At 56.1% G+C, this 115,343-nt stretch carries 107 protein-coding genes and 1 pseudogene (2 of these 108 only partly in view); 40 read left to right on the forward strand and 68 right to left on the reverse strand.

Annotated elements, in window-relative coordinates; genetic code table 11:
• Together VRY85_RS02530 and VRY85_RS02535 are read left to right on the forward strand one after the other, a co-directional pair.
• Positions 1–1,200, forward strand: partial view of a glucosamine 6-phosphate synthetase gene (locus VRY85_RS02530; protein ID WP_414597027.1) — the 3' portion only. Its footprint begins 615 nt before the window's first position; the window shows 1,200 of its 1,815 coding nt (coding positions 616–1,815); the start codon falls outside the window, past its left edge; it ends in the stop codon at positions 1,198–1,200.
• A complete protein-coding gene (locus tag VRY85_RS02535; protein ID WP_414597028.1) occupies positions 1,200–2,423 on the forward strand; it encodes a glycosyltransferase family 4 protein in 1,224 nt (407 codons plus the stop codon). Before VRY85_RS02530 ends, VRY85_RS02535 begins: the two co-directional genes overlap by 1 nt.
• An 18-nt stretch (positions 2,424–2,441) precedes the next feature.
• Here VRY85_RS02535 and VRY85_RS02540 read toward each other — a convergent pair whose 3' ends face one another.
• From VRY85_RS02540 to VRY85_RS02570, 7 genes are all read right to left on the reverse strand, one after another.
• Complete coding sequence (locus tag VRY85_RS02540; RefSeq protein WP_414597029.1) at positions 2,442–4,124, reverse strand: polysaccharide biosynthesis protein; 1,683 nt, start codon at positions 4,122–4,124, stop codon at positions 2,442–2,444.
• Positions 4,125–4,279: 155 nt separating this feature from the next.
• Entirely contained in the window at positions 4,280–5,452 is a 1,173-nt protein-coding gene (locus VRY85_RS02545) for a DegT/DnrJ/EryC1/StrS family aminotransferase (protein WP_414597030.1), read from the reverse strand.
• 88 nt (positions 5,453–5,540) lie between these two features.
• Positions 5,541–6,161 carry an acetyltransferase gene (locus VRY85_RS02550; RefSeq protein WP_414597031.1) on the reverse strand — a complete coding sequence of 207 codons (621 nt, stop codon included), beginning with the start codon at positions 6,159–6,161 and terminating at the stop codon, positions 5,541–5,543.
• A complete protein-coding gene (locus VRY85_RS02555) occupies positions 6,158–6,754 on the reverse strand; it encodes a sugar transferase (RefSeq protein ID WP_414597032.1) in 597 nt (198 codons plus the stop codon). Before VRY85_RS02555 ends, VRY85_RS02550 begins: the two co-directional genes overlap by 4 nt.
• A gap of 71 nt (positions 6,755–6,825) precedes the next feature.
• A complete protein-coding gene (locus VRY85_RS02560; RefSeq protein WP_414597033.1) occupies positions 6,826–7,914 on the reverse strand; it encodes a DegT/DnrJ/EryC1/StrS family aminotransferase in 1,089 nt (362 codons plus the stop codon).
• Positions 7,907–8,497, reverse strand: a complete 591-nt coding sequence (gene wbpD / locus VRY85_RS02565) for a UDP-2-acetamido-3-amino-2,3-dideoxy-D-glucuronate N-acetyltransferase (protein WP_414597034.1) — start codon at positions 8,495–8,497, stop codon at positions 7,907–7,909. The genes VRY85_RS02560 and wbpD overlap by 8 nt, the downstream gene beginning before the upstream one ends.
• On the reverse strand, positions 8,494–9,438 hold the full coding sequence (locus VRY85_RS02570) for a Gfo/Idh/MocA family protein (RefSeq protein ID WP_414597035.1): 945 nt from the start codon (positions 9,436–9,438) through the stop codon (positions 8,494–8,496). Before VRY85_RS02570 ends, wbpD begins: the two co-directional genes overlap by 4 nt.
• 222 nt (positions 9,439–9,660) lie before the next feature.
• Between VRY85_RS02570 and VRY85_RS02575 the strand changes: the two genes are divergently transcribed.
• The 11 genes from VRY85_RS02575 (at position 9,661) to VRY85_RS02625 (ending at position 20,447) form a co-directional block, all read left to right on the forward strand.
• On the forward strand, positions 9,661–9,981 hold the full coding sequence (locus VRY85_RS02575; RefSeq protein WP_414597036.1) for a MarR family EPS-associated transcriptional regulator: 321 nt from the start codon (positions 9,661–9,663) through the stop codon (positions 9,979–9,981).
• Entirely contained in the window at positions 9,978–11,183 is a 1,206-nt protein-coding gene (locus VRY85_RS02580; RefSeq protein ID WP_414597037.1) for a nucleotide sugar dehydrogenase, read from the forward strand. The genes VRY85_RS02575 and VRY85_RS02580 overlap by 4 nt, the downstream gene beginning before the upstream one ends.
• Before the next feature lie 59 nt (positions 11,184–11,242).
• Complete coding sequence (locus VRY85_RS02585; RefSeq protein WP_414597038.1) at positions 11,243–12,568, forward strand: flippase; 1,326 nt, start codon at positions 11,243–11,245, stop codon at positions 12,566–12,568.
• Positions 12,569–12,631: 63 nt separating this feature from the next.
• Positions 12,632–13,498: an NAD-dependent epimerase/dehydratase family protein gene (locus VRY85_RS02590; RefSeq protein ID WP_414597039.1), complete on the forward strand. Its 867-nt coding sequence runs from the start codon at positions 12,632–12,634 to the stop codon at positions 13,496–13,498.
• A 4-nt stretch (positions 13,499–13,502) separates the two neighbouring features.
• Complete coding sequence (locus VRY85_RS02595) at positions 13,503–14,465, forward strand: glycosyltransferase family 2 protein (RefSeq protein ID WP_414597040.1); 963 nt, start codon at positions 13,503–13,505, stop codon at positions 14,463–14,465.
• Positions 14,462–15,709, forward strand: a complete 1,248-nt coding sequence (locus VRY85_RS02600; RefSeq protein WP_414597041.1) for a glycosyltransferase family 4 protein — start codon at positions 14,462–14,464, stop codon at positions 15,707–15,709. The genes VRY85_RS02595 and VRY85_RS02600 overlap by 4 nt, the downstream gene beginning before the upstream one ends.
• Entirely contained in the window at positions 15,706–16,821 is a 1,116-nt protein-coding gene (gmd, locus tag VRY85_RS02605) for a GDP-mannose 4,6-dehydratase (protein WP_414597042.1), read from the forward strand. The genes VRY85_RS02600 and gmd overlap by 4 nt, the downstream gene beginning before the upstream one ends.
• Before the next feature lie 3 nt (positions 16,822–16,824).
• Positions 16,825–17,787, forward strand: a complete 963-nt coding sequence (gene fcl, locus VRY85_RS02610; protein WP_414597043.1) for a GDP-L-fucose synthase — start codon at positions 16,825–16,827, stop codon at positions 17,785–17,787.
• A 21-nt stretch (positions 17,788–17,808) separates the two neighbouring features.
• A complete protein-coding gene (locus tag VRY85_RS02615) occupies positions 17,809–18,267 on the forward strand; it encodes a GDP-mannose mannosyl hydrolase (protein WP_414597044.1) in 459 nt (152 codons plus the stop codon).
• Entirely contained in the window at positions 18,264–19,706 is a 1,443-nt protein-coding gene (locus VRY85_RS02620) for a mannose-1-phosphate guanylyltransferase/mannose-6-phosphate isomerase (protein WP_414597045.1), read from the forward strand. Before VRY85_RS02615 ends, VRY85_RS02620 begins: the two co-directional genes overlap by 4 nt.
• A complete protein-coding gene (locus tag VRY85_RS02625; RefSeq protein WP_414597046.1) occupies positions 19,707–20,447 on the forward strand; it encodes a glycosyltransferase in 741 nt (246 codons plus the stop codon). It begins immediately after the preceding gene.
• Positions 20,448–20,460: 13 nt separating this feature from the next.
• Here the strand turns inward: VRY85_RS02625 and VRY85_RS02630 are convergent, their stop codons facing one another.
• The 3 genes from VRY85_RS02630 to VRY85_RS02640 are packed head-to-tail and all read right to left on the reverse strand — an operon-like array spanning position 20,461 to position 23,075.
• Entirely contained in the window at positions 20,461–21,252 is a 792-nt protein-coding gene (locus VRY85_RS02630; protein ID WP_414597047.1) for a glycosyltransferase, read from the reverse strand.
• Between the two features lie 7 nt (positions 21,253–21,259).
• Positions 21,260–22,291 (reverse strand): EpsG family protein, encoded by a 1,032-nt coding sequence (locus VRY85_RS02635; protein WP_414597048.1) that lies wholly within the window; start codon positions 22,289–22,291, stop codon positions 21,260–21,262.
• A 46-nt stretch (positions 22,292–22,337) separates the two neighbouring features.
• On the reverse strand, positions 22,338–23,075 hold the full coding sequence (locus tag VRY85_RS02640) for a glycosyltransferase family 2 protein (RefSeq protein ID WP_414597049.1): 738 nt from the start codon (positions 23,073–23,075) through the stop codon (positions 22,338–22,340).
• 589 nt (positions 23,076–23,664) lie between these two features.
• Between VRY85_RS02640 and VRY85_RS02645 the strand changes: the two genes are divergently transcribed.
• The gene (locus VRY85_RS02645; RefSeq protein ID WP_414597050.1) at positions 23,665–24,741 is read left to right on the forward strand and encodes a sugar transferase; all 1,077 of its coding nucleotides are present in this window, start codon (positions 23,665–23,667) and stop codon (positions 24,739–24,741) included.
• 45 nt (positions 24,742–24,786) lie between these two features.
• Here VRY85_RS02645 and VRY85_RS02650 read toward each other — a convergent pair whose 3' ends face one another.
• The 3 genes from VRY85_RS02650 to VRY85_RS02660 are packed head-to-tail and all read right to left on the reverse strand — an operon-like array spanning position 24,787 to position 27,724.
• Positions 24,787–26,373, reverse strand: coding sequence for a DUF6056 family protein (locus VRY85_RS02650; protein ID WP_414597051.1), 1,587 nt, complete (start codon positions 26,371–26,373; stop codon positions 24,787–24,789).
• Between the two features lie 2 nt (positions 26,374–26,375).
• On the reverse strand, positions 26,376–27,347 hold the full coding sequence (locus VRY85_RS02655) for a glycosyltransferase family 2 protein (RefSeq protein ID WP_414597052.1): 972 nt from the start codon (positions 27,345–27,347) through the stop codon (positions 26,376–26,378).
• Positions 27,344–27,724 (reverse strand): GtrA family protein, encoded by a 381-nt coding sequence (locus VRY85_RS02660; protein WP_414597053.1) that lies wholly within the window; start codon positions 27,722–27,724, stop codon positions 27,344–27,346. The genes VRY85_RS02655 and VRY85_RS02660 overlap by 4 nt, the downstream gene beginning before the upstream one ends.
• 181 nt (positions 27,725–27,905) lie before the next feature.
• Between VRY85_RS02660 and VRY85_RS02665 the strand changes: the two genes are divergently transcribed.
• The 3 genes from VRY85_RS02665 to VRY85_RS02675 all read left to right on the forward strand — a co-directional run bounded on the left by VRY85_RS02665 (position 27,906) and on the right by VRY85_RS02675 (position 33,039).
• Complete coding sequence (locus tag VRY85_RS02665; RefSeq protein ID WP_414597054.1) at positions 27,906–29,153, forward strand: O-antigen ligase family protein; 1,248 nt, start codon at positions 27,906–27,908, stop codon at positions 29,151–29,153.
• 496 nt (positions 29,154–29,649) lie between these two features.
• Positions 29,650–30,810, forward strand: a complete 1,161-nt coding sequence (locus tag VRY85_RS02670; RefSeq protein WP_414597055.1) for an AAA family ATPase — start codon at positions 29,650–29,652, stop codon at positions 30,808–30,810.
• 3 nt (positions 30,811–30,813) lie between these two features.
• The gene (locus VRY85_RS02675; protein ID WP_414597056.1) at positions 30,814–33,039 is read left to right on the forward strand and encodes a S8 family peptidase; all 2,226 of its coding nucleotides are present in this window, start codon (positions 30,814–30,816) and stop codon (positions 33,037–33,039) included.
• 158 nt (positions 33,040–33,197) lie between these two features.
• On the opposite strand, the gene VRY85_RS02680 is transcribed toward VRY85_RS02675, so the two are convergent.
• The 10 genes from VRY85_RS02680 to VRY85_RS02725 all read right to left on the reverse strand — a co-directional run bounded on the left by VRY85_RS02680 (position 33,198) and on the right by VRY85_RS02725 (position 45,453).
• Positions 33,198–34,865, reverse strand: coding sequence for a methyl-accepting chemotaxis protein (locus VRY85_RS02680; RefSeq protein ID WP_414597057.1), 1,668 nt, complete (start codon positions 34,863–34,865; stop codon positions 33,198–33,200).
• 278 nt (positions 34,866–35,143) lie between these two features.
• Positions 35,144–36,121, reverse strand: a complete 978-nt coding sequence (locus VRY85_RS02685) for a Bug family tripartite tricarboxylate transporter substrate binding protein (RefSeq protein WP_414597058.1) — start codon at positions 36,119–36,121, stop codon at positions 35,144–35,146.
• A 153-nt stretch (positions 36,122–36,274) separates the two neighbouring features.
• Positions 36,275–37,906 carry a GMC family oxidoreductase gene (locus VRY85_RS02690; RefSeq protein ID WP_414597059.1) on the reverse strand — a complete coding sequence of 544 codons (1,632 nt, stop codon included), beginning with the start codon at positions 37,904–37,906 and terminating at the stop codon, positions 36,275–36,277.
• 21 nt (positions 37,907–37,927) lie between these two features.
• On the reverse strand, positions 37,928–38,743 hold the full coding sequence (locus VRY85_RS02695; RefSeq protein ID WP_414597060.1) for a shikimate dehydrogenase family protein: 816 nt from the start codon (positions 38,741–38,743) through the stop codon (positions 37,928–37,930).
• A gap of 243 nt (positions 38,744–38,986) precedes the next feature.
• Positions 38,987–39,760, reverse strand: a complete 774-nt coding sequence (locus VRY85_RS02700) for an SDR family oxidoreductase (protein WP_414597061.1) — start codon at positions 39,758–39,760, stop codon at positions 38,987–38,989.
• A 19-nt stretch (positions 39,761–39,779) separates the two neighbouring features.
• A complete protein-coding gene (locus VRY85_RS02705) occupies positions 39,780–40,835 on the reverse strand; it encodes an alcohol dehydrogenase (protein WP_414597062.1) in 1,056 nt (351 codons plus the stop codon).
• Positions 40,836–40,846: 11 nt separating this feature from the next.
• Positions 40,847–41,551, reverse strand: a complete 705-nt coding sequence (locus VRY85_RS02710; RefSeq protein WP_414597063.1) for an ABC transporter ATP-binding protein — start codon at positions 41,549–41,551, stop codon at positions 40,847–40,849.
• Entirely contained in the window at positions 41,535–43,319 is a 1,785-nt protein-coding gene (locus VRY85_RS02715; RefSeq protein WP_414597064.1) for a branched-chain amino acid ABC transporter ATP-binding protein/permease, read from the reverse strand. The genes VRY85_RS02710 and VRY85_RS02715 overlap by 17 nt, the downstream gene beginning before the upstream one ends.
• 15 nt (positions 43,320–43,334) lie before the next feature.
• Complete coding sequence (locus VRY85_RS02720; protein ID WP_414597065.1) at positions 43,335–44,207, reverse strand: branched-chain amino acid ABC transporter permease; 873 nt, start codon at positions 44,205–44,207, stop codon at positions 43,335–43,337.
• A 67-nt stretch (positions 44,208–44,274) separates the two neighbouring features.
• A complete protein-coding gene (locus VRY85_RS02725; protein WP_414597245.1) occupies positions 44,275–45,453 on the reverse strand; it encodes an ABC transporter substrate-binding protein in 1,179 nt (392 codons plus the stop codon).
• A 259-nt stretch (positions 45,454–45,712) separates the two neighbouring features.
• Here VRY85_RS02725 and VRY85_RS02730 point away from each other — a divergent pair, with 259 nt between their 5' ends.
• Positions 45,713–46,741: a LacI family DNA-binding transcriptional regulator gene (locus tag VRY85_RS02730; protein WP_414597066.1), complete on the forward strand. Its 1,029-nt coding sequence runs from the start codon at positions 45,713–45,715 to the stop codon at positions 46,739–46,741.
• Positions 46,742–46,836: 95 nt separating this feature from the next.
• Positions 46,837–47,808, forward strand: coding sequence for a mechanosensitive ion channel family protein (locus VRY85_RS02735; RefSeq protein ID WP_414597067.1), 972 nt, complete (start codon positions 46,837–46,839; stop codon positions 47,806–47,808).
• Here the strand turns inward: VRY85_RS02735 and VRY85_RS02740 are convergent.
• The 4 genes from VRY85_RS02740 to VRY85_RS02755 all read right to left on the reverse strand — a co-directional run bounded on the left by VRY85_RS02740 (position 47,805) and on the right by VRY85_RS02755 (position 52,991).
• Positions 47,805–48,782, reverse strand: coding sequence for a Bug family tripartite tricarboxylate transporter substrate binding protein (locus VRY85_RS02740; protein WP_414597068.1), 978 nt, complete (start codon positions 48,780–48,782; stop codon positions 47,805–47,807). The two genes, VRY85_RS02735 and VRY85_RS02740, sit on opposite strands and share 4 nt — an antisense overlap.
• Before the next feature lie 116 nt (positions 48,783–48,898).
• Entirely contained in the window at positions 48,899–50,587 is a 1,689-nt protein-coding gene (locus VRY85_RS02745; protein ID WP_414597069.1) for a long-chain-fatty-acid--CoA ligase, read from the reverse strand.
• Between the two features lie 75 nt (positions 50,588–50,662).
• On the reverse strand, positions 50,663–51,856 hold the full coding sequence (locus VRY85_RS02750; protein ID WP_414597070.1) for a lipid-transfer protein: 1,194 nt from the start codon (positions 51,854–51,856) through the stop codon (positions 50,663–50,665).
• A gap of 73 nt (positions 51,857–51,929) precedes the next feature.
• Positions 51,930–52,991 carry an AraC family transcriptional regulator gene (locus VRY85_RS02755; RefSeq protein WP_414597071.1) on the reverse strand — a complete coding sequence of 354 codons (1,062 nt, stop codon included), beginning with the start codon at positions 52,989–52,991 and terminating at the stop codon, positions 51,930–51,932.
• Between the two features lie 240 nt (positions 52,992–53,231).
• Between VRY85_RS02755 and pabB the strand changes: the two genes are divergently transcribed.
• On the forward strand, positions 53,232–54,716 hold the full coding sequence (gene pabB, locus VRY85_RS02760; RefSeq protein ID WP_414597072.1) for an aminodeoxychorismate synthase component I: 1,485 nt from the start codon (positions 53,232–53,234) through the stop codon (positions 54,714–54,716).
• A gap of 8 nt (positions 54,717–54,724) precedes the next feature.
• Here the strand turns inward: pabB and VRY85_RS02765 are convergent, their stop codons facing one another.
• From VRY85_RS02765 to VRY85_RS02790, 6 genes are all read right to left on the reverse strand, one after another.
• Positions 54,725–55,117, reverse strand: coding sequence for a type II toxin-antitoxin system HicB family antitoxin (locus VRY85_RS02765; protein WP_414597073.1), 393 nt, complete (start codon positions 55,115–55,117; stop codon positions 54,725–54,727).
• 9 nt (positions 55,118–55,126) lie between these two features.
• Positions 55,127–55,309, reverse strand: a complete 183-nt coding sequence (locus VRY85_RS02770; RefSeq protein ID WP_414597074.1) for a type II toxin-antitoxin system HicA family toxin — start codon at positions 55,307–55,309, stop codon at positions 55,127–55,129.
• 99 nt (positions 55,310–55,408) lie between these two features.
• Positions 55,409–55,939, reverse strand: coding sequence for a cyclic pyranopterin monophosphate synthase MoaC (moaC, locus tag VRY85_RS02775; protein ID WP_414597075.1), 531 nt, complete (start codon positions 55,937–55,939; stop codon positions 55,409–55,411).
• A 12-nt stretch (positions 55,940–55,951) separates the two neighbouring features.
• Positions 55,952–57,181, reverse strand: a complete 1,230-nt coding sequence (gene glp / locus VRY85_RS02780; RefSeq protein WP_414597076.1) for a gephyrin-like molybdotransferase Glp — start codon at positions 57,179–57,181, stop codon at positions 55,952–55,954.
• Between the two features lie 59 nt (positions 57,182–57,240).
• Positions 57,241–58,347 (reverse strand): molybdenum cofactor guanylyltransferase MobA, encoded by a 1,107-nt coding sequence (gene mobA, locus VRY85_RS02785; protein ID WP_414597077.1) that lies wholly within the window; start codon positions 58,345–58,347, stop codon positions 57,241–57,243.
• 4 nt (positions 58,348–58,351) lie between these two features.
• Positions 58,352–58,663 carry a MoaD/ThiS family protein gene (locus tag VRY85_RS02790; RefSeq protein WP_414597078.1) on the reverse strand — a complete coding sequence of 104 codons (312 nt, stop codon included), beginning with the start codon at positions 58,661–58,663 and terminating at the stop codon, positions 58,352–58,354.
• A 122-nt stretch (positions 58,664–58,785) separates the two neighbouring features.
• On the opposite strand from VRY85_RS02790, the gene moaA reads away from it, so the two are divergent.
• The 4 genes from moaA to VRY85_RS02810 all read left to right on the forward strand — a co-directional run bounded on the left by moaA (position 58,786) and on the right by VRY85_RS02810 (position 62,546).
• Positions 58,786–59,829, forward strand: a complete 1,044-nt coding sequence (moaA, locus tag VRY85_RS02795) for a GTP 3',8-cyclase MoaA (RefSeq protein ID WP_414597079.1) — start codon at positions 58,786–58,788, stop codon at positions 59,827–59,829.
• 9 nt (positions 59,830–59,838) lie between these two features.
• Positions 59,839–60,366, forward strand: a complete 528-nt coding sequence (gene mobB, locus VRY85_RS02800) for a molybdopterin-guanine dinucleotide biosynthesis protein B (protein ID WP_414597080.1) — start codon at positions 59,839–59,841, stop codon at positions 60,364–60,366.
• A 58-nt stretch (positions 60,367–60,424) separates the two neighbouring features.
• Entirely contained in the window at positions 60,425–61,825 is a 1,401-nt protein-coding gene (locus VRY85_RS02805) for a 3-deoxy-D-arabino-heptulosonate 7-phosphate synthase (protein WP_414597081.1), read from the forward strand.
• A 109-nt stretch (positions 61,826–61,934) separates the two neighbouring features.
• Entirely contained in the window at positions 61,935–62,546 is a 612-nt protein-coding gene (locus tag VRY85_RS02810; RefSeq protein WP_414597082.1) for a superoxide dismutase, read from the forward strand.
• A gap of 71 nt (positions 62,547–62,617) precedes the next feature.
• Here the strand turns inward: VRY85_RS02810 and VRY85_RS02815 are convergent, their stop codons facing one another.
• From VRY85_RS02815 to VRY85_RS02910, 20 genes are all read right to left on the reverse strand, one after another.
• Entirely contained in the window at positions 62,618–63,085 is a 468-nt protein-coding gene (locus VRY85_RS02815) for a RidA family protein (protein WP_414597083.1), read from the reverse strand.
• Positions 63,086–63,142: 57 nt separating this feature from the next.
• Entirely contained in the window at positions 63,143–64,447 is a 1,305-nt protein-coding gene (locus VRY85_RS02820; RefSeq protein ID WP_414597084.1) for a type II toxin-antitoxin system HipA family toxin, read from the reverse strand.
• The gene (locus tag VRY85_RS02825; RefSeq protein ID WP_414597085.1) at positions 64,444–64,755 is read right to left on the reverse strand and encodes a helix-turn-helix domain-containing protein; all 312 of its coding nucleotides are present in this window, start codon (positions 64,753–64,755) and stop codon (positions 64,444–64,446) included. Before VRY85_RS02825 ends, VRY85_RS02820 begins: the two co-directional genes overlap by 4 nt.
• A gap of 197 nt (positions 64,756–64,952) precedes the next feature.
• Positions 64,953–65,708, reverse strand: a complete 756-nt coding sequence (gene phnP / locus VRY85_RS02830) for a phosphonate metabolism protein PhnP (RefSeq protein WP_414597086.1) — start codon at positions 65,706–65,708, stop codon at positions 64,953–64,955.
• On the reverse strand, positions 65,680–66,300 hold the full coding sequence (gene phnN / locus VRY85_RS02835) for a phosphonate metabolism protein/1,5-bisphosphokinase (PRPP-forming) PhnN (RefSeq protein WP_414597087.1): 621 nt from the start codon (positions 66,298–66,300) through the stop codon (positions 65,680–65,682). The genes phnP and phnN overlap by 29 nt, the downstream gene beginning before the upstream one ends.
• Positions 66,300–67,445 carry an alpha-D-ribose 1-methylphosphonate 5-triphosphate diphosphatase gene (locus VRY85_RS02840; RefSeq protein WP_414597088.1) on the reverse strand — a complete coding sequence of 382 codons (1,146 nt, stop codon included), beginning with the start codon at positions 67,443–67,445 and terminating at the stop codon, positions 66,300–66,302. Before VRY85_RS02840 ends, phnN begins: the two co-directional genes overlap by 1 nt.
• Positions 67,435–68,139, reverse strand: a complete 705-nt coding sequence (gene phnL, locus VRY85_RS02845; protein ID WP_414597089.1) for a phosphonate C-P lyase system protein PhnL — start codon at positions 68,137–68,139, stop codon at positions 67,435–67,437. Before phnL ends, VRY85_RS02840 begins: the two co-directional genes overlap by 11 nt.
• A 9-nt stretch (positions 68,140–68,148) precedes the next feature.
• The gene (phnK, locus tag VRY85_RS02850; protein ID WP_414597090.1) at positions 68,149–68,919 is read right to left on the reverse strand and encodes a phosphonate C-P lyase system protein PhnK; all 771 of its coding nucleotides are present in this window, start codon (positions 68,917–68,919) and stop codon (positions 68,149–68,151) included.
• Positions 68,916–69,788, reverse strand: coding sequence for an alpha-D-ribose 1-methylphosphonate 5-phosphate C-P-lyase PhnJ (locus VRY85_RS02855; protein WP_414597091.1), 873 nt, complete (start codon positions 69,786–69,788; stop codon positions 68,916–68,918). Before VRY85_RS02855 ends, phnK begins: the two co-directional genes overlap by 4 nt.
• On the reverse strand, positions 69,785–70,942 hold the full coding sequence (locus VRY85_RS02860; protein ID WP_414597092.1) for a carbon-phosphorus lyase complex subunit PhnI: 1,158 nt from the start codon (positions 70,940–70,942) through the stop codon (positions 69,785–69,787). Before VRY85_RS02860 ends, VRY85_RS02855 begins: the two co-directional genes overlap by 4 nt.
• Complete coding sequence (gene phnH / locus VRY85_RS02865) at positions 70,943–71,542, reverse strand: phosphonate C-P lyase system protein PhnH (protein ID WP_414597093.1); 600 nt, start codon at positions 71,540–71,542, stop codon at positions 70,943–70,945.
• Positions 71,539–72,012: a phosphonate C-P lyase system protein PhnG gene (gene phnG, locus VRY85_RS02870; RefSeq protein ID WP_414597094.1), complete on the reverse strand. Its 474-nt coding sequence runs from the start codon at positions 72,010–72,012 to the stop codon at positions 71,539–71,541. The genes phnH and phnG overlap by 4 nt, the downstream gene beginning before the upstream one ends.
• Positions 72,002–72,712, reverse strand: a complete 711-nt coding sequence (gene phnF / locus VRY85_RS02875; protein ID WP_414597095.1) for a phosphonate metabolism transcriptional regulator PhnF — start codon at positions 72,710–72,712, stop codon at positions 72,002–72,004. The genes phnG and phnF overlap by 11 nt, the downstream gene beginning before the upstream one ends.
• 57 nt (positions 72,713–72,769) lie before the next feature.
• Positions 72,770–73,561 (reverse strand): phosphonate ABC transporter, permease protein PhnE, encoded by a 792-nt coding sequence (phnE, locus tag VRY85_RS02880; protein ID WP_414597096.1) that lies wholly within the window; start codon positions 73,559–73,561, stop codon positions 72,770–72,772.
• A 96-nt stretch (positions 73,562–73,657) separates the two neighbouring features.
• Complete coding sequence (gene phnD / locus VRY85_RS02885; RefSeq protein WP_414597097.1) at positions 73,658–74,662, reverse strand: phosphonate ABC transporter substrate-binding protein; 1,005 nt, start codon at positions 74,660–74,662, stop codon at positions 73,658–73,660.
• 78 nt (positions 74,663–74,740) lie between these two features.
• Complete coding sequence (gene phnC / locus VRY85_RS02890) at positions 74,741–75,577, reverse strand: phosphonate ABC transporter ATP-binding protein (RefSeq protein WP_414597098.1); 837 nt, start codon at positions 75,575–75,577, stop codon at positions 74,741–74,743.
• A gap of 194 nt (positions 75,578–75,771) precedes the next feature.
• Positions 75,772–76,767, reverse strand: a complete 996-nt coding sequence (locus VRY85_RS02895) for a Bug family tripartite tricarboxylate transporter substrate binding protein (RefSeq protein WP_414597099.1) — start codon at positions 76,765–76,767, stop codon at positions 75,772–75,774.
• 97 nt (positions 76,768–76,864) lie between these two features.
• Positions 76,865–77,791: a LysR family transcriptional regulator gene (locus VRY85_RS02900; protein WP_414597100.1), complete on the reverse strand. Its 927-nt coding sequence runs from the start codon at positions 77,789–77,791 to the stop codon at positions 76,865–76,867.
• Between the two features lie 41 nt (positions 77,792–77,832).
• Complete coding sequence (locus VRY85_RS02905; RefSeq protein ID WP_414597101.1) at positions 77,833–78,957, reverse strand: CaiB/BaiF CoA transferase family protein; 1,125 nt, start codon at positions 78,955–78,957, stop codon at positions 77,833–77,835.
• Positions 78,957–79,751: an enoyl-CoA hydratase gene (locus VRY85_RS02910; RefSeq protein WP_414597102.1), complete on the reverse strand. Its 795-nt coding sequence runs from the start codon at positions 79,749–79,751 to the stop codon at positions 78,957–78,959. Before VRY85_RS02910 ends, VRY85_RS02905 begins: the two co-directional genes overlap by 1 nt.
• A 265-nt stretch (positions 79,752–80,016) precedes the next feature.
• Between VRY85_RS02910 and VRY85_RS02915 the strand changes: the two genes are divergently transcribed.
• From VRY85_RS02915 to VRY85_RS02935, 5 genes are read left to right on the forward strand one after another with little or no spacing between them, the layout of a single operon-like run.
• Complete coding sequence (locus VRY85_RS02915; protein ID WP_414597103.1) at positions 80,017–81,006, forward strand: Bug family tripartite tricarboxylate transporter substrate binding protein; 990 nt, start codon at positions 80,017–80,019, stop codon at positions 81,004–81,006.
• A gap of 15 nt (positions 81,007–81,021) precedes the next feature.
• Entirely contained in the window at positions 81,022–81,885 is an 864-nt protein-coding gene (locus VRY85_RS02920) for an IclR family transcriptional regulator (RefSeq protein ID WP_414597104.1), read from the forward strand.
• 23 nt (positions 81,886–81,908) lie between these two features.
• The gene (locus VRY85_RS02925) at positions 81,909–83,093 is read left to right on the forward strand and encodes an acyl-CoA dehydrogenase family protein (RefSeq protein ID WP_414597105.1); all 1,185 of its coding nucleotides are present in this window, start codon (positions 81,909–81,911) and stop codon (positions 83,091–83,093) included.
• A gap of 13 nt (positions 83,094–83,106) precedes the next feature.
• Entirely contained in the window at positions 83,107–84,234 is a 1,128-nt protein-coding gene (locus VRY85_RS02930) for an acyl-CoA dehydrogenase family protein (protein ID WP_414597106.1), read from the forward strand.
• 52 nt (positions 84,235–84,286) lie between these two features.
• Positions 84,287–85,468 carry an acetyl-CoA C-acyltransferase gene (locus VRY85_RS02935; protein ID WP_414597246.1) on the forward strand — a complete coding sequence of 394 codons (1,182 nt, stop codon included), beginning with the start codon at positions 84,287–84,289 and terminating at the stop codon, positions 85,466–85,468.
• 144 nt (positions 85,469–85,612) lie between these two features.
• On the opposite strand, the gene VRY85_RS02940 is transcribed toward VRY85_RS02935, so the two are convergent.
• A complete protein-coding gene (locus VRY85_RS02940; protein WP_414597107.1) occupies positions 85,613–87,031 on the reverse strand; it encodes an aspartate ammonia-lyase in 1,419 nt (472 codons plus the stop codon).
• 196 nt (positions 87,032–87,227) lie between these two features.
• On the opposite strand from VRY85_RS02940, the gene VRY85_RS02945 reads away from it, so the two are divergent.
• Positions 87,228–87,632, forward strand: a complete 405-nt coding sequence (locus VRY85_RS02945) for a PaaI family thioesterase (RefSeq protein ID WP_414597108.1) — start codon at positions 87,228–87,230, stop codon at positions 87,630–87,632.
• Between the two features lie 66 nt (positions 87,633–87,698).
• Here VRY85_RS02945 and VRY85_RS02950 read toward each other — a convergent pair whose 3' ends face one another.
• Positions 87,699–88,676: an NADPH:quinone oxidoreductase family protein gene (locus VRY85_RS02950; protein ID WP_414597109.1), complete on the reverse strand. Its 978-nt coding sequence runs from the start codon at positions 88,674–88,676 to the stop codon at positions 87,699–87,701.
• Positions 88,677–89,000: 324 nt separating this feature from the next.
• Between VRY85_RS02950 and VRY85_RS02955 the strand changes: the two genes are divergently transcribed.
• Both VRY85_RS02955 and VRY85_RS02960 read left to right on the forward strand, forming a co-directional pair.
• On the forward strand, positions 89,001–90,059 hold the full coding sequence (locus tag VRY85_RS02955; RefSeq protein ID WP_414597110.1) for a DUF4105 domain-containing protein: 1,059 nt from the start codon (positions 89,001–89,003) through the stop codon (positions 90,057–90,059).
• Entirely contained in the window at positions 90,052–92,049 is a 1,998-nt protein-coding gene (locus tag VRY85_RS02960; protein ID WP_414597111.1) for an esterase/lipase family protein, read from the forward strand. Before VRY85_RS02955 ends, VRY85_RS02960 begins: the two co-directional genes overlap by 8 nt.
• 6 nt (positions 92,050–92,055) lie before the next feature.
• On the opposite strand, the gene glmS is transcribed toward VRY85_RS02960, so the two are convergent.
• The 7 genes from glmS to VRY85_RS02995 all read right to left on the reverse strand — a co-directional run bounded on the left by glmS (position 92,056) and on the right by VRY85_RS02995 (position 101,837).
• Entirely contained in the window at positions 92,056–93,885 is a 1,830-nt protein-coding gene (glmS, locus tag VRY85_RS02965) for a glutamine--fructose-6-phosphate transaminase (isomerizing) (RefSeq protein ID WP_414597112.1), read from the reverse strand.
• Positions 93,886–94,015: 130 nt separating this feature from the next.
• On the reverse strand, positions 94,016–95,911 hold the full coding sequence (locus VRY85_RS02970; RefSeq protein WP_414597113.1) for a methyl-accepting chemotaxis protein: 1,896 nt from the start codon (positions 95,909–95,911) through the stop codon (positions 94,016–94,018).
• Between the two features lie 158 nt (positions 95,912–96,069).
• On the reverse strand, positions 96,070–97,131 hold the full coding sequence (locus VRY85_RS02975) for a glycosyltransferase family 4 protein (RefSeq protein WP_414597114.1): 1,062 nt from the start codon (positions 97,129–97,131) through the stop codon (positions 96,070–96,072).
• A gap of 11 nt (positions 97,132–97,142) precedes the next feature.
• Positions 97,143–98,546 (reverse strand): MFS transporter, encoded by a 1,404-nt coding sequence (locus tag VRY85_RS02980; RefSeq protein WP_414597115.1) that lies wholly within the window; start codon positions 98,544–98,546, stop codon positions 97,143–97,145.
• A 107-nt stretch (positions 98,547–98,653) separates the two neighbouring features.
• A complete protein-coding gene (gene glmU / locus VRY85_RS02985) occupies positions 98,654–100,027 on the reverse strand; it encodes a bifunctional UDP-N-acetylglucosamine diphosphorylase/glucosamine-1-phosphate N-acetyltransferase GlmU (RefSeq protein WP_414597116.1) in 1,374 nt (457 codons plus the stop codon).
• A gap of 41 nt (positions 100,028–100,068) precedes the next feature.
• Positions 100,069–100,953, reverse strand: coding sequence for a PhaM family polyhydroxyalkanoate granule multifunctional regulatory protein (locus VRY85_RS02990; protein ID WP_414597117.1), 885 nt, complete (start codon positions 100,951–100,953; stop codon positions 100,069–100,071).
• Between the two features lie 44 nt (positions 100,954–100,997).
• On the reverse strand, positions 100,998–101,837 hold the full coding sequence (locus VRY85_RS02995) for a DUF4743 domain-containing protein (protein ID WP_414597118.1): 840 nt from the start codon (positions 101,835–101,837) through the stop codon (positions 100,998–101,000).
• 363 nt (positions 101,838–102,200) lie between these two features.
• Here VRY85_RS02995 and coxB point away from each other — a divergent pair, with 363 nt between their 5' ends.
• The 4 genes from coxB (at position 102,201) to VRY85_RS03015 (ending at position 106,334) form a co-directional block, all read left to right on the forward strand.
• A complete protein-coding gene (gene coxB / locus VRY85_RS03000) occupies positions 102,201–103,361 on the forward strand; it encodes a cytochrome c oxidase subunit II (RefSeq protein ID WP_414597119.1) in 1,161 nt (386 codons plus the stop codon).
• Positions 103,362–103,450: 89 nt separating this feature from the next.
• Entirely contained in the window at positions 103,451–105,055 is a 1,605-nt protein-coding gene (gene ctaD / locus VRY85_RS03005) for a cytochrome c oxidase subunit I (RefSeq protein ID WP_414597120.1), read from the forward strand.
• A gap of 121 nt (positions 105,056–105,176) precedes the next feature.
• Complete coding sequence (locus VRY85_RS03010) at positions 105,177–105,422, forward strand: DUF2970 domain-containing protein (protein ID WP_414597121.1); 246 nt, start codon at positions 105,177–105,179, stop codon at positions 105,420–105,422.
• Between the two features lie 36 nt (positions 105,423–105,458).
• Positions 105,459–106,334: a cytochrome c oxidase subunit 3 gene (locus tag VRY85_RS03015; RefSeq protein WP_414597122.1), complete on the forward strand. Its 876-nt coding sequence runs from the start codon at positions 105,459–105,461 to the stop codon at positions 106,332–106,334.
• A gap of 4 nt (positions 106,335–106,338) precedes the next feature.
• On the opposite strand, the gene VRY85_RS03020 is transcribed toward VRY85_RS03015, so the two are convergent.
• Positions 106,339–106,551: a twin transmembrane helix small protein gene (locus VRY85_RS03020; RefSeq protein ID WP_414597123.1), complete on the reverse strand. Its 213-nt coding sequence runs from the start codon at positions 106,549–106,551 to the stop codon at positions 106,339–106,341.
• Positions 106,552–106,702: 151 nt separating this feature from the next.
• On the opposite strand from VRY85_RS03020, the gene VRY85_RS03025 reads away from it, so the two are divergent.
• The 4 genes and pseudogenes from VRY85_RS03025 to cyoE all read left to right on the forward strand — a co-directional run bounded on the left by VRY85_RS03025 (position 106,703) and on the right by cyoE (position 110,263).
• Complete coding sequence (locus tag VRY85_RS03025; protein WP_414597124.1) at positions 106,703–107,695, forward strand: SURF1 family protein; 993 nt, start codon at positions 106,703–106,705, stop codon at positions 107,693–107,695.
• Entirely contained in the window at positions 107,692–108,354 is a 663-nt protein-coding gene (locus tag VRY85_RS03030; RefSeq protein WP_414597125.1) for an SCO family protein, read from the forward strand. The genes VRY85_RS03025 and VRY85_RS03030 overlap by 4 nt, the downstream gene beginning before the upstream one ends.
• A 15-nt stretch (positions 108,355–108,369) precedes the next feature.
• Positions 108,370–109,347: pseudogene (locus VRY85_RS03035) on the forward strand (COX15/CtaA family protein); the annotation flags it as partial.
• A 25-nt stretch (positions 109,348–109,372) separates the two neighbouring features.
• Positions 109,373–110,263, forward strand: coding sequence for a heme o synthase (cyoE, locus tag VRY85_RS03040; RefSeq protein WP_414597126.1), 891 nt, complete (start codon positions 109,373–109,375; stop codon positions 110,261–110,263).
• A gap of 275 nt (positions 110,264–110,538) precedes the next feature.
• On the opposite strand, the gene rpoH is transcribed toward cyoE, so the two are convergent.
• The 5 genes from rpoH to VRY85_RS03065 all read right to left on the reverse strand — a co-directional run.
• Complete coding sequence (gene rpoH / locus VRY85_RS03045; RefSeq protein ID WP_414597127.1) at positions 110,539–111,423, reverse strand: RNA polymerase sigma factor RpoH; 885 nt, start codon at positions 111,421–111,423, stop codon at positions 110,539–110,541.
• A 183-nt stretch (positions 111,424–111,606) separates the two neighbouring features.
• Positions 111,607–112,458 (reverse strand): S-formylglutathione hydrolase, encoded by an 852-nt coding sequence (gene fghA / locus VRY85_RS03050; protein WP_414597128.1) that lies wholly within the window; start codon positions 112,456–112,458, stop codon positions 111,607–111,609.
• 358 nt (positions 112,459–112,816) lie between these two features.
• On the reverse strand, positions 112,817–113,923 hold the full coding sequence (locus VRY85_RS03055; RefSeq protein WP_414597129.1) for an S-(hydroxymethyl)glutathione dehydrogenase/class III alcohol dehydrogenase: 1,107 nt from the start codon (positions 113,921–113,923) through the stop codon (positions 112,817–112,819).
• Between the two features lie 93 nt (positions 113,924–114,016).
• Positions 114,017–115,246 carry a cardiolipin synthase ClsB gene (gene clsB / locus VRY85_RS03060; RefSeq protein WP_414597130.1) on the reverse strand — a complete coding sequence of 410 codons (1,230 nt, stop codon included), beginning with the start codon at positions 115,244–115,246 and terminating at the stop codon, positions 114,017–114,019.
• Between the two features lie 44 nt (positions 115,247–115,290).
• Positions 115,291–115,343 carry the 3' end of an endonuclease/exonuclease/phosphatase family protein gene (locus tag VRY85_RS03065; protein ID WP_414597131.1) on the reverse strand. Its footprint extends 781 nt past the window's final position, so only the last 53 of its 834 coding nucleotides appear in the window; its start codon lies off the right edge, out of view — the gene reads right to left on this strand; it ends in the stop codon at positions 115,291–115,293.

A 115,343-nucleotide genomic window follows, 5' to 3' on the forward strand; every position in this document is an offset into this window, starting at 1 on the left:
GACAAACTTGCTTCAGAATTTCACTTAGAAGAAAAACATTTATTTAACGAAGCCCCCGCACTTATCCCTCTAACTAGCGAAATAAATGTATTACAGTACAAAAAGCATCAACTGAAACGCTGTTCACGCTGTATTTTACCTGAGACAATGCCATACATACGTTTCGATGCTGAAGGCGTGTGTAATTATTGCCATAGCTATAAAAAGCGTAATCAACCGAAAAACAAAGAAGCCCTATTTGAGCTGGTCGAACCCTATCGACGGGCGAGAGGTTACGACTGCGTAGTACCTTTTTCAGGAGGTCGTGATAGTTGTTACACACTACACATGGTCGTGAAAGAACTGAAGCTCAAGCCTGTGACCTACACCTATGATTGGGGAATGGTGACAGATGTCGGTAGGCGCAATATCGCGTTGATGTGCGGGGCGCTCGGTGTAGAGAACATAGTAGTGGCAGACGATATTGAGAAAAAACGCAGAAATATCGCTATGAATTTTTCGGCATGGCTGAAGAATCCGCATGTCGGTATGTTAAATATCCTTACCGCTGGGGATAAGCACTTCTTTCGTTATATCAATAAAATCAAGGAAGATACCGGTGTGCAACTTAATCTTTGGGGAGTCAATCCATTAGAGGTTACTCACTTCAAGACTGGATTTTTGGGTATCGAACCCGATTTCGAACGCCAAAAAGTGTATGCCAGTGGAAAGATGGGGCAGCTACGCTATCAAGGCAAACGTTTAAAACAAATGCTGAAAAGCCCCGGCTATTTTAATAGTTCACTTTGGGACACTTGGAGCGGTGAATACTACCGTAGTGCTGCAAAGAAAACAGATTATTTCCACATCTTCGATTTCATTCAATGGAATGAAGAAGAAATCAATGGTTTGTTGTTGAATGAATATAATTGGGAATTAGCCAGTGACACCCCTACAACTTGGCGTATCGGAGATGGCACAGCTGGAATTTATAATTATATTTATTACACTTTAGCTGGATTTACAGAACACGACACTTTCCGTAGCAACCAAGTTCGTGAAGGAGAGCTCACTAGAGAAGACGCCCTTAAACTGATCGAGCTAGAAAACGCTCCTTGCCATGATAACTTACGTTGGTACCTTCAATCTATAGGCTTTGATTTCGTCGAAACCATTAGAAGGATTAACTCGATCCCTCGCTTGCATGAGAACCTGTATTAATGGATGCGGCTAAAACATTTTGGTATATCAGCAAATATTTTGCTCCGAAAACATCAACTTCGCCAGGTGGAAGGGGTTGGTTTTTAGTTAAAGAATCAGCTGATATGGGATATGTTCCGGTAGTGATAACATCGGACTCCAATAACCTTGCAGATATACCCGAGCTCAAAAAAAATATAACTATCGAAAAGGTAGAAGGCGTACAAATGATTTGGCTAAAAACCCTTAAGTATGGGGTGGCCAAATCATATTTGAGAATTCTAAGTTGGTTTCATTTCGAGTGGAACTTGTTGCGCATGGATGTGCGCCAGCTTCCTCAACCGGATACCATTGTCGTATCGAGTTTATCTCTCCTGACTATACTTAATGGAATTCGGCTAAAGAGAAAATTTGGCTGTCGGTTGGTGTTTGAAGTGCGAGATATCTGGCCCTTGACGATTACAGAGGAAGGCGGCGTTTCACGTAGAAACCCGTTCGTCTGGTTCCTTAGCTATGTTGAACGCTTAGGGTACAAGAATAGCGATGCAATTATTGGAACGATGCCGAATTTGAAGCAACATATTCGAGAGGTTTCACGTAGTCAAGTGCCTGTACATTGCATTCCGATGGGTGTAGCCCCCGAGCAGGTGGACACAAGTCAGCCCCTGGAAGAAGAGTATATAGAGCGTTACTTATCCAGCTCGTCGTTAAAGGTCGTACATGCCGGTACCATCGGCATTACCAATGCGTTAGAAGTTTTTTTTGAAGCTGCTGAGCTGCTAAAGCATAATCCTGCTATTCAATTTATACTGGTCGGAGACGGGGCTTTAAAGCAGCATTACATTGAGAAATACAAGCATCTTCCCAACCTGGTTTTTGCCCCAAAGGTTAATAAACATCAGGTGCAAACGGCGCTGGGTTACTGCGATATCGTATATTTCTCCGTCTTTAACTCAAAGGTCTGGCAGTACGGTCAATCATTAAACAAAGTAATCGATTACATGCTATCGGGCAAACCAATAGTAGCTTCCTATTCAGGTTACCCTTCAATGATCAATGAGGCGCAATGTGGAACGTTTGTTCCCGCGGGCGAACCTCAAGCGCTCGCCGACGAGCTTATGAGGTTAAGTAAACTATCTGCCGAAGAACGTAATGCAATAGGCCAAAACGGGCGCGCATGGCTACTAAAAAATCGCTCCTATACTCAACTCACGAAAGAGTTTTTGAACATCTTGTTTTCATAAGAAGCTCTAGAGCCAAGACTACGTCAAGTTCCTTGGTGCATATTCAGGAACCCACCGCTTAAGCTCCTTCCGTACCGTATTGTCATCCTGAATAGGTTGTGTAAGCCACGCCGTCAGCTCAGTAAAGAAATCATGAGGTACTGAGCGTGAACGAGCAATACGTAGTTTTTCATGAGGAGTCGGAAGCGTTTCTTCTGCATCGGAAAGCAACTCTTCAAATAACTTCTCACCGGGTCGCAAACCCGTAAATTCAATACGAATTTCGTCTTCGGTAAAACCAGAAAGGCGGATCATATTGCGTGCGAGATCCACAATCCGCACTGGCTGACCCATGTCCAAGACAAAAATTTCGCCACCTTTCCCCATGGCGGCAGCCTGCAACACCAGCTGCGCCGCTTCGGGTATGGACATAAAATAACGGGTAATGTCTGGGTGCGTCACTGTCACAGGCCCGCCCCGGGCGATCTGCGATTGAAATTTCGGAATCACGCTGCCCGTACTGCCCAACACATTGCCAAACCGCACAATATGAAAGCGCGTATGGGTCGACTCGTGTTGCATGACTTCGCACACCATCTCGGCGACACGCTTGGTTGCCCCCATAACATTAGTTGGGTTCACCGCCTTATCGGTAGAGATAAGAACAAAACGTTCTGCACCTAACCGGCACGCAGCCTGCGCAACGGTTAGGGTTCCGGCGATATTATTGCGTACCGCCTGCCAGGCATTATCGACTTCCATTAAGGGAACATGCTTGTAAGCTGCCGCATGGAACACGACCTGCGGCGCATAGTCAGCGAAAATCTGCGCGATACGCTCAGAATCTTTCACGTCGCCTGCAAGGCGCACAAGAGGAATCTCCGGGCGATGCTCTCGGAACCATTGCTCTATCATGTACAGAGCAAACTCACTGGATTCAAGCAAAATAATGCACTTTGGCTCGAAGCGCGCCAACTGTCGGCAAAGCTCACTGCCAATCGAGCCACCTGCTCCAGTCACTAAGACTTTCTTGCCTTTCAACAACGCCTGAACATTGTCGCTGTCAATATGTACTGACTTGCGGCCCAGCAAATCCTCAATCTTGACTGGCCGCATGACATTTATCGCCACCCGGCCACTCATGAGCTCGGCCAAACCAGGGATCGTAAAAAGTGATGCACCGGCTTCGGTCGCCAAACGAGTCACCGCCTGCAACGCTTCTGCGGATGCTGAAGGCATCGCCAGAATGACGTGGCGTGCACTATGGCGTGCCAATACTGCCGGAAGATCGGAAGTGGCGCCTTCGACCCGGCACCCGCTTAATTCCAGGCCGCGCTTATGGCGGTCATCATCCACTAAAGCAACCACACGCCACTCATCGCTACGGGCGAGTTCCCTTAGCAACATCGCCCCTGCTGTACCTGCCCCCACCACGACCACTGGCTTGCGCTGGGTATCAGAAGTCGGGGAGAACTGCGCGTCCTTCCACAGCCTCCATGTTATGCGGCCACCGGCCATCACCATGAACAGCAGGATAGGGTAAAGCACCACAACAGACCGAGGTATCAGCAACCAGTTTTTTGCGAAAAACGCCAAAACTAATACCGCGCCGACCGATACCAGCACAGCACGAATCAACCGACGCAAATCAGGTAGACTGGCAAAGCTCCACATCCCCCGATAGAGCCCCGCCCATCTACAGGCTACCAACTGCACCACCATGAGGATGATGGCTCCGTAGAACAGTTCTTCACGGTAAGAGCTTGGCCATTGCATATTGAAGCGCAGCAAAAAAGCGCCTAACCAAGCGACCACAACCGCACTTAGGTCGAAGCCAAAAACCATGAACGAACGCAGGTTCCACATACGATAACCGCTCATACTGCCTGCGCCATCACTGCCCGCAACACTGTACAGGTGTGGTCAATATGAGACTCTTCCAAGCTAGGGTGTACAAGAAACATCAGGCTGGTTTCGCCCAACATACGTGCAATGGGCAACCGTTCTTGGGGGCGCCACCCCGTGTTGTCAAACGCCTTTTCGAGATAGATTTCTGAACAGGAGCCCGAATATACCGGCACACCCTGGTTCATGATCTCTTGCAATATACGGTCGCGTGTCCACCCCTGTGCTAATTCATCAGGCTCAACAAAAACGTAGCATTTATACGCCCCGTGGGTGATGTCGCCAGGAACCTTTGGCACCCGCAGCCCAGGTAAGGATCGAGCGCAATCCCAGATTTTTGCCGCATTGTGTTGGCGTCGAGATTGCCAGTCTTTCATACGGCGTAACTGAATGCGCCCAATCGCTGCTTGTATTTCCGTCATGCGCCAGTTCGTGCCAAACGACTCATGCAGCCAGCGATAACCCGGTGGGTGGTCTCGCTCATATACCGCATCCCACGATTTGCCGTGGTCTTTATACGCCCACATACGCTTCCATAGGTCGGTATCATTAGTGGTGACCATGCCCCCTTCACCGCCGGTCGTCATGATTTTGTCTTGGCAAAAAGACCATGCCCCCACATGGCCAATAGAGCCTACCGATTGCCCCTTGTATTGAGCGCCGTGGGCTTGAGCGCAATCCTCTATGACAAACAGGCCATACTCCTGGGCCAACGCCATGATTGGATCCATGTCGCATGGCCAGCCGGCCAGATGCACGCAGATTATGGCCTTGGTACGCGGCGATAACACTTGCCTGATCGTATCCGCTGTAATGTTTTGGGAATCTTTATCCACATCAGCGAATACAGGTACTGCCCCCGCGTTAACGATGGATGAGGCCGACGCCAGAAAAGTGCGTGGCGTAACCACCACTTCATCCCCTGCGCCAACCCCTAAGCCTTTTAGCGCTAAATCGAGCGCAACCGTGCCATTCGCTAATGCAATAGCGTGTTGGGTGCCGGCCCAAGCGGCAAATTCTCGCTCGAACTCGCGGCATTCTTGGCCGGTCCAATAATTAACTCGATTGGACAAAAGGACATCACGAGCAGCATCGGCTTCTTCAACGGTAAATGAAGGCCAGGGGGGGAAAGAGGTATTCAACACGACCTAACTCTGCGCATGAAATGGAAATGTGACTTATTGTAGAGCGTTATCTGCCAAGCGATATGTAGAACCAGGCTGCAGGCATGAATCACGCCCGTGGTTTTGCAGAGACGCCCAGAACCGTCTGGCCTGCAGCGACATCCTTCACTACGACAGACCCGGCCCCCACGATGACGTCTGCTCCCAGATGGATGCCCTGCCGAACCACAGCACCGATCCCTACCCAGGTTCTATCACCAACCTCTACGCTTCCCGCCAAACGGGCGCCCGGGCTGATATGAACACCCTGCCCTAACATACAGTCGTGGTCCACGCTGCAAGCCGTATTCAAAATTGCGCCAGGGCCGATAACCGCATCGGCGTTCACTATCGCGCCGGCCATGACCACCGACCCAACCCCCAGGTGCGCCGAGGGTGAAATGATTGCTGCCGGATGAACAATGCTTGCCATCACCGCCCCGCGCTGCTGCAATGCATTCAGTTTTTCTAGACGGACATCATTCGAGCCAATGGCCACTACCACGCCGTCGAACAATGATGCATCAGCGAACAATGCATGGGTATCACCTGTAAGGGCCACACGCCCAACTGTTTGTTCGGATGGCCAGGCGTCATCAAAGAATAAGACCTCTTCCCACCCAGCGGCTATGGCAGACTCAGCAACGACTCTGCCATGACCACTCGCCCCCAGGATAGCCAGACGCCTCATTGCCGTGTCCCCTTAAACTTGGAGACAGTGACCTCTCCGGTAGCGCTGACACCTTCACGCTTCAAAACGCGCATTACAGTCATACCCAGTATCTTCATATCGAGCCAAAACGACTGATGCTCCACATACCAAACATCTAAGGCGAATTTTTCTTCCCAACTGATCGCATTACGCCCATTGACCTGCGCCCAACCCGTGACCCCTGGCCTGACCTCGTGGCGACGAGCCTGTTCGGCAGTGTAAAGGGGCAGATACTCCATGAGCAGAGGCCTGGGCCCGACCAAACTCATATCCCCCTTCAGCACGTTCCATAACTCTGGCAGCTCATCCAGGCTCGTGGAGCGCAGAAATTGACCAAACCGAGTGAGACGCTCGGCATCGGGAAGCAGCGCACCATCGGGCCCACGCGCATCGGTCATCGTACGCAGTTTCACCATTTTGAAAGGCTTACCATGGAGGCCAGGCCTGACTTGATGAAAAAAGACGGGCCTGCCTAACTTAGTGCGCACCAAGAGCATAAGAAACAGCAGGGGAACCGCCAACAGCATCAAACCTAGCGATGCGACCGCCAAATCAAATAGACGTTTCAACATACTTTGATGATGCGAAAATTAAGCGCATCTACCCTCTTACAGAGCGTGCGAAACCATACGGTGCCCATTATTTATTGGGCCGCACTAATAGCAGACACAATTTTTTCGATACTTTCCGCCGTAAGATAAGGGTGCATGGGCAGGCTTATCACTCTGGTGGCGACATCATCTCCGACTGGGACGGATACACCATCATCTGCCACCGCTGGCTGCTTGTTTAATGGTATGGGGTAATGCACCGCAGTAGGAATTCCTGCCGCCTTCAGGTTTTCTTGTACCTTAGAACGATCGTCTACCTGAATGGTGTACTGAGCATAAACACTCACATTATGTGCTTCGATATAGGGTGTGGTCGTGACGCCTGCCTGCTTAAACAGCTGTTCATAGCTGTTCGCCACCTTTTGTCTTAGCTCAATTTCTTCAGGAAAAATCTCCAACTTTGGCAGCAGAATAGCTGCCTGCAAGGTATCTAGACGGCTATTTACGCCAACTCTGATGTGGTGGTAACGCCTATCTTGCCCATGGCGGGCAATCTGGCGCAACACCACAGCCAACTCATCGTCATTAGTGAAGATGGCCCCTCCGTCACCGTAGCAGCCCAATGGCTTGCTGGGGAAGAAGCTCGTACAGGATACTGTGCTCAAGTTCCCTGATTTGCGCCCCTTATAGGTAGCGCCCAAACTTTGCGCGGCGTCTTCAATAACGGGGATCCCGTGTTTTTCGGCTATGGCATTGATGGCATCAAAATCCGCGCACTGCCCATACAGCGATACCGGTACGATCGCCTTGGTTCGAGGCGTAATCGCCGCTTCCAGTTTTGCTGGGTCCAGGTTGTAGGTGCGCGGGTCAATGTCCACGTATACCGGCTTAGCTCCCAGAACAGCAACGGTTTCTGCCGTGGCGATGTACGTAAACCCTGGCGTAATCACTTCATCACCTGGCCCTATTCCGAATGCCATTTGAGCTATCTGAAGGGCATCCGTGCCGTTGGCACAGGTAATGCAGTGTTTCGCGCCCACGAAAGCCGCCAGCTTTTCCTCGAGCTCGGCGACTTCTGGGCCCAGGATGTACTGGCCATGAGCAAGCACCCGTTGGATACCTGCATCGATTTTGTCTTTTATACGCGCCTGCTGCGCTTTTAAATCAATGAACTCAATCATGCCGGGTTTCGACCTTTGTTAATTTCTTTCCGTCTAGCTGGTATGTTGCGCCGGTATGCTGACACACCGCACTTCCTTGCCCTTCCAGGGGTAAGTCGAGCTGTTCACCAAACTCGCTCATCCACCCGATCTGCCTGGCCGGCACGCCGACCATCAGGGCATAGGCTGGCACGTCCTTATTGATGACTGCCCCTGCGCCTACAAAAGCAAATTCGCCAATGGTTACCCCACAGACAATGGTGCAGTTGGCGCCAAGCGTAGCCCCCTTCTTGACTAGCGTGTCGCGATACTCGCTTTTGCGCTCTACTAAGGAACGCGGGTTGTACACATTGGTGAACACCATGCTCGGCCCGCAAAACACCCCATCTTCCAACGTTACGTTGTCGTAAACCGACACGTTATTTTGGATCTTGCAGTTGTCTCCGATCACGACTTTGTTACCGACAAAGACGTTTTGCCCCATGGACACGCCGCGACCAATGACTGCGCCTGCGCATATATGCACAAAATGCCAAATGCGTGAGCCTTCGCCGATTTGAGCGCCTTCGTCTACGATGGCACTTGGGTGCTGGTAATAGTTCATTTGTTCAAGAACGGATGGTAGTCGCCGGTAAGCGGAGCGATATCTGCAGTACGTATCGCTGCCACTGTCGTGATGGCAGTGCGATTATCTTCCAACCCAAAACCTCGGCCGGCAAGAATTTCTTCGTAGCTGCGCGTATGCAGGTCGGTAAACCCACCTGAAAATTCGATTTCCTCGCCGTCTACCGTAATGGAGCGGAAGGTACGCTGCCCTGCCTCGCGCTGCGCTTGTGGCACATCTTCTACATCAATGGACAAGAACCAGCGGACACGAGCGTTTTCGTATTCCAGGTAACCTGCTGCTTTCGTATCAGAGGCATGATGCACGACGTTGCCTTGCAGTTCACCAAAAATGAAGTGCAGCATATCGAAAAAGTGCACCCCGATGTTGGTGGCAATCCCCCCGGATTTATTGACGTTCCCCTTCCAGGACTGCAAATACCAGTTGCCGCGTGATGTGATGTAAGTCAGATCCACATCGTGTTTCGTGCTGCTCTTCTGACTCTGCACTTTCTCCCGCAACGCCACGATAGACGGGTGAACCCGCAACTGCAGAATGGTGTTGACCTTGCGGCCCGTGTCTTTCTCGATGTCCAGCAGGCCATCGATATTCCATGGGTTCAACACCAACGGCTTCTCACAGATTGCGTCGGCCCCCGCTCTTAGGGCAAAACGCATGTGAGAGTCATGCAGGTAGTTAGGGGAACAGATCGATACGTAATCTATTTTTTTATCGCTGTTGCCACGGCTCAACTTGTCGATATGGCGGTCGAACCGCTCGAACTCAGTGAAAAAACTGGCCTCTGGAAAATGGCTGTCAATGATTCCCACAGAGTCGTTCGGGTCGAGCGCCGCAACAAGTTGATTGCCGGTGGCCTTGATGGCCTGCATGTGCCGGGGTGCGATATATCCGGCCGCGCCTATAAGAGCGAAATTTTTCATGGCTTCAGTTATATAAGATTGATACTTGATGTATTTGGTTGGGCAAACCTCCACAGATCAGCAGAGCTGATGCTCTCCTCCACGGATGGTATCGACTGCTATGAATTCGGTTATAGTCACGCATTCAAATATTGAACGCCCGACTCGCCCTCCCGGCCCAACACCATCTGGCCCAACAGTGGAAGTATATCCCTATGTGTCACAACACTAGAGCTACCAACAATGACCACCGAGCTTGAACTGGATATCCTGCGCCATGCTCCTGAAGCCCATAGCCAAATTTGCCTGGCCAAGCGACTGGGGTTCAGCGTTGGAAAAACGCACTATATGCTCAACGCACTGATCGACAAAGGGCTGGTCAAGGCTGTGCGCTTTCGGAAAAGCGATAACAAAACCGCTTACCGCTACGTTCTAACCGCTGAAGGCATCAAACTGCGCATTCACCTTACTGAGCAATTTATCCTGCGTAAAAAACAGGAATATGAAGTCTTGAAAAAAGAACTACAGACATTGAGCAAAGCGCAAGGACAACACGATAAATGAGAATCACCGTAGTGGGCACCGGCTATGTCGGCCTCTCAAACGCAGTACTACTCAGCCAACACAACGATGTGATCGCGTTGGATATTGTAAAAGAGCGTGTCGACCTGTTGAACAAGCGCATTTCGCCCATAGAAGATGCAGAAATTTCAGACTATCTGAAGAATAAGCCGCTCAGTTTGGCCGCTACGCTAAACAAACAACAAGCGTTGGCAAATGCAGATTACATCATCATCTGCACGCCTACTGACTACGACGCGACCACTCACACCTTCGACACTAGCAGCGTAGAGGGTGTAATCTCTGACGTAATGGCCATCAACCCAAACGCAGTGATGGTGATTAAATCTACCGTACCAGTAGGCTATACCGAGGAAATTAGGAAGAGATTTGGCACTGCCAATATTATTTTCTCGCCAGAATTTTTGCGAGAAGGTAAAGCTCTGTATGACAACCTATACCCGTCACGCATTATCGTTGGCGAGCAGAGTGAACGGGCCACAACCTTCGCCAACCTTCTGCAACAAGGGGCAATCAGGCAAGATATACCGGTGCTTTTTACGGACAGTACCGAGGCTGAAGCAATCAAACTGTTTTCCAACACTTATCTCGCCATGCGCGTGGCCTACTTCAACGAGCTGGACACCTACGCTGCCGTGCATGGCCTGAATACTCGGCAAATTATAGCCGGCGTAAGCCTGGACCCCCGTATTGGCGAGCACTACAACAACCCCAGCTTCGGTTACGGCGGATACTGCTTACCTAAAGACACTAAGCAGTTACTAGCGAACTACGCCAACGTCCCTAACAGCTTGATGCAAGCCATTGTCGATTCAAACCGCACTCGCAAAGATTTCATAGCAGAAGATATTATCAACGAGCTTCGCAGATTAACCGCAGCAGCATCAACAAACGCTGTTACGCCCGTGGTCGGTGTTTACCGTTTGGTTATGAAAGAGGGTTCTGACAACTTCCGCTCCTCCGCCATACAAGGCGTTATGAAGCGCCTCAAAGACCAAGGGATTCAAGTCGTGGTTTATGAGCCGGCTCTAAACGAACCCCACTTTCATCATTCTCCTGTTATTAAAGACCTGCGAGAGTTCAAACAAATCTGCGGCCTGATTATTACCAATCGTCTGTCAGAAGATCTGTACGATGTGATAGAGAAAGTCTACACCAGAGATATATTTAAATCTGATCTGTAACACATTTTTTAAACATTCCTACAGAATCAAAACCAACACATCAGAAAATTAATATATTCGTGGCCAATAAAATCAACAACCTGTTTAAACACAAAGGTTTTGTTCGTTATTTCAACAATACCGCCTGGTTGTTTGGTGAAAAAATAATCAGGATGTTTGTTGGCCTGTTTGTTGGAATCTGGGTGGCACGGTATCTAGGCCCAGAAAAATTTGGTGTATTCAGCTACGCACAAAGTTTTGTCGGCCTATTTGCCACTATTGCCACGTTGGGTTTGGATGGTATTGTTGTACGAGAAATTGTTAAGGATGAGTCAAAAACCAATGAACTCATCGGAACCACATTTGTGCTTAAAGGAATGGGGGCTTTAGCAGTACTTATCTTACTTGCCATCGCCATCTTATTCACAAGTCATGATAGCCATACCAACAAAATAGTATTCATTATCGCAAGCGCTACCGTATTTCAATCATTCAACGTAATTGATATTTACTTTCAAGCAAAAGTCTTATCAAAATACGTAGTCTATGCGAACACTATATCACTTTTCATAAGCAGTATTGTAAAAATAACACTTATACTAAGCTCTGCACCACTGATTGCTTTCGCCTGGGCAATTTTATTTGATAACTTAATTTTAGCTTTAGGATATATCTATTTCCTAAAAACAAGCTCATTGCTGCAAATAAAAAATCTAAGATTCAATGCCTTAACAGCAAAAATATTGCTAAATGACTCTTGGCCATTAATTATAAGTAGTGTCGTAATATCTATATATATGAAAATTGATCAGGTAATGATCAAAGAAATGATTGGCAACGAAGCAGTAGGCCAATATTCCGCAGCTGTTCGAATAAGCGAAGCCTGGTATTTTATCCCAATTGTGATAACCACCTCTCTTTTCCCCGCTATTGTTAACGCAAAATCAACAAACGACGAAATCTACTACGCAAGACTACAGAAACTTTATAATCTAATGGTTCTAATGGCTCTAAGCATCGCCTTACCCATGACTTTCCTTTCTGACTGGACAATAGAAATCCTTTTTGGAAAAGCATATAACGAAGCTGCCAGTGTGCTCATGATACATATATGGGCTGGTATTTTTGTTTTCCTAGGTGTTGCCAGTGGAAAATGGTTTACAGCAGAAAACGAACAATTCTTAGCATTCAGAAGAACCTTATACGGCTTAATTACCAACATCACCTTGAATTACATCTTGATTCCCATCTATGGAATTCAAGGTGCGGCTATTGCGACCATAGTCAGTCAGCTGTTTGCATCATTCTTATCTGATTTAATGAGCAAAAAAACAAAAAGAATGTTTTTAATGAAAACCAGGGCAATTTTCTTTCTGGACTTTCTATACAAACCCACTAGCAAATGACCCGAAAGCAAAAAAGCATTTGAGCAATAGTGCTTACACGTTGAAACACACAATGGAAACAAGATGAGAAAAACCATATTAGTCACAGGAGGAGCCGGTTTCATAGGAAGTCACCTTTGCGAAAGACTGGCCAGCAACCCTCATAATGAAGTTTATAGTTTGGACAATTACTTTACCGGTACAAAATCCAACCATGTAGCAAATGTGACTTATATAGAGGGCGATACAAAGAACATCAATGAGATCATCGATTTTATCCCTGACGCAGTTTATCATCTTGGTGAATATAGCCGGGTGGAACAAAGTTTCGACGATATAGAGAAGGTTTGGGAATACAACAAATCCGGGACTTTCGCCGTTCTTGAATTCGTAAGAAGAAGTGGCTGCAAAATTATTTATGCGGGAAGCAGTACAAAATTTGGTGACGGAGGCATGGGAAAAAATGCGTCACCTTATGCATGGACAAAAGCAAGCAATACTGAACTCGTTATTAATTATGCAAATTGGTTTAGCATCCCCTATGCCATTACATATTTTTATAATGTTTATGGAACCAGAGAAATACAATCAGGAACATATGCTACGCTTATAGCATTATTCAAAGAAAAAATGAGAAACAAGGAACCCCTGACTGTAGTTAGCCCTGGAACTCAGAAACGGAATTTCACTCACGTAGATGATATTATAGATGGCCTTGTTCTTGTAGGAGAAAAAGGTTATGGCGACGAGTATGGCATTGGTAGCGACGATGCATTCAGTATTATGGAAGTCGCCTCAATGTTTGGCGGCGAAATACAGATGCTTCCTGAACGTAGAGGAAACCGAATGAGTGCAAAAGTTTTTAGCGATAAAACCAAAGCTTTAGGTTGGCATCCAAAAACAGCATTAAAAGATTATATAGAAGAGTGCAGAAGAAAAAACTGGAACTGAATAAATGGAACAACATACTGACGTTTTTTCTCCGCCCTATCCTCTTGATACAGCAGTGCTGTTTCTTGTATTTAATCGCCCAGAACCAACAAAACAGGTTTTTGAAGCGATCCGGCTAGCGAAGCCGCCGCGTTTATACATTGCGGCTGATGGTCCCAGGGAAAGCAGAAAAGGTGAAGCGGATAAGGTTCAACACGTTCGTGAACTCATCCTATCAATGATAGATTGGGACTGTGAAGTAAAAACCCTCTTCAGAGACAGCAACCTAGGTTGTAAGATGGCTGTAAGTAGCGCCATCACCTGGTTTTTTGAGAATGAAGAGCAAGGGATAATCCTTGAAGATGACTGCCTTCCCAGCCAGAGTTTCTTTTGGTTTTGTGAAGAATTGCTAAACAAATACGTAGATAATGAAGCTATTTTCTTGATCTCAGGCGATGCTCGTGGACCTGAATCCTTTGGAATGAAAGAGGATTATGGATTCTGTAAGTACCCCTTAATTTGGGGATGGGCATCTTGGTCACGAGTGTGGAAAAACTACGATGTTGAAATGCAAGATTGGCCAAAGCAAAAGAATGTTTTGCCACCTTTGATTTCCAACAACAAACCCACAATAAAATTCTGGAAAAAAACATTCGATAAAGTTTACAGAAAAAATATTGATACTTGGGATTATCAATTCACATACCTTCTCCAGAAGAAAAAAGGAAAATGCATTGTCCCGAAAGTCAACTTGATCACTAACATTGGTTTTGGCGCCGACGCAACCCATACTTTTAGTCAAAACTCAATAGCCGCGAATCGCACAAGACATGAAATAAACCTTCCTCTAAATCATACACAAAACGCCAAATCGGAAATTGAAATTAACAATTTTTTTGACAATAACGTATTTTTAACCAGAAGCCTTATAGTTCGCGTAACCAATAGAATATCTCGCATGGTAATTGGCAAAACCATTTTTAAATGAAAGTTCTAATCGTAAACACAACGGACATACAGGGTGGAGCAGCACGAGCGGCATATCGGTTACATAGATCTTTATTAGCGGCAGGTGTTGATAGCCAAATGCTTGTTCAGTCGAAATCCTCACATGATTTTACTGTATTGGGGCCTAAAAATAAGGTTAAAAACGCCTTGTGCAAATTACGCCCGACCTTAGATAACTTACCAGTACATCGTTATAAGGGTCGTACTCAAACTCTGTTTAGTCCTAGTTGGCTACCGTTTACATCTATAGTAAAGAAAATCAATTCCCTCAACCCTGATGTAGTCCATTTACATTGGATAACAGGCGGATTCGTACGCATTGAAGATTTAGCCAAAATCAAGGCTCCAGTTGTATGGAGCCTGCATGATATGTGGGCATTTACGGGGGGATGTCATTATGATGAAGAATGTGGGAAGTTTATAGCCAGTTGTGGCGAATGTCCTGTTCTAGGTTCCAGCAAGCATAAAGACTTAAGTAACAAGGTCCTAAAACGCAAGGAATCAAGTTTTAAGAAACAGCGAAACATGACGATTGTCGGATTAAGTAAATGGCTAGAGAACAAAGCCAAATCCAGTTTTTTATTCCATCAGACATCAGTAGTGAACCTACCCAATCCAATAGATTCATCCTCCTTCGCTCCATTTGATAAGCACAATGCACGTATATTATTTAATTTACCTCTAGACAAGAAACTAATTCTGTTTGGTGCGATGGGAGCGACGAGTGATCCACGCAAGGGGTTTATAAAATTATCGGACGCATTACAGCATCTCAAATCGGATAATACCGAACTGGTTGTTTTTGGCTCGAACCGACCGAAAGTATCACAAGGCTTCAAACAGAAAGTACATTATTTAGGTCACTTATACGACGATGTAAGTTTGCGAATTTTGTACAGCACAGCTGACGTCATGGTGGTGCCTAGCCTACAAGAGAACTTGTCTAATGCAATCATGGAGTCTTTGGCCTGTGGAACTCCTGTTGTGGCCTTTGATATTGGAGGAAACCCAGATTTAATTGAACACAGAACCAACGGTTATTTAGCCGAACCATTTAACAATCAAGACTTGGCAAGAGGTATAGATTGGGTTTTACAACATCAAAACCCTGGCGTTTTAAGCAATAATGCTAGAGAAAAAGTAATACACTCTTTTGAAAGCAACCTTGTTGCGAGGCAATACATAGACTTATACAAAAAGGTTATAGACCAGGAAAACCCATGAAGAAAGCTCTTATCACCGGCATAACTGGCCAAGACGGCTCTTACCTAGCCGAGTTCTTGTTAGGAAAAGGCTATGAGGTACATGGCATAAAGCGCCGGGCTTCGTCGTTCAACACTCAGCGGGTCGACCATATTTACCAAGACCCGCATGTTGATAATCAGAGCTTCATCCTGCACTACGGCGACTTAACTGACTCTTCCAACCTCACCCGCATTCTGCAAGAAGTGCAGCCTGATGAGGTGTACAACCTCGGTGCGCAGTCGCACGTAGCGGTGAGCTTCGAATCCCCGGAGTACACAGCAGATGTCGATGCTATTGGCACCCTTCGCCTGCTTGAAGCCATTCGCCTACTGGGTTTGGAGAAACAAACGCGCTTCTACCAAGCCAGCACCAGCGAGCTTTACGGCTTGGTGCAAGAAACTCCGCAAAAGGAAACCACGCCTTTTTACCCGCGTTCTCCCTACGCAGTCGCCAAGCTTTACGCCTATTGGATTACCGTGAATTACCGGGAGTCGTACGACATGTTTGCATGTAACGGCACGCTCTTTAACCATGAAAGCCCGCGCCGTGGTGAAACTTTTGTCACCCGCAAGATCACCCGTGGTTTGGCTAATATCGCCCAGGGCCTGGAAACTTGCCTGTACATGGGGAATATTGATGCACTGCGCGACTGGGGCCATGCCAAAGACTACGTCCGTATGATGTGGCTGATGCTGCAACAAGAGAAACCACAAGATTACGTCATTGCTACAGGCGTGCAGAACAGTGTGCGCACCTTTATCGAATGGTCTGCCGCAGAGCTGGGTATCATACTGCGCTTTGAGGGGTCAGGCGTTGATGAAGTCGGTATCGTTGAATCGGTTACCGGCGATAAGGCACCTGCGGTTAAGGCAGGGGATGTGCTGGTACGCATCGACCCACGCTACTTCCGCCCTGCTGAAGTCGAGACTTTGCTTGGCGACCCGGCCAAAGCTAAACGCGAACTGGGTTGGGAGCCGGAAATCAGTGTGCAGCAGATGTGTGCTGAAATGGTGCAAGAAGACCTTAAGGTTGCCAAGCGCCACGCCTTGCTTAAGCAACATGGCTATGAAATACCGGTCACCATCGAGTAACCCATGAAGAAACGTGTATTTATTGCCGGCCATAATGGCATGGTTGGTTCCGCCCTGGCGCGGCGCTTACAGCAGCAGAGCGATATAGAGTTGATGACTCGCAACCGCAGCCAGCTGGATTTGACGAACCAAGCGGCGGTACAGGCTTTCTTTAATGATGAACGAATAGATCAGGTCTACCTGGCTGCGGCCAAGGTGGGAGGCATACACGCCAACAACACCTACCCCGCCGAATTCCTGTATGAAAACCTGATGATTCAGGCCAACATCATTCATGCAGCCCACTTAGCAGACATTCAGCAGCTGCTCTTCCTGGGTTCCTCGTGTATCTACCCCAAGCTAGCCCCGCAGCCCATGCGGGAAGATGCGCTGTTAACAGGTACGCTCGAACCCACTAACGAGCCTTATGCCATTGCCAAGATCGCCGGCATCAAACTGTGTGAAAGCTATAACCGCCAGTATGGGCGTGATTACCGTAGCGTGATGCCAACCAACCTCTATGGACCGGGAGATAATTTTCACCTGGAGAACAGCCATGTCATCCCGGCTATGATGCGCCGCTTCCACGAGGCCAAGCTCACGAATGCTGCGGAAGTGGTGGTGTGGGGTAGTGGTAAGCCCATGCGCGAATTCTTGCATGTGGATGATATGGCCGCGGCCTGTGTGCATATCATGAATCTGGACACGGCCACCTACCGAACCCATACCGAACCCATGCTTTCGCATATCAATGTGGGCACGGGGGTGGATTGCACTATTGCTGAATTGGCTCAAGCGATGAAAAAGGTGGTTGGTTTTGCCGGCAACCTCACTTTCGACGACAGCAAGCCGGATGGCACACCCCGTAAACTGATGGATGTCTCGCGGTTGAAAGCCCTCGGATGGGAGTACAGCATCAACCTAGAAGAGGGCCTGCGTCTGACCTACGACTGGTTCTTGCAGAATCAAGACAGCATTCGTCAATGAGGAAGCCGCTGGGGCCTCATCATGCTTGATAAAGCGGTTTTTGCCGACATCATTCACCACACTCCCTTGGTATCACTCGATTTACTGGTCGAGAACGCCAAGGGTGAATACTTATTGGGGTTGCGTACCAACCGCCCTGCACGCGGCTTTTGGTTTGTTCCAGGTGGGCGTGTCTTTAAGAATGAAACCCTTGCTGCTGCGTTTGAACGCCTGACGCTATCCGAGCTTGGCGTTACTATTGCAATGCAACAAGCCACGCATCATGGCCTGTATGAGCATTTCTATAACGACAACGTATTTGGTGATGAAGGGCCATACGCGCAGATCAGCACCCACTACATCGTTAATGCGTTCAAGATTCGACTGCCCCACCTAGCAGAACCTCCATTCCATCAACACAGCGATTACCGCTGGTTAACACCTGCACAACTGCTCGCTGAGCGGACCGTGCATGAGCACACCAAATGGTATTTTGAATGATTCCCGTCATTATGGCCGGAGGTTCCGGCACCCGCATGTGGCCGCTGTCTCGCACTGCCTACCCAAAACAGTTCTTGGCACTGAATAGCCACCTCAGTTTGCTGCAAGAAACTGTGGAACGCTTGCAGGGTTTGCCGGTAGAGCAACCCATTGTGATCTGCAACGAAGAACACCGCTTTTTGACGGCTGAGCAGCTGCGTCAACAACAAGCTGCCGCGGATATTCTTCTGGAACCCGTTGGGCGTAATACCGCCCCGGCCATTGCGCTCGCCGCACTGCAGGCGATGAGGCGCTCCCCACACCAGCCACCCGTGCTATTGGTTTTGGCGGCTGATCATGTCATCCGCAATCAGCAAGCGTTTCAGCAAGCCGTGACTCACCTTTTACCGCAGGTGCAGGAAGGCAGCTTTGGCACACTGGGCATCGTGCCTACTGAGCCTGCTACCGGGTACGGCTATATCCGCATGGGCGGCACACCGGAATACGGCCTACGGCAGGTACGGGAGTTCGTCGAAAAACCTGATGCCACCACAGCACAAGGCTACGTGGACAGTGGCGACTACCTGTGGAATAGCGGCATCTTCATGATTCGCGCAGATCGCTACTTAGACGCCTTGCAGAAGTATCAGCCTGACATGCTAGACGCCTGCAGAAAGGCCATGGAATACGCAGTTCAAGACCATGACTTTATTCGCATTGATGCACAGGCCTTTACAGCTTGCCCAGAAAACTCCATTGACTATGCCTTGATGGAACCTTTGTGCACCCAACAAGATGCACAGGTCATCGTCGCCCCGCTGGATGCAGGATGGAGCGACGTGGGTAGTTGGAGTGCGCTATGGGAAATCAGCGACAAAGATGATGACGGTAACGCCATTATGGTTGGCGAGAAGCTAGCCGCTAATGATGTCATTTTGCAAGACAGCCAGAACTGCTTGGTTTCCGCCCACAGCAAGTTGGTAACCCTGCTAGGGGTGGATGGCCTCGTTGTCGTTGACACCGATGACGCATTATTGGTTGCTGATAAATCTCGCGTGCAAGATATTAAGAACATCGTTGCCACCCTGAAGGCTGCTGGACGAAGCGAGCATCACAACCACCGGGTGGTCTACAGACCCTGGGGTAAATACGATTCCATTGATACTGGCTACCGCTACCAGGTGAAACGCATAACAGTCAAACCGGGGGCCAAGCTCTCGCTACAAATGCATCATCATCGCGCGGAACACTGGGTGGTAGTCTCCGGCACCGCCAAAGTCACCAATGGCGATAAAACCTTTTTGGTTACAGAAAACCAATCGACCTATATCCCTGTGGGGCAAATTCATTGTCTTGAAAATCCAGGAGCCATCCCGCTAGAGATGATAGAAGTGCAGTCGGGAGCCTACCTGGGAGAAGACGATATTGTGCGGTTTGAAGATGTATATGGAAGAAATTGAATGAACGCGAACAACCCGTACAAGTACAAACTTAGCATCATCACCGCGACTTACAACGCCATTGAGCATCTTCCCAAGCTAATCGAATGCCTGCGTAACCAGGAAGACAAGGATTTTGAATGGGTTGTGGCAGATGGGGCCTCTACAGACGGCACCCTGGAGCTGTTGGAATCCATTACGGACCTGAACATCGTTATTACAAGCCAAGAAGATTTCGGCATTTACGATGCGTTGAATAGGGGTATTAAGGCGTCGAGTGGTGAGTTTTACTTAACGATGGGCGCGGATGATCTACTGTATCCTAACGCGGTTAAGGAATATCGAAATGCTATAGACGATAAGGTGGACGTAATCACCGCTAGCATCAAAATCGGCAACGAAATCTCACAAGCGGGAAGTCGAGGCAAAAGCTGGTTCGCTGCCCAATTTGCGTACGTATCAGGGCACGCAGTCGGATCCCTATTCAGAAAATCCCTACACAAGCGATATGGGTATTACTCACGAAAATTCCCTATCGCCGCAGACCAATTATTTATTCTAAAAGTCTGCAAGGCAGGCGCTGCAACGAAAGTCATAAAGCCTATTGTCGGCGAACACATTCTAGTCGGCGTGAGCAGCTTTGATGTTCTAGGAACCATGACTGAATACTATAGAGTTCAATTATTAACTGGCGAAAATAAATTCATACAAACAGCCTTGTTCATCCTTAGACTATTAAAACACTACAGGCGCTTAAAATAGGAAACCTCAAAAATCAGAATATTCTTCTCAAGTGCATTAAAGTAGCCGCTATCCTGCTTAGCACGAATGGAACATTGTAACCCTGAAGCAGCATTCTAGTATAAACACAAACAAGATAAGCAATCCTTCTAAGTTCTTCTAGCAAGAGAGCTTTCTTTCTTGACGCCGAACCGTCTCTTACACATACATAATAGCAGGCCGCCTCATCAGCCTTCTTGACTCCTTTAACTCGCTTACTTATCTCCGCCATAAACAGGGAATCCTCACCAACTTTCAATCTCTCATTGAAACGGACATTACCGATCAAATCCCTGGGAATCAACTTTGCCCATGGAGAGGAAAAATACTTACGTGAAAAAAACAGGCTTTCCTCTTTTTCTTTTAGCCTAACGAAATTGTTCCCAACAAAATTTCTCGTCGCATCAGCTACTGAACACTTGAAATCCTTTGAGTCGCTTACTGATATAAAACCGTCCTCAGCACAAGAAAGTAGTATCTTAAGATAATCACTACTCAACACATCATCATCATCAACAAAAGCCACATAATTTTCATGTGAACTTTCTAAAAGAAAATTCCTAGCCCTTGAAACACCTGCCTCCTCTAAATACACATACTCACATCTAAAGGTACACTGCTCTAAGAGAGCAACAACAAATTCCTGATAAACCTCGGAAGGACCATTCAAGGCAATATATACCTTAAACCTATCTTTAGATAAAGTTTGGGCCTCTATAGATTCGAGACAGCGTTTCAAGTAATTTCCGGGCTTGTACGTTGGCAACAAAACAGATATACAAGACACGATGAACCTACCTCATAAAATAAAAGTTATAGTTTAAATAAGGCTCTCGTGGTAATGAACTAGACATATACAATGTCAAACAGAAAATTAATAATGAAAAAGCATAAACACCAACCTTAAGAAACCATTTATTCTTATCAACGCTCTCAATTAGTTCGCTAAAAGCAACAAACCCCCACGGAAAAAGAAAATAACTTATCCTAGTGACAAAATAACCATAAGGCAAAAACACTGTGTAAATTAAAAAACCAAGAAAAAATAAATTAAAGTACACCCAAAACCTATCCGTAACTTCGCCCTTTCTTGAAAAAAACAAAAGAGCAAGCACCATAAAACATAGCATTAAATATATTTTACCGCCTGTGTCATTACCCCCTCTATTTATATAACTTGAATAAAGATCAAAATAATTCAAAACAGCGGCAACCACATCCAGCATAAAAAACGATGCAGCAAACGCTGCCGCGTAAATCACAAATCTGTATTTTCGGTTAGATAAAACAATAACAAACAAAAATATTATAATAAAAATAACAGCAGACCGATGAAACCCATATGCAATAGCAGCAAAGAAAATACTTGATAGATAGCTTTTAGAAACAAGCCTTGCAGTCGCATAGAATAAAATGCTGACCGCAACCATCTGGCGTATGATGTCGAAGGATGTCAAATAAGATCCGATGAAGAATACAAACATCACCAGCGTGATTGAATCCAATCTATTCAACCGATTGAACCCAAGCGTCATAAAAGAAACATACAACAGGCTTGTGACAAAAAAATAAAACTGAGGGGCCTCGTACTTTATCGCCAAATCGGTTAGATGCTTATTGAAAAACTCCAAGTCATTGAACCGAGCTCCTTCCACACTCATCATATAATTATAATAGCTAAAATAATCATATCCAGCGTCATACCTTAGCGCTGAAAATAAAAAAGCAAGAAACAACAGAATATACAACAGCCATTTCCTCTCATGTATCTCATGAAACACAAGAAGAAAAAGAGACAAGGCGGCAAAAACAGAATAATAGATCATTTACTTTTTATTTTTTAGAAAAACACACCAAGCCCGCTGAAAATATTCATATTTTTCGCAACGAGTTTATCGCATAACTACCGAACAACATCAGAGAACGCACCAATCCAAAGTTAAGTTCGTTTCTATATATATTCCAACTCCATAAAGCTGATCTTATTTTGTTTGATGAAAGACTGTCGTTATGCACACGGTATTTTGCTAGCGGTATCTGTATACCGAATCCAGATTTCGCAATCTTTGCAATTTCCAACCACATAAGATAATCTTCATGACCAATTCTTTTTTGAAATACCTTCCCTATAGATTTTGTATCATAAGCCCCCGTTAGGTTTCCGATATAGTTTCCTTTCAACAGGGCATTAAAAGAGGTTCGCTCAGGAGGAACGATCAATCTCTCTTTTCCGCTCGGCCAGAACTTCAAGTAAGACGAAAAAAGATAATCATAGCCCTGTGAGAAATATCGTTTCTGCACTTCCAACTTCTCTGGGAACCAGAGATCATCGGCATCCAAGAAGCAAATATATCTTCCTGATGCAAAAGCGACTCCATCATTACGAGAAGCGGCAACACCTTTATTCACTTTATTATCAATTAACTTTACTCTTGAATCGACAGAAGAAGACCCAGAAACCACGACACCGGTATCATCCGTACTTCCATCATTTATAACAATCAATTCAAAATCGCCATACGTTTGGTTTAGTACGCTATTTATAGATTCATGAATAAATTTTCTTGCGTTATACGCAGGCATAACTATGCTGAACTCGGGGCAGCTCATGGTTTACTTTTTCCTAAAGTACACTCCAACGTTCGAAGCTGAGTGTTTTCGCAAAAAATTCCGACAGCGGGGTGGCTTAGCGCCGCGATAACGGAAGAGTGTGATGGTAGGAAGAGGCTGGAGGTAAGGATAGATAGGCCACGCTTTATTAGAGATTTCGGACGACGGCTATACTATCGATTGTTTGCAACACTCCTAGCACAGGTCTTGCGAGATTTTACTACCCTATCCTGCATATCCACATGTATCGTGGAACAGTAGCATGATCATACAGACATCAGCTTCTCTCTAGCTCCTGCCAAGCCCATACTTATGATGTTGCCCCAAGACTGGGGTTGTGACCTATAGGATTTTTAGCGTGCCGGACCCGCATTGTTCCAAACCTCCCAGAACCCACAACCCCGAACGCCGACATTCCCGCTGGTACGAAGTTGTACTTTTAAGCGCTCCTTTCCAGTTGTTAGTAGGTTGGGTTGTGGTACTCGGCCTGCCGGCTGCAATCATCTGGGAATCAGATTTTTTTAGTCGTTTGGACCCTGTACGCGTCAACACGCTGTGGGTTGTGAGCGTGTCCTTCCTCGTGACTGTGATGCTACTGCGTCGTATGGGTCGTTTCGATCGCAGCAACTCCATGGCACACATTGCTCCCGTCGTCACCAGCATCTTCCTGGTTGCCTTTGCCTTGCTGTTCTTCACGCGTAGCGGCTATTCGCGTCCAGTCTTACTGGGTTCTTATGCTATGTGCTTACTGTGGTGCTATGCGGGATACTTTATCGGCCGCCGATACCGGCGGATGAAGCTGGCTGTGCTACCCATGAACCCTCCGTATCCTCTGCAGCCAGCCCCCAACCTTGAGATCCGCTATTTAACCGAGCCCGACCTGCAGGGTGTGCGCTACGATGCTCTAGTCGCTGACCTTCGCGGCTCAACCATGACGCCCGAGTGGGAACGTTTTCTGGCACGATGTATTTTGGCGCAAATCCCTGTGTTCCATGTTCGCCAGATTGGGGAGACTCTTACAGGTAGAGTTAGCATTGACCATTTATCGGAGAACAACATTGGCACGCTGCTGCCATCTCCCCTTTATACGGTTAGTAAGCGCCTGCTCGACATCGTCGCTGTATTAGTTACGCTGCCTATTAGTTTGCCTCTAATGGCTGCCACCGCCCTCGCTGTGCGACTCGATAGCCCCGGCCCAGCTCTATTCGTTCAAAATCGTGTCGGCCTGGGCAACCGAGATTTCCGTATCTACAAATTCCGCAGCATGCGGGTGGATGCTGAAGCGGAAGGCGCCCGGCTCGCAAGTAACGATGATGATCGCATCACCAGAGTCGGTGCGGTTATCCGCAAGACTCGTCTGGATGAACTGCCGCAGCTATGGAACGTGCTGAAAGGCGATATGAGCCTGATTGGCCCTCGCCCTGAACAGCGGGTCTTTGTGGAGCGGTTTGAAGAAGAAATACCGTTTTATATTTACCGCCACGTCGTGCGCCCCGGCCTGACTGGCTGGGCCCAGGTGATGCAAGGCTATGCGGGCGACGCCGATGCGACGCGTGTGAAGATCCAGCACGATTTTTACTACATCAAGCACTTCTCGCTGTGGCTGGATATTTTGATTCTCTTCAAGACCGTGCGGGTAGTATTAACTGGATGGGGCGCACGGTAACTATGTGCCGCCGTGAGGCGGCAAGCAATGCAAGAAACCTTGCCTTTACTGGCCGCAGCCGGGCTCTACAGAATAATTTCGTATGAGATACGTTGGCAGGCTGACAGTCGCGTACACATAGCCGTTACCCCCTAGCTGCACCTGTTTTTGAATGCAGGCTTCAAGCCGGGAGCCCCAAGCTGTCGTCACTACCAAACGATGAGGTCCAACAGTGGAAGTGGCATCTTGTATGACAAAGGTCGTTTGCCACGGGCTTTCGCTATAGCGCCACATTTTGGGCTGGTTGAGATCAGGCTCATTCACCAATATCGAATAGTCAAAACCAGCCTCGAGAAGTTCAACCTTGGCCACACCATAGGCGTGGGCCATGTTCTCAAGGTTGTTGTACCCATCCATCCGATACATTCTGCTGTTCTTAACCGGCACCTTGCGCATGTGAAATTCAGGCAGTGTCACGGTGTCCTGTCGGTCTGCGGCGGCAACCAAAGCAAGCCGAAACGTCTCTTGCTTGTGCAGAGAGCTGTAAGCAGGAACCAATAACGACAGGTAAATGGCAGAACATACGAATAAAAATAATGTGCCACGTTTGAACTTGCGCGCACGCTCACCACTTTCCAACACCATGATGCTGCCAAAAATCAGGGCGAACATCAGAAAGACAAACGGAATTGTTAGAGAGCGCGGAGGCATCGTCGGAGCCAGGGCCATCACGCATGTCGCAAACAGCGACATGGCAAAAAACACCACAAATAGCGCCTTGGCGGTAGGCAAGCCGCCTTGCAAATAGGGCTGCTTATTCCGTACGGCAACCACAGTCAAAATGATGGCAACCAAGTACGATACTGACGATTGCTCGAACGGCCTGACTGCCCTGTCCGAAAAATGTAACTGCAGTTTCTCAATAAAGGTAAGCGCGACCCAATCCTGAAAATAGGTGTTGCCCAAGCGATTCTGGTTACCTGGCGCCCCAACCAGCACAGCTGCCCCCACGCCAAAACACAGCAGCAGCGCAAGTAAACGATAATCTATTTTCTTTTCTTGCCAGCTTCGCCAGGCGAAAGCCAGACCAACAAATGCAAGTAGCGTTGCGCTAGAACTTTCATTCGTACAGCCGGCCAATAACGCCAAGGGATAGGCATAAACAGGCACTTCCTTCGTGTAGATGCACTTCAGCACAAAATAGGCAAACCACGAATAAAGAATGGCCGTCCACAAGTAGTTCGCACTACCTACCACCCACAACACCACTTGCCCAAACACAGGCACTGACAAGAAAAACACCGAAAGCAGCAGCAAGGATGCCCAGCCTTCAAAGTTACGGAAGTCAAGCGACGTGCGAACGAACCGGGTAGAAATCACGATGGCGTGAATCAACAGCAGCAGCCCGGTTACCTGAATAAGCGCCAGAATGAATTTATTATCCAGAGCCAGCAGTGTAGGGCTGATGTAGTCGGCCACCAGCCTACCACTCCAGTTTTTGTAATGGTTCAGGTGCACCACCCAGTCGTGGCCCATCGCTTTGTACGCATAATCGTCGGAATGCATGGGCGTGAAGTACACCAGCACACTAATGCAAGCGAGAAAGGCCAACAACAGCACATGGCTGACAGAAATCGTTCTAGTATTCGACATAACTACTTTCTCTCTTGCTGCAGATCTTTTGATGTTTCCTGCGGCGTCGATCGCGACGGCAGTATTTCTTCAATGATGTAGCGAGGCCGTTGCTTGCTTTCTATATAAACACGGCCCAAGTATTCGCCCAACACGCCAATACCGATTAACTGCACCCCTCCCAGGAACAGCATTACAGCCATGATGGATGCATAGCCGGGCACTTCATTACCAAAAAATATGCGGCTCACCACGATGACAGCCGCGTAAATAAACGCGCTGAAAGCCACTATGGCGCCTAGGTAGCTCCAAATACGCAGCGGCGCGGTAGAAAACGATGTAAAGCCGTCAAGCGCCAGGTTCCAAAGCTTCCAGCCGTTGAACTTGGAACGCCCTGCCGCCCTTTCTTGCCGGGTGTATTCGACCACGTCGGTTTTAAAACCCACCCAGCTGAGCAAGCCTTTCATAAACAGCTGCCGCTCGGGCAACGAAAGAATCGCCTGCACCACACGCCTGGACATCAGGCGGAAATCCCCCACATTTTCTTCTATCTTGGGGTTGGAAATTTTGTTGTGCGTCCAGTAGAACATGGCGGCGGTGCGCCGTTTTAATGCGGTATCGCTGGAACGATCTATACGCTTGGCCAGCACCACATCGGCCCCCTGCTGGTGCTTTTCCAACAAAAGGGGGATAACCTCGATGGGGTCTTGCAGATCGACATCAATGGGGATGATGACATCGCCCGTGGCATGCTCCAGGCCCGCATACAAAGCCGGTTCCTTGCCAAAATTTCTGGAGAAACTCACTAGCGTGACCAGTGGGTCGCTGACAGCTAACGCCCTAATGATCTCTGGGGTGTTGTCGGCGCTGCCATCATTCACAAAAACCAGTTCCACCTCGTAGGGCTGCAATGCTACATTCTGGCGAACAGTGGTGTAAAACAGCGAAATGACGTCTTCTTCATTGAAGACGGGGATGACCAGAGATATTCTCATTCTTCGTCTCGATTCTGGAACACGACGTAATTCGCGTACACAAAGCCTGCCCCCAAGCTGATAGCGGAAAAAGCGATCAACGTGAACAAAGGCCACATGTTCAGTTGGTCGGCAATGTAACCTGTGCCGTAGCTCAGCAGCGCCATACCCATCACGTAGAGGGCGTAACGCGCCATACTCGCGGACTGCCGGAAGGTGTAACGCGCGTTCATGAAAAATGAAAACGTTACAGCAAACGCGAAGGCAAGCAGGTTACTACTAGCCTGACTCAGGCCAACAACATAGCAGGCGATCAGAAACACACCCCAGTGCAAGGCTGTGTTAAGAATGCCTATGGAAAAATACCGTTTGAAGCGACCCGCAAGCGATTGAACCAATGTTTTAATTCCCGGGCAGCCAACTTGAAATGGCAAACATGTTATCACGCAGGTATGTTGCGCCATGAGTACGATATTCGTTTCTTGATACCCGCCTTTGGCGACATTTTAACTCTTGTAACATTAAACGACAGTACAATGGTGCGCCGCAGCACACCCCTACCCCTTCTTGGCCGTCCGCATGACATCCACCTCTTCTTTCAATAATCAAAACCCCGCGCTTTACACCAGCCTTGCCGTTTTCCTGCTTGGTTCTATTTCCCTTGTCGTCGATTCAGGCTATTCGATAGGCTGCGCTTTACTGCTGCTGGGCGGGATCTACAGCCTGTTTGTTCGCAGGAAGCTGGAACTCACTCGCGATGATTGGTTGGTGCTGGGTGTGCTGATTATTTTTGGCTTGGTGAACATACTGGATGTTGCCGTACACCAGTCGGGTTCGCGTTATCTGGATAAGCCGGTGCGCTTTATTCTGGCGGTTTTCGCTTTCGCCTTGATACGCAAGTACCCGCCACGCCTTAGCTGGTTGTGGGCGGGGCTGGCTGCGGGCGGGATACTCACTGCCGGATGGTCTGGCTACCAGAAGTTCTTTTTGGATGTGGATCGCGCCGGGGGGTTCACCTTTGTGATTCAGTACGGCAATATTTCCATGCTGATTGGCTTGTTCTGTTTGGCTGGTTTGGCGTGGGCTTACGCGCAACCGCAGCGTGGTAGGTGGGTGCCGTTCATGTTGTTGGGTGCGGTGGGCGGTATTCTGGGCTCGCTGTTATCGGGCAGCCGGGGCGGCTGGGTGGGCCTGCCTTTGGTGTTGCTCGTGCTCTACCGTGCATATAGCGATTTTGTATCGGCCCGCGTAAAAGCAGCGGGAATCACTCTACTGGTTGCCGCTGCTGCCGTGGTATACAGCGTGCCACAGTTTGGCGTGCAGGCTCGCGTGAACCTGGCGGTAAGCGATGTACAGCACTATTTGCAAGGCAACAGTGATTCATCCCTCGGCGGCCGCTTCGAAATGTGGAAAGGCGCCAGCCAGTTGTTCCTGCAAAAGCCGGTATTCGGCTGGGGCGACATTAACTACACGCCCGCCATGCGGGAATTGGTGAGTCAGGGCAAAGCCCACCCCATCGTTAGTGATTTTGGCCACGCCCACAATGAAATTCTCGACAACGCTGCCAAACGCGGCATGATTGGCGTGCTGGCCCTGCTGGCGCTTTACTTGGTGCCGCTACGCCTATTCGCCGCAGGTTTAAGGTCGCCGGATATGACGGTGCGCTCGCTGGCCACGGCAGGCACGCTGTTACCTGTGGCGTATATCGACTTCGGCTTGTCGCAGACTTTCTTCGCGCACAACAGTGGCGTGATGATTTACGCCTTCTGGCTGGTGGTGCTGTGGGGCTGCTATCGGAACGCGCAGGAGCCTGGGTTGGGCGATTGAACGCCCTACGTGACGCATGACGAAGCACTCGACGCCGCCGGTGCGATCTCCGCCGCGCTGCGGTACGGTGAGGCCACCGCGCTGACGCCGCATCCAGCGGACAGCCTGTTCGAGGCACTGTGCCGCTGCCTTTGCGGCTTGGGACAATGCGCAAATACAAGGCGGAGGTCTTTCCAAAGGATAGACTGGAATTGTGCGTTGAAGAGCGAACATGGAAGCGCCACCACATACGGCAGCACCTCGCTCTCGGCTCATTCGGTGTAAGTGGCGGAACGCTTTAGCCCTGATGGGCCGTGTGACGAAACATATCGTCATCACGCCCACGACACGGTTGTGCCACGTGACTTGGATGGCTCGCGCCTACACGTGGAGTCGGGAAACGAGCTTGCACATTAAGAACGCACAGCCTGACACCCTACAAAAAGAAGGTGTAAAATACCTATAGTCCGAAATTTAACTAATATTTTCTTATATTTATCAATATATTATGAGCAGAATGGGCGACACAAGCGAAGCTTCTCATGACTTAGCCCAGCTTGCTAAGCTTGCGATAGCCGGGCAAGCGGAGGATGTTCGCCTGTTCGTTGCGCGCCTTGTGCGCAAGTATCGGAGCCAAGAACCCGTCCTTGCGGAACAGCTGGACTTGCATTTGAAGGCCAAGCCTTCACGCGCCCCGTCCCCTCTGCGCAAACTGCCGCCGCCACCGACCTCTCAGCAGGGACTTCCTGTCGATGATGAGTCGCGCCTATCCTTGCTGAAAGTACTCAAGGATGCCCCTGGCCGTGAAGCACCTTTATTGGCGCAGGGCCTTGAAGAAACATTGGAACAACTCATTCAAGAACACCAACAGATTAAACGCCTGACCTCCTTGGGCTTAACTCCCACCAGGTCGGCGATCTTTGTCGGCCCTCCCGGCGTTGGCAAGACGTTAACAGCTCGCTGGCTTGCCGCCCAGCTCCAAGTTCCTTTATATGTTCTTGATCTCACCGCCGTAATGAGCAGCCTACTTGGCAAGAGTGGCAGTAATCTACGCGCCGCGATCGACTTTGCCAAACGAGAGCCGTGTGTCTTGCTACTGGACGAAATCGATGCGATCGCAAAACGTCGGAGCGACGACACGGATGTGGGCGAACTCAAGCGCCTAGTGACGGTTATCCTGCAAGAAGTTGACGAATGGCCGGCGACCAGCGTGCTATTGGCAGCGACAAATCACCCGGAGTTGATAGACCCCGCGCTGTGGCGGCGCTTCGACTTGGTTGCACACTTCAATCTGCCAGAACGAACCGCCATAAAAGAAGCCGTCAAACGCTTTTTGGGACCAGACTACGCCCTTTTCACGCGATGGATCGACATACTTTCCTTTGCGTTTCAAGGATATTCCTTCAGCGACATCGAACGCGATATTCAGCGATTCCGGCGAGCGCTGGCGTTGGGCACCGCGTCAGACAAGGGCCTCGTGGAGGACTTCATCAAGGCCCGGACAATAGCACTTGACCGGCAAGACAGAATCGAATTAGCGGTGTTGTTGGCCCAACAAACACGTCTCTCCCAACATGCCATATCCGATATTACAGGTGTGAGCCGCGACACCATCAGAAAATACACCAGCACTCCCATCGCGAACGCAAAGAAGAAAATCACATCAAAAAGGGGTTGAGACATGAGTCAAACCAATTTTCTGATCGGACGCGGAGAATTATTAACGCACGATATAAAAGCCCCCAAGCGACATCCCGGTAAGGCCCAAGCCTACACAATACAGCAGGCTCGAAAACGCCTGGCTCCGCAATTCCGCCGCACAGCCGAGGCATTGGATGCGCTATCCACGACAGCTTGCCCGGATGATTTTGCTGTCGCGCGCCTGATGATGAATCCAAGTTTCATCGCGCGCTCTTACTTCCCCACCCGCCTACTTCGGGCTGTGGGGCTAGAATCCGTTGGCAGCCGGACAGTCAAGGTCACACCCGAAGCGTGGACAAAGAAGGGCCCGCCAGAAGAAAGCGCCACCACCGAAATTTTCGTCGCCGGTAAACGCCGCGCCTTCCGCAACCTTGAGCGCTGGGCGAATACGATCGAGGATGATTCGGACGAAGCGGAAGATCTAACCCATATCGAACAGTTTTCGGCATTCACTCCCGCCGAGCGAATTATCGATCTTGGCCGCCCCAAAGAACGATTTTTCGAGATTGGCTTACATCTCCTGCCCGATGAAGATCCCGAGTTGGTACAGAATGCCTTTATCGAATTTGCGGAAGCTGCGAACGTAACAGTGCACAGTAAGCTTGACTTTGTAGCGGGCAATCTGTGGTTTGTTCCGGCCGAGGGTGCACGATCAGACATCAAAAAACTGGCCAGTTTCGTCTTTGTGCGGGTCATTCGCCCAGTTCCCAAGTTGCGTGGGATTCGTCCATTTCATCGAAGCGGCGGACCATCGGTGAACTGCACCCTTCCATCGGAACCGCCATTATCACTGGAACCAAAAGTCGCCATTCTTGATGGGGGTCTGCCAGAGCGACATGCCATCGGGCCGTGGCTGCGATCCTACCGCAAGCTTGACGAAAACGCCGCAGATGACCCCGACGGCTTGGAACATGGCCTGGGCGTGACCTCCGCCTTCCTGTTCGGCCCTATCGAGCCCAATGGCACAGCGGCACGTCCGTTCTCTCCCGTCGATCATTTTCGTGTTTTAGATCAGGGCGTTGATACCGAAGATCCGCTGGAGCTATACCGCACACTGGGTCTCATTGAAACTGTGCTGTTATCACGCTCCTACCAATTCATCAATCTTAGCCTCGGTCCGGATCTGCCAATTGAAGATCAGGAGATACACGCTTGGACCGCCGTCATCGACGACCTGCTCAGTGACGGTGATACTTTGATGACGGTCGCCGTTGGCAACAACGGTGAACGTGATCGGCTGCTTCGTTACGATCGTGTGCAAGTTCCCTCGGATAGCGTGAACGCTCTGGCTGTGGGCGCTGCGGATCATACGGACCCGAACTGGAAAAAAGCAGCTTATAGCGCCAGAGGGCCAGGGCGCAGCCCGGGTGTCGTCAAGCCCGACTTGATAGCATTTGGAGGTAATCCCGCAGCAAAATATTTCCATGTGTTGACCCCTGGCAGGGCCAGCACGCTGGCCCCACAACTGGGCACCAGTTTCGCGGCACCTTATCTATTGCGTAGCGCTGTCGGCATACGCGCCATTCTAGGAAACGACTTGACGCCGCTAGCGATCAAGGCGTTGCTTGTGCACTCGGCAGATCCAGGTGGACATGACAAACTCGACGTCGGATGGGGCAAAGTCCCAGAAGACATCATGAGTATCATCACATGTCCCGACGGCGTAGCCCGAGTGGTCTATCAAGGCGAACTCAAACCGGGCAAATATTTACGTGCAACACTTCCCCTCCCCCCAGAAAAATTAAGCGGCTACGTACATTTGAAAGCCACATTCTGCTACGCCTCGCCCACCGACCCCCAAGATGCTGCCGCATATACACGGGCCGGGCTCGAAGTTGTTTTTCGACCGCATGACGATAAAGTGAAGGAGGGCAAGGCAAACGCCGAGACCAAGAGTTTCTTCGACATGAAGCAGTACGCCACCGAACACGAGCGGCGCGCGGATGGCGGAAAATGGGAAACGGTATTACACGGGGCCAAAACATTCCTTGGCAGCAGTCTCCAGAACCCGGTTTTTGACATTCACTACAACGCACGTGAAGCTGGCGGCAAGGCTGCACGAGCCGAGAAAATTCGCTACGCGTTAATCATTTCTGTCGAAGCGCCCAGGCACGCTGACCTTTACAACGATATTCTGCGAGCCTACGCAGAAACACTCGTGCCAATTACGCCGCAAGTATCGCTACCCATACGGCTTCGATCCTGACAGTGACCTCATCCAAAAACACTGGACGGATTTAGGAAACCCAAACGGCTACCATGGCATTACAACGAAATTCTTGATGCGCTTGGAATATGAATTGATTTGAAAGCCCCTGGCCGAACAGAAAACACTCACAACCGCGCAGCCAAGCTCATTCCAACTCAGTTCGCAGGCAGTCTGCGCAGATACCCCCCTGCCGTCGCCGCTTGTTGCGCCTCGTCATGCACTTGCCTGGGTGCTGCGACAGTTTCAGGCGCCTGCTTATTACTCTCAAACACCCGCAGCGCTTCAGCCAGTAAATCCGTACGGCCAATAATGCCTTGCACCGCCATGGCGAACTGCTGTACGGCTTTGGCGTTTTCTTGGGTCATGCGGTCGATTTCACTGATTGACTGGCTCAACTGCCCGACGCCGGCGTTTTGTTCGTCGGCGGTGCCGGCAAGGTCAGACAGCAGGCTGTCTACCTGATGCACCCGTTGCACGATGTCCGCCATGATGCTGCCGGTTTCTTCGGCCTGCAGGGCGCCCATATGGCTTTTCTGTACGCTTTCGTCCACGAGGTTGCGGATTTCCGTGGCGGCTTCGGCGCTGCGTTGGGCCAGGCCGCGTACTTCGTTTGCGACCACTGCAAAGCCCCGGCCTGCGGGGCCAGCGCGAGCGGCTTCCACGGCTGCGTTGAGTGCCAGCAGGTTGGTTTGTGCGGCAATGCTGTCGATCAGGCGGTTGGTTTCGGCAATGCGCTCGTTCGTGCGCGCGATGTCCCTCATGGTTTCCACCACCTGGGCGATAGCCTGGCCGCCTTGTGTTACGGCGGCGCTGGCGCCCTCGGCCAGCTCATGGGCTTTGGCTGTGATTTGCGCACTTTGGTCAAGTGCGGCGCTCATTTGCTGCGCGGCCTGGGTGGTTTCCTGGAGTTGATCGGCAGTTTGCTCGGTGCGGTACTTAAGTTCGTGGTTGCTATAAAGGATTTGTTCGTTATTGTTCTGCATGCCCTCAATTTGCGCGGCAACGTCGCCTATTAAGGAACGCAGGTTCAGCCCGGCCTGGTTGACGGCGCGCGCCGCCATGCCGATTTCATCGACCCGGTTGGCATGCAGGCGAGTATCGACATGGCCGGCAGCCACCGCTGTAGCCTGCTGCAACAACGCCGACATAGGGCGCACAATGCGCGCCTGTAACCACGCACCCGCCGCCAGCGTGGCCAGTACGGGTGCCGCGGCCAGCCACCAAGGCAGGCCACCCGCAATAATAGGCGCGGCTCCCGCTACGCCCACACCCAGTAACGCTAGGCGCACACAATGGCCGACTTTCAGGGTTTGACGCTGACGGCTGAGCCAGCCCACTAGCCCTTTGCGCACCACCAGCCCTTTGTGGAATGCGTACTTTTTCTGCGCCCGGCCTTCACGAAAGGCGCGGTAGAGTTCTTCCGCTGCGTCGATTTCAGCTTGTTCGGGGCGGGTGCGCACCGACAAATAGCCCACTACTTCGCCGCCACTGCGGATGGGGGTGACATTAGCGCGCACCCAATAGTGTTGTTCGCCATTGGCCCGCAGGTTTTTTACCAGCGCCGTCCAGGTGTCGCCGCGCTGCAATGTGGCCCAGAGGTCGGCAAAGGCTTCCCGGGGCATGTCGGGGTGGCGCACGATGTTGTGCGGCTGGCCCAGAAGTTGGTCGCGCGTATACCCGGCTGTGGTCAGGAACGCATTGTTGGCGTAACGGATATAGCTTTGGGTATCCGTTACGGAGAGCAGCGTGGCGTCTGCGGGAAACTGGAAATCGCGGGTGGGGTAACCACCAGCGCCCTGGACATAGCTTTGATTGTCGGCCATTTTCCATGTGTGCGGCCCGCCGCTTAGCAGGCGCAGCTATTTAGAAAACCAGCGATGATGCACGGGAATTGTGACAATTTGTGCATCGCCTTTTTGATTACGCACCCTTTCCTGCAAGCAGTGTAAGGACAGGACTCAAAAATCAACCATTGTCAGAACAGGCAGTTCCAATGAATTATAAGAATAGGTTTGTTTTTTGAAATGAAGCGAAGACAAAAAAGCGCGGTGGTGTGAACTCAACCGCGCTCTCTTGATACCAATACGGTGTCTATTCCCTATTAGTCGACCTTGGCACCTGCTGCTTCCACAATATCTTTATAGCGGGCGCGCTCGTCTGCCATCAGCTTGCCAAACTCTTCCGGCGTGCTGGGCGTGGCTTCTACCAGTAGACCTTGGAAGCGCTCTTGTACTGCCGGGTTTTTCATGGCCTTCACGAACGCGGCGTTGAGCTTCTCGACGGTTTCGGCAGGGGTGCCGGCCGGTGCTACCAGGCCCCACCAGGTGGCGATCATGAAGTCGTCCATGCCTGCTTCTTTCATGGTGGGCAGGTCGGGCAGAACCGTGCTGCGCTCGTCGGTGGTGACAGCCAGCGCCTTCAGTTTGCCGGCGCGGATATTCGGGGCAGCGGTTGCCAGGTTGTCGAAGGTGAAGTGCACTTCGCCGCTCATCAGTGCCAACTGTGCGGGTGCGCCGCCACTGTAGGGCACGTGCACCACGTCGATACCGGCCTGGCCACGGAACAGTTCACCGGCCAAGTGGCCGCCGCTGCCGTTACCACCGGAACCGTAGTTAAGAACACCTGGGTTGGCTTTGCTGTAATCGATCAGGTCTTGCACGCTGTTGATGTTCAGCTCTTTTGCGCGCTCGGCGTTTACCACCAGCACGTTGGGCACGTAAACCATCAGCGAAATGGGTTCGAAATCCTTAGCGGCGTCGAACGGCATGTCTTTGAAGATCCAGGGGTTCACCGCATGCGAAGCCAGGGTGGCAATGCCCACCGTCTTGCCATCAGGTTCGGCCTTGGCCACGTAAGCCGAACCAATATTGCCGCCCGCGCCGGGGCGGTTATCAACAATGACAGTGCCCAAGTCGTCTTGCAAAGCTTCCGCCAGCACACGTGCAGTGATATCAATCGGCCCGCCGGCGGCAAACGGCACAACAATGCGGGTCGGGTTGTTTTGCTGCGCGGCAACCGGCGCGCAAAACGCGACAGCCGCGGCCACCGCAGCTAGATTGCGAATGATGGAAGACTTCATGGAGCACCCCTTTAAATGACGAAAACTTGAGAACCTTTGACCAAGCCGCCGCACCTGTTACCCGCTCGACTTATTCACAAGCCCCCTTGAATGACAGCTGTGTATTATCTCAAAAATTTACAAGGGGGCTGGGAGTGGTACCGAGGCGCCTTATCAGGCGGCATCTTGCAGAATGAGATCGGCGCCTTTTTCCGCCACCATCATGACTGCAGCCTGCGTGTTACCGCTCACCATGGATGGCATGACTGATGCGTCCACAATGCGCAAGCCTTCTAACTCTTTTAGCTTGAGATCCGGGCTTACGACTGCCTTGCTGTCGTTCCCCATGCGGCAGGTGCCTATGGGATGGTAGATAGTCTGGCCATTCTGCCGGGCAAACTCAAGCCACTGCTCTGGGGTTTGTACGCTCGACCCCGGCGACATTTCGTACGCCACGTACTTTGCCAAAGCTGGTTGCTCAACAATCTTGCGAACCGCCATCATGCCGCCGACGAGGCTGTCGCGGTCTTCCTGTTCTGCCAGGAAGTTAGGGCGTATGCTCAGACCCGCCTCTGCCGTGTTGCCACGTATATGGATGCTGCCTTGCGATTTCGGCCGCAGTTGCGCAACACCGATGGTCATGCCGGGCTCGACGTCCAGGCGCCGGTCAGCCGCGTTGGCGTAGCTGGCATGCACGAAGAAAAGCTGGACATCAGCCAAGGCGAGTTCAGGGTGACTTTTCAAGAAGCCGAACGCCAGGCCGGTTCCCAGGGAAAGAATCCCTTTTCGCGTCAGGCCATATTGCGCAACCGCCTTGATCAGGCTGACGCCACGGCTAAGTTCATTCAAAGTGCGGGTGCCTTTTACGCGCCAGTTCATGCGGGTGCAAAAGTGGTCGATATAGTTTTCTCCCACGCCGTCCAGCGCATGTATAACAGGGATGCCTGCCGCCTGTAGAACGCTGGGCCTGCCAATGCCTGATAGTTCCAGCAGTTGGGGCGTCTGGATTGCACCTGCTGCGAGAACGACCTCGGCGCGCGCATGAACGGTACGCTGCGAGCCATCAGGCAGGCGATAGGAAACCCCTGTGCAACGTTTGCCTGTCAGGTTGATGCGCTGCACATGGGCTCCAAGCTGCACCGTAAAGTTGCCGCGCTGTCGGGCACGCTCCAGATAGCCGTTCACCACGCTCCAGCGGCGCCCGCCTTTTTGCAGCACCTGGTAGTAGCCCACCCCTTCCTGATCGCCCCCGTTGTAGTCAGGGTTGCGCGGCAGGCCCGTCTGGGTTGCTGCTTCAATAAATGCTTCGGAAATAGGAAAGCGTTCGCTCACTTCACAAACATGCATGGGGCCGCTCTTGCCCCGGGTGCCCCGACCTGGCGTCTGCTGGGGGCCTGCCCAGTTTTCCAGCTTACGAAAATAAGGCTCGACATCGCCCCAAGCCCAGCCGGTTGCGCCTTGTTCCGCCCAACCGTCGTAATCCTGCGCGATACCGCGCACGTAAATCATGCCGTTGATCAGCGTGGAGCCCCCCAGGCCTTTGCCGCGCGGCACAGCAATACGCCGATCCAAGGTGTTTTCCTCGGGTTCGGTTTCAAAGCCCCAGTTAAACGTTTTATTGGTCATCAGCTTGCTGAAGCCGGCAGGGATGGATATCCAAGGGTGGCGGCCTTCGCCCCCGGCTTCCAGCAGCAAGACCTTATGCCGCCCCGACGCTGTGAGACGGTCGGCGAGTATGCAGCCAGCAGCCCCACCTCCCACAATCACGTAATCGTAGTGCTGTTTATCGCCCGATTGCTTGCTCACTGCTTTCTCCTGACTGCGTGATTACGCCTGTTTGTCATCCAGCGGTTGGCCTGTCATGAAACGCCCCATGAGCCGCACTTGGTGATCCAGCATGTGGCGACCCAGGTGGATGCGGCACCCTTGCTCTTGGGCCGCCTGCAATAAGGCGGTCATTTCCGGCTTCATAATGATTTCTGCCACCAGATTGGCTGGTGACAGCAGCGAGACATCCAGCGGCAGAGCATCGCCTTCCTTCATGCCTAACGATGTCGCATTCACCACAATGTCGTAGCCACGGGGGTCGGCATCTGCCGCCTGGACATTGGCACCCGGCACAGCAGCCTGTACGCGCTCTACGATTTCCTGTGCTTTGGAACGGGTCCGATTGGCAATCGACAGGCGCCCTACGCCTGCCAGCGCCAGAGCATGGGCGATCGCCGCGGCGGCGCCACCGGCCCCTAATAGCAGCACGGATTTGCCCGCCGGGCTGTGCCCTTCCGCCTTCAGGCCTTCGACAAAACCGCGACCATCGAACATATCCGCCACCAGGCGGCCATCGGCTTCCCGACGTACGGCGTTGGCCGCTCCGATCGCGCGGGCAGCATCGGACACTTCGTCGCACAACTTCAGGATATCCGCCTTATGGGGCACGGTTACGATGAAACCGCCCAGGTTGCGGAGGTGGCGAAAGGCTTTGAATGCCGCTTCCAGCCCGTCTTTCGCAACATGCAGAGGCACCAGAACTGCATCCAGCCCTTCCTGTTCAAAGTAGGCGTTCAGCACCTGGGGCGTACGCACTTGCGCAACCGGGTCCGCCACAATACCGAACACACGGGTGGCGCCTGTGATCTCTTTCATTATTTAATGCCTCCTGTAAAAACCTTGGGCTAATGCCTGTGAAGAACTCCGGTCGTATCGGCCGGAGCTTGTCCACGTCGCGGCATGCAGGCCGCTCCGATTCGTCAGGCAGGGGAGAGTCATCAATGACTCTCCCCCGTCCGGACTCATCCGCCACAATACGGGGGCGCCTGCGGCGCCGTATTTTGAGACTGCCTCGCTTGACCTCGCCCTGAAGAGCGAGGCTTGCGCATCGACGCGTGGTCAGGTCATCAGCCAGCCGCCCGCAACGTCCACCACTTGGCCGGTGATGAATTCAGCATCTGGGGAAGTCAGCCAAGCGCAGGCTTGGGCGACCTCTTCCGGTGTTCCCAGGCGGCGCAGCGCTGTAACGTCTATGACGGCCTGATTGGCTTCTGCAGCCACCGTGCGTAATAGCGGCGTATCAATGCGGCCAGGGGCCAGCGCATTCACCGTGATGCCGTGCGGCCCCAGTTCACCCGCCAATTGGCGTGTAAAACCGATGATGGCGGCCTTGGTGGCAGCGTAATGGGCGGCGACAATATCCAAATAGGCTTTACCCGCCACCGACGACATGGAAACTATGCGCCCGAATTGGCGGTTGATCATGCCAGGAGTCAGGGCGCGCGCCATATTGAATGCGCCATTCAGGTTCACCCCCACCACGCGGTTCCATTCTTCAGGATCCATTTCATGGATGCCGTGCGGACGACCATTGTGTTTCGGGGAAATGCCGGCGTTGTTGATCAAGGTGTCAATCGCGCCAAGCTGGGCCTGGATGGATTCGCACGCCGCCAGACAGGCGTTGTAGTTGCTCACATCCGCGGGAGCAAACACGACGTCGCCACCCGAGTCGCGCAAGGCCTCGGCCAATGCCTCGCCCTGCTGTAAATCCACATCTACCAGGCCTACGCGCGCGCCTTCGGCCACGTAGTGGTACGCAATAGCGCGGCCAATTCCACCCGAGGCCCCGGTAACCAGCACGACCCGGTTCTGATGTCGGTTCTGATGTGCCATCTGCTTCTCTCCGCGCGCCTCAGGGGGTCATGACCATGCGGCCCACGACTTTGCCCTCTTCCAAGGAACGCAAGGCCTGACCTAGCGCACTCAGGCCGCAGGTGTGGACAGGGATCAGTTCCAGCTGTTTATCGGCCACCAGTTGCACGAGCTCATGCAGTTCGGGCAACGATCCGACATAGCCGCCTTGTATGGTGAGCGCCTTGATGGCCAGCAGTGGCAAAGGCCAGTTAGCGGCCCCGCCAAACAAGCCAATGGTGACCAAGTGCCCGCCCTTGGTGAGAAGGTCGAAACTCAAGCCGGCGGTCTGCTCATTACCGACCAGGTCGAGCACTGCATGGACCGGGCCGCCGACAGCGGCTCGCACCTGATCGATTGCATCTGACGCTTGCGGGTTCACCACAGCAAGGGCGCCGGCCTCGAGCGCGGCTTGCGCCCGCTCAGCATTCGGCTCTATGACAACGGCACCCCGGCCTCCAAGCCCTTGCAGCAGTTTCAGGCACATTAGGCCCAAGCCGCCTGCGCCAAACACGACCAGCGTCTGCTGTTGCAGGCGCTCAATACCGAATTTCTTCAGGGCCGAATAACAGGTCAGGCCCGAGCAGGCCAGAGGCGCTGCACGCACGGGATCCAGCCCACGTAGGGGGACCAAACTGCGTTCGTGCGGCACCAGAACATGGTCGGCATAACCGCCAGGGCGATTGATGCCCACCGTATCGGGGGTCAGGCAATAGTTTTCCTGGCCGCGACTGCAGGCCTCACACTGCCCGCAACCCAGCCACGGGTACACCAGACGAACGTCGCCGACTTGCACCCCACTGACTTTATCGCCCACGGCCACCACCACCCCCACGGTTTCGTGGCCCATGACCAAAGGTAGCTTGATGCCGCGTTCCTGCAGTGAAAGCGTGCGGCCTCCGCCAAGGTCGTAACCGCCGTGCCAGAGGTGAAGGTCGGTGTGGCAGACGCCTGCAGCCTGCACCCGCAAGAGAACTTCATGACCTTGGGGCTGGGGGGTGTCAGCAACGGTTTCAACAAGCGGCCCCCCAAATTCTCGAACTTGCATGCTACGCATAATGTGCTCCTTCAATGTCCCAGGTAAGCCTTGCGAACGTGTGGGTTATCCAAAAGCTCGGCCCCTGTACCCGAGAGAACAATGCGTCCGTTCTCCAGCACATAGCCGTAATCGGCCAGCTTCAGCGTGTGGTAGACATTCTGTTCGACCAGCAAAACGGTGATACCTTCCCGTGCCACGGTGCGCACGACGTCAAACATCTGTTCCACCAGCAAAGGCGACAGCCCCAAGGAGGGCTCGTCGAACATGAGCAGGCGTGGGGCGGCCATCATGCCACGAGCAATCGCCACCATTTGCTGTTCGCCACCAGAAAGCGAACCTGCGAACTGATGCAGGCGCTCACTGACTCTGGGGAAGATTTCCAGCACGTGTTCAAGGCGCCGGTCAACTTCGGCGCGGGCGCTGCGCTTGTAGGCGCCCATCAGCAAGTTGTCGCGCACCGACAGAAAGGGAAACAGTTGGCGCCCTTCGGGCACCATGGTCACTCCGCGATCGACAATTTCGTGGGGTTTGAGGCGACTGAGGTCGTGTCCTTCGAACTCGATAGTGCCGCTCGTCGCCCGCACCTGCCCGCAAATGGTGCGCAAGGTGGTTGTCTTGCCTGCACCATTGGCACCTATGAGCGTGACCACTTTGCCCTCTGGGACTTCAAGCCCCACACCTTGCAATACTTCGCTCTTGCCGTAGCCGGCGTAAAGGTCACGAATGGATAGCATTCAGGTACTCCTTGCCGAGATAGGCTTCGATGACTCGCGGATCGTTCACGACTTCTTGCGGCGTGCCTTCCATGAGGACTGCACCAACGTTGATGACCATGACTTTGTCAGAAAGGGCCATGGTTGCCTGCATTAAGTGCTCAATGAACAAGACCGACACCCCGGTATCGCGTATGCGACGCACAATACGTATGGCGCGCTCGACATCGGCAGGGTTGAGCCCGGCCATGACTTCATCCAACAACAGAATGCGCGGGCGGGTAGCCAGGGCACGCGCCATTTCCAGCCTTTTCAGGCCACCTATCGTCAGGCTTCGAGCCTCGGTATCAAGGCTGGCTGTCAGTTCAGTCAGCTCCGCCACCTGCCGCGCAATCGCTTCCGCTTCGCGGCTATTGGAGGTGTGCATGAATGCGCCCAGCATAATGTTTTCAAGTACGCTCAGGCCTGAAAATGGCTGGGCGATCTGGAAGGTGCGCCCCACCCCGACCATGGCAAATTCCCGCGGAGTTTTAGGCTCAACCCATTCTCCACCGGCCGTGCGCACCCTGATCGAGCCGCTATCCGGGTTGATGAACCCCGATAGCTGGTTGAAAACCGTGGTCTTGCCTGCTCCATTGGGGCCGATCACCCCCAGGATTTCACCTTCGTGCAAGGTCAGGGAAACCTCGTTGGTGGCATGCAACCCGCCAAAATGCTTGTTGAGGTTGCGGGCTTCCAGAATCGGCTGACCTTTTTCCGCTTTGCTCTCGGCGACAGGGGTCGCCGCTGCCGCCACGGGCGACTCACGATAACCCGGCAGGCGATCCACCCATTTCTTGACGCGCTCACCAAACTGCCCAACGATGCCACGCGGCATGGTCAGCACGACAACAACCAGAATGATCCCGTAGATGAAGCCATGCATGCCGCTGCCAAAGCTGCCCAGCCAGCCGCGCACCAATTCGGCCACCGGTACAACCAGCACCGTGCCCGCCAGCGGCCCTGCTACGCTGCCCAGCCCGCCAATCAGCGCGAACATTGCAACTTGGATCGACAGCTCAAGCGAGAATGCCGCACCGGGTTCAATAAACGTCAGGTACATGGCATGGAAACTGCCCACCATGCTGGTCAGCACGGCGGATATCACCGCTGCCCACAGCTTGACCCGCACGGTGTCGATACCTACGGCAGGCGCGGCAAACTCGCGCTCGCGCACCGCCACCAGGTAGAAGCCCAGGCGAGAATGCCGGATCTTCCAGGCCGCCCACAAAGTGATGAGCAACATACCGAAGGCCAGCAGCAGATAAGCCCATTTTTCACGGAAGATCATCCACTTGAGGCCAATATTCAGCGGTACGCTCAGGCCCGCTGCTCCGCCCGTCCAGTCAGACTGGTGTACGACAAGCAGTTTCACCACTTCCAGCACGGCAATCGTTGCAAGGGCAAAGAAAGGCCCACGCAAGCGGAAAGTGGGGTAGGCAATCATGACTGCCACCACGGCGGAGATCGCCGCCCCCAGAAACATGCCGATCCAGGGTGAGATACCGAAATTGATGACCAGCAGCGTGGCTGCGTAGCTACCTATTCCATAGAACACTGCATGGCCTAGCGAAAGCTGGCCCGCATAGCCCCCGACGATGTTCCATGCGGTCGAAAGTGCGCCATAGATGCAGATGAGCACAAACAAGTGGTAGACGAAGGCCGATTGCATGCTGATGGGTATCAGCAGCAATAAGGAAAGCGCGATCAGGCCAACGTAGACGCGGGGCTGTCGAATATCTGGAAACACTGTGATCCCCTCGTTTTATTCAGAACCCCGACCCAAGCCAAACAGGCCGGTGGGACGAAACGCCAGAATGAGAATAAAGATGGCGAAGTACACGACTTCCTTCAGATCGGGGGCGATGTAGTAGCCCGCCAGGCTATCCACCAGGCCGATCAGCATGGAGCCGAAGAACGCACCCACCAGGCTGCCCATGCCGCCCAGCACGACAATGACGAAGGCGGTCAGCACAAAATAGGTACCGATTGTCGGAAACACCGGGTATTGCGGTGACAACATGGCGCCCGCCACGCCGACGAACGCAGCGCCCAGAGCGAAGCAAAGAATGTAGATAAAGGGCACATTCACGCCCATCAGAGCCGCTGCATCACGGTTTTGTGCAACCGCGCGAAATGCCCTGCCGGTATAGGTATGTTGCAAGAACCAGTGCATGCCCAGCACCAGCAGCACCGCAACCATCAGCGTGTAGAACTGGCCGCTGCCCACCGCGACCGGCCCAATCAGCCAGGTGCTGGTGCCCAGCTCGACGGAAGTGCCGAATACGTCTGCACCAAAAACCAGCAATGCGAGGTTCATCAGCGCCGTGGAGACACCTACGGTTGCAAAGATCTGGATATGTCCGTCCGCTTCCAGCAAAGGCTGGATGATGGCGCGCTGCATTAAAGCGCCCAGGCCGAACAGAATCAACGCTATGGGGACAACGGACACATAAGGGTGCCACCCGAAGTTGCTGGCAAGCAGGTAAGTGCCATACATCGCAACCATTAAAAGCTCGCCATGCGCGAAGTTCACTACTCGGACGACGCCAAAAATCAGTGTCAAGCCGATACTGATAATGGCGTAGGCGCCGCCTAGCAGCAGACCATTCACGATCAGCTGAATCAGAATATCCATGATGTGATTCCATCAGACGGCAAAGGGGATACGGCTCTGAGCGCCCCCTTTGCCGAGAGTGAGAGACTTACTTATTGACGATGGGCTTGGCGACAGCGGCGGCCTCAGGCCATACGGTGACCAGCTTGCCATCCTGCCACTGCATCAGGGTTGTGGTCACAGCCTGGTTCTGGCCGTTTTCCGCAAAGTCGAAGCCCCAGCCCGTGGCGGTGGAACCCACCGGGCGCTTGTAGGCCATGACAGCCTCGCGTACTTTGTCGCCATCGGTTGAGCCGGCATCTTCGATAATGTCGAGGAAAGCATGGGCACCAACATAGTTCACCAGGCTATGGCCCGAACGAGGTTCCATGCCATAGCGTTCTTTGTAGGCCTCTACGAAAGCCCCCAAGCCCGGCGCGCCCTTCTCGTTGGTGAGGAACTGCGGGAAGTCAATATTGAATGCGCCCTCGATATCCTTGCCCAGCGCCTTGGCGGTATCAGCCAGGGAGTAGCCGCCACCCGCGCCAATCATGGCCTTGGGTTTGAAGCCCGCCGACTTGGCCTGACGGAAGAACAGAATGGTGTCGTTCTGGTAGGACGTTTGCAGCACGACATCAACCTTGGCGCCGCGCAGACGCAGAATCAGGGCCGAGAGATCCACTGCCTTGGCTGAATACGGAAGCGTCTCGACTACATTCAGGCCCAGTTCCTTGGCGCGTTCAGTCTGGAATTCGGCCACAGTCTTGCCATACAGGCCATCCTCATGAATGATGGCCAGGTTCAACGATTTCGGGTCAACACCAAGCTCGGGAGCGATAACATCGCTCACCGTGTCGACCATGGCATAGGCAAAGTTCTTGGCCGTGGAGTTACTGCGATATACGTTCTTGTAGCCGCGGTCGGTGATGCTGTCGGAAATGGCGCCCAGCTCGAAGAACGGCACGCCAGCCAATTCCGTCACTTGTGAGCCTGCATACGAAAGGGCTGATGAAAACGTGCCGAACACAACAGCAACATCTTCCACCGACGTCAGTCTACGCGCTTCACCTACTGCTTGGTTGGCATCAACGGCGTCAGCCTTGACCAGGCGAATCTGCTCGCCCAATACGCCGCCCTTGGCGTTACGCTCTTCTACTGCCAGCTCAAGCCCGCGAAAGCTTTCGTCTCCCAACTGAGCGAGTGCGCCACTAAAGGGGTATAGCGCCCCCATCTTGATATCGGCTACTGCGTTGCCTGCAGCAAGGCTCAAGGCAAAAGCCGCCGTCATGGCGATTTTGTTTAAACGGAATTTTTTCTGCACAACAGTCTCCTTATTGAAGGCAACGCTTTCGCTTTACTGCGTCGCCCGCTCCACGATGGATTCATATTTGAAGCGCTTCATATTTGGAACAAAAAAAATGGATTGGGAGGAATTTTGAAGTTCCTATGTTTTCCCTAACATGAACTTGAAGCGCTTCATATTTTGCTATTGCATTATTACAATGGCCGTATAAGCATGTCAATCAGGGAAAAAAGGGAGACACCCAATGCAAAAAAACAAGCGGCGCCCCACGCTGGCAGACGTCGCGCGCCTTGCCGGCGTGTCGTTGGGCAGCGCGTCAAGGGCATTGTCTGTTCCTGATCAGGTCAAGCCCAGCACCTTAGACAAAGTGCAGCAGGCCATCATACAACTTGGCTATATCCGCGACGGCACGGCGCGGGCGCTGGCATCACGCCGCACTCACACCATTGGCGCCATCTACCCCACCCTGAACAACCCGATTTTTGCGCATTCAACCCACTCACTTCAGCAAACCCTCTGGGGGCATGGCTATCAGCTGCTGATTGCCAGCCACGAATACCATCTTGACGACGAATTGGCCGTCACCCAGGCCACGCTGGAACGCGGTATCGACGGGCTGATCATGGTCGGAACAGACCATAGCGAGGCAATATTCAGCCTGCTGGAACGATGGAAACTTCCGCATGTGCTGACATGGTCCACAGATGATTCTTCTTACCCCCATTGCGTGGGGATTTCCAACTTTCAGGCTGCGTTTGATTTGGGCCAGAAAGTGCTGGAATACGGCCACCGTCGTATTGCGATTTGCGGCGGCGACATTGCGCGGAACGAACGCGCACGCGGCAGGCGCAACGGCGTATTGGCCGCCATGGCCGAACAGGGGCTGACAGTTCCTGATAAATGGCTGATTGAAGCCGCGTTTTCCTATCAGGGGGGGCGTGACGGGTTCCGCCATTTGTGGAGCCTCGAAGACAAACCCACGGCTATCGTTTTCGGCACGGATCTGCAAGCGATTGGCGCTTTATACGAAGCACGTAAAATGGGGCTGAGTATCCCCCGGGACGTCTCCATTCTGGGCTTTGACGGCATTGAAGAAGGAAAACTCATGCAACCTTCCTTGGCGACTGTCGGCCTGCCCGCGCACGAAATCGGCCGTTTGGCTGCAAAGCGCATCATCGACCTGATAGAAGGCCGCGAGCCGCCTCCAGCGACCCCGCTGCCCCACACGCTTTTATTGCGAGACAGCTTAGGCCGCATCGACCCTCAACCATGAGCCTTACCACTAACTTATATAGCCTTCCCGCCATCCCCCCACCTCCCCCCGCACGTGCTGCATAATGTTTGCTGTAAAGCAGCCATTTAATAGCAATGACCACACAAACCGGAAAAAAACGCAGCCAGAAGACTGAAGCGGAAGCCGGGCGGCGCAAGCGCCGGGGGTTTTCTCCGTGGCCGATCGCCGCCAGCGTGGTGGCAGTGCTGCTGTATGTGTTCTACCCGCAGATCAGCGCGGTGCTGCCGGGGCTGGAAGACGACAGCGTGCGCAATATTGCGGCAGTGGCGGTTTTCTATTCCTTTGGCTGGTTGCTGGGCCATACCTTCCGGGCCATTGTGACTCGCAAGGGCAAGGCGGCGGGGCGGCGCAAAGTGCCTCGCCTTCTGAGCGAGCTGGTATCGGTCACGCTGTTCACCATTGCCACCATGTTGTCGATCGGGCTGCTGATCGGCAAGTCGTCGGGCGGCGTGCTGGCCAGTTCCGGCCTGATTATCGCTATTCTGGGGTTTGCCATCCGCAACGTGCTGGCCGACGTACTGGCTGGCATTGCCTTGGGGTTGGAAGCCCCGTTCCGTATCGGCGACTGGGTGGAGTTCGATTCGGTCACCACCGGCCGTGTCACGGAAATCGGCTGGCGCACTACCCGTATTCTTACGGCGGACGACACCTACATGATTCTGCCCAACAGCCAGATTTCGCGGCAGATGCTGACCAATTACAGCGCCCCCAGAAAGCACTACCAAGCCAGTGTGCAAATCACCCTGCGCCACCGCATTCCTGTTACCCAGGCCAAAGCCCTGCTAAAAGAAGCCGCCCAGATAGCGTTTGAGAACCCCGGCATGGTGGCCACGCAAAAGCCCATTGTGCGCGCCACCAGCTATGGCGCCGAGGGCATTACCTACACCCTTAAGTATTGGGTGTCGAACTTCGCCTTCGACCTGGAATGCCGCGACGCCATGCTGGCCGCCATCGACAGCACCCTGCGTGAGCACGATGCCCTGCCCACCATAGAGCGTGTCAGGCTGGTGGTGGGCGAAGACAAAGTCGTTAGAAGCAATGACTAGTTCAGCGTGATGTTGGTGTCGCGAATAATATCGGCATAGACCTTGGCTTCGGCTTCCAGGAAGGGGCCGAACTCTGCGCGCGGCATGCCACCGGGAATCAGGCCCATGGATTCGATCTTTTCACGTACGTCCGGCATTTTCAGGATTTCCTGCGCTTGGGCGGTGAACTTGTCGGCAATGGCTTCGGGCGTGCCCTTGGGCATGAACAAGGCAAACCAGCCACGCGGTTCGAACGAATGCATGCCCAGTTCTTTCAGGGTGGGCACGTCGGGCAGCCAGGAAAGGCGTTCGGGGCCGGTAACAGCCAGCAGCTTGAACTTGGGCAGGTGCTGGCGCGACGAACCGGCGTCAAAGAACGTGGCGGTGAGCTGGTCGCCCATCATGGCGGTCATCAGTGGCGCGGCGCCCTGGTAGGGAACGTGGGTCAGTTCGGTACCGGCTTGCAGGTTCAGCAACGCGCCCTGCAAGTGCGACGATGTGCCTGCGCCATAGGTGCCGTAAGTATGGTTGCCGGGCTCGCTCTTCACGTATGCAATCAGTTCAGGCAGGGTGTTGGCCGGAATGCTCTGAGGCACGGCCAGCACGCTGGTACTGACTGCAACTTGCGTGAGAGGGATGAAATCCTTCAACGGGTCGTAAGGCAGGTTCATGAGGGAAATCTGCTGAACCATGGCCGTGATGGAAAACAACACGGTATAGCCATCGGGTTCAGCCTTGGCCACCTGGTTGGCGCCAATGGTGCCGCCCGCACCCGAGCGGTTTTCAACAATCATGGGCTGCTTCCACTCTTCCTGGAATTTCTGCGCCATCATGCGCGCCAGAATGTCGGTGGCGCCGCCTGCGGGGTAAGGCACGATCAGGCGGATGGGTTTGTCCGGGTAGTTGGCGGCGGCGTCCTGCGCGATGGCGGGAGCGGCGCTCAGCATGGCTGCACAACCTAAAAGGGCGGCTGTACGGCGTACGAGTTTCAACATTGTTGTCTCCTTTGGTTTATAGCGTGTAATAACAAGATTCTTCAGTACCTCTGCAGCATCCGGGCTTGTCCTACCCTGTTATCCGCCCGTGTATCCGGGTATCAATACCCAAAGAATCAAGCCGTGGCGCTCGATTCCGTACTCCGTTTGTTTTCCTGTTCCTGCAGTTCGCGCCACATGATTTTCCCCGTGCCGGATTTCGCCAATTCCTTCACAAAGCGCACTTCTCGCGGCGCCTTGTAGACGGCCATGCGCTCGCGGGCCCAATCGATGATGTCCTGCTCGCTGACTTCGCCTTCATGAGACGGGTTCAGCACGACCAAGGCCACCACCGATTCACCCCGTTTGGCATCGGGCTTACCAATGATGCAGGCTTCATAAACGGCGGGGTGTTCGTACATCATGGCCTCGACTTCGGCGGGCCACACTTTGTACCCAGAAACGTTAATCATGCGCTTGAGGCGGTCGCGCATGAAGAAATAGCCTTCTTCATCTACCAGGGCAAGGTCGCCGGTGCGAAAGAATTGTTTACCGTCCAGCTCAATGAAGGCGGCGCGTGTTGCTGCCTCGTTGCGCCAGTACGCTTTCATGACTTGGGGGCCGCGTGTGACCAGTTCTCCGACTTCCCCTTGGGGCAGTTCCTGCAAGGTGGCCGGGTCGATAATGCGCGATTCCACGCTTTGGGTGGGTATGCCCAGGCACTGGCGTTTGCCCCGGTGCATGGGGTTGGCGTGGAGAAAGGCTGCGGTTTCGGTCAGCCCATAGGCTTCGTTGTAGCTCAGGCCGAAACGCTCGGCGAGCATGGCCGCCACGCTTTCTGGCATGGCAGCCCCGCCGCCCGACAGCATGGCCAGGCTGGAGAGGTCGCGGGTTTGCGCACTGGGCTGGGCGAAGAATTCCAGCACCATGGCGGGCGGGGCTGTCCAGGCGGTGACGCGACAGCGTTCCACCAGTTCGACGGCTTGGGCCGCATTCCAACGGGGCATCAGCACGATGGTGGCGCCCAGGGTGAGCGGCATGTTCATACCGTTTTGCATGCCCAGCATATGGAATAACGGCGCCACCGCGAGGAACACGGAATCGACATTCAACCCCCGCCAGACCTGCGAGGCCAGATTAGACGCCAGCATGGTGGAATGGCTGTGGTAACACCCTTTGGGGTGGCCGGTGGTGCCAGAGGTATAAGGCAGAACCGCCAGGTCATCCGGGCCAACCCCGGTTTCCTGAACCGCGCCCTGCCAGGCCAGCGCTTGTGCGAAAGCGTAGATGTCAGGGTGGGAAGCCGGTTCAGTGGCGCAGCGCATGGCTTCGGGAAGGTCTTGAATGCCTTCGGGTGTCAGCCCCGCTGTATACCCGTAAGTAATCAGCGACTCCAGGTGGGCGCCGCCTGCGCTTTTCAGCAAGGGCTGTACATGCGGCAACAAGTCTTGCGCCACAAACGCCACGCGGGCACCGCTGTCTTCTGCGTAGTATTGGACTTCCAACAAGGTAGACATGGGGTTGACCGGCACGATGGCCGCCCCCGCGCGCAAGGTGGCGAAATATGCCATCACGAATTCGGGGCTGTTCTGGCTCATTAGCAGGACACGATCCCCGCGCTGCACGCCAAGCTCTTGCTGCAGCCATGCGGCCATGGCTTCCACGCTGTTGTGCAGTTCGGCATAGCTGATTTCGCGTTGGCAGAAAATCAGAGCAGGCTTATTGGGGTAGCGCTGCGCAGCCGTCAACAGGTAGTGGTTCAGCGTGACCTGGGGAACGCGCAGTTCCTCAGGGACGCCTTTCGGCCAGAATTGGTTCTTCCGCATGGGTTGCACCATGGTTGTTGTCTCCATTACAACTTTTATTACTTCAAATGCTGCCCGCGTTGCCGCAGGCTGGTTTCATACCCGCTGGTAAAGCGTGACGACACAGGCCCCGCCCAACCCGAGGTTGTGCTGCAGGGCCAGCCGCGCGCCTTCTACCTGGCGTTGGTCTGCGGTGCCGCGCAGCTGCGATACCAGCTCATAGCATTGGGCCAAGCCGGTTGCCCCCAGCGGGTGACCTTTGGAAAGCAGCCCGCCCGATGGGTTGGTGACGATACGCCCGCCATAGGTGTTGTCGCCATCCAGAATGAATTGCTCGGCAGTGCCTGGCGGCGTCAGGCCCAGGGCTTCGTAGGTGATGAGCTCATTAACGCTGAAGCAGTCGTGCAGTTCAACGACATCTAAGTCTTCGGGGCCAATGCCGGCCGTTTCGTAAACCTGAGTGGCGGCGGCAACTGTGATGTCGTAGCCCACCAACTTGCGCATATCACCGGAATCGAAGGTGCCGGCGGTGTCGGTGGTCATGGCTTGGGCGGCAATGATGACGCGGGTATCCAGCCCGTGCTTTTTGGCGAAGGCCGGTGAGCAGACGATGGCCGCCGCTGCGCCACAGGTGGGCGGGCAGCACTGGTAGCGGGTAATGGGCCCGAACACGGTGGGCGAAGCCATGACTTCATCCAGCGTGAGTTTGTTACGGAACACGGCCAAAGGGTTCCGGGCGGCATGCTGACGCGCCTTAACCGAAATGCGACCGAAGGTGTCGGCACGGATGCCGTACTGCTTGATGTAATCTTGCCCGGCTCCACCGAAGAACTGCGCCGCGCGCGGTGCGGCGGGGTCGAAGCCTTGCGTTTTCTCCATGCTATCAATGAAGCGCTGCATGGGCGAGGGGCGGTCGTCGTACGTGCTTTTCAGCGCGCCGGGCACCATTTGTTCGAAACCCACCGCGAGCGCGCATTCCACCAGGCCGCCGGCCACCGCCTGGCGCGCCAGGAACAAGGCGCTGGAGCCTGTGGAGCAGTTATTGTTGACGTTGAAAACGGGAATGCCGCTCAGGCCCACCCCGTACAGGGCGGCTTGCCCGGCCGTGGAGTCGCCGTAGACATAGCCTGCGTAAGCCTGTTCCACCAGGGAATAACCCAGGCCCGCGTCGTCCAGCGCCAGCTGGGCGGCCTGGGCGCCCATGACTGGGTAGGCATCGCTGGTTCCCGGCTTGGTGAAGGGAATCATCCCCACCCCGACCACATGAACGGGGCGCTCACTGGCAGACATGTCTCACTCCTGACTGTATTTATTTGCTAGTCAGTATCGGACGCTGCCCGTGCATAACCAATCGCTAATCAATTCAATCTGAGTGGCAAAAAGTGACACCTGGGTTGGGGACTTGGTGTGCGTCTCGATAGGCGCCGGGCGATAACCCCGTCCAGGCTTTGAAGGCGCGATGGAACGTACTGGCTTCTGAAAAGCCCACCTTACTGGCAATTTCTGCCAACGATAACTCAGACCGCACCAGGTACTCGACAGCAACGTCGCGGCGCAAGGCGTCTTTCACCTGTTGGTAGCCATAGCCTTCTCGCCGCAGGCGGCGGCGCAGGGTTTGCGGCGTGGTGGCCAGCATGCGGCTGACCTCTTCCAGAGTCGGCATCTCTTCTGATAGATAACGCCTTAACACCCGGCGGATTCTTTCTGTGGAACTGGCCTGATCCCGGTAGCGCAACAGCAGGCATTCCGGCACCTGCTTAAGAAATTCTTCCACGCTCTGGCTGTTTTGCACAATGGGTAAATCCAGCCATTTGGCGTCGAAACGCAGGCCGCAATCGTCGTTTTCCAGGCGAATGGGCGCTTGAAACAACTGCGACGCTTCGCTACGCGGCACTTTGAAACTCGACTGGTAAACCACTTCCGAAACAGGAATACGCCGCGCCACCAGCCAGCACATCACCCCATACCCAAGGAATACAAAAGCGCGCGCCCCATAGTGTTGAGGGTTCTTCAGCGAACCGCGTGGTGACAGGCGCACATAGGCTACGCCGTTACTGACTTGCAAGCGGGGTGCGAAATCCGGCAGCAAAGCGTGGTAGTAGCGCAGGCCATGGCGTAAGGCCTGCCCCAAAAACGGCTGGGTGGCCATGAAACGACAGGCGGTGGCCAGCGTTCCCAAGGGTACAGGTTGCGAGCACAAGCCCCAAAGTTCGTCGCGCCGGCCGCGCACCATCAGCCGCATGAGCCGCGCAAACTGCCGCTGTGTGACCCGCGCCAGATCCGACCTCAGCAAGGCGGGGCTGATGCCGGCCCGTGTCAGCAAGGCTTCGCGCTGGGCGCGATCCTCGATTCCACTCACGATCTGTATGACCTGATGAATGGATATGGTGTGCTGAATGATGGGCGAGTTGGATTCATATGACATGAGAACTTGCCTGCAAGAAAACGGCTGCAACCCACCAGCAGCCATGCGTTGCATAGCGAGAGTGTTACAGTGTTTGACTGCCTGCCATGGTAACACCCGAGCATTACAAGCGGCAGAATGTGACAGTCGGGCGGCCCTGACAGTTGGGGGACCCAGACAGTTGTTCAGCCCGCAATGCCAGGGCGTGAATCGCTGCTACGATATGCCCTCGGAATACGGCCACTGGCACTGAACCCACCCATGCTTGCCCTTTGCGACCTTCACCCGCTGCCGTATCAGGCAGACCCCGACGCTTATTTTGCGCGTATTCACAGCCGGCCCGGCGCCGTCTTGCTGGACAGCGGGCGCCCGGTGGCCGACCGGGGTCGCTTCGATATTCTGAGCGCATGGCCACTGGAAACGTTTGGGCCGCAGGCGGGTGAGCCGGGCACGGCTTTTTTTGAGCGCGTGCGAAGTCGTATGGCGGCTTTGGCCCCGGCGGGCTTTGCATCGGGCGTTGAGCTGCCCTTCGCAGGCGGCCTGCTGGGCTATCTGGCCTATGACTTTGGCCGCCGCCTGGAAGCGTATACCCAAGCTGACGGTGCGGTGGACGACTTACAGCTGCCTGATGCCCACCTGGGTTTGTACGACTGGTCGTTAACGAGCGACCATCTGGCCCGCGCCAGCTATCTGGTTTTCCATCCGGCCTGCCCCGCCGAAAAGCGCCGGCAATTGGTGGCGTTGTTTGAGGCGCCGCAAGGGGCGGTGCACGACTCGGGATTGGGCTCTGATTTAGGTTCAGGTTTGGATTCCGGTTCAGGCTCGAGCTCGCGCTTGGATGGGGCGGCGGTGCCAGTAGGCTTTCAGTCTGTGGCTCGCACTGAAGTGGAAGCTGCACCGTTCACACTGCTGGGCGACTTTCAGCCCACCATCAGCCGCAACACCTACCGGCAGGCCATTGAGCGGATTCACGCCTATATCCGGGCGGGTGATTGCTACCAGGTGAATTACACCCAGCGTTTCCAGGCCGACTATCGGGGCGACCCCTGGGCGGCCTACCGGGCGCTGCGCCGGGCCTGCGCCACTCCTTTTGCGGGCTACCTGAACCTGGGGGGCGATAACGCCATTCTCAGCCTGTCGCCCGAACGCTTCATCCGCCTGCAAGAAGGGCGGATCGAAGCCCGCCCGATTAAAGGCACACGCCCGCGCAGCAGCGACCCGACGCAAGACCAGGCGCTGGCCCAAGCGCTGTGCGCCAGCGCCAAAGACCGCGCTGAAAACCTGATGATTGTGGATTTGCTGCGTAACGATATTGGCCGCTCCAGCCGCGTGGGTTCGGTGCGGGTGCCGGAACTGTTCAGCCTGGAAAGCTACCCAAACGTGCATCACCTGGTGAGCAGTGTGGAAGCGGAACTCGCCCCGGGCCTGGACGCCTTCGACCTGCTGGCCGGCAGCTTCCCCGGCGGCTCCATTACCGGCGCGCCCAAAATCCGCGCCATGCAGATTATCGACGAGCTCGAACCCCACCGCCGCAGCCTGTACTGCGGCTCCCTGCTTTATATCGACACCCGCGGCAATATGGACAGTTCCATCACCATCCGCAGCATGCTCGCCCGCAACGGCCGCATCAGCTGCTGGGCGGGCGGTGGCATTGTCATGGATTCAAATTGGGAAGACGAATACCAGGAATCCCTGGATAAAGTGCAAGTGCTGTTGAACGCGCTGCAGGGCGACGTTCACCGGTAGTCGCGAGCTTAGTGCGTCAGCGTCATTTGGGCGATGTAACCAGACCGGGTTTCCCCTGCTGACTTCGCCCTTTGGTCGAGCAAAGCGAGAATGCGTCGGGGCAGCGTGATATTCACGCGCTCCGTCGTGTCATCAATAAGTGCCGGATCGACCTCGGCAATGGCCCAGATCCAGCCTTCGTATTCGCCGGTTTTTTGCAGATCGGTGATGCTGGAAGGCTTGGGAATAGTTTCACCACTGCTTATGGCTTCCTCAATCCAAAGAGCAATCGCTTCCTTGGCATTTTCTATGGCCTGATCAATCCCCTCGTCGGCAGCAGAAAAACAACCGGGGAGATCGGGCACGACAACGCCCCACGCAGTCGTGTCAGAGCCGGGCTCGATAACAATGGGGTATTTCATTTGATCTCCTTACTTAATCCCAGCTTGACCAAGCAGCTTGTTCACCAGCCCAATACCTAAATCTTTTTTGGGATGCGGCACGCTGATATGGCCAGGACGCGTCGGATGACGATAGACGTGGTGCGAACCTTTTACATTTCGCAATTGCCATCCTGCCTGTTCCAATCGCTTGATCAGGTCTTTGCTGTTCATAATGTGTACTATACACACAGGAAAAGCAATATTCAAGATCGTAGAACTTCATCTAGGAGACTGCGCAACAGCCTAGGCAGGTCTTTGGAGAACGATTATTCAGCGCTCCCAGACGCCGCTTTTGCCGCCTTCTTTGCGCAGGAGTTGTACTGATTCAATCACCATGCCTTTGTCGATGGCTTTCAGCATGTCGTAGATGGTGAGCAGGCCGACGGAGGCGGCGGTGAGGGCTTCCATTTCCACCCCTGTCTTGCCGAAGGTTTCGGCGCATACTTCAATGGTGACAGTATGGCGTTGGGCGTCGAGTTTGAATTCAACGCTGACATGGGTGAGCGGCAAAGGGTGGCACAGGGGTATCAGTGCCGACGTTTGTTTGGCGCCTTGAATCGCGGCAATGCGGGCCACGCCCAGCACATCGCCTTTGGGGCTGGCGCCATCGGGGTTTCGCAGGGCATTGAACGCGGCAGGAGAGAGCTGGATGCTGCCTTGCGCAATGGCTTTTCGATGAGTGGGGGCCTTGCCGCCGACATCCACCATCCAGGCCTGGCCCTGGGCATCGAAATGGGTCAGGGATTCGCCTTGGGGCGATGGCTGCTGCGGCTCAGGCTGAGAGTTCGGCTGCGAAGTCATGTTAACTGCCTTTTAGAAACGGTCTGCCAGCGGGTAGACCGCCAGTTCGATACCTTCTTCGATTTTCGTGCCGGGCGGGATTTCTGCCAGGGCGGTGGCGAACACGGCGCCGCTCAGCATATTCGAGCCTTGCATGGCCATGGGCTTCACGCGGAAACCATCGGCGCTGTTTTCCAGCACGACCCGCAGGAACTCGCGCCGTGAGTCGACTTTGCTGCGCGAGAAACCAGCACGCGCCATAAGCTTCCAGGGCCGCGCTTGTTCAACCGACACACCGGCCATGCGCTGCAAAGCGGGCAAAGCCAGTTGGCGGAAAGTTACCAGGCTCGATACCGGGTTGCCGGGCAGCATGAATACCCGGCAGGCGCCGATACGGCCCCAGGTGATGGGCTTGCCCGGCTTAATGGCCAGACGCCATTGGGTAAGTTCGCCCACCTGCTGCAACGCATTCTTGAGGTGGTCTTCTTCACCCACCGACACCCCCCCGGAACACAGAATGGCGTCGGATTCAGCCGCCGCTTTTTCCAATGCCTGGCGGGTCGGTTCAAGGCTGTCGGGCAGAATGCCGCCGTCGATCACGATAAACCCTTCGGCCTGCAACATGGCAGAAAGCATCTGCCGGTTGCTGTCGTAGATTTTTCCCGGCGGCAGGGGCTGGCCCGGCGGCACGAGTTCATTGCCACTGGAAAACACCGTGACGCGCGGCTGCGGCACACACGGGGCATGGGCGTAGCCTTGTATGGAGAGTAAGCCGATGGCGGCGGGCGTAATGCGCTGGCCGCGCGCCAGCAGCGGCTCGCCCCGGCGCAGTTCTTCGGCCTGTCGGCGGATGTTCTGGCCGTCTTTAACGTTGGGGGCTTCGCCTGCTGAAACGGTGTGTGTGATGACCTTACGCTCGGCGTCTAGCGTGACGTTTTCTTGTATCAACACGGCGGTCGTGCCGGCAGGAATGGGCGCGCCGGTGAAAATACGTGCGGCCTGCCCCGGCAGCAAGGCGAGTTCAGCTTGGTCGCCAGCGGCGATGCGCTGCACCACTTGCCAACTGTCGCACTCGTTACCGCTGATGGCGTAGCCATCCATGGCGCTGTTGTCGAAGGCGGGCACATCGTGCTGCACCAGAATGTCGCGCGCCAGCACCCGCCCGCCCAACCGGGCCAACGCCACCTCTTCTTCACCTTCCAGCGGCTGGTGAGTTTCCAATAACGAATTCAGGGCAAAGTGGTAATCGAGAAGTTCGGACATATTGATTGGGGTAGAGCAACTGGGTCTAGGAATCGGGCAGCCGTTTAGCTTGCGCCTTGTCAGGAATCGAGCGTTTGCAAGGTTTGCAGATCGTTGATGTTGGCGAAAGCGTTGGTGTTTTCAAAGTGGACGGGCACACAATGATTGCGCTGCAGCCAGCTACGCAAGCGCAGATCCTTCATGTCGCGCAGGTGAGGTACCAGGCTGAGCAACATGCCGGGGCGACACATGAAAATACCATGGTGGCTGCTGCCTTCCGTCATCGCCACGGCGCATGCGACCTCATCGGCAGCCAGTGCCTCAGCCAGGCGCGGCACGAGATCTTCAGGCAGCAACGGGACATCGCACGGCACAACCAGCAAAGCATCCAGCCAGGCCGGAAAGCGGGGTAAGGCGCTGACCACGCCGGCCAGCGGCCCTTTCAGATCATAGGCGGGGTCATCCTGAAACACGGGAAAGCCCAGCGCTTCGTACTGCGCCACATCGTTATTGGCGCTGACCCCGATATACGCCACATGAGGCCGCAAAACATTTGCCACATTCGACACCAGCGGCCGGCCCCGGAAGGGCTGCAAGCCTTTGTTGCGGTACCCCATGCGGCTGCCTTCGCCGCCAGCCAGTATCAAGGCGCCGATACGCCGGGGCGTGCAACCCTGGCCGGGCTGCGCGGAGGCGCCTTCCGCCCCTTCGCCCGCTTGCGCCACCGACCAGCGCTGCGCAGCCTGTTGATCGCTGGTTTTGGCCTCGACCCACAGTTCACTGCCATCGGTAAAGCATTCCTGCTTCCAGAACGGCGCCTGAGTTTTGAGGTAATCCATAATGAAAACATTGGCCTCGAACGCATCTTTGCGATGCGCACTGGCGGTGTCCACCACCACAATGTCTTCGCCCACCCCGATACGGCCCACCCGATGCACAACCTGAGCTTTTTGCAAGCTCCAGCGCTGCCGCGCCAGGCCAATAATGCGTTCGATCTCAGCTTCCGTCACTCCAGGGAAATGTTCCAGCACTAAATGCGAAATAGGGGCGCTACGAGCGTCGTTACGCACGGTGCCGACAAAGCGTACTTGAGCGCCGCAGTCGTCGCGCTGGGGCGCGCCTTCCTGCGCTGAGCCTGAAACAGCGGCCAGGTTGATGGGTTCGGCCTGAATACGAACGCTGAACATGGTGTCAGCCCCCGGTAACCGGCGGGAGGATGGCAACTTCATCGCCCGCGCTCAGCGGCGCGGGGCCGTGCAGAAGCTGTTGGTTGAGGGCCAGTTTGAAAACCCGGCCCGGGCTGAGCGCTTCGTCCCAATCAGGGCCGCGCCCGCGCAGCGCACTGAGCAGGTCGTCGGTCGTGCCACCGGACCACTCCAGTTGCTCGCTGCCGGAAGGCTGCAGCAATTTAAGGGAGCCAAAGTAGGTGATGGTGATCATGTGTGCAAAAGGAAGAAGTTGCGCCGCCGGCAAAGCGCCAACGCGCTGCAACCAGTATATCAACCCGGCCTGTTAGCAACGCATTTAAGCCTGCACCAGCGTACCGAAGTAGTGTAGTATTGAATACCAGTCCCAGCGCCTGCCGCTTGGGGAAAATCAGTATCTGATCTACAGGAAGCTGCAGCATGTCCGCGTCGGTCATAAGCCCCGTCAATCCGTCTTCTTCCGCCGATGCCTTGGCGTCGCGGCCGCGTGCGCTGATCGACAGCTTCAACCGCCGTATCGATTACCTGCGCGTCTCCATCACCGACCGCTGCGATTTACGCTGCCAGTACTGCCTTCCTGAAGATTTCAAAGGCTTTGAAGAGCCCGCCAACTGGCTCACCCACGACGAAATGGCCCGGCTCATCGGCCTGTTCGTTGGTTTTGGCGTGGCAAAAATCCGGCTCACCGGGGGCGAACCCCTTACCCGCCGGGGCGTTAGCGAACTGGCCACCAAAATCGCTGCGCTGGATGGTGTAACCGACTTGGCCATTTCCACTAACGGAACCCGTTTAGCTCGCCATGCCGCTGAACTGCGGCAAGCGGGGGTGCGCCGCCTGAATGTCAGCCTCGACACCCTGGACGCCGCCACCTTCAAGGAAATCACCCGCCGCGACCGCTTGCAAGACGTGCTCGATGGCCTGGATACCGCCCACCGCGTGGGCTTTGATTCCATCAAGATCAACTGCGTGGTGCACAGCCAAAGCAACGAAGAAGACATCGCCCGTTTGCTGGATTTCACCATGGCCAAAGGGTTTATCCTGCGCCTGATCGAAACCATGCCCATGGGCGATAGCGGGCGGCAGTACAAGCACGTAAACCTCAACGAAATGGGCGCCCGCCTGGGCGAACGCTACGGCCTGGTGGCAACCGTGGAACACCGTGGCCCCGGCCCCGCCCGCTATTGGGCCACGCGCGACAACATCCCCGCCCTGGGGCTTATCACCCCGATGTCGCAGCATTTCTGTGCCTCGTGCAACCGGGTTCGTCTTAGTGTGGATGGCACGCTTTACCTGTGCCTGGGCCAGGAAAATCAAATCTCTTTAGGCACCGCCTTGCGCAAAGGCGCAACCGACGACGAACTGCGCCAACTGATTCTGGCCGGCATTGCCGCCAAGCCCGAACGCCACGAATTCACCACTGCCCCAGAACGCGTCATCCGGGTCATGGCCAAAACAGGCGGCTGATTCACCGCCATGCCTGCAATACAACCCCGTGTTTTCGGCATTGCCGGCCGTTCCGGCAGCGGTAAAACCACGCTTATAGAAGCCATGCTGCCGCTGTTTACAGCGATGGGGCTGCGCGTGAATGTGATCAAACACAGCCACCACGACCTGGAGCTGGAGCCGCCCCGCAAAGACAGTGCGCGCTTCCGCCAGGCGGGCGCACAGGAAGTCATGGTCGCATCCCCTTACCGTTTCGCCATTGTGCACGAACTGCGCGGCCGGCCCGAGCCGCCCTTGGCCGAACAAGTCGCTCGCTTGGCGCCCGCCGATTTAACGCTGGTGGAAGGCTTTAAGCACGAAGCCATCGCCCGCCTGGAAGTCTACCGCCCTGCTAATGGCACGGAACCCCTGCACACTGAACCGGATAGCGGCTTTGTGGCAGTGGCCGCGCCAGAAGACGCGTTGCTTGACACCCCCTTGCCCCGCCTGCCGCTCGATCAGCCGCAAGCGGTGGCGCAGTTTATTTGCCAGTACCTGCAGCTTCCCGTTCGCGCCTAGAAGCCCGAGAAAAAGAGGCGTATTCTGAGCTCCCGCGCCGGGCCGAGCGTGTTGTACCATGCTCACCATGCAACCGGGCTATTCAATCGAACAGTTTTTGCAGCGCCTCCCCCGCTGTTATCGCCTGCCTGAGCTTGCGAACGGGGGCGATGCGGCCTTGATGGCGCGGCCAGACGGCACCCGCTGTTCTGTTCAGTTGGCCGTCATTCTTGAACAGGCCCGCCAAGCCTTGGCGGCGGGTGCAACCCCGCCCAACGAATTCGCGCAGGCTTTTGTTCAGGCCATGGCCGAAATGATTCAGGAAGCTGCGCAAGCGAACTCTGGCGACCCGGTGTTTCAGGCCATGGTGCTTGAACGCCAAGAACCTCTCGTTAGGGAATTTTCGGCGTTATCCAGTCAGTTTCAACAAGACAAGCGCCGCGTACAAGGCTTAATTAACGCCATTGCCCACCCTGAGAAGCTTCAACGGCACCCGCCCGGCCCGCTAAACGACGCGTTATCGCAACTAGGCGACGCCGGCGCCGCCGCACAGTGGTCGCGCCTGCCGGCCCTGTTGCAAGAGGCGCTTTCCGCGCCTGACACCCGCAACGATTCCAACATGGCCGACACGCTGACACAAATACGGGAAGCGCCCGCCCTGCAGCGCTTGATACGCTTAGACATTCTGCGTGAAGACCGGGCGGTGAAGCAGTATCTGGCGCTGCGGGAACAGTTCGGCCCGAGCGCCAATAGTGCGGCGGCGGCCCGGCAAGGCGCAGAAGGCCGCAAACGCGGCATGGGCGTAGAAACATTGGCCGCACAAGCGCTGGAAGTCCTGGCCCAGCAACTTGACGGCAAAGGCGACGGCTCCACGTCGTATCGGGTTGTCACTGCCATGTATGTGCCTGCCAGCCTGTCTGCGGGGCATCATGGAGCAAAAACCGAGTGGGATGTTGTCTTACTTAAACAGGCTTCCGATAGCGACAGTGCGGCGCCCACCTTCGATATGTGCCTGCTGCTGGAAGCCAAAGCTTCGCCCGACTCTGTGGGCGGCGACCTGCCCCGCCTGCTGCGCGGGCTGCAGTTGCTAGCGGCAGCAGACCCAGAGGACGTCTATATATTTAGAGCGCGAGAAGGCAGCTTCCCCTTGCGCGGCGCCTCCTTGAGCCAGTTGCCCACTCAGCCGGATCGCTTGGCCGGGAGTGTGCTGTATTGCAGCGACGCCCCCGCTGAACCGCACCCACGCTTGCTCAGCGCAGCCAGCCGCATGAAGCTGCTGTCAGCGCCACAGAGCCTGGAGTTTGCCGCCGCACAGGCTAAAGGAAGCACGCCAGATCTCCAACCACTGCAATCGCTGTGGCAGCAGGTGTTATCGGAACCTGAATGGAACAGTGTGCTTTGCCAGACGCTGGCCATGGAAGAAGCGCGCAAACTAATGGTGCATACGGACGATTTATTAGCAGGTGCATATCAGCTGTAATTCGCCTTTGTTATGATAAAGGCAAATGGTTCTCATTCATCTTCCAATCCGGGCATGCGATATGCAGCCTGTCTTGCTTCTTAATTCCCTTATACAGATGGAGGCCTGAATGTCTTACACCCTGCCTGAACTCCCTTATTCCTACGATGCCCTGGAGCCGCACATCGATGCGCGCACCATGGAGGTTCACCACACCAAGCATCACCAAACCTACATCAACAACGTCAATGCTGCGCTGAAAGAGGCAGGCCTTGATACCCCGCCGGTAGAAGAACTGGTTCGAGATCTCGACAAGCTGCCCGAGAGCATACGCGGCGCCGTCCGTAACAACGGCGGCGGGCATGCCAACCACAGCCTGTTCTGGACAGTGATGTCACCCACGGGCGGTGGCGCTCCCGACGGCGACCTGGCAGCCGCCATCGACGCCGAACTGGGGGGCTTCGACGCATTCAAGGAGGCTTTTACCAAGGCTGCAGTATCTCGCTTTGGCAGCGGCTGGGCCTGGTTGAGCGTCACCCCGGAAAAGAAACTGGTTGTGGAAAGCACCGGCAACCAGGACAGCCCCCTGATGACAGGCAACACGCCTATTCTGGGGCTGGACGTGTGGGAGCACGCCTACTATCTCAAGTACCAGAACCGGCGCCCGGAATATATCGAGGCGTTCTACAACGTGGTGAACTGGGCGGAAGTCGCACGCCGCTACCAGGAAGCCATGAAATAGTGCGTTCGACGTGCAGGTAACAACGGCCCGCTCATGCATGAACCTTGGCTGAGCGGGCACTGCCTCTGGCGCTATTGCACCTCAAAAATCGCGTCTACCTCGACTGCTGCATTGCGCGGCAGCGAGGACACCCCCACGGCAGCACGGCTGTGCTTGCCTTTTTCACCCAGCACTTCCACCATAAGGTTGGATGCACCGTTAATCACGGCAGGCTGGTCGCCAAAGCCAGGTGCTGCGTTCACGAAACCGCCCAAGCGCACACAGCGCACCACACGAGAAAGGTCGTCGTCGACCGCAGCGGCCAAGTGAGCCAGGATATTCAAGGCGCATAACTGCGCTGCCTGCTGGCCGGTTTCGACATCCACGTCATCGCCCAAACGGCCCACATAGGCACAACGCCCGTCTTTCAGGGGCACTTGCCCGGAAATGAAAACCTGATTACCGCTGCGCACCCAAGCCACGTAGTTGGCGGCGGGGGCGGAAGGTTCGGGCAGCACATGCCCCAGTGCCGCGACGCGGCCGGAAATCGTGTCAGACATGGAAGCTCCTGCAAGTGAAAACCCAACCATATCCCGATTTGCCGGCGGAGGGAATGTTCATTGCTGCGTGAGCGCCAGCCCGCCGTTTAAGCGATCTTGCACCACTGCCTGCATGGAAGGCGGCGCAATATCGAGTACGTGGGGCCATTCGGCCTGAGCCGTTTTCACCGTTGCCCGAGCCAATTGCAATAGACGGGAGGCGCGCGGCACTTGGGCGAGCTTCAACAATGTGGCCATGTCGCCCCAAGTAAACGCCTTGAGTCTGGCGTCGATGGCGCGATTCACCGCATAGTCGGCAGGCGGCACTGTGCTGAAGAACGCCGTCACGCAAACGGGGTCATACACCGGAGCCAACACCGGGTGGACGCCATCCGGGTAGATCATGGCCCAGTTCTTCAAGTGCGCATCGGTATTGCCCATCAGGATGAACACCACAAAGCGCCGGATGAATTCCTGGACATCTCGGGCGGGGTCTGCGGAAAGCTGGTCAATCACCCGCAGCATGGCTGAATAATCTTCGAAAATTCCTTTGCCATACTTCTGGCGGGGCTCATAGCCAAGGATTTGCGCAAACTCTTCCATGTGCAGCCGCCGCCCTTGCGGTAGGCGATCAAAGCGCCGGACGGCCAGCACTTCCTCAAAGGGGATGTGTTCCGGAAGGTCAGCCGCTTCCGTAGGGATGATTTCGACGTCCGCGCAATCCAGCCCAGCCACTCGGGCAAGCTGATAGCTGGCGTACTCATTCACGACCAGATCGGGGTGCCGGATCGACGGCAGCTTCAAGATATGGGAGCCCGCCACACCCTGGCGACGCACGGTATAACGCCGCCCTTCTTTGATAGCGGAAAACTTGGTCACCACGCCCGGGATGGAAGCGGCGTCTTCTACCGGCCATTCCACAAAGCCTGGCTCCAGGACATCCAGCCCCATCGCGGTATGCCACAGGCGTACGGAATCGGGCACCCCTTCGCGTACCGGTACCGGCTCGACTTCCAAAGCGCCCATCAGGTCGTGGCCTGCCGCCGCCAGCAGCTCGAACTCGTCTTCCGTCGAACACCCCCGTTCTCGCGCCAGCCGTTCGCGGTTATGCCCTTCGGGGAGAAGGTTCTGGAAATAGCCCGGCCATCTGCCGTCGGCCCTGACCAGCCGGATATCGCGCTCAGCCGTCAGAATCGCGCGTGTCGCAGCGTCATCGCGGCCCCGATAGCTGAGCGACAGCGTTGGCCGCTGTGCATCGTTGATGTACTCAGGGTCGAAGGAAACACGGAAAATATCCCCATACTGAGACAAATAGCCGATGGGGCGTTTGCTGCCATCCACGCCATGCAAGAACATCCGTAGGTAGCGGATGAAAGTGCTCATGAGCCATCTCGACGGAGGATGTCTTCAACCACGGATACGGGCGCATCCACACCCGTTTGCTGGGCCAAAACCCGGCCGCCCGATTGAACAAACTGTTCGAGATCCGGGCGCAAGGCGCTGGGAACCAGCATAAGCTCCATACCCATGGCACGCGCCATCACCTGCAACGTGGATAAGCGCGGGTCCGTGGCCCCGGATTCGGCCTTCTGCACCGCCATGCGGCTCAGCCCCGAGCTTTCGGCAAGCTCAGCTTGTGTCATGCCACGGGCTTGGCGAACACGAGCGAAATCAGCCATTAGATTGCTCATATTAATGATCTTCTTATACAAAAAGATAACTTATAGTATCACCAAATACAATGGCCCAAGGATAAAAAGATAACTATTATTTGCTATCATACAAATATGATAACTATCATTATCATGCTGTTATGCCGACTGCTATCGATTCCGAAAGTCCTCTGATCGGGTTGACGCACATCGACCCTCCCAAATTCTCCCCAATCTCACACCTCCACCACCCGTCCGTCATGCCCCGCCTCCACCCCGTCCGGCAGGGCGTTTTCATATTCCATCAGCCAGGCGTCCAATTCATGGCCGATGTGGGTCAGCACGGTGCGGCGCACGGGCAAGGACTGCACGGTTTCCAACGCTAGGGTGAGGTCGTTATGGTTACGCGGAGCGGTCTCGGTAGGCGGGAAGGAGCAGTCCAACACCAGCAGGTCAAGCGGTTCGCGGCGCAGCCATGCCGCTGTGTCGGCGGGCAGGCCGACGGTGTCCGTCAGGTAGGCGCAACGTTTGCCGCCCCGCTCGAAAACATAACCAAAGGTAAGGCGGGAATGTTGCAACGGCACCGGTGTAACAGTACAGCCGCCAAGGTCTTCAGGCTGGAAGGGAACCAGCGTTCTGGAAAAATCCAGTATGCCGGGGTGGCGGTACAAATCAGCCAGGCCATCGGGGTCGGGCGGGCCGAGTACGGGAATGCGGGTGTTTACCCCCCAGCGCAGGTGCAACAAGCCCTGGGCGTGATCCGCGTGGTAGTGGGTCTGCAATATGCCGTTCAGGCTGCCGGGTGGAAACCGGTCTGTCAGGTCGGTCAGGCCCGCGTCAATCAACCAGCGCCCGCCTTCCCATTCGAGCAGCGCGGAACACTGCCCGCGCCGGTACTGCGCGTGGCTGCGGGCGCGCAGGCAGGCCGGGCATTCGCAGTGATAAACCGGAACCTGCCGGGCGTTACCCGTACCTAAGAGAGTCAGCAACATATGGAGCTTGTGTTTCTGTGGGAGTGGGAGAGGAAACGGGAGTGGAGGTCAGGTAGCGGTAAAGCGTGAGGATAGCCTGCTCCACCGGGCCCGAATTATCAATCACCAGCGGGCGGCCCGCTGCTTCCAGATTTTCCAGCTTTTCGTAGAACAGGTTGCGGGTCATGCGCTCATGAATCTGTTCCGGGCTTTCGCGGCCACGCGCCAGTAGCCGCTGGCGCAGCGTCTCCTGATCGACCGTCAACAGCACCGGCACCATGGCAGGGTAACGTTCACGGGCTTCCGGCAGGTATGCGCGCGAACCATTCACCAGCACATCGCATCCCACCGCCAGCCTGAGGTTAATGTCCGCACGCACGCCGTAGGCCAGGCCGTTGGCCCGCCAAGCCAGAGCCAAGGCGCCGTTGCGTTCGAGTCGCAGAAATTCCGATTCCGATACCGCTAGCGCACTACGTTCGGTATGAGTGGGGGGGCGGGTCACCAACCTAGGCGCTAAATACGCCTTTTCTCCTAACAGGCGGGCCACACCTTGCAGCACCGTGTCTTTGCCCGCCCCGGATGGCCCCATCAGGTAGATCAGGCGGCCTGTCATCAGAATACCCGCCGCCCGCTACGCCACACATGGTGGACGACAAACTGCTTATCGTGCGACTTTGCGCGTACCAAGTCGGCACGCAGGCCATTGCGGATTTCACCGCGATCATTCAGGCCCACAGCCCGCGCAGGCGCCAGGCTGATAGTACGCATGGCACGCGGCAGGTCGTAACCCTCATTGTTGTCTGCCAGAAGGCGGGCTGCCTGCAACAAGCTGCTGGGGTAGTAATCGCTGGAAAGAATATCCAGCACGCCCCGATCGGCGAGATCCGCCGCAGCGACGTTGCCGGAATGGGAGCCGCCCCGCACGATGTTGGGCGCCCCCATAAGCACTTTCAGGCCCAACTGATGGCTGACGGTTGCCGCTTCCACCGTGGTGGGGAATTCGGCAATGCTCATGCCGTAGTCAGCCGATTCCTGAGCATGCTCAACGGTGGCATCATCGTGGCTGGCAATCGCCAACGAGCGCTGGCGGCATTCCACCGCAATGGCGCGGCGGTAGTCGTCGCTGTAGCGGCGCGAATTGGCAATCTGCGTTTCGATGAAGACTTCCATCTCGGCATCGCTCAGGTGATATTTTCCCTGATAGTATTCGCGATATTTTTCCATTTTGGCGAACTGCCGCTGGCCGGGGGAATGGTCCATCACCGACACCATCTGCACCAGCGGGCTTTCTACCAGTTCGTTAAACACCTCCAGCGTCTGTTCGTGGCTGAGTTCACAACGCAGGTGCAAACGGTGCTCGGCGCGGGTGTGGCCGCGCTGTTCGGCCTCCGCAATCGCACTCTGCATAATCGGCAATTGCCGCATACGTTCCCCTTTGGGGTTCACATCACCAATGGCCAGCGCATCGAACACGGTGGTAATGCCCGCCGCCACGATCTGCGCATCATGCGCCAGCACGGCAGATGCCGGCGGCCAGTCCACGCCGGGGCGCGGGTTCATGTATTTTTCTAAGTTGTCAGTATGCAGCTCAATCAAGCCCGGCAGCAGGTAATCCCCTTCTAAGTCCTGCGCCTGGGGCAGTTGGCTGACGCCTTCGCTCACATCATGAATCAGGCCATTGCGAACCGCGACCGTCCCGAGGAACACCTCGTCGGCGGTCACCACCCGCGCATTGGTCAATATTTGCTCAGCAGGCATGGGCTACTTCCTTGGGAGTCATGTCTAAATAACGATCTGCAATCGCATTGCGCGTAGCGGTATCGTGAGAAATGGCGATTAGCGCAGAACCGGCTTCGCGGGCTTCTTTAATCAGCCCGATCACGACATCCCGGTTGGCTTCGTCCAGCGATGCGGTGGGCTCGTCCAGCAACAACACGGGCCAATGCACCATAAAGCTGCGGGCGATGTTCACCCTTTGCTGTTCACCACCCGAAAACGTGCCGGGCGCCAACGACCACAGGCGCTCGGGAATACTCAGGCGTTGCAACAAATCGCCGGCGCGCTGGCGGGCCAGGCTGGGCGCAATGCCACGCGCCAGAGCGGGCTCCATCACCACGTTCAGGCAACTGACGCGCGGAATGACACGCAGAAACTGGCTGACATAGCCTATGGTGGTGCGCCGCAAGGCCAGTGTCTGGCGCGGCTCAGCACCCACCACTTCCACCATCTGCCCGTTGTGCAGCACGCGAATGCTGCCCGCAACAGGCAGGTAGTTGCCATACAGGGTGCGCAGCAGTGTGGATTTCCCGGCGCCGGAGCTGCCATGCAAGATCAGGCATTCACCTGCCAGCACAGAAAAATCCAGCCCGTCCAGCACATTCAGAACCACGCCGTGTTGCTGATGCAGGGTGAACGTTTTTGACAAGCCTTTGACTTCAATAACAGTTTCCATTTTTCTTCCTCAAGGCTGCAGGACGGAGGACACCAGCAACTGGCTGTAAGCATGCTGAGGGTCGTCGAGAATCTGATCCGTCAGCCCGGCTTCCACCACGCGTGAACGGCGCATCACCATCAGGCGGTCGGCCAGCAGGCGGGCCACGGCCAAGTCGTGGGTGACGATAATCACCGCCAGTTGCAGTTCGCGCACTAGGCCGCGTAGCAAATCCAGCAGTTGCGCCTGAACCGATACATCCAGGCCTCCGGTGGGCTCATCCATGAAAATCAGCCGGGGGCTTGAGACCAGGTTTCGGGCGATTTGCAGCCGCTGCTGCATGCCGCCTGAAAACGTGCGCGGCAGGTCGTCGATACGGGCGGGGTCGATTTCCACCTGCTTGAGCCACTGCAAGCCCGCCTGACGCAGTTGGCCGTAATGGCGCACGCCTTGGGCCATCAAGCGTTCACCGATGTTGGCCCCCGCCGACACATTCATGCGCAGGCCGTCACGCGGGTTCTGCTCGACAAAACCCCATTCCGTGCGCAACAGGCTGCGGCGCTGGGCTTCACTTGCTTGGTAAAGATCGAGCGCGCCGTGATCCGTGCAGTGGTAGGTGACCTGCCCTACGTCCGGCGTGTTGCGCCCGGACAGCACACTCAATAGTGTGGATTTGCCCGAACCGGATTCGCCCACAATGCCGAGGACTTCCCCCGGGTACAAATCAAAATTCACGCCCTGGCAGCCTTTTTCCGGGCCGTAGAGCAAAGTCAGGTCGCGTACGGTTAAGAGCGGGTTCATGCTGTGGCCTCCTGCTGTGCGCTGCGTTGGCTGCAGTAATCGGTGTCGGAGCACACGAATTGCCGTGTGCCTGCGTCATCCACAATCAATTCATCCAAGTAGGAATCCGCACTGCCGCAGAAGGCGCAGCTTTGATCCCAACGCGGTAGCTCAAAGGGGTGGTCTTCAAAATCCAGGCTGGCCACCTGGGTGTAGGGCGGCAGCGCGTACAGACGCTTTTCGCGCCCCGCGCCGAACAGCATCAGCGCCGGGCTCATATTCAGCTTGGGGTTGTCGAACTTCGGGATAGGTGAAGGGTCCATCACATAGCGCTGGTTCACCAGTACCGGGTAGGCGTAGGTGGTGGCGATATGGCCATAAGTGGCGATATCCTCATACAGCTTCACATGCATGACGCCGTAGTCGTTCAATGCGTGCATGGCCCGGGTTTCGGAATCGGAAGGCTCAATGAAACGCAGGGGCTCGGGAATCGGCACTTGGTAGACCATGATCTGGCCGCTGCGCAGCGGCGTCTCAGGGATGCGGTGGCGGGTCTGGATGACGGTGGCTTCGTCGGTACGCAAGGTGGTTTGCACGCCTGCCGTACGCTGGAAGAAACGTCGTATCGACACGGCATTGGTGGTGTCATCAGCCCCCTGGTCAATCACTTTCAACACATCGTCGCGCCCCAGCACCGCAGCAGTGACTTGCATGCCGCCCGTACCCCAGCCGTAAGGCAAAGGCATTTCCCGCCCGCCGAATGGCACTTGAAACCCGGGAATCGCCACGGCTTTCAGCAAGCCGCGGCGCAGGCTGCGTTTGGTCTGCTCGTCCAGGTAAGCGAAGTTGTAGCCCGCCTCAAGCGAGCCGTTTTCCAATTGGGCGCTCATAGAACAGCCTCCGTTTTGATCTCGCTCGTGTCGGACTCTGCCCGGCGCATCTTGCGTATCAGATCCAGTTCCGACTGAAAATCGACGTAATGCGGCAACTTCAGGTGGGACACAAAGCCCGCTGCTTCCACGTTGTCGCAGTGCATCAGCACAAATTCTTCTTGCTGGGCGGGCGACGTGACTTCCTCCTGGTATTCCTCGGCCCGCAGAGCGCGGTCAACCAGAGCCATACCCATGGCCTTGCGCTCAGCGTGGCCAAACGCCAGGCCGTAGCCGCGTGTGAATTGCGGCGGCTGCGACTTGCTGCCCACGAACTGGTTAATCATTTCGCATTCCGTGATTTCGATCTCCCCCAAGGGAATGGGGAAGCCCAGTTCTTCAGGTTCAACCCATACCTCGACATCGCCAATGCGGATTTCGCCCGCAAACGGGTGGTTGCGCCCATAGCCGCGCTGGGTGGAATAGCCCAACGCCAATAGAAAGCCTTCGTCGCCACGGGCCAACGCTTGTAGCCGTTGGGCGCGTGTAGAAGGAAAATCCATGGGTTCGCGGGTGATATCCGGCACGCTTTCCTGGCTGTCTTGGTCCACCTGCAGCAAACCTTCGCGCGCCAACATGGCGGAGACATGGAGGCAAGGCTGGGGGGAGGCGCTCTCTGCCGATGCTGCAGCAGGCGTTTCCCTTACGGCAGCGGAACCGTCCGCCCGCTCGATATCGGCCCACTCAATGTCCGGTAGCTCACTGCCTTCGGCCAGCAGGCTGAAGTCCAGCAGCCGGTGGGTGTAGTCGAAAGTCGGCCCCAGGCGCTGGCCGCCAGGCAGATCTTTGAAGATGGCGGAAATGCGGCGCTCCACGTGCATGGTGTCGGTTTGCAGCGGCACACTGGCCATAAAGCGTGGCAAGGTTGTGCGGTAAGCGCGCAGCAGGAAAATGGCTTCCAACAAGTCGCCCGCCGATTGTTTGATGGCCAAGGCGGCCAACTCTTCATCGAACAGCGAGCCCTCGCACATCACCCGGGCCACGGCCAGCGGCATTTGCTGACGAATCTGTTCAACCGACAATTCCGGCACGGCGGCATCGCCCCGCCGTTTGCGGGCCAATAAGGCGTGGGCGTTATCAATCGCCAGCTCGCCTCCTTTCACGGCAACATACATTCAGATCACCTCTTGCATCATGCGTGTGACGCGCGTGCTGCGGGGCAGGCCCACAAAGGCATCGCCCGCCGTCAGAAAACAATCCAGGCCCTTGGGAAAGCCATGGGCCGAACGCTGCGCCCAGAAGGCATCCGGCAAAGGCAGGTTCATGGGCCGCTTATCCAGAATGCCCGGCCCCTGCCAGCTGGAGGGCGGGCCGCCCGCCAGTGATTCCAACTGAATCAGCAAGGTGCAGGAAAGATCCGGGTCGCGATCGGTGCCAGGGTCAAAGGCGGGCAACTGCGCGGACTCCGCTGCCGTGAGCAGCGCGAAAGCCGCTTGCTCGGGCTGCGCCACAATCGGGCAGCCGCAGTGAAAGGCCAAGTTGGCGCGTAGTGCTGCAGTGTCCAACGCCGGGCTCAGCCACACGGGGGTATCGCTATCCAGCAAGCACAGGCACAGGACATAGGTGGCAGGCGCCAGAGTGTCCAAAGCGGGTGCATCCGCGACGCTCTGAACCCGGCCCGGCTCCGAAAGCGCCGTCAAAGCGCGGCGAAACACCTGTTGGGCGGCGTGTACCGGCTCTGCAAATCCCGGCTGCAATAGAGATGCCTGACTCATTCGCTTTCTCCTCTCACCATGGTCACAAACTCCACTTGGCTGGCGGCGCTTTGCGCCTCCTTGGCAGCACGCTGAGCGTGCTGTTCGCGTTGCAGCGGTTCAATCAAACGGGCCATCCAATGCGCATGGTTGTCGCCTTGCAGGTGGGCGTCGGCCAGGGCCGCCAACTCAGCCTGCTGTTTGCTGCGGCCTGCGACATAGCTGTAGCCGTGACGGCCATCCGCCAGCTGCACCACGCAGCGCGTGACTGTCATTTCGCCCAAGTTGAACGGGGCCCCGCTGGCGCCCATGCGGCCACGCACCATGACCATGCCGATTTCGGCCGGACGTATGAAGCGGTGCTCACCCTGGCGTAAGGCCTCGCTGTAATCGGAAAGCCGTGGGCCGGCCCCGGCCAGCACTTTCATCCATTGCTGACGCTGTCGCTGTGCAGCATCGACAGCGCGCCCGGAGGAAACGCTATTCGTCATGATGTTCTCCAGAAATAACGTGGTATTTGAAGCGGTCGGCACGCGTTAGCGAGCGCGATATCTCGAACGGCGCGCCATCCGGGCCGCTAGAAAGCGTTCTGATGCTGAGCACCGGCGTGTGGCGCGGCATCATGAGTTGCAAGGCAGTGCGCGACGAAGGGGAACGCGCACCAATCAACGTGGCCATGCGCTTCAGCGGTACACCCTGCTGTGCCAGATGTTCACGCATTGAGCCGCCGGTGTACGACTGCACAAGAGCATGATTCCGGCTAGCAAAGCAGTGTTTGATAACGCTAATGGGCTGCTCTTCCAGATAGCGCAGGGTTTCGAACTCCAGCACCGGTTCTTCGTCCTTCAGGTGCAAATCCCGGGCTTCGTCCGGCTGGGCCGGGCGCTCGCGCTTGGCCAGCAACACGGCACGCGAATGAAAGCCCATTTCACCCAAGGTGCTGCTATAGGCGCTGGATGCATGCAGTGGATACACAATGGGTTGCGGCAGCACACACGTGCCCCGCCCTTTGCGGCGCAACACCCGCCCCTCCGCAATCAATTCATCCACCGCCCGGCGCAGCGTGTGGCGGTTCACCGCAAAGCTTTCCGCCAGCACGGCTTCGGATGGCAGGTAATCGCCTGCCTGGTAGTCGCTCAGCCTCTCACGCAGCGCTTGTGCGACTTGCTGGTAACGCGGTTGTCTAGACATGTTCATGCAAAAAGAATTTGGTAACGCGTACACGCCACCGCCCTGTGTATGTGATAACTAAATGAAGCGCTTGCGCAGGCGTTGAGACACAATGTCGATACAACTAACGGCCACAATGATGATGAGAATGGCCGTGGTCTGCGCCATCTGGAAGCCGCGAATGGCTTCCCAAAGCGTGACGCCGATGCCGCCCGCCCCCACCATGCCCACCACGGTGGCGGAACGCACATTGGATTCAAATCGGTACAGCGCATAGGAAATCCACAAAGGCAGAACCTGGGGAATCACGCCATAGATGACTTCTTGCAGGCTGCTGGAACCCGTGGCCCGCACACCTTCCACTTGGCCTGGATCAATCGCCTCGACGGCTTCAGCAAACAGTTTGGCCAGAACGCCGGTGGTGCCGACAAACAGGGCCAACACGCCTGCAAATGGGCCAAGGCCCACCGCCACCACGAACAACATGGCGAACACCATTTCATTGATGGAGCGGAACGCATCCATCAGTCTGCGCACTGGCTGACACACCCACCACGGCACAAGGTTTTCCGAGGACAGAATGCCCAGCGGAATGGAACAGACAATGGCCAAGGCCGTACCCCACACCGCAATCTGCACGGTGACCAACATCTCACTCATATACAGGCGCCAGTGCCGGAAGTCAGGCGGGAAAAAGTCCGCCAGGAAGGCACGCATGTTGTCGGCGTCGCGCCATAACACCGCCGGATTCATCTCAGCGCCTTCCCACGACCAGGCCAGAATCAGGGCTAGCGTCCCCCAACCTAGCCACGCAAAAGAAGAACGCCTGGGCGCTGGAAAGGCCGAATGGCCGGATACAGTTGTCGTCATTGCTTGGAACCGTTTTAAAAAGGATTCGCGCTCCTTGGGGCTTGCCTGCTACATGCGAGCCACAGATCAGCCCCAAGGGGAATAGCGGCCTACGCCTTATTGCGCGCTGGCCACCTTCTTTTCCAGCTCGGCCATGCGTGCTTCCAACTTAGCGAGGTCAGCATCAATACCCGCCAGCTTTTTCGTCCGTTCGCTGTCGCTTAACGTGGTATCGGCCTGCACCTGGCTACGCGTCTTGAACAGTTCCAACTGACGAATGGGCAGTAGCTGGTCGTTATCAGACTCGCGGAATTTGCCCCATTGCAGGCCGTTCAAAACAGCCAGCTCTTCTGGGGTATCGCCGTATTCAGTGAAGAAAGCGTGGATTTTTTGCTTAGTGCTTTCCGGCAGGTTGGCACGCCACACAATGGGGTCGGCCGGAATCAGGGGCGACTTCCAAATGATTTTGAGTTCTTTTGCCTTGTCAGGGTTGGTGATTTCCAGACGCTCCAGGCCTTCTGTATTGAAGGTGGCAACATCCACCTGCTTGTTCGCTACGCTCAACGCATTGACCTCATGGCTGGCGTTCAACGTGCGCTTGAAAATGTCGCGCGGCTCGACCTTGTTCTGCGCAAACACGTAGTAGCCGGGCACCAAAAAGCCCGACGTGGAATTGGGGTCGCCATTGCCAAAGGTCAGATCCTTGGCGTTCTGCAACATGTCCTCCACCGAGTTGATGGGGCTGTCTTTATGGGCAATCAGCAAGCTCCAGTAGCCGGGGCTGCCATCGGCCGCCACGGTCTGCATGAAGACCTCTCCGCCTGCGCGATCCACTGCTTCCATGGCGGATTTATTTCCATACCAGGCCAAATCCACTTTGTCGAAACGCATGCCCTGCACAATGCCTGCGTAATCCGGTGCGAAGAACGCATTGATCTTCATGCCCGTCTTCTGGCTCATTGCGTCCAGAAACGGGTCCCATTGAGCTTTCAGGTTCTGCGACGATTCAGTCGAGATAATGCCGAAGTTCAGCTCTTTCAGATCCTGCGCCTGAGCGGCGCCCGCCCACGCCAGGCCGGCGACTGCGGTGCTCAAAATCAGCTTGCGCATGCTTTTAATCATTTCCATACTCCTGGTGGTCGAAGACCCACTTGTCTAGACAACTTGATGTAAAGGGAAGCCCGCCCCGCTTCGCACGGTTCAGGCGGCTGCTAAGGAAACAGGGGCCAAACCCAGCGGCTGCCGGCGGCCTGATTCGGGGAACAACAGAGAACCGTCGAGGTCGCCGTCGTACAGGTCATTGAGAAAACTGCCGCTCAGCGCTTGCACAGAGCCATCGAAGTGGATACGGCCCGACTTCAGCGCCACTACACGGCGGCAATAGCGCGTGGCGTAATCCACTTGATGTAAGGTGACAACCACGGTTTTCCCGTCGGTTTCGTTGATATCGGCCAAGGTGTCCATGACCTTGCGAGCGGATTCCGGGTCCAGCGACGCAATTGGCTCATCGGCCAAAATGACTTCGGCTTCTTGGGTCAGGGCACGAGCAATCGCCACCCGCTGCTGCTGCCCGCCCGATAAAGTGGAAGCCCGCTGATGCGCTAACCCCGCCAGCCCGACGCGCTCCAGCGACGCCATGGCCAGTTCTTTTTCCTGCGCATTAAACAGGCCCAGGGAACCGCGCCACTGCGGCATGCGCCCTAATCTGCCGATCAAAACATTGGTGAGCACACTGAGGCGGCCCACCAAATTGAACTGCTGGAAGATGTAGCCAATATCGGTGCGCGCACCGCGCACCTGCTTGCTCAAGCGGCCCGCGGCTTGCACATCGCGGCCCAACACCTGGATATAGCCCGCCGCTTTGCGGTCACCGCAAGCCAGGCCGGACAGATGACGCATTAGGGTGGATTTACCTGAACCTGAGGCGCCAATCAGTGCCACCATCTCACCCGGCTGAATATCCAGCCCGAGGTCAAACAACACTTGCTTGCCGCCAAAGCTCTTGCTCAAGCCTTCAACACGTATCGCGGATTTCATGTGCGTGTCTTCCAAAAACCGGCGAACTTTCGCCTGACACGCAGAATGTTAGAAACCCAGCATGACCATTCCGTTAATTGATTGTGACGTTTTTATGAATGGAACAAAAAAAACCCGCACAAACGTGCGGGCCAAGGAGTGAGCGGAAGGCGCTGTGTGCGCCTTACTGACGAAAAAATCAGACTGCGGTGAATCTACTGCGCCTCGATGCCGGCATCGACGGCGCGTTGCGTCCAGACATCACGCTGTTGCAACGTAAACTCTTGGTGTTCTGCCACCGTGTTGGGGGCCAGCTTCATACCCAGAGACTGGAAGCGCTCAGCCACCGTCGGGTCTTTCAGAACCTCGGTAATTTCTGTGTTCAAGCGCTCAACCACAGCATCGGGCGTACCCGCCGGCGCTGCCAAGCCCACCCACACAACGAGGTCGAACTTATAGCCCAGCTCCTGCATGGTGGGGACATCAGGAAACACGGAGGAGCGCTCTTGATCGGTAAACGCCAGTGCTCGCAGCTGTTTATTCTGGATAAGCTGTGTAATGACAGACAAGTCGGCAAATAAGTAATCCACATGCCCGCCCAGCAAGTCGGTGACTGCCTGTGGTTGGCTCTTGTACGGCACGCCGTTGGCATCAGCGCCCGAAATCTTGTTGAACGTGGCGCCGGCAATCTGGCTGGTGGACGAACCGTAAGCGTAGTTCAAAGGCTCGCTTTGGGAGGCTTTGATTAACGCTTCCGCCGTTTGGTAAGGCGAGTCTGCACGGACGACCAGCATCATGGGAATCGTGACCGCACGAATTACATGTTTGAAGTCTGCGGTGGGATCGAAGGGCAACTTACGGAACAATGCCGGTGTGGCCGAATGGGTTGAGCTGCTCGTCAGCACCAGGGTGTACCCATCGGGCTTGGCTCGACCGACAGACGCGGCCCCAATCGTGCCCGAAGCGCCTGGTTTGTTTTCAATCACGACCGGCGCATCCAGACGCGGGCTCAGTTTCTCCGAAATGATGCGGGCGGTGGTGTCCGAGGCACTGCCGGGCGAATAGGGCACTACGATGGTGATCGGTTGATTCGGATAGCTGTCTTCAGCGTGGGCGGGGCCGGCGAATGTCGCCATAGACAACGCCACAGCGGCCGCACTCCCCCCAGCAGTAAACAATCGACGCAAAAAATGATCTAGGGGCTGAAACATAACTCGTCTCCATTAAGGGCCTTGCGGCCTGTCTTCATACACAGCGTGTATGATCCCCTGTTGCGCTTATTACAACAAGCGACTAATTTTCATAGACTCATTCCATTTTCAGATCAATCTCACGGCTTTGCCGCTTGTGCAGATAGGCTTCCATTCTGTCCAGAAACTCGGCAGCGGCCAACGAAAGGCGCGCATTGTGTCGCTGAATCAACCAGAGCTCATGCCCATGGTTGCGGGCCCCTTCGATATCCAGCACACGTAAGCCTAGCTGTCGGGCGAGCCCACATACATAACCGGGTACTACGGTGACGCCCAGACCGAGGCCAACCAGCCGCAGCGCCGAGACCAGCATTCCGACCTCCACCCGGCAGCGGAGTTGCAGGTTCATTTTTTCCGCCACTTTATCGAGGCTGCGACGCACACTGTAGACATTACGCAGCATGATGTGATCGCAGGCCGCCACATCTTTCCAGGTCACGGATTCACGCTGCACCAGGGGATGATTTTCTGCACACACCACATGCATGGTATCGCGGTAAATCTTGCGCATGGCCAGCGCCTCCTGCGGTGGCTCGGTGGAGACAATCCCTAAATCCGCGTGCCCATGACGCACCGATTCAAGCGTTTCGTCTGTGTTCAACTCAAACAGGTCGAGTTGTACGCTGGGGTATGCGAGGTGGTAATCGGCTACGACCTCACCCAACAGCCCCACCATCATCATGGGCGAAGTCGCCACCCCCACCCGGCCCCTTTCCAACGAGCGCAACCCTTGCATGCTGCGCTCCGCCGCACGCACGGTTCCCAGAATTTCCTGAGCGTAAGCATAGAAATCTGCGGCGCCGTCGCAGGGGGTGACGCTACGAGTAGAGCGCTCGAACAACGGCTGGCCCACTTCGGCCTCCAGCTCCGCGCATAATTTGCTCACCGCCGATTGGGTGATGAATGTGGCGCGCGCAGCCGCAGTGAAACTACGCAGCTCATATAGCGCGCAGAACACACGTAATTGTTTAAGAGTGATGTTCATGGTCAAGGCTGTGCCCCCAGCCTTGACACGGCAAGGCCGGACTAAATCAAGTCGTGGTCGGCATTCTGGCGCGGCGCCAGATTGCGGATCTCTCCGGGTGTGCGCGAAAAACGCAGCGGAATCGAGGGTACCACTACCGTGCCCTCGGTGGGATGCTCCATCTGCTGAAAGAAACCGGTCTGTTTAAGGTGTGGGTCCTCAAACAAGTCTTCCAATGTATTCACCCGGGAATGCGGAATATCGGCTTCTGCAAGCATGGATAACCAACGCTCGGTGCTGAATTCCACAACGATATCGGCCAGATCCTGGTAGAGCGCGTCGAAATTCTGTGCACGCGACACGGCGCTTACGTAACGGGGATCGGCGGCAAGATCGTCGCGCCCCGCCAAAGTGAAGAAACGCTGCCATTGCGCATCGGTATACGGCAATAGCGCAATATAACCGTCGCTTGTACGGTACGGCCGCCGCTGCGGTGAGAGCACGCGGCTGTAGCCCATTGGCCCCAGAGGCGGCACGTAAGTGTGGCCGCTCAAGTGCTCGATCAAGGTAAAAGCCACCAGGGTTTCGAACATGGGCACTTCGATTGACTGCCCCAAGCCGGAACGCTCGCGCTCGTAGAGCGCCATGGAAATAGCTGAGGTCAAGCTCAACCCTGCCACTTTATCCGCCACAATAGTGTTCACATACGCTGGCCCGCCCTGATTGCGGCCTTGTAAATCGGCCAATCCACTCAAAGCCTGAATGATGTCGTCGAAAGCCGGGTTACCCGCATAAGGGCCGTCTTGGCCAAACCCTACCGCCGAGCAGTGAATCAGGCGCGGGCTGCGCTCGCACAAAGTCACAGGGTCGAGGCCCAGACGTTTTAAAGCGGCAGGCCGAACATTCGACACGAACACATCGGCCTCGTCGATGAGCTGCAGAAGTTTTTCCCTGTCCTCCGGCTGTTTGGCATCCAGCGTTACGCTACGTTTGTTGCGATTCAGATTGAGATAAGCAGGGCCCATCCCAGGGCTGGCCGCAGGCGCCGTGGTGCGAAACACATCGCCTTCCGGTGCTTCGACTTTAAGGATTTCAGCCCCCATGTCTCCCAGAATTTGCGTCGCATACGGCCCCATGCCGACCGATGTCATATCGACGACACGAACCCCCTGCAATGGGCCTGCCATTACTGCGCCCCCTTGTTCTTTTTACGCTCTACAAAAGGCGCCATATAGCGGCGGGGCTCGTCTGTGGTGAAGGCTTCCCCGAAAGCGGCTACGCTGCGGTCCAGACCGGCTTCAATCGACGACTCGCTCCAATAACGCATCAGCGCCTTTTGCGACCGAACCGCGCGCGGGCCGCTGGCCACGATCGGCTCGATGGTGCGCTCGACCAACGCATCGAGCTCCCCCACCTTGCAGGTGAACTGCAAAACGCCCCAACGCAAGGCTTGCTCGGCATCGATGGTTTCGCCGGTCAGCAACAACCAATTTGTCGCTCCCGGCCCGATCTGGCTGGGTAGCAGCAATGCATGAATCACGGAAGGGATGCCCACCCGCACTTCCGGCATACCAAACACGGCATCCTCGGAGCCCAGCCGTACATCGCAAGCCGCCGCCAGCTCCATACCTGCCCCGAGACAGAAACCAGGGATCCGCGCGATGGTCGGGACGGGGATCGCGGCGACGGCGTCGCAGAGGTCCCGCAAACGCGTAATGAATTCTCGTGCGCCTTGGGGATCCAGCTCGGCCATTTCGTAAATATTGGCGCCACCGATAAACGCCCGTTCACCCGTGCCACGAATCACGACCGCCCTTGCATCGTCTTGCGCAGAAATCCAGTGGATCGCTTCAATCAAACTCAGCGTCACCGTGGAGGCCAGGATGTTCAAGCTTTTGGCATCATGAATCTGCAAGGTATAAACGCCCCGCTCATCGCGAGTCACCAATGCATGGGCGAACGAAGGAATGGACTCTGACATCAGAAACTCCTGTGAATTTTTTCAAATGATGCCCCGATGGTAGGCCGTCATTCCCACAACAACAAACGATTAGTTTTCATAAATTGATTCCTTAACGGAATTAATCAACAGAAAAATTGCGGTATTAAGAATTCACATATGTGATGGAATGAGAACATCATCGTCCTTATGATGAATCGATACGGGCAGGCTTCAGCAGCCTCGATTGGCGGAGCAGCACTTCCCCACCCCTTGGATAAAAAACCTTGTTTTTCAGGAGACAGACGTGTCTTTATTTACACGCAGAACATTTATCGCTCTCGCAGCAACGCTCGCCGTTTCATCCGCGTTCCCTGTTTCGGCCAACACACCCGACTGGCCGACCGCACCGATTCGCTTCATCGTTCCCAGCTCGGCAGGCGGTGGCGCCGATACCGTCGCCAGGCTTCTCGCCCAACACGTTGGCGAATCCCTCAAGCAATCCATTATTGTGGAGAATCGCCCGGGCGGCTCGGGGGTGATTGGAAGCAATGCGCTATTGAGTGCGCCGGCTGACGGTTACACATTCCTGCTGGGCTTTACCACCATGTCGCAACTGCCGGCCACGACATCGACCAAGCTGCCCTACGACCCGAAGGCCGACTTTATCCCCGTGTCTTTGGTTGCGCGATCCACCAACGTGCTCATGAGCAGCCGCAGCAACATCGACGCAGACTCCGTCGACAGCCTGGTTTCCGCCCTTAAGGCCGACCCCGAGAAGTACAGCTATGGCTCGTATGGGAACGGCTCAACGGGTCACTTCCTGGGCGCACAGTTCAACGAAGTGACCAATACGGACGCACAACACGTTCCCTACAAAGGCGCAGCGCCGATGATGGTTGATCTGCTTGGCGGTGTGGTCAGCTTCGCGTTTCCCGACATCGGCTCGGCATTGCCCCACCTGGAATCAGACCGTGTGCGGGCCTTGGCCGTGACGGGTGAAAAACGCATGGCTTCGCTGCCCGACATTCCCACTATGCAAGAATTGGGCTATTCCGGCTTCAACCTGGGCGCGTGGTTCGGCCTGTTCGCCGCCAAAGGTGTGCCCGACGCGATTGTGCAGACCATGGCTAAGGAAGTCGCTGATGCCATCGCGACCCCAGAGGTGAATTCCAAATTAACCGGAATGAACCTGGACCCGGTGGGCAGTAATTCTGAATTCTTTACAGAGTTCTACCACCGTGACTTGCAACTGTGGGCGGACTTGGCAGACAAGGCTGATATCCGCACCGATTAAACCCCTAGTGCCATTATGTCTCGTTCCGCTCGCAGTCTTGAATTACCCGACCCATCCATCAAAGATCGGACACGGGATCTGGGTACTCGCTCAGTCAAATCCGCCCAGCGCGTGCTGGAGCTTCTCGAACTCATGGAGCAGCTAGGGCGGCCGGTCACCCTGGCGGAGATTGTGCGGGCGAGCGATTACCCGCAATCCAGTTCGTGGATGCTGGTGAAGACATTGACGCAGATGGGCTACTTAAGCCACAACCCGGACACGGGCACCTACGTGCCCAGTCTGCGGCTCAATATGCTGGGCGGGTGGGTGCATGACATGGTTCTGCCACGCAGCAACCTCCGCCTGGCGATGCGCGCATTGGAAGAAAAGCTGAGCCTGACCGTCATCCTGGGCCAGCGTAGCGGGCGTTACGTTCAGTACGCCCACGTGCTATACGCAGCCACCGACCGCAAGAGCCAGGTTCCCATCGGTGTGGTCCGACCTTTGATCGACACAGGCATGGGGTACGCCCTCTTGGCTCAGCTTCCTGACAAAGAGGTGTGCGCCATTGCCAATATGTGCCTGGCTCGCGCCGAACATCCGGACTCTGTCACCACCCTGAGACACGTGCTGGACATCGTGGATACGGCGCGGCAAACCGGCTTCGTCTATTCGCACCGCTTGCAAAGCGCCAACCGGGCGTCATTTTCTTTTGCGCTCATTCCTGACTCGAAAGCCAGCAAACACGCGGGCCTCATGGCCTTGGCCCTGGCCGGTACACAGCAGGAGGTCAGCGACCGGCTGCCCGACATCCCCCAGACCATTAATGATGTAGCTGCCGAGTTCCTGCCTGATGTGCCCATACACATCAACACCAACTTGCCCATTCAGCTCATCTGAATTTCTAAAGCGTAAACATCACCATGGATCTTGATATCACACAGGAAGAACGCGAATTCCGCCTGGAAGTTCGCGCCTTCGCACAAGAACATCTGCCAGAAACCGTACGCCGCAAGGTGTTGTACGGTGAAAAACTTGAAAAGCAAGAATATGTGGACTGGCAAAAGCACTTGTACCGCCGTGGCTGGATCGCCCCCGCCTGGCCCAAGGAATACGGCGGCACGGGCTGGAGCCTGACCAAGCAGCGCCTCTTTCTGCATGAGCTGGCCTTGCAATGTGCCCCGGAAACCATTCCTTTTGGGATTTCCATGGTCGGGCCGGTCATCTACACATTCGGTTCCGAACAACAGAAAAAAGAATATCTGCCTTCCATTCTGAATTCCGACACCTGGTGGTGCCAAGGCTTTTCTGAGCCGAATGCAGGCTCCGACCTCGCCTCACTGCGCACTCGGGCGGTCGATTGCGGCGACCACTACCTTCTGAACGGCCAGAAAGCCTGGACGACTCACGGCCGCTTTGCCGACATGATGTTCTGTCTGGCCCGCACCTCTGATACAGGCAAGCCTCAGCAAGGCATCTCCTTTCTGCTGCTGGATATGAAAAGCCCTGGCATTGAGGTGCGCCCGGTCAGCACGATTGACGAAGGCGCCAGCATTTGCGAGGTCTTTTTCAACGATGTGCGCGTTCCGAAATCCAACTTGGTGGGCGAGGAAGGAAAGGGTTGGAACTATGCCAAGTTCTTGCTGGGGCATGAACGGGCCATGATTGCCCGGGTGGGGCGCTCCCGCATGCAGCTGGCGCGTGCCCAGCGCCTGGCTTCCCACCCGCACAAGGATGGCTCCCGCCCCATCGACAACCCGCTGTACCGCCAACGTTTGGCTGAAGTTGGAGCCCGCTTGCGTGCGTTGGAACTGACGGAGCTGCGCGCCCTCTCGGCTTACCGCCCCGGCGCAGGCTTCGACATCGCAGATTCTTCCATGCTGAAGATTGAAGGCTCGGAAATCTGCCAGACCCTGACCGAACTGCTGGTCGACCTGGCGGGCCGCTATGGCGTTGTTTACACCGGGCGTCATAGCCAATCGCCTATCGGAGACACCACCGCACACGGGCTACTCGGCGACCATCTGTTCAACCGGGTGGCCACGATTTATGGCGGTAGCTCGGAGATCCAGAAAAACGTGATCGCAAAAAGCCGTTTTCAGAAATAAACAAGGACATGCCATGAATCTGACTCTTTCCGACGAACAAGAGATGATCCGCGAAAGCGTGTTCGACTATTTTTCCAATACCTACACCTTCGACCAGCACCTTGAACGCCTTAAAAGCCAGAAGCGCCCAGATGCAGCAGCCTGGCAAGCGATGAGCGAACTGGGCTGGCTGGGGCTGAACGTCCCCGAAAGCGACGGCGGTTTGGGCCTGGGGCCGCAAGAAGCCATGTTAGTGATGGAAGGCGCGGGCGCCGTCTTGAACGTAGAGCCGCTGCTGCCCACCGCCATCCTCGCAGCCCCACTACTGGCCGGCACCCCCGCCGCAGCCCAGGCTTTGCAAGCCACCCTGGCAGGCCAGGCAAGCTTGGCGCTGGCCTGGGCGGAAAACAACAGCGGCTTCGCCCCTTTGAACCTCACAAGCCGTGCCGTGAATGAGGGTCAGTCCTGGCGCATTTCGGGGCACAAAACCATGGTGGACAATGGCGCTGAGGCGGATTGGTTGGTGGTATCGGCACGCCACGATGAGGGTGTCGTCTTGTTGCTGGTAGACGGGAACGCCGGCGGTTTGAGCCGCACCGGCACCCGGCTTGCCGATGGAAGCCACTGCGCAGACCTGGTATTTGAAGACGTCACGGCGACGGCATGCCTGGCTACAGGCTCGACGGCTGAAACGCAATTGCTCCGTGCGGTCTATCGTGGCCTGGCGGCGAGCTGCGCGGAAGCGCTAGGCGCAATGGAAAAGGCCCTCGACATTTGCCGCGACTACCTGCATGAACGCAGCCAGTTTGGAAAACCCCTGGCCATGCAGCAAGTGCTGCAACACCGCTACGTCGATATGCTGATTGCCGTCGAACGCGCACGTTCCATGACACTGTTGGCCGCCCTGCAGGCCGACGCTGCGGCTGCCGGCGATGCCCACGCGTGCCGGGACCTCAGCCTCGCGAAATTGATTGTTGGGCGAAGCGCACGCCATGTCGGCGGCGAGGCCATACAGCTGCATGGCGGCATGGGTATGGCGTATGAATACCCGATCGGCCATTACTATCGAAAACTGCTGTGCTGCGATAACAACTTTGGCTCTCAGGATGACCACTTGACGTTATTGGTCGCCGAAGAGGCCCCCGAGCCCGTTGAGGCCTGACCAATAAAACTCTCTGTATCTACTTCATATCTATCGCAAGGACTCTCCCATGATTCGAGAAGCCGTCATTGTTTCTACCGCCCGAACCCCGTTAACCAAAGCCGGGCGAGGAGAACTCAATATTACCCAGGGCCCCACCCTGGCTTCCCATGCTATTAAAGCTGCCGTGGAACGTGCCGGCGTTGATCACGCAGCGATTGAAGACGTCGTCCTGGGCTGCGGCTACCCGGAAGGCACAACAGGGCGCAACGTTGCCCGGCAAGCCGCCCTACGCGCTGGGCTGCCGCAAAGTGTTGCCGGGGCGACGGTCAACCGTTTCTGCGCTTCCGGCCTGCAGGCAGTGGCTGATGCAGCCGCCAGGGTGGTGATGGGTCAATCCAAGGTCGTGGTGGCCGGTGGTGTGGAAAGCTGCTCTTTGCTGCGCACCCGGGATGACGGCGTCAGCGGCATTGACGATTGGCTCAAACGCGAAATTCCCGAGCTCTATCTACCGATGATCGAAACCGCTGACATTGTGGCACGGCGCTACAACATCAGCCGTGAAGATCAAGATGCTTTCGCTTTGCGCAGCCAGCAACTCACTGCCGCAGCGCAACAGGAAGGCCGTTACGCCGATGAAATCATTCCGGTGCACACAACCATGAAAATCACTGACAAGGCCACCGGCGAATCGCGCCTGGAAGATGTGGTCGTCAGCATGGACAATTGCAACCGCCCCTCAACGACTGCCGAGGGCTTGGCCGGACTGAAACCCGTCATGGGGGCAGACCAATTCGTTACCGCCGGCAACGCCTCCCAACTCGCTGACGGCGCGTCGGCCTGTGTGCTCATGGACGCTCGTGAAGCGGAACGTGCCAACCTGGAACCGCTGGGCGCATTTGTGGGGATGGCCGTCGCGGGTTGTGCGCCGGACGAAATGGGCATCGGCCCCGTTTACGCCGTGCCTCGCCTGCTGGAAAGGCATAACCTCAAAATCGAGGATATCGACCTTTGGGAACTGAACGAAGCCTTCGCTTCTCAAGCGCTGTACTGTCAGCGTAAGCTGGGCATTCCCATGGAGCGCCTCAACGTGAATGGCGGCTCTATCGCACTGGGACACCCTTTCGGCGTCACAGGCGCAAGGCTTGCGGGGCACGTGTTGCTGGAAGGCCAACGACGCAAGGCGAAATGGGCCGTCGTCACCATGTGCGTTGGGGGCGGCATGGGAGCCGCCGGCCTGTTCCGAGTGTATTAACCCGCACTCGCTGCGCCCCCCGCCCCTCGTAAACGGGGCGCCTGTGCACCACACAATAAAAATGCCGCCCCTTTGTTCTCGGGGCGGCATTTTGTTTTTACCGTTGCGGTGTGTTCCCAGGAGCACAGGCAACGCTTATTCGCTCTACTTCGCCTTAGCCAGACGCACGGGGCGCGTCAGGTTTTCTGGGACCAGCAGCGCCATCATGTCGGCCGCGCTCATAATGCCGAGTTGTTCTGCCGTTTCAGCCAGATTGGTGCCGTTCTTCAGCGCTGTCTTGGCCAGCAATGCGGCTTTCTCGTAGCCGATGATGGGGCTCAGAGCCGTGACGGGCGTAACGGATTGGCTCACCCGGGCCTTCAGGCCTTCGTGGTTAGGCTGAATACCGTCCACGCAGTTCACCCGCATGGTCTTGCAGGCCTGCGTCAGGTGTTTGATGCTCTTGTACAGCGCCCAGCCCATAATGGGTTCAAACGCGTTCAGCTGCAGCTGACCGCCTTCCGACGCCATGGTGATGGTGATGTCGTTACCAATCACCTCGAAAGCGACTTGGCTCACCACTTCAGGAATCACCGGGTTCACCTTGCCCGGCATGATGGAAGAGCCTGCCTGGACAGCCGGCAGCAGAATATCGCTCAGCCCGGCCTGGGGGCCGGAAGACAACAGGCGCAAGTCATTAGCGACTTTCGACAGCTTGCACGCGGTGCGCTTGAGCACGCCGGAAAGCTGCACGAAATCGCCGGTATCTTGGGTGGCCTCGATCAAATAGGGTGCAGGCGTAACAGGCACGCCGCTGAAGCCGGCCAGCAAAGGCGTCACGACTTCGCTGTAACCCACAGGCGCGTTAATCCCTGTACCAATCGCCGTCGCACCCAGGTTCACGTCGGTCAGCAGCGCACGCGCCTCTTGAAGGCGCTCCTCATCTTCGCCAAGCATGATGGCGAACGTTTTGAATTCCTGCCCCAAGGTCATGGGCACGGCATCCTGCAATTGAGTGCGGCCAATCTTGAGAATGGTGCTGAATTCTTCCGCCTTGGCATCAAACGACTGCCTCAGCGCAGCCATCGACTCTAGCAAATGCTCAAGGCTGCTCCAGATAGCCAGGCGCAGTGCGGTGGGATAGACATCGTTAGTACTCTGCGATGCATTGACGTCGTCGTTCGGGTGCAGCTTGGCGTATTCGCCGCGCTGATTGCCCAAATGTTCCAGCGCGCGGTTGGCAATGACCTCGTTCGCATTCATGTTGCTGGACGTGCCCGCCCCACCCTGAATCACATCGACCACGAACTGGTCGTGCAGCTGGCCGGCGATGATGTCGTCACAGGCAGCGTTGATCGCGTCGACTTTTTCCTTGGGCAGCACGCCCAGTTGAAGGTTGGCGGTCGCTGCCGCCTTCTTCACCTGAGCCAGGGCCCACACCAGCTCAGGCATTGCGGAAATCGGGTTTCCAGAAATCGGGAAGTTTTCAAGTGCGCGTGCCGTGTGGACACCCCAATAAGCTTCTGAAGGAATGTCTTTGACTCCAAGGAAGTCAGACTCCTGGCGGGTTGCGGCTATAGTCATACAGGTGGACCTAGAAGATGGGAAAAATTGACAATTTTAAATAAATCTCCTAGGACTGTCTCATACTGACGGCGCAGATGCAAAAAAAATACGTTCTGGAACAACGGCGGCAGCTGCGAAGGACCCCCGCCTCGCCTTAAACCCCGCCTTATAATGCAGCGCAACAAAAGCCGTACAGAGACAGGAACCGTAGCCCATGACAAGCGATATCCCAGCCGGGTTTGAAGTATGGAACCCCACCAGTTTATTCATGCAGCATCTGATTCAGGTGGGGCAAATCTACAGGAATGAATCAGGTTCCGCCTTCGGCCTGCGCATCGACAAAGGGCATGGCAATGTCCACAGCGTTGCCCACGGCGGCCTGCTGGCCACGCTGGTCGATTCCGTTTTCGGAAACTACCTAGCCCAGGAATGCCAGACCGCAGTCGTCACCGTCAACCTGTCGCTGGACTACATGAATGCGACCAAGATGGGTGATTGGATCGAGGCCCATGTAAAGATTGATAAGCGCGGCAGAAGGCTGATCTACGCAAGCTGCACCGTGCATAATCAGGAAAAAACCCTGGTCAAGGCGAGCGGGGTATTTGCTGTACAGGGCTAAAGCTCTGAAAGACAGCCCGCCCCTGACACGCGTCGGTGTGCGGGCCCTCTCGCCCGTACGTCCCCATCAATCAACCGTAATCACCACCTTGCCCAACGCCTGGCGGCCTGCAACGAACTCCAGCGCCTCCGGCGCACGCTCCAGGGGGTAGGTAGCGCAAATCACCGGCTTGACCTTGCCCTCGGCGTAGAGCTCGAACAGCTCTTTCATGTTCTGGGCGTCAGCTTCCGGTTCCGTGCGGCCAAACGCCCCCCAGAATACGCCCACAATCGACGCGCCCTTTAATAAAGGCAGGTTGAGCGGAATACGCGGGATATCCCCAGCCGCAAACCCCACCACCAGAAAACGCCCCTTCCAGGCGATGCTGCGGAAAGCGGGTTCTGAAGCACTGCCCCCCACCGGGTCGTAGATCACATCCACACCTTTCCCGCCGGTCAGTTCTTTAAGCTGATCGCGGAAATCGTCTTGGGTGTAGTCCACCACGTGATCCGCCCCTTCACGCAAGCACAACTGGCGCTTTTCCTCGGAAGACGCGGCAGCAATCACCACCGCCCCCATGGCCTTGGCAATCTGGATGGCTGCCAGGCCAACGCCGCCGGCAGCACCGAGAATCAGTAAGGTCTCGCCCTTTTTTAGTTCGGCACGATTCTTCAGTGCGTAGTAAGACGTGCCGTAAGTCAGCACAAAGGCCGATGCCTCTTCAAAGCTCATGCCGTCAGGCAGTGGCAGGGCACGGCTCGCATCGGCAATGGCTTCTTGCGCAAAACCACCGTAGCCAATGGGCGCCACCACCCGCTGCCCCACCTCGAATTGCGTCACTCCTTCACCCACCCGCGCAACGGTACCAGCCACTTCGCCTCCGGGGCTGAACGGCAGATCGGGCTTCATCTGATATTTCCCTTGAATAATGAGCGTATCGGGAAAATTCACACCAGCCGCCTTGACCGAGACCACAATCTGGCCGGGCCCTGGCTGCAGCGGCGCCACTTCCTCCAGGCTCAGCAATTCAGGGCCACCCAATTGTTTGCAAAGTAATGCTTTCAACACTGACTCCTATATCCACTTTGGTTGATGCGGAAAAAGGCTGAAGGCAGTGCAAAAGTTTGATGCCATCACCAGCCTTATCCTCATGTACGTGCCTTCATTATCACCTGAGCACAGTAGGCCAGATCACCAATGTCTATACTGCGGAGCAAGCGGTTACCTATTGGCTCGCTGCCAGCCAGGATAAAACCAGGAAAGTGCTTTGGCCACACCGGGATAACCAAGTACCTGATTTCCAACACCCCTATACATAGGCTCGACCAAATGGAACTGCGCGCTTACCGCGTAATGCTGGAACCAGAAGAGCGGGAATAAAATCACCTAATGTCACGCTTTCCAAAGATGCCGCAGCGAGAGCAAAGCCATTGCCGGCTCAGGCGGCTTGGTCGAGTTCTGGTTGCGTTGCCTGTGTTGGCTTTTATCGTGTGGGGCGCCTTCGCCCTGCATTTTCAGGTAGCACAGCCAGCCGTCCTCTTTCTTGCGCTTATGGTGTGGATCACCACAGGCGGCGCCCTCGTCGTCGCGATTCTGTGCGGTAGTCATACCCGAGGCTGTGGGGCGGCCTTCGGCCTCGCTGCCATTTTTATGTTGGCATGGTGGTTCACCATTAAGCCGTCTCATCACCGTGATTGGGCCGATGATGTCGCGCACATGCTGGAATCGGAGATCGACGGCAACAACGTGACGTTACGCAACGTACGCAACTTCGAATGGCGTAGTGAGACCGACTACACGCCTCGCTGGATAACGCGAAAATATCGCCTGGATCAGCTGGAGTCGGCCGACCTCGTCCTGTCTTACTGGATGGGGCCGCACATCGCCCACACCCTGGTGTCATTCGGGTTCAGCGACGGGCAGCGACTGGTCTTTTCCCTGGAGATCCGCAAGGAACGCCATGAGTCGTTCTCAGCCGTTGGCGGATTCTTCCGCAAGTTTGAGCAAGTCATCATTGCTGCCGAGGAACGCGACATCATACGGACTCGTAGCAATGCACGCGGCGAGGATGTCTTCTTATACAACTTACGCATACCTCCGCCAGAGCTCCGTACACTGTTTCTTGCCTACCTGAAAGAGGCCGAGGTACTGAGACAAGAGCCGACCTTCTACAACACACTGACAAGCAACTGCACAACTGTCATCTACGACCTAGCCAAGCAGATCGCTCCAGGGCTGCCTCTGGATTATCGGTTGCTGCTATCCGGGCATTTTGCAGAATATGCCTATGATCGCAATGCGCTCGTCCAAGGCTATGAGTATCAGCGTCTGCAAACACTTGGACACATCAATGCGCGTGCTCAGAAGGCTGACGCCACGGGTATCAATTTCTCGCAAGCGATCCGCGAGGGAGTGCCACAAGCAGTCAGGGACAGCGACCATGACTGAACCTCGATCACGTTTTGTCCGTTCTGCCGTTATCGTGCTTTTGGCCTTGGGGTTGCTCAGCGGATGCTCAGTGCTCAGATCATTCGACGCGGCAGTGGGAGTCCGGGAAATTGAGCCCAAAGAATACATCACCCTTAAGCGGGGCGACATTTTCACAACCGGACAACCGAGCGCCGCAACACAGGAGACCGTCACCGTTGCAGGGCTGGACCAGGGCGTGTGCGCAAAGCTGAACACGGCTACACCCGAATGCCTCTACACGCTGGATGAGACTGCAGGTATCAGCGATGAACGGCGCCTGTCTGCACTGGCCGAACTCTGGACCCAACGCGCTTTATCTTCCAAAGCTGATTCATCAGACGACAGCCGCTTGCAGGCGTGGCTGGAAGCCGCTCGACATGCGTATGCCTATCTGTTCTTTACAGAACGTGATCCGCGTGACCGGGCTTTTGAGGATCGGCAAACACAAGTACGGGACTACTACAACGTAGCGGTACAACAGGTGGCAAGTCATCTGTTCATGCAGCGCAAACGACGCAGTCACCACTCACAAGCCGTTCAGAATACGGTGATCGCAGGCTGGACTATTCAGCCAGATTTATCCGCAATTCGCCTGCCCACCGACTTAGGCCCGCTAAGCGAACTGATACCCGCATCGTCTCTGTCTTTCAGCGGCCTGCGCAGCCAATACCGTCGGGACGGGTTCGGCGCTGAGTTGGTGGCGGTCATGAGTGAACCGCCACCCGAAAATGCGCCACTGAAAACGTCCGGCCCCGGGCCGCGACACCGGTATTACCCGACGCAGTCGACAGCGTGGAGTGAAATGCCTTACCCCGCCATCACTGCGCTGTTGCTCTTCCAAGGCGACACGCTGGGGGAAGTGCTCACCACGCGCACGGTGACCTTGGCCGCTTATGACCCCTACGAATATGACGCGGTGTCCATACAAGGCCAACGCGTTCCGCTCGCCGCCCATTTCACCGCCGGGTACGGCCTCTGGTTGGTTCGATCTGATTTCAGCACACAATCTTTACGCACACTGCTGGGCCGCGAACACGGCATAGAGCGCCCTCATCTGTACTTGATGCAACCGTACGACCCCAACCGCCGAATCCTCCTCATGATCCATGGCTTGGCCAGCAGCCCAGAAGCCTGGGTAAACGTTGCGAACGAAGTGATGGGCGACGAGGAACTACGACAGAATTTCCAAGTATGGCAGGTCTACTACCCCACCAATATGCCTATCGCGTTCAGTCACTACGAAATCCGCCGTGCCATTGATTCGGCTCTGACGCACTTCGACCCATCCGCCGAGCAGAACGCATCACGAGGCATGGTAGTAATCGGTCACAGCATGGGCGGCGTGATATCACGACTCATGGTTTCCTCGTCGACAGACCAACTGTTGGAATCACTGCTCGAAGGTGCGGACCTGCCCGAACGGCGCCGCCAGCGAATCGAGACTCGTTTGAAACCGCCTCTCGTTTTCGAGCCCATGCCACAAATTGAACGCGCAATCTTCATTGCAGCGCCTCACCGCGGAACCGAGATCGCCGGCGGACGCTTGGGTCGTTGGCTGGCCGGCATGGTGCGTTTGCCTGTCAGGCTACTTGAACACCTAGGCGACATTCTGCAGGACGCACATGCCGGCACCCACGCTGGACGAACAGCCCCTCACATACCAAACAGCGTGGACAACCTCCGACAGGACGACCCTTTCATACGCGCAGCGGCCGATCTGCCGATATCACCTAAGGTACGCTATCACTCCATCATTGCAAGAGTGTCCGAGAACGGTGAGCTAATAACGACGGATGACGGCCTGGTACCCTACCGCAGTGCCCACCTTGCAGGTGCCGACTCAGAGAAAATCATCACTTCAGGCCACAGCGTGCAAGAAACCGCGGCAGCTATTCTGGAGCTGCGGCGCATCCTGCACGAAGACATTAAAGACTACTCAACCGGCGACGCGGCTGAAGCGCTAAAGTAACCCCCCTCACTCCACCGTCACACTCTTAGCCAGATTCCGGGGTTTATCCACATCCGTCCCCCGTGCCACCGCTGTGTGATAGGCCAGCAGCTGCAAGGGGATGGTGTGAAGAATGGGTGAGAGCTTGCCGTAGTTCTCGGGCATGCGAATGACATGCATGCCGTCGCCGCTGGCGATGCGGGTGTCGCTGTCGGCAAATACGTAAAGCTGGCCGCCTCGGGCGCGAACTTCCTGCATATTGGATTTAAGTTTTTCCAGAAGCTCGTCGTTGGGGGCAATGGTGACGACCGGCATGGCCTCGGTTACCAATGCCAGGGGGCCATGCTTGAGTTCGCCTGCCGGGTAGGCTTCAGCATGGATGTAGCTGATTTCCTTGAGCTTAAGCGCGCCTTCCAAGGCAATTGGGTAATGCATGCCGCGGCCGAGAAACAAGGCGTGTTCCTTGCCGGCGAAGCGTTCGGCCCAGCTGATGATCTGTGGCTCCAGCGCCAGCACTGCGCCAATGGCCACGGGCAGGTGGCGTAAATCCTTGAGCAGTTTTTCTTCCGCTGCGGTTGTGATCCGCCCTTTAACCTGAGCCAGCGCCAGGGTCAGCAGGCACAACGCCGTCAGCTGCGTGGTAAACGCTTTAGTGGAAGCCACGCCTATCTCAACGCCTGCGCGGGTGATGTATTGCAGCTTGCATTCGCGCACCATGGCGCTGGTGGCCACATTGCAGATGGTCAGGGAATGCTCCATACCCAGACTGCGGGCATGTTTGAGCGCGGCCAGGGTGTCAGCGGTTTCGCCCGACTGCGAAATCGTTACGACCAGCGTGCGGGGGTTGGGCACGCTTTCGCGGTAACGGTATTCGCTGGCGATTTCCACATCGACGGGCAACTTGGCGATTGCTTCAATCCAGTAGCGGGCGGTGAGGCCGGCGTAGTAGCTGGTGCCGCAAGCCAGAATCAACACGCGGTCAATTTCTTGGAAAATGGCTTGTGCGCCTTCGCCAAACAGTTCGGGCGAAATACTTTCAATATCCTGCAGGGTGTCGGCAACCGCACGGGGTTGCTCGAAGATTTCCTTCTGCATGTAGTGGCAGTAGGGGCCGAGATCTGCGGCGGCGGTATGCAGATGCACGGTATGGACTTCACGCTGTACCGGCTGCCCTTGAGCATCGACGATCTCGACATGTGTCAGATGCAAGTCGGCCACATCGCCATCTTCTAGGTAGATGATCTGGTCTGTTGTGCCCGCCAGCGCCAGAGCATCCGAGGCCAGGAAATTCTCACCTTCCCCCAGGCCCACGACCAAGGGTGAACCTTGGCGGGCCCCTACGATGCGGTGCGGTTCGTCGCGGCAGAAAACGGCGATGGCGTATGCACCCTGTAGGCGCACAACGGCGGCTTGCAGAGCAGCAAAGAGGTCGCCCTCGTAGAGATGATCGACCAAATGCGCGATGACTTCCGTATCCGTCTGGCTTTCGAACACATAACCGACACGGCTCAGTTCAGCGCGTAATTCGTCGTGGTTTTCAATAATGCCGTTATGCACCAGAGCGATGCGGGATTCGCCGCCCTTGCCGGAAAAATGCGGGTGAGCGTTATGGGTGGCAGGCGCGCCATGGGTGGCCCAGCGAGTGTGGGCAATCCCCGTCCGGCCTTCCATGCCTTCCGCTTCCAGCTGCTTGACGAGTTCCGCCACCCGCTGCGTGCTGCGCGCCCGCTTGAGCACGCCCTCTGCATGCACGGCGATTCCGCAGGAGTCATACCCCCGGTATTCCAGCCTTTTGAGCCCTTCCAGAAGGATGGGCGTCATGTCCTGTTGCCCCACTGCGCCGACGATTCCACACATACCAATATCTCCATGAAGTGCCCGCCAATCATAAACCGGCCGACCGCGGCTATTTGTAAAAAAAAAGCGTGCGCAGAATGTGCGCACGCTTTCTTGCCAGGGCCAAAGGTTCAGCGGCCCTGCCTTGAGCTTAGAACTCTTCCCAATCATCTTCCTTGGAAGTGCCCGGACCGTAGGTTGAGGAGCCATCGGAGGCTGTCACCGTGGCGGGCCCGGCCGCTGCGGCTGCGCCCAGGGCGGGCTTACGGCCCAAAGCCGGTGTTGCTGACGGCGCTGCGGGTTTGCGTGCCGCTTTGGGGGCCTCGCTGCGAGGTGCAGCAGCCCCACGGGTACCCGCACCATTTTGGCTGCTGCGCGTGTGGGCGGAGGCCGAACGGCTGGCTCGGGGCACCCCGTCTTCGATTGTGGCAGGCGGGACAGAAATAACCTGAGAAGCCTGACGCTGTGACGAGGACGCGCTGCTATCGACCTTGAAGACGCGCACCAGTTCCAGCAGCCTTTGAGCCTGGTCGTTCAGGCTGTCGGACGCTGCGGCACTTTGCTCAACCAAGGCTGCATTCTGTTGGGTGACGTCGCTCAACTGGAGTACAGCGTCGTTCACCTGAGAAATGCCGGAAGTCTGTTCAGATGTGGCGGCACTGATTTCACTGATGAGATCGGTGACCTGCTTCACATCGGACACAATGCCAGCCATGGTTTCGCCGGCCACATCCACCAGCTTGCTGCCGTTTTCGACTTTCTCGACGCTGTCGTCGATGAGTTCCTTGATGTCCTTGGCGGCGGCGGCAGACTTCTGCGCCAAGCTGCGGACTTCACCGGCCACCACTGCAAACCCACGCCCTTGCTCCCCGGCGCGCGCCGCTTCAACAGCCGCGTTCAGAGCCAGGATGTTCGTCTGGAAGGCGATGGAGTCAATGACGGTAATGATGTCCACAATCCGTTTGGAGGACTCATTAATGCCGGCCATGGTCTGAACCACATTGTTGACCACTTCGCCGCCATCTTCAGCAGAGCGACTGGCGGCCATCGCACGCTGTGCCGCCTGACGGGCGACGTCGGCGTTGTTTTTCACCGTACCCGCCAGCTCTTCCATAGCCGACGCGGTTTGCGTCAGGTTGGCTGCTTGTTCTTCCGTACGTTGAGAAAGATCCGTGTTACCCGCTGCGATTTGGCTGGCGCCGCTGGCGATGTTGTCGCTGCTGCTGATTACGGAACTCACCAATCGCCGCAGTGCATTCTGCATAGCGGCCATGTTGGCCATCACGCTGTTCGGGGCGACGTTATCGATGTTGATATGAGTCGTAAGATCGCCTTGCGCAATCACGGCTGCCATGGCCGCCACTTCTGAGGGTTCGCCCCCCAACTGACGAGAAATAGAGCGTGCAATCAACACACCCAGCAATAACGCCACCACTACACCCGCCAAAGTCAGCACCAATGCGACAAGAGCCGTCGCGTCGCGCACGCCGTCAATTTGGTCTTCAAAGGCCTGAGCATTGGCGCGCTTTTGATCAAGCATCTGCACCATGATTTCTTCGGCAGCATTCCCCTTGGGACGTGCTTCGGTGGCGAGTATTTGACGGGCCTTGGTATCAGAGCCGAAATAGTTCTGGTTGAGCTGAGCCAGCACTTTGTTGTTGGCCGCCTCGTATTCATTTATCCGTTCTTGCAGGGTTCTATGGCGCTGCTGACCCAATTCAGACACAAAATACTGCCCGAGATCACGAGTGATGGTTTGCAAATTGCGGAAGTGCTGCTGCATAAGCCTGACTTCTGCATCACGCTCCGCACCTGCAGGCGCCATCATGGCCCCTCTCAAAGCACGACCCGTGGCACGCAATTCAGCATCGGCCCTGCCGACCTGATAAAGGCCTTGAAGTTCAAAATCATGCATGTGCGCAGCCATGCCGTGAATGCGCTGGATGGAAGTCAGACTAACAACCCCGATGATGCCGGCGATGATGGCTACGAGAATAAAGCTCAAGGTGAGCTTGGTTCGTATCGTAAGACGGGAAAACCAATTCATTATTAACAATTCCGTCGAGTAAGCAGAAGAAGGATCCCAGAAAAGGGTTTCCAGCAATCCCGGAACATTCTAACCTTTTGTATGGAATTGATAATGAAGGAACAAGCGGTAAGTATCCAAGCAACTCATCTGTTGGGCCGGCTGCGCCAAGCTGGTTTTCAAGCCTCCAGCCCCTGGCGGCCTTGGTAAAGCGCAAGATACCGGCTTGCCATCACAACAGGGTCGTGCTCGCGCGCCACATAGCTTGCGGCTCGCTCAATCATGGTTGCCCTTAGGACGGGGTCATCCAACACCCGTGCCATGTTGGCGGCCAGGCTGGCAGGGTCTCCCACATCGCTGCTCAAGCCCCGCCCGTCAGCCAGCACTTCCGCCAAGCCCCCCGCATTGGTGGCCACAACGGGTACGCCATACAGAAAGGCGTCCAGCACGCTGCTGCCCAATGCTTCGTAGCGCGACGACAGCACAAAGACATCCATCAGCCGGTACAGGTTCTCTACGCCCTCCTGAAAGCCGGCAAAGCAGTAGACCGATTCCAGCCCCAGCTCACGCACACGCTGTCGAGCGGCTTCCTCCTGACTTCCGCCTGCGCCTAGATGCAGGAAAACGAAATCCTGGCGCTCAAGCGCCAGCGCATGCACGGCATCGATCAGCGTCAGAGGATCTTTCTCTTCAGTCAGTGCTGCTGCTGTGGCTAGCACGCGCTTTCCTTCAAGCTGATGCTGGCGCGCAAAGGTTTGCAGATGTGCGGAATTCAGCGGACGCGCTTCCACTGCGCTGGGAATGACAACGACGTCCAGGCCCAGGCGGCGTGGTTCGGCCGCCGCCGCGTCGCTGATGGCCACCAGCACATCGGCTTGGCGCCACTTCCAAGCATTGCGCGACTCGTGCTTGCGCAGGGGAAATGCCGTGCGCCGCGTGAACACAATTCGGGTTTTTAACCAAGGGCGCAAGAATGCCAGCCAGCTCATCATATTGGCTGTTTGTGCATGCATGACATCGTATTGGCGGCGGCGTGACAGCAGAAAGCGGCACACAGCGCTGATGCTTTCACATTCATGCACCAGGATATCCAACTCGGCAGCTCGCCTTGCCAGCTCGCCGCCTTTGCGCGCCAAGAGTTCTACCTGATGGCCCGCCAGCATGTGTTGGCGCAGGGTCAACAGCGTCTGGCGTTCACCGCCACGCCAGCCGCGTTCAAAATTCAGTTGCAAAATACGCATGGAGTCGTTACTCAGAAACGGGCGTCGGGGGTGGGGTCAAAGTGACGTATGACATTCACCGCTAGTGCTATCGCGGCGCAGCCTATCGCCACACTGACACCGGCCACCGGGCCGTGAGCACTGCCAAGCTGGAAGGCCACGCCGACGAACGCCGTGCCCATGCCTTGCCCGAACACGCGCGTGGTGGCCTGCATTCCGCCCGCCGCGCCGCTGCGATGGCGCGGTATGCCGCCCAGCATGGCCCGGTTATTAGGCGTTTGGAAGAACCCGAAGCCCACCCCGGCGAAAAACATGCATATTAGCAACCAAGCCACCACGTTTTCGCCGCCGGCCAATATCACCCCGCCCAGGCCAAAAATCATGACAACGGAGCCCAGAGCACAAAGGATAGCCACTGGGAAACGCGCCGACATATAGGCGGAAACAGGCGCCATCAGCGCTCCGCCAACGGCCCACGCAGCCAGATACAAGCCGACCTGGGCATACGAGGCTTCATAAACCGCCTTGAAGTAGAAGGGTAAGGAGACAAATGCCGCCATCTGCGCGGCAAAGAAAAACGCCGAGGCCGCCACCGAATAACCGATGGAGCGAATACGCAACAGATCAACCGGCACAATCGGTGCGGCCTGCCCCCACGAGCGCCGTACCAACCCCCAAGCGATCAGGGCCGCCACCAGCAAACACAATGTGGCCTGTACCGCATCGCGACCCAGGGTTTCCAGCCCGTAAAGCGCTAAGGCAAACAACACGGCGCTCAAGGCGCAGGCAGTCCAGTCGAAAGGGCCCCTGCGGCGCGGGATATCCGGCAGGAAATGCAAGCCCATATAAGCCACCAGCCCCAGCGGAACATTCACCAAGAAGATGGCTTGCCAGGAAAACCACTGCAGCAACATAGCGCCCAAGGTAGGCCCCAGCACCGCCATAATGCCCACCGTAAAGGCATTGAGACTAATGCCCACACTCAACTTGGCGAGCGGGTAGGTATTACGCAATATGCCGCCGAACAAGCACATCAGCATGGCGGAACCCAAGCCCTGACCCACCCTGGAAATCACGAGATGCGTCATGCTGGAAGATAGCGCCGCCGAGACCGAAGCAGCCAGAAACACAACCAGGCCCAGCCCGAACATCAGCCGGAAGCCGATGCGTTCCGCCAGCGCTGACAACGGCAGTAAACACCCCACTACTGTAAGGCTGTAGGCCAGCACCACCCACACAGACTGACTGGCAGGGATGCCGAGCGAGTTGGAAATAGCGGGCAGGGCCACATTCGACATGCTGGAGTCGAACACCGTGATGGTGATGCCCAGCAAAAGAACGGCCGCCGACCAATGGCGACGGGGTACGGGCAAGCCGTCGGAGGCCGATGTGTCAGCTTCCGATTTATCCCGATGTTTCTGGGCTTTTCTTACCACCCCTACCCCTTCTTACACCCAATAACTTAGCCCCGACAACCACAGCGACAGGCCAGTAACGTGTACGGCCTGTTCAGCTGTTTCTACACACCTCAGTCACAGCGGATTCAGACTTTCTTTTGCGGCCGTTGCCAGTTCTCAACGGTAGTTTGCTGTGCACGGGATAACGTCAGTTTCCCCGCAGGCGCATCGCGCGTCAATGTTGTACCGGCAGCCAGCGTCGCACCTTTGCCTACCGTAACAGGCGCCACCAATTGAGTATCTGAACCGATGAAGACATCGTCTTCAATAATCGTGCGATGCTTGTTCACCCCATCATAATTACACGTGATGGTGCCGGCGCCAACATTGACCCGTTCGCCAATCAGCGCATCGCCAATATAGGCCAAATGATTTGCCTTGGAACCTGCGCCCAAGACGCTTTTCTTGATTTCGACAAAGTTGCCAACATGCGCCTCAGGGCCGATCTGCGCACCAGGCCGCAAGCGGGCGTACGGCCCCAGAACAGCGCTGGCGGCAACCGAGGCGTCATCAATGTGGGTGTAGGCTTCGATGCGGGTGCCGGCTCCCACCACGGCATTGCGCAGCACGCAGTGTGGGCCGACGTGCACGCCATCCGCCAGCTCGACCCGCCCTTCGAACACGCAGCCTACGTCGATGAAAACGTCGCGGCCACAAATGAGCTCGCCGCGCATATCAAAGCGCTCCGGGTCGGCCAGAGTGACGCCCGCCTCCAACTGGCGACGGGCCTGTTCACGCTGCCATGCGCGTTCCAGTTCAGCTTGTTGCACCCGGCTGTTAACGCCCAGCGTTTCCCAGGCGGAAGAGGGCTGAGCCGCCCGTACGGGCACGGCGTCGGCCACCGACAAAGCGACGATGTCGGTCAGATAGTATTCGCCCTGGGCGTTATCGTTAGTAATGCGCCCCAGCCAATCTCGCAGTTGGGCGGTTGGCGCGGCAAGTATGCCGGTATTCACTTCGTTAATAGCCAGTTCGGAATCGGACGCATCTTTGTGTTCGACAATGCGTGCAATATCGCCGGCCTCAGTGCGCACAATGCGGCCGTACCCTGCGGGGTCAGCGACTTTTTCAGTCAATAGCGCCAGGCCTTCCCCACGGACTTGCAGCAAGCGCTGCAAAGTCTCAGCTTGCACCAGTGGCACGTCGCCATACAACACCAACGTGGCATGTTCAGGGCTATCGCCCCCCACCAGATAAGGCAAAGCTTGCTGCACCGCATGCCCCGTTCCGTGCTGGGGACTTTGCAAAGCAAAAACGATGTCTTCCTGACCGGCAAAAGCCGCCTGCACTCGTTCGGCGCCATGACCGGCCACCACCACGATGCGCTCCGGCTGCAATTGACGTGCGTTGCCCAGCACATGGGCCAGCATGGGCTGGCCGGCAATGCGATGCAGGACTTTGGGAAGGTCGGACTGCATGCGCTTACCCAGGCCAGCAGCAAGGATGACGATATTCAGCATGTTACAGAGTTTCCAATACGTAACGGGACGAGAAGTGGCAGTCAGCCGGCTGTGTTACGAGCTGACGTAGTTTTTTTCGCAGCGGTTTTCTTGCTTGCTTTCTTCGCGGCAGGTACTGACTTGGCCGGTGCGGCTTTTTTTGCTGCGGCCTTCTTGGCTACTGTTTTCTTAGCAGCCGTGCTTCGCGCCGCTGTCTTGGCGGGCGCTTTGCGTGCAGGCTGGGCTTTAGCGACGGCGGCCCCCGCTTCAGATGCCGCTTTGCCGGCCTCGGCCAGATCCGCCATGGCGCCTTCGGCGCTGGCTGCCGTGGCGGCTGCCAAGGTCTGGAACTGCTGCTGCAACAAGCCCCACCAACCTTGGGCCGCGGACGCGGCAGCCGCCATGATGTCGTTTTGATCCGCCGCTCCCGACTGCCCTGCGGTCGAACCGCTCTCCGGTTCGGCGCGGGCCTGATCCTTGTCTGACGATGCAGCGGCTTCCGGTTGCGCTTGTGCTTGTGGCTGCGCAGGCTCAGCCTGAGCCGCCTTGGGCTCATCGTCGCTCTTGCTTGACCACGCTTTGAGCGCTTCATCCAGGGGGGATGCCGCACGCGGCGCATCGTTACCACCGGCCATCGACGCAGCACTGGTATCGACAAACGATTTCAATGTGGCGACTGTCGCACGCTGCACTTCCAGCCCTTGAATGGTGCTGGTCAGCATGGAAAGGTTCATGCGCAGCCAGTTTTCCACGGCACGCAGGTCGGCGATGCGCTTGTCCATTTCTTCGACGGACATTATGCGCCCCATTGTCGCGGCATCCAGGCCGCCGGAAGACGCCAGCCCTTCCCAGGCCTGACGCATCATTTCCATACTGGCCAGAATGGGGTTCTGGCTCGCCGGGCCTGCCTGCCCGAAACCTGGAAGCACAAAGGGGTTGTTTTGCATCAGAGTCTCCTGGAAGGGGGTATCTGTTTGTTTAAGTAAGGGGTTTATGAGTCGGGGCCGCCATTTTCCCGAATGTGGGCGGCCAGGCTATCCAAAATACAAGCTTCTGCTTCGTGAGTGAACGCCCCGGCTTCCACCATGGACCACGCCTCTTCGATGGTGACGAGGCGAATTTCGCTGACTTCACCGTCCTGGTTTTGCGGTGTCACGCTTTCATCCAGCACGCAATCGCTAACCAAAAGATCTTCGACTTGATAGCCTTCCGGTAAACGCCGGTGCATGCGCAGAATAACGCGCAAGGCGGAACGGCCCCGAATATCGCTGGCGCTCAGCCCCGCTTCTTCCGCGCATTCGCGCTGGAGGGAAAGATCGAGCGGTTCGCCTGAGGTGGCCAGACCTCCCACCAGGGTATCCCACATGCCCGGGTCAGTGGCCTTGGTATCAGAACGACGCGCCAGCCACATACGGCCATCCGGCGACCAAGCGTTTAGGTGCACGGCTTTGGTAAGCAGGCCCAGAGGCCGCATGGCGGCACGTTCCAGCACACACAGGCGACGACCTTCACCGTAGACATCAAGCAGTTCGTCGCGCCAGCCGCGCAAGCAGCCGTTATCGCGCAATACTTGCGCCACTCGCTCCATGACCGCCCCCAGCGGCAGACGCTGCTGCGGTGCAGCGCCAATATGAACGGCTTCGTCGGTGATGTGCACACCTTCCAAGCCGTCGACAGCGGAGGTAGCGCGGGGCGTGACCCAGCCGGCCACGCGCCCGGCGACCGTCAAGGGCCGGGACCCAGCGGGCGGTAGATGCTGTATGCAAGGCGTAAGCGTTTGCTGCCGAGCCAGAATAGCGTTTGAAAGCGCGGATGAAGAGAAGAAACTCATCGGGCCATTGTAGTGGAATGCGAAGGCAAAATGACCCGCAAACCACACACCCGTGTGCGGGCCCCGCCCTGCTAGGCGGAGAGGAGAGAAGTAAGTTTTGAATGAGTGCCGCAGGGGCGCCCGCAGAGGGTAAAAAAGGTGTGGTATTCCCTAAAAGCCCTGCTCGCGGCAGCGTCATGGGTATGAATACGCGGCATTACGGCTATAATCCGCAAAAAACATAAACAAAGAACAGGCAATAACCCACAGCTACACCATTCTAAAGCCTGTCCTCCGAGAATCCAGTGCACGGCCAAGTTTTTTGGCTCAGTTGTTTGACAAAAATCAATATTTTGACACAGCACGTTGCAACTAGGGGTCCGTATGATGAAGGAAAAGGGGGTAGTCGGTTTCGGTGCGCTGTTATTTTCAAGCACCGTATTCGCTCAAGTAGGAGACATGCCGGGAGGCCCTCAGGTCAACCAGCTCAACCTGACCCGAGGGGTTACGCAGGTTTCCAGCGACATCATGGATCTCCACTGGTTGCTGCTGGTGATCTGTGTGGTGATTTTCATCGGCGTATTCGGCGTCATGCTGTATTCGGTGGTGATGCATCGGAAATCCAGGGGAGCCGTTGCAGCAAAGTTCCACGAAAACGTAGGCGTAGAAGTCGCCTGGACTGTCATCCCATTTCTCATCATCATCGCCATGGCGATTCCGGCCACCCGAGCAGTTGTGGCCATGAAAGACACCACCAGCGCCGACCTCACTGTCATGGCCACCGGCTACCAGTGGATGTGGGGGTATGAATACCTCAACGGCCCTGCTGAAGGGCTGAAGTTCCTGGCCCGGCTTTCCACTCCCCGCGATCAAATCGAAGGGCGCGCTGAAAAATCCGACACCTACCTGATGGAAACCGACAACCACTTGGTGGTACCGGTCGATAAGAAAGTGCGTGTCGTGCTCACGGCCAACGACGTCATCCATTCCTGGATGGTGCCCGACTTCGGCGTCAAACAAGACGCCATGCCCGGCGTGCTGCGCGACACCTGGTTCCGCGCGAAGGAGCCCGGCATTTACCGCGGCCAGTGCGCTGAGCTCTGTGGGAAAGATCACGCTTTCATGCCCATTGTGGTGGAAGTCATGGAACAGGCCGATTACGAGCGATGGGCAGCCGAACAAATGCAAGCTCGCCAGGCCGCTGCCGACGACCCCACGAAAACCTACGAGCTCGACGAACTCATGACCCGAGGCGAGAAGGTCTACGCGGCCACCTGCATTGCTTGCCATCAGGCCAATGGTCAGGGCATGCCGCCCACTTTCCCCCCGCTGGTCGGCGCAGAGGCCACGGTGCTGGCCCCCATGCAAAACCAGATCGACATCGTATTGAACGGCCGGCCAGGCACCGCCATGGCGCCCTTCCGTGATCTGCTGAACGATGTCGAAATCGCATCCGTCATTACCTACACGCGTCACGCCTGGGGGCATCAAGGCAAGGGGCCCGACCCCATTGTCCAGCCCGCCGATGTCACAGCACAACGCTAGGCGCCGTTCAAGCGCCGCAACGATTACGCACGATCACCCGAATACGGCTCTGCGCCAGAAGGGCGCGGGCCAGCAGGAAGGAGCCAAGCATGAGCAGTGTTACCGCCGGTCAAGTTCCACCCACCGCTCACGATCACGAGCACGCCCACCACGGCCCGGAGAAAGGCTGGCGGCGCTGGGTATTTGCCACCAATCACAAAGACATCGGCACGATGTACCTTGTGTTTTCGTTCGCCATGCTGCTGGAAGGCGGGGTTCTTGCCCTGCTGCTGCGCACCGAACTGTTTGCGCCCGGGCTGCAATTCTTCCGGCCTGAGCTGTTCAACCAGTTCACCACCATGCATGGGCTGATCATGATTTTCGGGGCCATCATGCCGGCCTTTGTGGGCTTTGCTAACTGGATGATTCCGCTGCAAATCGGCGCCTCCGATATGGCGTTCGCCCGCATGAACAACTTCAGCTTCTGGCTGCTGCCCATCGGTGCGATTCTGTTCACCACATCATTCTTTGTGCCCGGTGGTGCCAGCGCCGCCGGCTGGACCATGTACGCGCCGTTGTCGCTGCAGATGGGCCCCGGCATGGACTTCACGATTTTCGCGGTGCACATATTGGGGGCCTCCTCGATTATGGGGGCCATCAACATTATCGTGACGGTGCTGAATATGCGGGCGCCGGGCATGACTCTCTTCAAAATGCCGTTGTTCTGCTGGACATGGCTGATTACCGCCTACCTGCTGCTGGCCATCATGCCGGTATTGGCCGCTGCGGTCACCATGTTGCTGACCGACCGTCACTTCGGCACATCCTTCTTTAACGCAGCCGCCGGCGGCGACCCGGTTCTTTACCAGCACATTTTCTGGTTCTTCGGCCACCCCGAGGTCTACGTGATGATTCTGCCGGCCTTCGGCATTATTTCCTCAGTAGTCCCCGCCTTCGCCCGCAAGCCTTTGTTTGGCTATGCATCCATGGTGTACGCCACCGCCGCCATCGCCATTCTTTCCTTTCTGGTGTGGGCTCACCATATGTTCGCCACAGGCATGGGCACCACCAGCCAGCTTTACTTTATGTACGCCACCATGCTGATCTCCATTCCCACCGGGGTGAAGGTCTTCAACTGGGTGGCCACCATGTGGCGGGGTTCACTCACCTTTGAAACCCCTATGTTGTTTGCCATCGGCTTCATCTTCGTGTTCACCATAGGCGGGTTCACCGGCCTGATTCTTGCCGTAGCTCCCATTGATATCCAAGTGCATGACACCTATTACGTGATCGCCCACTTCCATTATGTGATGGTGGCCGGTTCACTGTTCGGCATGTATTCCGGCGCCTATTACTGGCTGCCCAAATGGACAGGCGTGATGTATGACGAAAAACTGGGCAAATGGCATTTCTGGTCCAGCATGATTTCCTTCAATATCACGTTCTTCCCCATGCATTTCTTGGGGCTGGCGGGCATGCCGCGTCGCTATGCCGATTACGCTGCGCAGTTCACCGACTTCAACATGATTGCCACCATTGGCGCCTTCTGGTTCGGGTTCTCCCAACTCATCTTCCTGTGGCTGGTGATCAAGGCTGCACGCAAGATCGGCGAACCCGCACCGGCCCAGCCATGGGAAGGCGCAACCGGCCTGGAATGGTCGGTGCCGTCGCCCGCCCCCTTCCATACTTTTGAAACGCCTCCGGTAGTGAAATAGCCATGACACTGACACCTGAACAACGCCGCAAAAACCGCCATACCGCTTTATGTCTGCTGGCCTTCGCCTTGGGCGTCATGGCCTGGACGATCTGGAGCATTGTGTCGGGAAGTTGAACCGCATGACAAAAAACAGCAAGGAACCTCAGCAGCCGCAACAGACAGAACCCCGCGATTATTCCTTTTTGCAAACCATGCGGGCCGTCGCCTGGGGCATGTTGGGAGTACGCAAGGGCAAAGGCCATAGCGAAGACTTCAGCCGCCTCAACCCGCTACACCTGATTTTGGCGGGTTTGCTGGCCACCCTGGTTTTTGTGCTGGTTCTTATTGGCGCGGCGCGCTGGTTCATCGGCTATTTCACTCATTGACACCCGAATCAGAAGAACATCGACAGGAGACGCACCATGAACGCAACTCATGTGGAAAAGGACGGTAAAGCCCCGTACTACTACGTGCCTTCCAATTCGCCCCACCCCATCCGCACCAGCCTGTCACTGCTGCTGATGTTCTTTGGCGCTGCGCTCTGGGTCAACAGCATGTTCCCCGGCCGCTGGATGTTCATCATCGGGGTAATCAGCCTGTTTGTGTCGTTGTTCCTGTGGTTTGGTGAGGCCATCCGCGAGTCGGAGCGCGGGCTGAACAGCCAGCGTGTGGACCATGCCTACCGCTGGAGCATGGCCTGGTTCATTTTCTCGGAAGTCATGTTCTTTAGCGCCTTCTTCGGCGCGCTGTGGTATGCCCGGGAGATCACCACCCCCATGCTGGCCAACCTTGAACACCAGCATCTGTTATGGCCCGGCTTTATTGCTGAATGGCCTAACTTCGGACCGGGCGGCGTGGTCGAGGAATTCAAGACAGTCGGGCCTTTCTGGTTGCCCACCATTAATACCGCCCTGCTGCTGACCTCCGGCCTTACCTTAACGATTTCCCACCATGCGCTGCGGGCCAACCGGCGCGGCGGCGCCATTTTCTGGTTAGCGCTCACCGTTATCCTGGGTTTTACCTTCGTCGCCTGCCAGGCGTATGAATATATGCACGCCTATGCCGACCTGAACTTGCGGTTCGATTCCGGCATCTATGGCTCGTTGTTCTACATCCTGACCGGCTTCCACGGCTTTCACGTCATTGTGGGCGCTACCATACTCACCGTCATCCTGTTACGGATGATCCGAGGCCATTTCACTGCCGAACACCACTTCGCCTTCGAAGGCGCGGCATGGTATTGGCACTTCGTCGACGTCGTGTGGCTGGGCCTGTACCTCTATGTGTACTGGACTTAAGCCTTCAACTTACCGGAACCGGAATGCCTGTCGCGTTGATCCAGCCCAAGCGCCAGGCCAGCAACATAAAGAGGAATAACAGAATGGAAAGCCCGATACGGATTGTCAGCGCATACACCATGCGGTTTGTGCTGCCTCTATCCTGCATCAGGTAAACCCCTGCCGACACCAGGCTCGCCACAATCCCTAAAAAGGCCAGTAAAACGATAATGCGCATGTCAGTCTCCGTTGGAGCAAAACCCCTCGCCACAATGTTTGCGCCCAGCCCCATGTTGAATGGTCGGGGCCGCGCCGGCGGGTCTGCGTATTCGTATTCTTTGGTGTGGATTATCCTCTCGCCCTTCCAGGTTTCCAACTCAAGTTTCATAATGTCTGAATCCCGCAAGCCGCACGCCACCTCTTCCCACCACAGGCCACTGCGCAGCATGCTGGCTATGGTTTTGCTCAGTGTGACAGCGGGGGTCTGCTTTGCACTGGGGCTGTGGCAGCTGGAGCGGGCTGCGGAGCGCGATGCTCTGCAGCAGGTCATTGAACATGGCCGCCTGCAATCGCCCCTGACCTTGTCTGCTTATAGCGCTGCGACTGACCTGCTGCCCTGGCGCCCCGCCATCGCGCAAGGGCGCTGGGCACCCGAATACACGGTATTACTGCAGAACCGCAATCTGGATGGCCGGCCCGGTTACTGGGTGGCTACGCCCTTGGTGCTGGCGCTGCCTGCACCGCCTTCCAACCGCCATGACGCGGTTTCCGCAGGCTCCGCCGAAGCAGATGCCATAGGGCATGTGGATGGCAACCTGGATTTCCTCGGGCGCGGCCCTGTGGCTGGTGACACTGCCGTGCTGGTATTGCGCGGCTGGCTGCCGCGTGACATGCAAGGCGGGGGCATCGCGCCCGCTATTCCTGAAGAGCCCGGCATGGTGGAAGTGGGCGGCGAACTTCACAGCCATGTTCCCCGCATTTTTGAACTATGGGAATGGGCAGGGGGCGAATCCTCCCACCTCCCCGACACGCTGCCGCAAGCTGGCGGCGACATCCCGCAAGTGCAGAATCTCGACCTCAAGGCCTACGCCCGCGCCACAGGTCTGAACCTGCTGCCCGTCGTGCTGGCTCAGACTTCTGCATCGTCGGCGCCTTCGTCCTCATTGGGAAGCGGCGCCGTTCAGGCCGACGCACAACGCCCGCAAGCACCCAGTGCCTTACGTCGTGAATGGCCGGGGCCTTCGCTGGATTCCGACCAAAATCGGGGCTATGCCCTGCAATGGTTCAGCTTCAGCGCCATTGCCCTGATTGCCATCTTGTTTGTGGCCCGCAACATGCTGCGTCGCGCCCGGCACCAAGAACCCAGCAAGGAAGCACCATGACAACCCATCAAGCTCACCACCCCGGCGCCTTGCCACAGGCCGGCCACGGCCAACGCCGACGCAGCATGTGGCCGCTGTACGCCATTGTGCTGATGTCTCTGGCGCCTGTGGTGGCCGCTTTTCTGGCTTATTTCGTGCCGCAGTCGGGGCTGCGACCCGACGGCCATAACAACTACGGCCGCATTCTTGACCCCCAGCGCCCTATGCCCAGCACGCAGGCGCTGCCACTGACCACTCTGGAAGGCCGGCCCTTCAACCTGGAATCTTTACGCGGGCAGTGGGTGCTGGTGAGCGCCGATGACGCAGCTTGCCCGGAATCGTGCGTGCGCAAACTGTTCATCCTGCGCAATTCTCACGCCAGCCAGGGCAAGAATGTTGAACGTCTGTCGCGCATCTGGTTCGTGACCGACGATGGCGCCGTTCCTCAAGCCGTGCTCGACGCTTATACAGGCACGCATATGGTGCGCGCCGACCCTGCCGCGCTGGCCTCTTTCCTCACAGCCGACCGCAGCGGGCAGCAAGGCATTGAGGCCTTACGCAACCACATGTGGATTATCGACCCGCTGGGCAACCTGATGATGGAGTTCCCGCCCAACGCCGACCCGATCGAAGTGCGCGATGACATCATCAAGCTGCTCAAGCGCTCGCGGATCGGCTGACCTGAGGTTCCGCCTATGCCAAAAATCGCACAACGCTACCGTCGCCTGGTTTTTTTAACTTGGTTTCTGACTCTGGACCTCATCATGTTCGGGGCGTTTGTGCGTTTGACTGACTCAGGTTTGGGGTGCCCCGACTGGCCTGGCTGTTACGGGCAACTCAGCCCGGTGGGTGCAGCCGGACAGATTCGCGAGGCATTCGAAGCCATGCCGCATGGGCCGGTCAGCTTCACCAAAGCCTGGATAGAAATGGTGCACCGTTATGTGGGCGCTTTGCTGGGCATGCTTATCATCGCGATTTCCTGGATGGCCTGGCGGTACCGTACAGCTTTGGGACACTCGCCCGTGCTGGCCATCGCCACTCTGGCTGCGGTGTGCATGCAAGGCGCTTTTGGCGCCTGGACGGTCACCATGAAGCTTATGCCCCTGATTGTCACCACACATTTATTGGGCGGCATGATATTGCTTTCCATGATGACCTGGCTGGCGGCACGCGAAAAACGCCATGCAGCCGTGCGCCCACAAGAGATTCGCTGGCGGCCATGGGCGGTGGGCGGCATGCTGCTGCTGTTTGTTCAAGTTGCGCTGGGCGGCTGGGTCAGCACCAACTACGCGGCGCTGGCCTGCATGGATTTCCCCACCTGCCACGGTCAATGGGTGCCGCCCATGGATTTAACCAGCGGGTTTTCGCTGCTGCGGGCCCTGGGCGAGCGGCCTTCAGGCGAAGTCATTTCCCAAGATGCACTGACTGGCATTCATTGGGTACATCGCAATTTCGCACTGTTGGTATTCGCCTGGTTGGGTGCGTTGGCCATACGGTTACGCCATTCGGCTGCCCTGGGCGGTCCAGCCCGGCTGATACTGGCCTTGCTGGTTGCCCAACTGATCACCGGCCTGACCACCATATTCTTTGAATGGCCTCTTGCCATCGCCGTATTGCATAACGGCGGAGCCGCCGGGCTGGTGCTGGCCTGCACCACGCTGTGCGCGCGGCTGTATCACGTTTCCAAAGGAGTTGCTCATGACGACACTCAGCCTGCATTCTCAAAGCCTGCTGCGGCAGTACCTCGTCTTGACCAAGCCCCGGGTCACGCAACTGGCCGTGTTCTGTGCCGTGATCGGCATGTTCCTGGCCACTCCGGGGCTACCTGACGCCGGGCGTGTCGTCGCCGCAACGTTAGGCATCTGGCTATTGGCCGCCGCAGCGTTCGCCGTCAATTGCCTGATTGAGCGTGAAATCGACGCCCGCATGCTGCGTACTGCTCGCCGAGCCACGGCACGAGGCACCATTACACCCTTACAGGTGCTGGTGTTTTCGGGGCTACTGGGCGCGGCGGGCATGCTGATTCTCTATCACTGGGTGAACGCCCTGACCATGTGGCTGACTTTTGCCACCTTTGTCGGCTATGCCATCATCTACACCATGATACTCAAGCCTCGCACCCCGCAAAACATCGTGATCGGGGGGCTGTCAGGTGCAATGCCCCCTGCACTGGGCTGGGCCGCCATCGCCGATTCCGTACCTGCCGGCGCCTGGCTATTGGTGCTCATCATCTTTATCTGGACGCCTCCCCACTTCTGGGCGCTGGCGCTGTATCGCAACAACGACTACAAACTGGCAGGCCTGCCCATGCTGCCTGTCACCCATGGCCCGCAGTTCACACGGCTGCACATTCTGCTCTACAGCATCGCCCTGTTCGCCGCCGCCATCATGCCCTTTATCGTGCGTATGAGCGGGCCGCTGTATCTGGTGGCCGCCGTCGGCCTGAGCGGTTATTTTGTCTGGCGTTCATGGGAGCTTTATCTGCACTACAGCGACGAACGCTCGCGCGCCTTGTTCCGTTATTCCATTATTTACCTCGCCTTGTTGTTTGGCGCATTGCTGGCGGATCATTGGGTAGGGTTGATCTAGGGCGCGGCAACTACCGGCGGGCATTCAGATAAAAAAAAGGCACCGGGGAGGTGCCTTTAAAACATCCGCTTCAGAAGGGAGGGGAAGAAGCATATCGTGAAGCGGAAGACAGTTCCGTAGTACGCGCAGTGCGCTGCATGGGATGCCTGTTTAAGTTAGTCAGCTGATTGTCAGCTTGGTTCAGTTCCAACACCGGGTTTTATGAAACAATTTGTATCAGACCGCTTTCTGTACTAAAAGAAGCGCAGGATTTACGGCGGATACTTGACCCGGCCTTACTGCAACGCAGCCCGCAGCTTTTTGAACGCAGCAGCTTCGATCTGGCGCACGCGTTCAGCGGAAATACCGTACTCGCCTGCAAGTTCCGTTAATGTCATGCCACCATCGTCCTGCAACCAGCGTGCCTGCACGATACGCCGCGAACGCGGGTCCAGCGTTTCAAGCGCCTTGGCCAAGCCCGGGCCTTGCAGATGGTCGTGCTCACGACGCTCCAGCACCTGAGAGGGTTCGTCGTGCCCTTCGTCGGATAAATAAGAAATAGGCGCGAACGCTTCATCGTCATCCGCAGGCGCTTCCAGAGCAAATTCCCTGCCCGACATGCGGACTTCCATTTCGCTCACGTCTTCAGGGCGCACGTTAAGTTCACGCGCGATTTCATTCACTTGTTCGGTATCCAGCGTCTGCCCATCGGGGCGCATGCGGCGCAGGTTGAAAAACAGCTTGCGCTGCGCTTTGGTGGTCGCCACCTTCACCATGCGCCAGTTGCGAATGATGTATTCGTGGATTTCGGCTTTGATCCAGTGAACGGCGAACGACACCAGACGCACCCCGCGATCCACATCAAAGCGCTTAACTGCTTTCATGAGACCGACATTGCCTTCTTGGATAAGATCGGCGTGCGGCAGCCCGTAACCCAGATACTGCCGGGCGATGGACACCACCAAGCGCAAGTGGGACATCACCAACTGCCGAGCGGCGTCCAGATCGGATTCATCACGCAAGCGCCGCCCCAGCAAAACTTCTTCCTCTGGCGTCAGCATAGGAATACGGTTGACGGCGCTGATATAGGCCTCGATCGTACCCAGAGCGCCGGGATTGGAAATAGCGACTGCCAGAGTGTTCTGGGGAGTCAGCGTAAGGGCGTTTGCACTTGAATTCATCGTAATGACTGTTCCTCACGAAAATAATTCTATTGATCTCTTGATGTTAGCACTCTAGAGCCGGGAGTGCTAATAGAAAATTAGACGCTCTCTCGACTTACAAGTTCCTTAAACGGGGTCTGTCCCCGTTTAAGGTTATTGTAAGGTTACCGCAAAAAATGCAAAAACCGGGACAGACCCCGTTTAGAGTTGTTTGGCGTGGAAGGCCAGGTGGTCGTCCATGAAGGTGGAGATGAAGTAGTAGCCGTGGTCGTAGCCTTCATGGCGGCGCAGGGTGAGGGGTTGGCCGGCTTTCTTACATGCTGCCTCGAATGCCTCGGGGTTGAGTTGGTTTTCGAGGAAGTTGTCCGCCAGCCCCTGGTCGATGAGAATACCTTCCGGGTAGGGGCAGGATGACGCCGCCATCAATTCTGAGGCGTCGTACTGAGCCCATGCAGAACGGTCGTCACCCAAGTAGCCTGTAAACGCTTTCTCTCCCCATGGGCACTGCATCGGCGCGGCGATTGGTGCAAATGCGGATACCGAGCGGTAGAGATTGCGGTGCCTCTGAGCCAGCACTAAGGCGCCATGGCCGCCCATGGAATGGCCGAAAATTCCTGCGCGCGCGGCGTCGCCCTGCAATTGTGTGGTGGCGATTTCGAATAGCTCCTGGGTCACATAGCTTTCCATGCGGTAATGCTTGGACCACGGTTCCTGAGTGGCGTCCAGGTAAAAACCTGCGCCGGTGCCGAAATCCCAATCGTCATCTTCGCCGGGAACGCCGGCGCCACGGGGGCTAGTATCCGGCGTAACCAGCATCAGCCCCAGTTCCGCAGCACGGCGTTGCGCCCCCGCTTTGATCATGAAGGTTTCCTCGGTGCAGGTGAGCCCGGCCAAGTAGAACAAAACCGGCACCCGACCCTGTTCGGCCTGAGGCGGCACAAATACCGAGAACCCCATCGGCAGGCCGATGGCACGAGAATGATGCTTGTAAAAAAATTGTGTGCCGCCAAAGCAGCGATGGCGGCTGACTACTTCAAGAGTATCCGTCGTCATTTAAATTTCCTTATTGAATCTATATCTCACTCAGCACATCCCGAGCCCACCAACACATGCTGTGCGAAGCCCATTCAGGGCGCCCCGGGAAACACTGAATACACAGAGCGACAACCAAAGCGATCGCAAGGATTTGCATCAACGCAAATCGTCCGAGCTTGTCGATGCATGCTGCGCAAAGCCCCTTTCAGATTCCCCTGCGTAATACGGAATACACCAAGCGATACGCACGCCCTGCGGGCTGGGGTGGGTTGCCAGGCGCTAACCTCAGCGACAGCCATAGCCACCGCACCGCGTTGCGCCCGCCCTTCACGCCGGCCCGCAGATGCACGCAGACGAAGCTGCGATCAGTATTTCCTTAATACACCACGACCGAACGGATGGATTCCCCGCGCTTCATCAGGTCGAAGCCTTCATTGATGCGTTCCAGCGGCAGGGTGTGGGTGATGAGATCGTCGATGTTGATCTTGCCTTCCATGTACCAGTCAACAATGCGCGGCACGTCGGTACGGCCACGGGCGCCGCCGAAGGCGGAGCCCTTCCAGACCCGCCCCGTTACCAATTGGAAGGGGCGGGTGGAAATTTCAGCGCCTGCTTCGGCCACGCCAATAATGATGGATTGGCCCCAGCCCCGGTGGCAGCATTCCAGCGCCTGACGCATCACCTCGGTATTGCCGATGCACTCGAACGAGTAATCGGCACCGCCATCGGTGAGCTGGATGATGTGATCCACCACATTTTCCACTTCCTTGGGGTTAACGAAGTGCGTCATCCCGAATTTACGTGCCATGGCTTCGCGTTCGGGGTTGATATCCACCCCGATGATTTTGTCGGCACCCACCATTTTGGCGCCCTGAATCACGTTCAGGCCGATGCCGCCCAAGCCGAATACGACCACATTGGCGCCGGCTTCCACATTGGCGGTATACAGCACTGCACCCAGGCCGGTGGTCACGCCGCAGCCGATGTAGCAGATTTTGTCGAACGGGGCATCGCTGCGCACTTTGGCCAAGGCGATTTCCGGCACCACAATGTGGTTGGCAAAAGTGGAAGTGCCCATGTAATGATGCACGGGTTTACCGCCTACCGTGAAGCGGCTGGTGCCATCGGGCATCAGCCCTTTACCTTGCGTGGCGCGGATTGCGGTACACAAGTTAGTCTTCTGCGACAGGCAGGACTTGCACTGGCGGCATTCCGGAGTGTACAGGGGAATAACGTGATCGCCTGGCTTGAGCGAGGTCACGCCGGCGCCCACTTCCAACACCACGCCTGCACCCTCATGGCCAAGAATCGCCGGGAACAAGCCTTCGGGGTCGGCTCCAGACAAGGTGTACAGGTCAGTATGGCAGATGCCGGTGGCCTTGATTTCCACCAACACTTCAAACGCCTTAGGGCCTTGCAGCTCAACCTCTTCGATGGTCAGCGGTTCGCCGGCCTTCCATGCCACGGCAGCTCTGGTCTTCATGCGTTCTCCTTGAAAGCAGGGGGCATCAGTTCCCTATGAATACGAAGATGCGAGGGGGTTCTCCCCGGAACCCCCTCATCTTAATGGATGGGATCAGTATTGGGCGGACTTGCCGGTCAGCGCTACGCCAAAGCGCAGCATTGCGTAGGACACGGCGTCAAGCCAACGCTGAATGATATTGCGTTTCTTAAGATGTTCCGCAGTGACAACGCGCGCACCAACACGCATTTCCGCCTCCAGCGCCTCTTTCAGCCTACCAGCAAAATCTGTATCGTCAATGAAGACATTGGCTTCGCGCGCCAATAGCAGACTGAAAGGGTCCAAGTTGGAAGACCCCACCATGGCGTAGCCGTCTATGACGGCTACTTTGGCGTGCAGATAGCTGGGCATGTATTCGTGAATTTCCAGGCCATCAGCCAGCAAATCGTTATACATGTATCGACATGCGCGGTACTGCATGGCGTATTCCGCACGCCCTTGCAACAATAAACGCACTTTCACGCCGCGCTGTACGGCTTTACGTAAGGCCTTGCGCAAGCGCCTGCCGGGAAAGAAATAAGCGTTGGCAATCAGCACTTCGCCTTGGGCACGCGCCAGCGCAGCCAGGTAAACATCTTCAATTCGTTGGCGAAAGCGCAAGTTGTCGCGCAGCACCATGGCTGCTCTCATGCCATTGGTCGTGCTCTGGTGGCGCTTCTGGCGCCGTGCCAGAAGTTTTTCACCCATCTGCTGGAAACGCCGGTAGAAACCCATGCCGCCGTCCGGGCGACGCCAACCCATGCGCAGCCATAAAGCGCGCTGGGCATGGATGAGATCATCAACAATAGGCCCGCGCATTTCTACGGCGAAATCAAAACGCGGCTGCGGCCCTTTGCCATCGTTGGGGACGTCTTCGTAGTCATCCAGAATATTGATGCCGCCGACAAAGCCTATTTCACCATCCACCACGCAAGTCTTGCGGTGCATACGCCGCAACCGTCGCAAGTTGAATGTGGCCTGACGCAAACCGGTGGGCTCCGGCCGATAGACCTTGTAGCGCACCCCGCTTTGAGTCAGTAAATCGCAAACATCAAAAACGGTATCGTTACAGCCGAAGCCGTCCAGCACTACCCTCACCTTCACGCCCCGGCGCTCGGCGCGCTGTAATGCATCAATCACGCGATAGCCGGTGTCATCCAGATTGAAAATGTAGGTTTCCAGATGCACGGACTGCTGCGCGGCGTCGATGGCGGCAATCAGTGCAGGAAAGTATTCGCCCCCATTCTGTAACAAACGAATGGCATTGCCTCCGCGCCATTTGAGCTTAAGACGTGGCGCTACCATGGCTACACTCCCAACCGGTTGGCACGTCCATATCGTCTAAACCCTTATGGAAGCTCGAGTTCGGCAAACAATGGAGCATGGTCGGAGATCTGCCGCC

The sequence above is a fragment of the Achromobacter sp. F4_2707 genome (genome assembly GCF_047501535.1).
Classification (GTDB): Bacteria; Pseudomonadota; Gammaproteobacteria; order Burkholderiales; family Burkholderiaceae_B; genus Yanghanlia.

Excerpts from the sequence above, each read along its gene's own strand:
- VRY85_RS02535 (WP_414597028.1), top strand. The coding sequence starts at position 1,200 with ATGGATGCGGCTAAAACATTTTGGTATATCAGCAAATATTTTGCTCCG.
- VRY85_RS02540 (WP_414597029.1), bottom strand. The coding sequence starts at position 4,124 with ATGGTGGTGCAGTTGGTAGCCTGTAGATGGGCGGGGCTCTATCGGGGG.
- VRY85_RS02550 (WP_414597031.1), bottom strand. The coding sequence starts at position 6,161 with ATGAGGCGTCTGGCTATCCTGGGGGCGAGTGGTCATGGCAGAGTCGTT.
- VRY85_RS02555 (WP_414597032.1), bottom strand. The coding sequence starts at position 6,754 with ATGTTGAAACGTCTATTTGATTTGGCGGTCGCATCGCTAGGTTTGATG.
- VRY85_RS02560 (WP_414597033.1), bottom strand. The coding sequence starts at position 7,914 with ATGATTGAGTTCATTGATTTAAAAGCGCAGCAGGCGCGTATAAAAGAC.
- wbpD (WP_414597034.1), bottom strand. The coding sequence starts at position 8,497 with ATGAACTATTACCAGCACCCAAGTGCCATCGTAGACGAAGGCGCTCAA.
- VRY85_RS02570 (WP_414597035.1), bottom strand. The coding sequence starts at position 9,438 with ATGAAAAATTTCGCTCTTATAGGCGCGGCCGGATATATCGCACCCCGG.
- VRY85_RS02575 (WP_414597036.1), top strand. The coding sequence starts at position 9,661 with ATGACCACCGAGCTTGAACTGGATATCCTGCGCCATGCTCCTGAAGCC.
- VRY85_RS02580 (WP_414597037.1), top strand. The coding sequence starts at position 9,978 with ATGAGAATCACCGTAGTGGGCACCGGCTATGTCGGCCTCTCAAACGCA.
- VRY85_RS02590 (WP_414597039.1), top strand. The coding sequence starts at position 12,632 with ATGAGAAAAACCATATTAGTCACAGGAGGAGCCGGTTTCATAGGAAGT.
- VRY85_RS02595 (WP_414597040.1), top strand. The coding sequence starts at position 13,503 with ATGGAACAACATACTGACGTTTTTTCTCCGCCCTATCCTCTTGATACA.
- VRY85_RS02600 (WP_414597041.1), top strand. The coding sequence starts at position 14,462 with ATGAAAGTTCTAATCGTAAACACAACGGACATACAGGGTGGAGCAGCA.
- gmd (WP_414597042.1), top strand. The coding sequence starts at position 15,706 with ATGAAGAAAGCTCTTATCACCGGCATAACTGGCCAAGACGGCTCTTAC.
- fcl (WP_414597043.1), top strand. The coding sequence starts at position 16,825 with ATGAAGAAACGTGTATTTATTGCCGGCCATAATGGCATGGTTGGTTCC.
- VRY85_RS02615 (WP_414597044.1), top strand. The coding sequence starts at position 17,809 with ATGCTTGATAAAGCGGTTTTTGCCGACATCATTCACCACACTCCCTTG.
- VRY85_RS02620 (WP_414597045.1), top strand. The coding sequence starts at position 18,264 with ATGATTCCCGTCATTATGGCCGGAGGTTCCGGCACCCGCATGTGGCCG.
- VRY85_RS02625 (WP_414597046.1), top strand. The coding sequence starts at position 19,707 with ATGAACGCGAACAACCCGTACAAGTACAAACTTAGCATCATCACCGCG.
- VRY85_RS02635 (WP_414597048.1), bottom strand. The coding sequence starts at position 22,291 with ATGATCTATTATTCTGTTTTTGCCGCCTTGTCTCTTTTTCTTCTTGTG.
- VRY85_RS02640 (WP_414597049.1), bottom strand. The coding sequence starts at position 23,075 with ATGAGCTGCCCCGAGTTCAGCATAGTTATGCCTGCGTATAACGCAAGA.
- VRY85_RS02645 (WP_414597050.1), top strand. The coding sequence starts at position 23,665 with ATGCTACTGCGTCGTATGGGTCGTTTCGATCGCAGCAACTCCATGGCA.
- VRY85_RS02650 (WP_414597051.1), bottom strand. The coding sequence starts at position 26,373 with ATGTCGAATACTAGAACGATTTCTGTCAGCCATGTGCTGTTGTTGGCC.
- VRY85_RS02655 (WP_414597052.1), bottom strand. The coding sequence starts at position 27,347 with ATGAGAATATCTCTGGTCATCCCCGTCTTCAATGAAGAAGACGTCATT.
- VRY85_RS02665 (WP_414597054.1), top strand. The coding sequence starts at position 27,906 with ATGACATCCACCTCTTCTTTCAATAATCAAAACCCCGCGCTTTACACC.
- VRY85_RS02670 (WP_414597055.1), top strand. The coding sequence starts at position 29,650 with ATGGGCGACACAAGCGAAGCTTCTCATGACTTAGCCCAGCTTGCTAAG.
- VRY85_RS02675 (WP_414597056.1), top strand. The coding sequence starts at position 30,814 with ATGAGTCAAACCAATTTTCTGATCGGACGCGGAGAATTATTAACGCAC.
- VRY85_RS02680 (WP_414597057.1), bottom strand. The coding sequence starts at position 34,865 with ATGGCCGACAATCAAAGCTATGTCCAGGGCGCTGGTGGTTACCCCACC.
- VRY85_RS02685 (WP_414597058.1), bottom strand. The coding sequence starts at position 36,121 with ATGAAGTCTTCCATCATTCGCAATCTAGCTGCGGTGGCCGCGGCTGTC.
- VRY85_RS02695 (WP_414597060.1), bottom strand. The coding sequence starts at position 38,743 with ATGAAAGAGATCACAGGCGCCACCCGTGTGTTCGGTATTGTGGCGGAC.
- VRY85_RS02700 (WP_414597061.1), bottom strand. The coding sequence starts at position 39,760 with ATGGCACATCAGAACCGACATCAGAACCGGGTCGTGCTGGTTACCGGG.
- VRY85_RS02705 (WP_414597062.1), bottom strand. The coding sequence starts at position 40,835 with ATGCGTAGCATGCAAGTTCGAGAATTTGGGGGGCCGCTTGTTGAAACC.
- VRY85_RS02710 (WP_414597063.1), bottom strand. The coding sequence starts at position 41,551 with ATGCTATCCATTCGTGACCTTTACGCCGGCTACGGCAAGAGCGAAGTA.
- VRY85_RS02720 (WP_414597065.1), bottom strand. The coding sequence starts at position 44,207 with ATGGATATTCTGATTCAGCTGATCGTGAATGGTCTGCTGCTAGGCGGC.
- VRY85_RS02725 (WP_414597245.1), bottom strand. The coding sequence starts at position 45,453 with ATGACGGCGGCTTTTGCCTTGAGCCTTGCTGCAGGCAACGCAGTAGCC.
- VRY85_RS02730 (WP_414597066.1), top strand. The coding sequence starts at position 45,713 with ATGCAAAAAAACAAGCGGCGCCCCACGCTGGCAGACGTCGCGCGCCTT.
- VRY85_RS02735 (WP_414597067.1), top strand. The coding sequence starts at position 46,837 with ATGACCACACAAACCGGAAAAAAACGCAGCCAGAAGACTGAAGCGGAA.
- VRY85_RS02740 (WP_414597068.1), bottom strand. The coding sequence starts at position 48,782 with ATGTTGAAACTCGTACGCCGTACAGCCGCCCTTTTAGGTTGTGCAGCC.
- VRY85_RS02745 (WP_414597069.1), bottom strand. The coding sequence starts at position 50,587 with ATGCGGAAGAACCAATTCTGGCCGAAAGGCGTCCCTGAGGAACTGCGC.
- VRY85_RS02750 (WP_414597070.1), bottom strand. The coding sequence starts at position 51,856 with ATGTCTGCCAGTGAGCGCCCCGTTCATGTGGTCGGGGTGGGGATGATT.
- VRY85_RS02755 (WP_414597071.1), bottom strand. The coding sequence starts at position 52,991 with ATGTCATATGAATCCAACTCGCCCATCATTCAGCACACCATATCCATT.
- pabB (WP_414597072.1), top strand. The coding sequence starts at position 53,232 with ATGCTTGCCCTTTGCGACCTTCACCCGCTGCCGTATCAGGCAGACCCC.
- VRY85_RS02765 (WP_414597073.1), bottom strand. The coding sequence starts at position 55,117 with ATGAAATACCCCATTGTTATCGAGCCCGGCTCTGACACGACTGCGTGG.
- VRY85_RS02770 (WP_414597074.1), bottom strand. The coding sequence starts at position 55,309 with ATGAACAGCAAAGACCTGATCAAGCGATTGGAACAGGCAGGATGGCAA.
- moaC (WP_414597075.1), bottom strand. The coding sequence starts at position 55,939 with ATGACTTCGCAGCCGAACTCTCAGCCTGAGCCGCAGCAGCCATCGCCC.
- glp (WP_414597076.1), bottom strand. The coding sequence starts at position 57,181 with ATGTCCGAACTTCTCGATTACCACTTTGCCCTGAATTCGTTATTGGAA.
- mobA (WP_414597077.1), bottom strand. The coding sequence starts at position 58,347 with ATGTTCAGCGTTCGTATTCAGGCCGAACCCATCAACCTGGCCGCTGTT.
- moaA (WP_414597079.1), top strand. The coding sequence starts at position 58,786 with ATGTCCGCGTCGGTCATAAGCCCCGTCAATCCGTCTTCTTCCGCCGAT.
- mobB (WP_414597080.1), top strand. The coding sequence starts at position 59,839 with ATGCCTGCAATACAACCCCGTGTTTTCGGCATTGCCGGCCGTTCCGGC.
- VRY85_RS02805 (WP_414597081.1), top strand. The coding sequence starts at position 60,425 with ATGCTCACCATGCAACCGGGCTATTCAATCGAACAGTTTTTGCAGCGC.
- VRY85_RS02810 (WP_414597082.1), top strand. The coding sequence starts at position 61,935 with ATGTCTTACACCCTGCCTGAACTCCCTTATTCCTACGATGCCCTGGAG.
- VRY85_RS02815 (WP_414597083.1), bottom strand. The coding sequence starts at position 63,085 with ATGTCTGACACGATTTCCGGCCGCGTCGCGGCACTGGGGCATGTGCTG.
- VRY85_RS02820 (WP_414597084.1), bottom strand. The coding sequence starts at position 64,447 with ATGAGCACTTTCATCCGCTACCTACGGATGTTCTTGCATGGCGTGGAT.
- VRY85_RS02825 (WP_414597085.1), bottom strand. The coding sequence starts at position 64,755 with ATGAGCAATCTAATGGCTGATTTCGCTCGTGTTCGCCAAGCCCGTGGC.
- phnP (WP_414597086.1), bottom strand. The coding sequence starts at position 65,708 with ATGTTGCTGACTCTCTTAGGTACGGGTAACGCCCGGCAGGTTCCGGTT.
- phnN (WP_414597087.1), bottom strand. The coding sequence starts at position 66,300 with ATGACAGGCCGCCTGATCTACCTGATGGGGCCATCCGGGGCGGGCAAA.
- VRY85_RS02840 (WP_414597088.1), bottom strand. The coding sequence starts at position 67,445 with ATGCCTGCTGAGCAAATATTGACCAATGCGCGGGTGGTGACCGCCGAC.
- phnL (WP_414597089.1), bottom strand. The coding sequence starts at position 68,139 with ATGGAAACTGTTATTGAAGTCAAAGGCTTGTCAAAAACGTTCACCCTG.
- phnK (WP_414597090.1), bottom strand. The coding sequence starts at position 68,919 with ATGAACCCGCTCTTAACCGTACGCGACCTGACTTTGCTCTACGGCCCG.
- VRY85_RS02855 (WP_414597091.1), bottom strand. The coding sequence starts at position 69,788 with ATGAGCGCCCAATTGGAAAACGGCTCGCTTGAGGCGGGCTACAACTTC.
- VRY85_RS02860 (WP_414597092.1), bottom strand. The coding sequence starts at position 70,942 with ATGTATGTTGCCGTGAAAGGAGGCGAGCTGGCGATTGATAACGCCCAC.
- phnH (WP_414597093.1), bottom strand. The coding sequence starts at position 71,542 with ATGAGTCAGGCATCTCTATTGCAGCCGGGATTTGCAGAGCCGGTACAC.
- phnG (WP_414597094.1), bottom strand. The coding sequence starts at position 72,012 with ATGACGAATAGCGTTTCCTCCGGGCGCGCTGTCGATGCTGCACAGCGA.
- phnF (WP_414597095.1), bottom strand. The coding sequence starts at position 72,712 with ATGTCTAGACAACCGCGTTACCAGCAAGTCGCACAAGCGCTGCGTGAG.
- phnE (WP_414597096.1), bottom strand. The coding sequence starts at position 73,561 with ATGACGACAACTGTATCCGGCCATTCGGCCTTTCCAGCGCCCAGGCGT.
- phnD (WP_414597097.1), bottom strand. The coding sequence starts at position 74,662 with ATGATTAAAAGCATGCGCAAGCTGATTTTGAGCACCGCAGTCGCCGGC.
- phnC (WP_414597098.1), bottom strand. The coding sequence starts at position 75,577 with ATGAAATCCGCGATACGTGTTGAAGGCTTGAGCAAGAGCTTTGGCGGC.
- VRY85_RS02895 (WP_414597099.1), bottom strand. The coding sequence starts at position 76,767 with ATGTTTCAGCCCCTAGATCATTTTTTGCGTCGATTGTTTACTGCTGGG.
- VRY85_RS02900 (WP_414597100.1), bottom strand. The coding sequence starts at position 77,791 with ATGAACATCACTCTTAAACAATTACGTGTGTTCTGCGCGCTATATGAG.
- VRY85_RS02905 (WP_414597101.1), bottom strand. The coding sequence starts at position 78,957 with ATGGCAGGCCCATTGCAGGGGGTTCGTGTCGTCGATATGACATCGGTC.
- VRY85_RS02910 (WP_414597102.1), bottom strand. The coding sequence starts at position 79,751 with ATGTCAGAGTCCATTCCTTCGTTCGCCCATGCATTGGTGACTCGCGAT.
- VRY85_RS02920 (WP_414597104.1), top strand. The coding sequence starts at position 81,022 with ATGTCTCGTTCCGCTCGCAGTCTTGAATTACCCGACCCATCCATCAAA.
- VRY85_RS02925 (WP_414597105.1), top strand. The coding sequence starts at position 81,909 with ATGGATCTTGATATCACACAGGAAGAACGCGAATTCCGCCTGGAAGTT.
- VRY85_RS02930 (WP_414597106.1), top strand. The coding sequence starts at position 83,107 with ATGAATCTGACTCTTTCCGACGAACAAGAGATGATCCGCGAAAGCGTG.
- VRY85_RS02940 (WP_414597107.1), bottom strand. The coding sequence starts at position 87,031 with ATGACTATAGCCGCAACCCGCCAGGAGTCTGACTTCCTTGGAGTCAAA.
- VRY85_RS02945 (WP_414597108.1), top strand. The coding sequence starts at position 87,228 with ATGACAAGCGATATCCCAGCCGGGTTTGAAGTATGGAACCCCACCAGT.
- VRY85_RS02955 (WP_414597110.1), top strand. The coding sequence starts at position 89,001 with ATGTCACGCTTTCCAAAGATGCCGCAGCGAGAGCAAAGCCATTGCCGG.
- VRY85_RS02960 (WP_414597111.1), top strand. The coding sequence starts at position 90,052 with ATGACTGAACCTCGATCACGTTTTGTCCGTTCTGCCGTTATCGTGCTT.
- glmS (WP_414597112.1), bottom strand. The coding sequence starts at position 93,885 with ATGTGTGGAATCGTCGGCGCAGTGGGGCAACAGGACATGACGCCCATC.
- VRY85_RS02970 (WP_414597113.1), bottom strand. The coding sequence starts at position 95,911 with ATGAATTGGTTTTCCCGTCTTACGATACGAACCAAGCTCACCTTGAGC.
- VRY85_RS02975 (WP_414597114.1), bottom strand. The coding sequence starts at position 97,131 with ATGCGTATTTTGCAACTGAATTTTGAACGCGGCTGGCGTGGCGGTGAA.
- glmU (WP_414597116.1), bottom strand. The coding sequence starts at position 100,027 with ATGCTGAATATCGTCATCCTTGCTGCTGGCCTGGGTAAGCGCATGCAG.
- VRY85_RS02990 (WP_414597117.1), bottom strand. The coding sequence starts at position 100,953 with ATGCAAAACAACCCCTTTGTGCTTCCAGGTTTCGGGCAGGCAGGCCCG.
- VRY85_RS02995 (WP_414597118.1), bottom strand. The coding sequence starts at position 101,837 with ATGAGTTTCTTCTCTTCATCCGCGCTTTCAAACGCTATTCTGGCTCGG.
- coxB (WP_414597119.1), top strand. The coding sequence starts at position 102,201 with ATGATGAAGGAAAAGGGGGTAGTCGGTTTCGGTGCGCTGTTATTTTCA.
- ctaD (WP_414597120.1), top strand. The coding sequence starts at position 103,451 with ATGAGCAGTGTTACCGCCGGTCAAGTTCCACCCACCGCTCACGATCAC.
- VRY85_RS03010 (WP_414597121.1), top strand. The coding sequence starts at position 105,177 with ATGACAAAAAACAGCAAGGAACCTCAGCAGCCGCAACAGACAGAACCC.
- VRY85_RS03015 (WP_414597122.1), top strand. The coding sequence starts at position 105,459 with ATGAACGCAACTCATGTGGAAAAGGACGGTAAAGCCCCGTACTACTAC.
- VRY85_RS03020 (WP_414597123.1), bottom strand. The coding sequence starts at position 106,551 with ATGCGCATTATCGTTTTACTGGCCTTTTTAGGGATTGTGGCGAGCCTG.
- VRY85_RS03025 (WP_414597124.1), top strand. The coding sequence starts at position 106,703 with ATGTCTGAATCCCGCAAGCCGCACGCCACCTCTTCCCACCACAGGCCA.
- VRY85_RS03030 (WP_414597125.1), top strand. The coding sequence starts at position 107,692 with ATGACAACCCATCAAGCTCACCACCCCGGCGCCTTGCCACAGGCCGGC.
- cyoE (WP_414597126.1), top strand. The coding sequence starts at position 109,373 with ATGACGACACTCAGCCTGCATTCTCAAAGCCTGCTGCGGCAGTACCTC.
- rpoH (WP_414597127.1), bottom strand. The coding sequence starts at position 111,423 with ATGAATTCAAGTGCAAACGCCCTTACGCTGACTCCCCAGAACACTCTG.
- fghA (WP_414597128.1), bottom strand. The coding sequence starts at position 112,458 with ATGACGACGGATACTCTTGAAGTAGTCAGCCGCCATCGCTGCTTTGGC.
- VRY85_RS03055 (WP_414597129.1), bottom strand. The coding sequence starts at position 113,923 with ATGAAGACCAGAGCTGCCGTGGCATGGAAGGCCGGCGAACCGCTGACC.
- clsB (WP_414597130.1), bottom strand. The coding sequence starts at position 115,246 with ATGGTAGCGCCACGTCTTAAGCTCAAATGGCGCGGAGGCAATGCCATT.